Genomic DNA, 115,343 nt, shown 5'->3' with positions numbered 1-115,343 from the left:
TGCAACAATAATAACAGCAATCGGATATTTCATGGCCTTTTTAATTTTTTGTTTTAAAAGCTCACTCTTTTCCTTATAGATAGCAACCCGATCTAACATTGTTTCTAAAGCACCAGATTGTTCACCTGATTCAACCAATGAGCAAAAGAGGCGATCAAAATGCTGAGGATATTTTTTTAAAGCACCTGCAAAAGTGTTACCCCCTTCAACTTCGCCTTTAATCCCTAAAACAACTTCACGCATTGCTGGGTTGTCTAAACCTTCGGCTACAATTTCAAAGCTTTGAACGAGAGGGACACCAGCTTTCATCATGGTGGCAAGCTGACGAGTAAAAATAGTAATGTCTAGAGTTGATACTTTCTTTTTCATTAAACCTTCGAGAATATTTTTCTTCTTCTCTCGAATAGTTTTAATGTTAATGCCTTGTTTTCTTAATGTGACTTTTGCTAAAGCCATATTACGCGCAGGCAATTCCCCTTTAATTTTAACGCCTTTACGATCAACCCCATCATAAATAAATGTCGGCATCATTTGCGCTTTTTTGACTGCCATAGCTCTATTTCCTTTTTGTATTTTGTTTATTCGCTTGTGACGCGATTAATTTCTTGTAGTGATGTTAGCCCATTCATAACTTTGATGAGACCTGAACGTCGCAAATTATTAAACCCCAGTTTTTCAGATGCTGCTGCAATTTCAAGTGCATTACCATCCTCCATAATAATTTTTGAAATTTCAGGTGTTACTTTCATGACTTCATAAACCCCAACTCGACCTTTATAGCCTTCACGGCATTCTGGACATCCGACAGGTTGAAAAATTTGAAAATCTGGATGGGCAATATCTTCCTCAGTAAAACCCATTTCTAATAAGCTATTTTTAGGAATTTCAATCGGTGCTTTGCAGTGTGGACATAAGCGACGTGCCAAACGCTGAGCAATAACAAGATTGACTGAGGTTGCAATATTAAAGGAAGGAACCCCCATATTTCTTAAACGTGTCAATGTCTCTGGGGCACTATTGGTGTGTAGCGTTGACATCACCATATGTCCAGTTTGTGCTGCTTTGATGGCAATTTCTGCAGTTTCTAAGTCTCGAATCTCCCCGACCATGATAATATCAGGATCCTGACGTAAAAAAGATTTTAAAGCCACAGAGAAGGTGAGACCAACTTTAGGATTGACGTTGACTTGGTTAATCCCTTCTAAGTTGATTTCCACAGGGTCTTCGGCAGTCGAAATGTTTGAACTTTCTGTATTTAGAATATTTAAGCCTGTATATAAGGAAACGGTTTTACCTGAACCTGTAGGACCCGTAATGAGTAACATGCCTTGCGGCTTCTCTAAGGCCTCCATAAACAAAGCCTTTTGCTCTTCCTCATAACCCAATGCATCAATACCTAACATTGCACTTGATGGGTCTAAAATACGCAGTACAAGCTTTTCACCAAATAAAGTAGGAAGCGAGTTGACACGAAAGTCGATGGCTTTAGTTTTAGAGAGTTTGAGCTTAATACGACCATCTTGAGGAATACGTTTTTCAGAAATGTCCATTTGTGACATGACTTTTAAGCGTGATGCCAAGCGGGTAGCAAGTTGTAGTGGGGGATTGGTAATACTTCTGAGTACACCGTCTACACGATAACGAACTCGATAAGATTTTTCATAAGGTTCAAAATGTAAGTCAGAGGCACCCATACGAATCGCATCAACAAGTAACTTGTTGATATATTTTACAATAGGTGCTTCATCTCCAGATTTATCATCTTGATCATCTGTTGAGCTTAGTTCATCTGTTGAAATAATATCAACATCCAGATCATCATCACCAAAATCAAAGCTTGTTTCTTCTGTAAAATATTTTTCTAAACATTTAACTAACTTGTTGTGTTCAACAATAACTACTTCAATATTCAAGCGGCTATTAAAACGTGCTGCATCAAGTGCTTCGATATTGGTCGGATCACTGATCGCAATATATAAAACATTACCCTGTTGAACTAAAGGTAACATTAAGTGCTTATTTAAGAGATTGCTTTCAATGACATCTTTAGGAAATTGCGCACTATCAAAGCTATCTAAGTCAAATAATGGTTCGGCAAACTCTAAAGCAATGGTTTCAGCCAGCTGTAAAGGTTTTAAATTTGCATACTCGATCAAATAAGCCACAATATTGAGCTTATTTTTCTTGGCATTGTCTAACGCAGACTGCATTTGCTGCGCAGAAAGAACACCGTCATCGACTAAGCGACGAATAAATCCCGAAAACTTCGGAGAACCTTGTTGTAACGCCATCCCCAATACACCTTTTATTTTATAATTTAAATACTTAGACTTTACAAAAAAGATCAATATCTGAAGATTTCTTATTTATGGATCTTTTATAGATATCTCTACAAGTTTGATGTACTCACCTTAATACATTCAACCCAAAGTATCCCCATACTTTGCGTTTCATTTGTAAAATGGATTTAAAGTAGCAACTAAGTATTTTGAATAATAATTATATTAACCAAAGATTGTATCAAGCTAAAGCACTTGACATACTTTTTTGCCTTTAAAATACAAATTAAGCGCATATTTATATGGTTATCGGTCATTTTGTTACAAAATTATTTATTCGGTAGCGATCTATTCTTGAAATTTGCAACTGGCGGATAAAGAAAAAAGCATAAATAATTAAAAATCCGTGTAGAATGTGCACATTTTTCGAATAAGGGTTAAGTGTATGTCGGGTTCGACGATTATTCCTTGGGTTGTCGGCAATTGGAAAATGAACCCAATGCAAGCGAATTCGCAGCAACTCATCCAAGATTTAAAGCAACAATTACAGCAAGAACCTATTTTTGAACAACAATGTCATATTGGGGTTGCACCGATTGCAATCGCCTTACTTTCTGTTCAGCAACAATTTATAGATGCACCGAGTAAAATTGTGAGTGTTGCACAAGATCTTTCACGCATGGCAGGTACTGGCGCTTATACGGGTGAAGTGAGTGCTGAGTTATTAAAAGATAGTGGCATTGACTATGTTTTAATTGGACATTCTGAGCGCCGTGAACTTTTTGGTGACACTGCTAATGTGGTACAAGAAAAAGTTAAAAATGCGTTAAATGCAGATTTAAAAATTATCTATTGCGTTGGTGAAAGTCTAGAACAACGTGAAGCAGGTCAGGCAGAACATATCGTCTTACAACAAATTTGTGATATTGCCGCACTTGTAAAAGCTGAGCAATGGCGCAATATTATTATCGCTTATGAGCCGATTTGGGCGATTGGTACAGGTAAAACAGCTTCACCTGAAGATGCTCAAGCAATGCATGCCAAAATTCGTGAGGGTTTATCACAAATTACGCCATTGGGTGCGAACATTGCAATTTTATATGGTGGTAGTGTAAAACCTGAAAATGCAGCTGAGTTGGCTGCATGTGCAGATATTAACGGCGCACTTGTGGGTGGTGCCTCTTTGAATGCTGAGTCTTTTTATCAAATTGCTCAAGCTTTCGCAAAATCAAAAGAATAGGAGTTCAGCATGCATAGTTTTGTGCTGGTAGTACATATCATTTTAGCCGTATTGATGATCGTATTGATTCTTGTACAACACGGTAAAGGTGCAGATGCAGGTGCTTCTTTTGGTGGCGGTGGTGCTGCAACAGTGTTTGGTGCATCGGGTTCAGCTAACTTTTTGACACGTTTAACTGCGATTTTGACGGCGTTGTTTTTTGTGACCAGTATTAGTCTTGCGGTATTTGCAAAAAAACAAACTTCAGATGCATATGGTTTGAAAACTGTACAAACCACATCACAGCCTGCGCCAGCCACACAGCAAAATACGGGTGAAACTTCACCAACTGCACCAAAATAAATGCAAATTTTGCAATTAAACCTTTCAATTTGCGACGCAAGCTACTAGAATGCGTCACAGCTGCGGTGGTGGTGGAATTGGTAGACACGCTACCTTGAGGTGGTAGTGCTTTCGGGCGTGGGGGTTCAAGTCCCCCCTTCCGCACCAACTTATAATCCAGAAGTTTAAGTTGGTGTATGCAGCAAAATCTGTTGATGCGGGATGGAGCAGTCTGGTAGCTCGTCGGGCTCATAACCCGAAGGTCGTTGGTTCAAATCCAGCTCCCGCTACCAATCAACTCTATTTTAGATGCAAACTAAAATAGACAATTTATGTTAAATTGAGATAAATATTTGCAATATTGATGCGGGATGGAGCAGTCTGGTAGCTCGTCGGGCTCATAACCCGAAGGTCGTTGGTTCAAATCCAGCTCCCGCTACCAATCTTAATCAACATGCAATTTGGTTAAGGCAGAAAATAAATCTACGCTTGAAGTTGTTTTGTTTTTTGTATATAATTTTGCAGCATTGATGCGGGATGGAGCAGTCTGGTAGCTCGTCGGGCTCATAACCCGAAGGTCGTTGGTTCAAATCCAGCTCCCGCTACCAAGTTTCTAAAAAGGGCTCACAGATAGGTGGGTCTTTTTGCATAGTGGGCTGAGCTTTACTGTGCGATAATAGGGGCGAATTTCGCCCTTTTTTATTGGCTATCGTGTAGTGTCGATATGAGCCGTATAGGCAAAGTTAAAGTGTCATGTTTCACTACTACTATAGTGTGTATGGGTCTGTGGTGGTCATTTCGACCATAAATCGCACAAAATGACGAGAGTAAATGAAGCTATCAAATAAAACTCAAGCACTTCAAGATTTAATCGCTCCTGCGGTGCAAGCGTGTGATGTAGAGTTGTGGGGAATTGAATTTTTGCCTCAAGGTAAACGTTCATTACTACGTATCTATATTGACAAAGAAATTGATAAAAATGCTGAACCTGTCATCAATGAAGATGGTGAGGTTGAGTTGGGTCAAGGTATTGGCGTACAAGACTGTGTGCGTGTGACTCAGCAGGTAGGTGCGATTCTTGATGTACATGATCCAATTTCGGGTGAGTATGCATTAGAAGTATCATCTCCAGGTTGGGATCGTCCTTTTTTTGAATTGAAACAAATGTCTCAATATGTCGGTCAGCAAGTTGCATTACGTTTAATTGCAGCTGTAGAAAACCGTCGTAAATTCCAAGCGAAGCTTGTCTCTGTTGATCTTGAAAATGAAATGATTCAAGTTGAAGTTGAAAAGCAGCAAGTTTTGGATATTGACAGTAATAACATCGACAAAGCCAATTTAATCTATCAAGACTAAATTAATTTTAACGAATAAGAATTTGAATAGTAGGTGACTTATGGGCCGTGAAATTCTTACCGTTGCAGAGACGGTTAGTAATGAAAAAGGTGTTAGTCGTGAAGCGATCTTTGAAGCACTTGAGCAAGCACTTGTAGCTGCAACAAAGAAAAAATTCTACGAAGGCACAAATTCTGAAGAAGCACGTTTGCGTGTAGAAATTGATCGTAAAACAGGTGAATACAGTACTTTCCGTCAATGGGAAGTAGTGGCTGATGAAGATCATGAAATGCCTGCATGCCAAGATGCGATTTCTGATGTGGATCCTGCAAAATGGTCAATCGGTGATATTCGTGAGCTCGAAGTACCTTCTATCGAGTTTGGTCGTATTGCTGCACAGATTGCAAAACAAGTGATTGTGCAAAAAATCCGTGAAGCAGAACGTGCATTGGTTGCAGACGCATACGAGTCTAAAGTTGGTGAATTGATCTACGGTGAAGTGAAAAAACAAACCAAAGACGGCTTTATCATTGACTTAGGTGACAATGCAGAAGCGTATTTAGCACGTGAAGAAATGATTCATAAAGAAATTCTTCGTCCTAAACAGCGTGTTAATGCGATTCTATATAGCGTCAACAAAGAAGGTCGTGGTGCACAATTGTTATTGTCACGTGCCAAACCTGAAATGTTGATCGCATTGATGAAAAAAGAAATTCCTGAAATTTCTGAAGAAATCATTGAGATTAAAGCAGCTGCACGCCAACCGGGTGTTCGTGCTAAAATTGCAGTGAAAACCAACGATCATCGTATTGATCCAGTCGGTGCGTGTATTGGGATGCGTGGTACACGTATTCAGGCAGTACAATCTGAGCTCAATGGTGAACGTATTGATGTGGTGGTTTGGTCTGACGATCCAGCACAGTATATCGCAAGCGCATTAGAGCCTGCGGATGTATCAGGCATCGTAATTGATGAAGAAGAACGCACAGCAGATATTATTTTTGCAACCAGTGATCAATTGGCGCGTGCAATTGGTTCACAAGGTCAAAATGTTCGTTTAGCTTCAGAACTTACAGGCTATAAGCTGAATATGATGCTTGAAGATGAGTATCGTGCTCGTCAACAAAATGAAGCACAACAATATTTAGATATGTTTGTAACACGTCTGGATATTGAAGAAGATCTTGCAATTGCATTGGTAGAAATGGGCTTTACTTCACTTGAAGAAATTGCTTATGTTCCAGCAGAAACATTTGATGAGATTGAGCTTGATGCTGAACTTGTGGAAATGTTGCAAGGTCGTGCAAAAGAGGCAGCTTTGGCAGATGCGCTGAAGCAGCAAGAAAACATTCAAGAGCCAAGTCAAGAACTTCTAGAAATGGAAGGTATGACTTCTGAAATTGCATATGCTTTAGCGGCTCGTGGTGTTATTACAGTCGATGATTTGGCTGATCAGGCAACTGACGATATCGCAGATATTGAAGGTTTAGATGCTGATAAAGCAGGTCAATTTATTATGAAAGCGCGTGAATCATGGTTTAACTAGGAGGTAATACATGACGGATAAGTCAATTAAAGAGTTAGCGGTCAGTGTAGGACTTCCTGTTGAAAAGCTCCTTGATCAGGTGCGTGAAGCTGGATTGCCACAAAAGAAAGCTGAAGACAAGATTACAACAGAACAGCAAGCTACCCTTGTTAACCATTTGAAAAAATCTCATGGTCAAGACGTGGGTAACGCAGGAAAAATCACGTTGAAACGTAAAACGACTAGTACTGCTAAAGTAGCCAGTACATCGGGTAAGGCTAAAACGATTAATGTAGAAGTGCGTAAAAAACACACGTTTACTAAGCCAAATCCAGAACAAATTAAGGCAGAAGCTTTAGCAAAAGCGCAAGCAGAAGCACAAGTGCAGGCTGAACAAAAAGCCAAAGCGGATGTTGCAAACAAAGAGCAAGAGAAATCTGAAAGCTCTGCAAAAGCAAATTTGGAAAAAATGCGTGCTGCTGCTAAACAGCAAACTGCTGCAAAAGAAACACCAAAAGCTGCGGTAGTGGTAAAACGTAAATCTACGAATAAACCAATTACCAAAGCAACGGTTAAAACCATTGAAACGCCTGAACAGAAAAAAGCGCGTGAAGCTGAAGCTGCAAAATTAAAAGCAGTTGAGGAAACCGCACGTCGTAAAGCTGCTGAAGAGGCGCAACAACGTACACTTGAACAAATGCGTAAAATGGCGTCTAAATATTCAAATGAAGACACCACTGCCACAATTCGTGTTGTAGACGACTCTCCACTGGCTGCAGGTTTGGTGGGTCAAGCATATGAAGACTCTTTTGCAAAAGAAGACCGTGATATTAAACGTGGTGCTAACACCAATAATCCACGTGGTCAGAAAAAAGGTGGTCGTCGTGGTCAAGAAGAGCAATCTTTTAGCCATAACCCGCATAAACGTGGTTTAAAAACCAGCCAAGCAAATAAACACGGTTTTGAAAAACCAGTTAAAAAACAAGTTTATGATGTTGAAATTGGTGCAACGATTGTTGTTGCTGACTTAGCTGCAAAAATGGCGGTTAAGGTACGTGAAGTTATCAAATCACTTATGAAAATGGGTGAATTGGTTACACAAAACCAAGCGATTGACCAAGAAATTGCTGCCCTTGTGGTAGAAGAAATGGGTCACAATCCAGTACTTGTTTCAGATACACAAGCAGAAGATAACTTGCTTGAAGCAGCTGAAGAAGCACGTGGTGTTCAAACCACTCGTCCACCAGTTGTGACGATTATGGGACACGTTGACCATGGTAAAACATCGTTGCTTGACCGCATCCGTCGTGCGAAAGTGGCGCAAGGCGAAGCAGGTGGTATTACCCAACATATCGGTGCTTACCATGTGAAAACTGAGAAAGGCATTATTACTTTCTTAGATACACCGGGACACGCCGCATTTACTGCAATGCGTTCTCGTGGTGCGAAAGCAACTGATATCGTGGTGCTTGTTGTCGCAGCAGATGATGGCGTTATGCCACAAACTGCAGAAGCAATTGACCATGCACGTGCAGCAGGTACACCAATTATTGTTGCAATCAACAAGATGGATAAAGAATCTGCTGATCCAGATCGTGTATTGAATGAATTAACCACCAAAGAAATTGTACCTGAACAATGGGGTGGTGATGTACCTGTAGCAATGGTATCAGCACACTCTGGTATGGGGATTGATGAACTTCTAGACCTGATTTCAATTCAAGCTGAATTGTTAGAATTGAAAGCATCTGAAGAAGGTGCAGCACAAGGTGTTGTTATTGAAGCACGTGTTGACAAAGGTCGTGGTGCAGTAACGTCTATTCTTGTACAAAATGGTACGTTGAATGTGGGTGATTTAGTGCTTGCTGGTTCATCTTATGGTCGTGTTCGTGCGATGACAGATGAAAATGGTCAGCGTATTAAATCAGCAGGTCCATCTATTCCAGTAGAAATTTTGGGTCTCCCTGAAGCGCCAATGGCGGGTGATGAAGTTCTTGTAGTGGATGATGAGAAAAAAGCACGTGAAGTTGCGGAAGCTCGTTTAGACCGCGAACGTCAAAAACGTCTTGAGCGTCAAAGTGCAATGCGTCTTGAAAACCTTATGGCATCAATGGGCAAAAAAGATGTGCCGATTGTCAATGTTGTATTGAAAACAGATGTACGCGGTACTTTAGAAGCCTTAATCGTTGCATTGTCTGAATTATCAACGGATGAAGTTAAAGTTCGTGTCATTAGCTCAGGTGTTGGTGCGATTACTGAATCTGACGTAATTCTTGCTGAATCTTCTGAAGCCGTACTTCTTGGCTTTAACGTTCGTGCCGACAATACAGCACGTCAAAAAGCCGATGCTGATGGTATCGATATTCGTTACTATAGCGTGATCTATCAGTTGATTGATGACGTAAAAGCGGCAATGAGTGGTAAACTTGCACCTGAGCATCGTGAAACGATTCTTGGTGTTGCACAAGTACGTGAAGTCTTCCACTCAAGTAAATTTGGTGCAGCTGCAGGTTGTATGGTACTTGAAGGTATGTTGCATCGTAACAAACCGATTCGTGTACTTCGTGATGATGTGGTGATCTTCCAAGGTGAGCTTGAGTCACTTCGTCGCTTCAAAGAAGTGGTTGAAGAAGTCCGTGCAGGCATGGAATGTGGTCTTGCAGTGAAAGGCTATAATGACATCAAACCACTCGATAAGATCGAAGTATATGATGTTCAATTGATTAAACGGAGTCTTTAATGGCGGGTAGTCAGCGTCTTAAGCGTATGGCAGATACAGTTCAGCGAGAATTGTCTGAACTGATTCGTCAAGAGCTGAAAGATCCACGCTTAGGTGGTCTAGTGACCATCTCTGCGGTGAAAGTAAGCCCAGACCTAGGATATGCTGAAGTTTATGTCACAGTAATGGGGCGTGAATTAGGCGATGAACAAAGTGAAGCGGCAAATAAAGAAACTTTGGATGTCCTAAACAAAGCATCTGGTTTTTTGCGTCATGAACTTGGTCACCGCATCAAAACACGTATAACGCCACGTTTGCGTTTCCATTATGACAAAACCAATGCATACGGAAACTATATGTTTGGTCTTATTGCAGAAGCAGTTAAGGATTTACCTCCTGCCGAAGCAAAAAAAGATGATGAATAAATCCTCTTTAAATAAGAAGCCACCTACGGGTGGCTTTTTTATGTGGATGAATATCAATTAAATACAGCTATACAGAATACAAATCAAACGTATCACATTGTGTTGATAGCATAAATTAAACAATTCTATTTCTAAAATGTGTATAGAATAAACTTATATCAACAAATACAAATAAATACTTGAGGTTTTAGATGATGAACGCAATGAAAAAAGCTGCTTTGGCGCTGACACTTGCAAGCACGTTGGCATTTTCAGGTTGTGGGTATAATACACTACAAGCCAAAGATGAATCTGTTACCGCAGCTTGGTCAGAAGTGGAAAACCAATATCAGCGCCGTGCGGATTTGGTTCCTAACCTTGTGAATGTCGTAAAAGGCTATGCTAAACACGAAGAGCAAGTGTTGACTGAGGTCACCCAAGCACGTGCCAATGTTGCAGGCTTAAAAGTAGACAAAGAAGTTTTGGAAAATCCAGAATTATTTAAGAAATATCAAGAAGCACAATCGCAAATGACCAGTGCATTATCACGCTTATTGGCAGTCACTGAAAATTATCCAGATCTTAAAGCCAATGAACAGTTCCGTGATTTACAAGTACAACTTGAAGGCACAGAAAACCGTATCAGTACTGCACGTACACGCTATGTAGAAACGGTACAAGATTACAATACTTATGTGCGTCAATTCCCACAAGCCATGACAGCTAAAGTGATTGGGATGAAAACCAAGCCAAACTTTAGTGCAGAAGCTGGTGCAGCCAAAGCTCCTACTGTAAATTTTAATTAAATAATTGAAAATACAGTGAGAAAAATATGATTGAAATGTGCAAAGTTATTCATCATAAAGTGAAAACAGGGTTGATGCTGTTGGTCAGTATTTTACTATTTGCCTTTCAATCATTGGCTTGGGCGGAAGTGGCGACTGCAACGGACAGCGTTGAAGATGCTGTGGTACTTGGAAAGGTGATCCAAAACCAAAACCCATCATCAAATAATACCGCATCAACTTCAACACAAGATACAAGACAGCGTCAAAATACTCCTACTGTTGCCAATGATATGGCCGCAGGACAAGCTGAACGGCAGCTTCCCAGTCTAAATCAGCCTATTATTGATCAAGCCAATATTTTATCTGCAACGGAAAAGCAAAATTTAGAAACCCAGATTCGCAATATCCACAATCAGGGTAAAGCGCAAATTGGGGTAATTATTGTGCCTACCACAGGCAATGAGGGTATTTTTGATTTTGCCATGCGTGTGGCAGAGCAATGGAAACTTGGTTCTGCAAAACAAGATAATGGTTTATTGATCGCCGTTGCAGTGAATGATCGAAAAATCCATATCGCCACAGGTTATGGTTTAGAAGGCGTATTGCCTGATATTATGGTCAGTCGAATTATTCGAAATCAAATCACACCTTATTTTAAACAAGGACAATATGGGCAGGGTATCCAGGCGGGTGTGACTGAAATTGAACGTGTTTTAAATTTAGACCCTGAAATAGCCAAACAAGCTGCGGATGAACTTAAAGCACGCCAAGATCAAGCCATTCAGGAACAAGAAGCAAAAGACAGAACCATGACCACGGCGATGATTATTTTGATCATTGGAATTTTTGCTTCTTTCATCATTGGAAATCGGTTGAGTGCTTCGGTTGCTGGTGTGACAGCATTTGCTGCGGGTTTAATTTACGGTTCAGGTATTTTGATGAGCCTAGTTTTGGGCTTTGGAATTTTCTTTTTACTCATTACCTCTTTAGCACAACTCATTTTCCAGATGTTCCTTTCGGGCGGTGGTGGGCGTGGTGGAAGTAGTGGCGGCGGATTCGGTGGCGGTGGTGGATATAGTGGCGGTGGTGGCGGCTTTGGCGGGGGAGGTGCATCAGGCTCATGGTAAGTAAAACAGATACAACAGAAATCGTTACGGAACCAAAATTACAACAACATGTAGCACCCAGTTTTGCACGTTGGCTCAAGCATTTTTTTTATATGCCTGCATCTAAACGTTACTTTTCAAAACAAGATCAGATGGTGATTGCAGAAGCGGTTAAGCAAGCAGAACAAGGGCATGTCGGTGAGATTCAGGTGGTCATTGAAGGGCACATTCCAAGTAATCAAGCCTATCATCAAGATACTCGGCTGCGTGCGCAGCAACTTTTTGCAGAACTTGGGGTTTGGGACACTGAAAAAAATAGTGGAATTTTGCTTTATCTCAACTTATGTGAACAAAAAGTTGAAATTGTGATAGATCGAGGCATTAGAAATGCCACTGAACAACGTATCTGGCAAAATATATGTGACCAAATGATCCTTGAATTAAAAGCCAAGCGCCATAGAAATGCAGTGTTGGAGGGTGTTATAAGTATAGGCAAGATATTGAATTTATATTATAAAAAAGTTGATTTGCAAGATCAAAATGAACTTCCTAATTCCCCTATCATTTTGAACTAGTTTAAAGAGTGACACAAAGTGTCACTTTTTTACATAAAAACTTTGAAAGAAATACAAGATAAATTAGTTGTTGTAAAAAACAGCAAATTCGATAAAAATAAAAAAGTGTTAAACGGTTCGCGTTTTATAACTTTGGGGTTAGGACGCAAACTATAATTGATTTTATAAAAAATTAAAATATTGGAGATGTGTTATGAACGCTCAAAAAGGTTTTACCCTTATCGAGTTAATGATCGTTGTTGCGATTATTGGTATTCTTGCTGCGATTGCGATTCCTGCTTATCAGGACTATACGGTTCGTGCGAAAGTTACTGAAGGTTTATCGTTGGCAGCATCTGCAAAGACGACTGTATCTGAGAATGCAGCTAACGGTACTCCATTAGCGAGTGGATTCACTGCACCAAGTTCTACATCAAATGTAACAAGTGTTGGTATTAACTCAGCCAATGGTCGTATTACTATTACATATACTGCTGCAATTGATGGTGGAAGCAAAACTTTGATTTTAAACCCATTAGATGGTACAGCTGCTTTAGTGGGAACAGCTACAGGATCTACAATTCCTTCAAATGGTTCTATTAGTTGGGTATGTCGTTCAGCTAACCCGACAACTACTATTGCAAATACAGCAAATGGTACACTAGCTGCAAAATATGCGCCTGCTGAATGTCGCCGCTAGTATTTAATTAATAATTTAAAAGTCAATCGATTAATTTGATTGACTTTTTTATTAGTTTGAGAAAATAAAAGTATGCTTAGATTATTAAAAAACTATTTGTTTTTATTCTTGTTAGGCTTATCTTATTTTTTTGGCATTATAAGTTTTCAACATTATAGTCCTAGTGTGCATGATTTTTATATCAATACAATATGCTATTCAATAGTCGCTTTAGGAATTTTTATTTTTTTATTTAAAAATAAAAGTAGTTTTAAGTTATATTCTAATAATATCTTTTGGTTAGTTGTTTTAAGTGTATTTATAATTCAATCTTTGGTAAATGATATAATTTACGTTGATGGTTTGGTTTTTCCAGTGTCTATTGTTTTTCTATTATTTATATTGTCTATTTGTATATCAAATTATAAAGATAAAAATAATATTAATTATATTATGGCTGTTTTTTTTATTTTTTCATCAGTTATGCTGCTAATTACCCAGTTTATACATGTTTTTAAAATTATGCCTTTAGTAGATTTTTTTAGGCTGCCGTTACAAACTAAAAGGTATTCTGGAAATATATTTCAACCCAATCAGGCTGCATTTATTTTTTCATTAGGTGCAGTTTCATCAATGCTGCTATTTGAAAACAATAGAAAAATTATTAATTATTTTTTGTTGTTTATCCTTGGTATAGGTGTGGCTTTTACTGCTAGTCGATCAGGACTCTTAATAATAATAAGTGCAGTATTGGTTTTTAATTTGTATAAAAACTTTAAACTAGGTAAACACTTTTTAAAACTATATGAGTTTTATGTGGTTTTATTATCTTTAATTGTTGGGATTTCTATATACAGCAATTTTGCTATAGAAAGTGTTATAGATAGAGCTGGAAAGAGTTTAAGTGATCCAAGGTGGTCATTATTAAAACAATCGTGGTTGGATTTTTCTAATCATCCTCTTACAGGTGTAGGTTGGAAGAATTTTGCAAGTAGTAATTTTGATTACTATACCAAATTAGATTGGATAAGCCTGACCGATCACTCGCACTTTATTTTCGGCCATATATTGGCTGAATTTGGTTTATTGGGTTTGATAATAATAATTTATTTTTTTTATATTTTAATTAATAATCTAAAGAATATTTCTGATGTTAAAGGATTTTATGTTTTTATAGTGTTAATGGTTTTTATTTTATATTCATGTTTTGAATATCCGTTGTGGTATTTTAGATATTTATTTGTTTTTGCGATTTTTTTATCACTATTTGATGGTAAATTATTTAGTTATCAGATTGATAAGAGTTATTTGCTATATGTTCCAGTTTTGATATTGATGGTAATTTCTATATATTACATAAATCAATATAGGAAATTAACTTATATTAATGATATTGTTTTCAATCAAGATCAAAGTTCTAAAAATAAAATGCAAGCAATGACTAGTATGGAGCCTACTTTTGGCTTTAGTTATTTTCAAGATCTTTTATTTTATGAAGCTATTGAAGATGATTCTTTTCTTTTAAAAGATAAAATCATAATTGGTGAGCGTTTGGTTAATTATGTTCCTGATTTTAGATATCTCGTAAAACAAGGAAAATATTTGGCTTTAGACAATCAGAAAGAAAAATCTTTATTATATTTTAGTTTAGCTTGTAAGTATGATTCTATGCAAAAGTGTCCATATGTGATTTCTTACTTAGTGCATCTAAATTATGAAAATCCTAGAAGTTTTGGAGAGATATTGGATAAAGTCAAATTCCAATATACTTCATATAATACTGAAAAGAATTAAATAACATTTTATAAGAAAAACTGAGTGTATAATTCACTCAGTTTTTTTTTGCGCATTTTTCAATGAAAGCAATTTTACCTATACTCTCTGCTCTATTTTTAGCATTTGCATACCTCTTGCCTTTCCATAAACTTCCATGGACGACTTTTGGTAGTGAGGTTTTAACCTTTTTATCAGGCATCACCTTGTTATGTATATTCCTGAAAAAAGACCTAAAAATTCCAAAACCCCAGCTTATTGTATTGCCGATTTTATTTATTCCTCTAGTTCAATACGGTTTTGGGCAAATTGTGTATTTTAGTAATGCCTTGTTGTGTAGCGCTTATTTATTAATGTTTTGGTTGATGGTACTGGTGGGTTATAACTTATCATTAGACAAGCTCAAACGAGAAAAAATATTCAGCAGTTTTAGCGTACTCATTTTAATCGTCGCACTGCTTTCAAGTATGATTGCTATTTTCCAGTGGTTAGGATTGAATTCATACTTTGCACCATTGATGAATTTTCTTAAAGGGAATCGTCCTTATGCTAACTTTGCGCAACCAAACAATCTTGCAACATTTTTAACGATGGGTGTTTTTGCTTGTTTATATTTTTATGAAAAGCGTTTAATTTCAAATATTGTAATCGTACCATCCACTTTGATTCTTATTTTTAGTATTGCTTTAACCCAGTCTCGTACTTCTTGGGTGGTCTGTTTATTTGTTCTTATTTATTTAGCAATTAAACGGTTTAATCAGCCGAAACGTTTCAGTTTTGCAAAATTATTGCTTTGGGTTGGTATCTTTGTTGCTGCAATTGGCTTATTGCCTTATTTCAATGCCTTGATCAGTACTGTGTCACAGCAAGAGGTTGTTGATACAGCAAGTGTGGTGCAACGAGCATCTTCAGGTTATTTAAGATTAGATATGTGGTCACAAACTTGGGTTGCGATTCAACAGCAACCTTGGTTGGGGTATGGTTGGAACCAAACGGGCATGGCGCAGATTGCTGCGTTTGACCTTTATCCATCGCACGAGTGGTATAAAACTTCACATAATGTCATTTTAGACCTGTTGATTTGGAATGGCATTCCATTGGGTGTGTTAATTATTTTATATGTGGTGGGCTGGTTGTATTGGTTAAATAAAGGCATTAAAGAGCCGATTTCATTGGTTGCCACTTTAATGGTATGTGCGATTTTGCTTCATGCCTTTTTAGAATATCCGATCCATTATGCCTATTTCTTATTGCCTATGGGCTTTTTACTTGGAATTATTCAAGCGCAATATCCTCATTTACCAAGTAAAAATTTAAAGCCTGCTGTTACATTGAGTTTGATTTTGATTGGTATCACACTGTGTGCAGTAGTGTATCGAGATTATCAGTTATATCGTCAACAAAGCGTGTATGTGAATATCAAAAAACCGTTAACAGATGCGCAGCAAGAAGTGATGAATCAACAGATTTGGTTGCTGTCACAATTCAAAGAACGTGTTTGGTGGATTGGTTTAGATCCATTTACCAAAATGTCAGATGCACAATTGCAGCATTTAGGTCGTATGGTGGCAAACTTAGCTTCAAAATATGATTTATTTAAATATGCACAGGTGCTTGCATTTAATGGTAAAAAGGCTGAAGCGGAACATCAGCTTTGGATTTTATCGGAGTTACATCGAGAAAAACATACCTATCAGGATTTATTGCCTAACACTGAAAACTAAACATAAAAAAATCCCTTTGCATAATCAAAGGGATTTTTCTTTTAAGCAAGGATTAAAGTTGGCTTTGAATGTAGTTTTCAATGCCGACACTGTCTGTCAGGTCGATTTGAGTCGTCAACCAGTCCCAATATTCTTCTTCTTTTTCTAAAATTTCTTGGACGAGATCGCGCGTTACATAATCTAAATTTTGCTCAGCAAGTACAACTGCTTTTTGTAATGCCTCAATATTTTCTTTCACTTTACGCACATCGCAGTTCAATACTTCTAAAGTATGTTGCCCGATATACAATTTACCTAAATGTTGTAAATTCGGTAAGCCTTCAAGAAATAGAATACGCTCGATAATTTTATCGGCATGTTTCATTTGGCGAATAGATTCTTTATATTCTGCTGAACCCAATTGCTCAATGCCCCAATCATTAAACATGCGTGAATGTAGGAAATATTGATTAATCGCTGTTAAATGATGATAAAGAACTTGGTTAAGTTGATTAATAACGTCACGATTGCCTTTCATGGTGAATGCTCCATCTAAAATCTGTGCCTCAAAGTCGTTTAAGGCAATCCATTGCTTCATATTAATCAAATTTTATAAGGGTTTCGAGCCTTTTATAGAACGGCAAATGAAAATCGCAATCAAAATCATAAGAAAGGTAAATTTTTGGAAAATAGATCAATCATGAAGTGAAAACAATATGAAATTAAGCAGACAGGAAAGAGTTTATCACTAAAAAGAAACCCGCTTTGAGTCGAAGCGGGGGAGGAGGATGATCATTCACGATCATAGGGTTATTATCATTATTTCAAAATATATGAAAAAATAAAAGTTTTAAGCTGCTACAGAAATTCGAGCAGCGACCAAGGCTAATTCTTCATTAATAATACTTTTTGCCTCAGGTGCGCAGCGTCCACAGCATGTACCTAAGTCCAGCAATTCACGGACTTCACGATAACTTTCAGCGCCATTTGCCATAGCGTCTTTAATATCTTGATCGGTAATACCACGACATAAACAAACGTACATGAGAATCAACCACAGGTTTAAATGCGATAATTGATATTATTGATAATTATTATCGTTTGTCAATGAAATTCATTTAAATAAGTTATATTTGTTGATTGGCTTTTTGGATAAAAAAATACCACCTGAGTGGAAATTCGAGTTATTCTCGGATTTTTATGCAAAGGTGGTATTTAAATTTGGTTTTATTATATTGATATTTATATATTTTTATTTATTAATAATCACAATACCATCCATTTCAACTAAAGCGTTTTTAGGTAAGCTTGCAACGCCTAATGCTGCACGTGCAGGATAAGGTTGTGCAAAGTACTCTCCCATAATTTGGTTAACGAGCTGAAAGTGAGATAAATCTGTTAAGAAAATATTGAGTTTTGCAATATCTGCAAGTGAACCACCTGCAGCTTCACAAACGGCTTTTAAGTTATCAAATACGCGGCGGATTTGGGCTTCAATGCCTTCAACCAATTCCATACTATATGGGTCTAAACCAATTTGACCTGAAAGATAAAGTGTATTTTCAACTAAGATGGCTTGAGAATACGTTCCAATCGCAGCAGGGGCATTTTCAGTATGAATCACTTGGCGGGACATCAATTTCTCCTATTTTTCAATTAAATCCATCATATCGGATGAATGGTATTGTTGAAAGTTATATCGATTTATCTGATTAACACGCTTTAGAAATTTGTGGGGTCGCAATTGGCATCGCTAAACGCGTTACACGAGGGAAACCAAAGAGCATTCGAATTTCACGGATAATCTGAGCAATTTGTTTACGGTCTTGTACTACAATATTCACAAAAGTTTTATCATCTCGACTTTGAACGGACTCGACCCCAGTTTTGAGTTTACGACATAAATAAATTAATTCAGAAACTTGCTCATCACTTAATATCAGATCAATACTTAAATACGCACTAAAGTTAATATCATCTTCGGTTTCCGAGTTCCAATGTAAAGGCATAATATTTTCAGGATGCAAATGTTGCTCGTGTAGCAAGTTATGGCAACGAGAACGATGCACAATTAAGCCACGACGTGAAATATGTCCTTGAATTGGGTCACCAAGCACAGGGTTACAGCAATGTGCATATTTAACATCGACACCTTCTGTACCTTGGATCAGACGTTCTGAAGCAGTATTGTCTTCTTGATCTTGTGCAAATAGATGATTGGCAACCAATTGAGGAAGTAAGTCACCCACCGCAATTTGTTCAAATAATGCTTCTTTACTGCTGACATGTCGCCATTGTAATAAATCTATCCAATCTGATTCAGATAAATCCTTTACAGCAAGATTAAATAATTTTAATGCACGACTGAGCGCTTGTTGCCCGACAAGGCGTTGCTCTTCGACATCCTGATCTTTTAGGATATGTTGAATTGCACGGCGTGCTTTTTGTGTATTAATAAAACTAAGCCAATCTGGGTTAGGTGTTGCCAACACATCAGTGATCACTTCAATGACTTGACCACTTTGTAATGGTGTTGAAAGTGGTTTGATTTCACCATTAATTTTAGCACCAACGGCATGATTACCTAAGAACAAACTGGCAGAGTAGGCAAAATCAACGGCAGTTGCGCCTTGTGGCAACTCATGTAGTTGACCATGTGGCGTATAAACCCAAATTTTTTCTTGATGTAAATAATCTAAAAGATCGCTAAAAGTGGTTTTTGCACAATCGCCATCGACTAAAATATTTAAATTTTTCATAGAGGCTTGAATCGCAGAGCGACAAGCCTGTGGTGCATTTTCACCTAAGACCACACCAAAACGCGCAGCTTTACGCATCAATTCAGTTTGGATGGTAAGTGACAAGGTTGTTCTTTCGCCTTTTAAGCGTAACATTAATGATTGGTTCCCCCCAGGCAATGGGTAACGAATATGATCTTCATAATGTAGAACCTGAAAATTTTCACGTAATGCTTCAACTAAACGGTCACAATCAGCAATGCTTTGTAAAATAATTTCAAAAGCATGACTATGTGTCAGTTCTTGTAAATCAATTTCATTTTTAACAAAGTGGCGCAGCAACTCAATATTATTATTTTTCTTTTTAATTCGACCTTGAATACTATAAGTATGTAATAAGTCAGCGAGATTCTGTTCCCAAACAGTTTGATATTTACAGCGTTCTGGCTTAGTGATCAATAAAGATGCTTGTACATCATTGTACATATCTAAATCAAGGTTTTGATAACAGAGATGTTCTAAGTTATCTGCCATTTCATTCATACCCACAAGTCGAGCCATCGGTACAAAAACGTCAAAGGTTTCTTGTGCAATTCGAGCGCGTTTATCTGGACGTAATGACTCCAATGTGGTCATATTATGATAACGATCTGCTAATTTAATAATAATGACACGTGGGTCCTGTAAGGTCGCTTGAAGGATTTTTCGAAATGATGCTGCTTTATTATACTCTTTATCACTTGAATGGCTGAGTTTGGTAACACCATCAACGAGTTCTGCCACCACTCGACCAAATTTTTCAGTAATATCATCTTTACTAAAATCGGTGTCTTCGATGACATCATGTAATAAGGCAGCCATGAGTGTTTCGGCATCCATTCGCATATGTGCCAAAATACAACTGACCGCAATTGGATGAAGAATATAGGGCTCGCCACTTTTACGGGTCACGCCATCGTGTGCGATGTCTGCATAATCACAGGCCGCAAGCACTTGCTCGACTTCGCTTGGTTTTAAGTAAGCGTCGATAATAATATTGAGCTGTTGCTTGGCTTGACTGACCTCTTGGCCTGGCATAGAACACCTATTTTCGTATTACAAAATCAAAGGATATTTCGATAATGCTTTAATGAAAAGCATATTGAATGAATTGTCAATTTTTAAAATAAAAAGACCTCTATTTTTTTTAACAAATATTTTGAATTTTGTCGATTACTTATCTAAAGAAATTGCAATAAAAAAGCCTAGTAAATACTAGGCTTTTTCAAAAAACTGAACTTATTGGAAAGAAAAGCCTTCTAAGTTCAAATTATTTACTGAAAGAGCAAGATCAAGACTTGAAGTTTGATAATCTTGATCACGTTGTTTCAAAATATCTTTGGTTACATGTCCAGCTGCAATTTCACGTAAAGCAACAACAGTCGGTTTGTCATTGTCCCATTCTAAAGTTGGTTCAATACCCTGACGTGCCAATTGACGCGCACGTTTGCTTGCCACTAGTACAAGCTCAAAGCGGTTGTCTACATGGTCTAAACAATCTTCAACGGTTACGCGTGCCATAAAAGTTCTCGTATAAATATAAATTTTTAAACAGACTGTAAAGTATAAAATGCTTTAACTTTATACTCAAGTTTAATCACACTCATTTATTTTCAGGTGTAATTAATTTTTCAATTAAAGCTTGATGGCGTGTAGCTTGTTGACTTAATTTAAGTCGATTGGCATTAATCACGGATTCTAGGTCATGCAGTGCTTTATTAAAGTCATCATTGATAATAATATAATCAAAATTAACATATTGTTGCATATCTTCGACTGCACAACTTAAGCGATGTTCAATTACTTCAACTGAATCTGTGCCACGATTTGATAAACGTTGGCGTAAATCAAACTGTGTTGGTGGTAAGATAAAAATTTGTTTTGATTCAGGAAAAAGTTTACGAACTTGTTCAGCACCTTGCCAATCAATTTCGAGTAAAACATCATGTCCTTTGGCAAGTTGTTCTCTCACAGTGGCTTGAGATGTTCCGTAGTAGTTACCAAAAACCTCAGCAAATTCAATAAAACCGCCTTGATTGACTTGCTCAAGAAAAACTTCTTTACTGGTAAAATGATAATGAACGCCTTCAAGTTCACCTACACGTTGACCACGTGTGGTATGAGAAACAGAAACGTGTAAATTGCTGACACGCTCAAGTAGGGCTTTCACGAGAGATGTTTTGCCTGTTCCTGATGCAGCAGAAACGACAAACAATAGACCCGACATGATATTTTTCCTGATATGATAAAATATCTTCTCTATTTTAGAGTAGAGTGCACACAAACAAAATAGCTTTTGCAGATTGTTTGTCATTTTCTGAATAAATTTTATTGAAACTTTAAGTGAGCCTTGAGGGTGTTATGAAAATTGTACTGGCCAATCCACGTGGTTTTTGTGCAGGTGTAGACCGAGCAATTGCGATCGTCAATCGCGCACTTGAATGTTTTAATCCACCGATTTATGTGCGACATGAAGTAGTCCACAATAAATTTGTTGTAGATGATCTTCGTCAGCGTGGTGCCATTTTTGTTGATGAATTAGATGAAGTGCCTGACGATAATATCGTGATCTTTAGTGCACATGGCGTATCTAAAGCAGTACAACAAGAAGCTGAACGCCGTGGTTTAAAGGTGTTTGATGCGACTTGCCCATTGGTGACTAAAGTACATATCGAAGTGACTAAGTATGCACGTGAAGGTGTGGAAGCGATTCTGATTGGTCATGAAGGGCATCCAGAAGTTGAAGGAACAATGGGGCAATATGACACAAAAAATGGTGGACATATTTATCTCGTTGAAGATGAAAAAGATGTTGAATCTTTGCATGTACAAAATGCTGAAAAAGTGGCTTTTGTGACTCAAACTACTTTATCGATTGATGACACAGCCAAAGTAATTGATGCATTGCGTGAAAAATTTCCTAATATCCAAGGCCCTCGCAAAGATGACATTTGCTATGCTACGCAAAATCGCCAAGATGCAGTACGGGACTTGGCTGAGCAATGTGATGTGGTGTTGGTCGTTGGCTCTCCTAATTCATCGAACTCAAACCGCTTAAGAGAGTTGGCAGAGCGCATGGGGAAACATGCTTACTTGGTCGATAATGCAGATGAATTACAAAAAGAATGGTTTAAAGATATCCAAAAAATTGGTGTCACTGCGGGCGCTTCTGCACCAGAAATTTTAATTAAGCAAGTAATACAACGTTTACAGGACTGGGGAGCTGATGCACCTGAAGAGTTGGATGGACGTGAAGAAAATATTACCTTTAGTTTACCTAAAGAATTAAGAATACACGTTACGCAAGCTTAGAATTTTATTCTACGTTTATGCCGATAACTGCGAAGCAGTTATCGGTTTTTTTATGCCTTTTATCTGCTATCTGTTGGCTTTGTGTAAATTGTTAATAAAATATTAGAATATTAGAACTTCAATTGGTGAAGTAAGAATGTATAAAAATAAGGGATTTACTTTAATAGAGTTGATTGCAACATTTACAGTCATGGCTATTATTACTGCAATGGCTGCCCCATCTATGGCAAATATTTTATCAAAACAAAAGTTAAATTCAACAACTAGAGAGTTGATTGAAACATTGAATACTGCTAAGACTCAGGCCGTTTTGTTACGTAAAGATATTACAGTGCAGTTAAATTCAACAGCTACAGATACACAATATATCTATAACTGGCAACCTAGTGCTGGAAATACCTTAACGGCACCCGTAACTATTCCCTCTATTATTTTTACAGCAGATGGAACATTAAAGAATTCTAATAGTGGTGTATTTACATCTACTAATTTTGTGATCTGCAACACGTCTACCAATAAATCAAAGACAATAACTTTAACGAGAATGGGTGGAATTACTTTGACTGTAGAGGGAATTTGCTGATGTACATATTAAAAAAAGAAAAAGGTACAGGAATGATCGAAGTATTAGTCGCTTTACTATTACTAGCAATAGGAGTACTCGGATTTACAGTATTACAGCTTAGAGCTGTTGATGCTACTAATGAGGCATTAAATAGAGTTCAGGCAATGAATATTGCCCGAGATTTTGCTGAAAGAATCCGAATAAATCCATACGCATTAACTGTATTAAAGACAGACAATACAGCTATACAAACAAATACAGATATTTCAGCCTATTTAAGTGCCATAAATAATAATAAAGACTCTGAAGATTTATACGTATGGTCATCTTGTTATCAAGACAGTAGTTGTAATAGCTCTCAACTTGCCACTCAAGATGTCCAACAAGTTGTATATAGAGCTTTTTTACAAGGTATGAAGGTAAATTTAATACCATGTAAAAGTTCTTCAACATCTACTGAAAAAGATGCCGATGGAGTTGAGCAGACAACAACGACTGAATCTAATATTGCAAATCAAAGAATGTGTATATATGTAGCGTGGGATAAAACAATACCAAATGATGGTACAGAAGAGAATAGTTGTGCGCAGTATGGAATATATAAAGATAATTCAAAATGCGTAATTTTGGAGGCCTATTAAATGCAAAAATATAAAAATAAAGGTTTTACGCTTGTTGAACTTATGGTTGCAATTGTTTTGGGATTATTAATCGTTGCAGCTGCTACACAGTTATTTATCACAGGACAAGTAAGTTTAAATTTACAAAAAGCAATGGCTGATATTCAAGATAATTCTAATTTTGGTATTACTTATATTAGTAGTGATTTACGTAAGGCAAATTATAATGCTGAAAAGCCCTTGATAACGAGTACCACAAAGTTTGGTGGCATTGTAATTGCAGATACCAATTTCCCAAGTGATTTAACATTGCGCCCTGCAGCTACATTATTAACTAGAAACGCTTCACAAAGTACTACAGGTCGATTAACTAATACTGCAAGTGATCAGTTGGTGATTCAATATTATGTTGCTGAGAGTACCATTGATTGTGAGGGAAATAATATTGAAGCAAATAGTATGATTGTACAGCGCTATTTTGTTGATGGCGGTGAATTAAAGTGTGATTCTGGATTTTATCCTTTTACAAAACCTACAACTAAAGATCAAAATGGGGTTTTATTGCCTTATGTTTTGAGTGGTTTAAATACAAATGCACAGACTATTATAAAAAATGTTGAATATATGCGTATTTTATTGGCTGTTAGTGAAGATAATGCAGCTCTAGGTACAGGAACAGGGAATCAATCAGCTTTACCTGTAGATGCAATAGCTCAGAAAAATTTAAGATACATTAGTATTAATAATTATCCAACAACAGGAACATTACCTCGTATTAGAGGCATACAGTTAGGGCTTTTGATGAAAGCAAATGACAGTGTCTCACCATCCAAAGAGCTGGAAGATAAAAATAAAGCAACATTTAGAGTATTAGATCAAGACGTAAGTTTAGTGACTAAAGACAAAAAAATTTTACATCAGGTTGTAACACAAACAATTGCGTTGAGAAATGCTTTGGGGGCGAGCTCATGAATAAGAAAATACCAAATTTTTCTCAGCAGTTGGGAAGTACATTGGTTGTGATTTTGATTTTATTAGTTGTAGTTACTATTATTGGAACAATTGCGATACGTCAAGGCTTATTAAGTTTAAAAGTGGCAACAAATAGTCAAGCTCAAGCATTATTATTGCAAAATACAGATGCCTACTTCTTTAAACTTGAAGCTGGCACAGAGAAGCAGAAAATTATTAATGCAAGTAAATTTGGTCCTATTGGTTATGCATCGCAAGTCGAAAACATAGGTCAAGAAGTTTCGTATTGTTTCACACGTAATAATGAACAGGCTTTTGATACTAATACAGTGGGTAAATTCGTGAGCGGAACTGGATTAAGCAAGGGATATTGTAATCCAGCTAGTGCTGATAATTTTACTAGTGGGCGTAAGGCAGTCATGACTCAAGTCACTATTAAGGTTGAAAATAAAGCGAGTGCTCCTTTAGAAAATTTTATTGAAGGAACAGATACTGAACTCGTAAATCCAGCTATGAGAATAAGAGTAAATGTTGTCTCTCTTATGCCTGCGATGTCAGATGCTACCAATACAACAATTATAAATTGTTTAAAGGATAATCCAGCAGAAGCTGCCAATGCCACAGGAACAACAAAAACTAGTTGTTTAAGAACAAACAATATCCCTTATAACGCACAAGTTGCTGAATATAAACAAAGCAACTCACCTCAATAGTGTGAAAGTTGGAGAATATAAATGAATAATTTTGAAAAAAAAAGCATAAACTTCAAGAAAAGAACGCTGGCGGTTGCAATTGGTTTTTTAGTTGCTGGAGGGTTGTTTTCATCAAATGTTGGTAGTGCAGTTCCGGAAGATTTGAATATATATAAACAACCAACGCTAGGTAAGACTAATTTACTTCTTATGATAGATAGTACAGCGGGTATGGATGACCAACAAAGCGGTCGTCCAACAAGATCTATTGCTAATGATTATCCACTTTGTGCAACTCGTAACTTAAGTTCTGAGTCAGTTACTTCCTTAGACTCTAAATATCAGTTCGCTCATACATTAAAAGATTCAGCTGGAAGGATTAAACCGACTTTTGTATATCCAATGCCATATTGTAATGATGGTACTACTGAATATAAATATAGTCGTATGGATCGTATGAAAGTCGCGATGACGAAACTATTAAGCAGTACAGATATTTCTGATGATGTAGTTATGGGGATGGGACAGTTTTCTACCCAAACGTCAAAAGAATATATTATTAATTCAGGGACGACAGCACAAAATAATAATACAGGATCAATTTCTGGAGTAACTCAGTATTTTTATACACAAAATGATGCATACAAAGGTTTAGGAGGCGGGGACGGAGCATCAGCTAAAATACTGTTACCAGCAGTTCCTCTAAGTTTGGATCAAAGGTGGAAAATGCGGGTAGCAGTAAATGCATTAAATAGTGGTAGTCGAACTGCTTTAGCAGCAGCTCTAGCCGAGTCTGGTGCATATATGTTAGGAACTACTACTCTAAATAGTGATGGAACTAGCCCTGGTAATTTTGTGATAACAGGGCAAGCTAGATTAAATGGCGGTTCTAACTATATTAAGCAATATATTGCGAGTGGATTTAACTCATCAGTTGATACTGCTAAAAATGGTAGTATATATAGAACACCAATTGAAACAAATACAACAACTTGTAATAGTAATGGTATTTTTTTATTAACTAATGCAGCACCATCACAAACAGAGGTTGCTGTAGCTCAAGGATTAATGAGAAATGCTTTGGGAGATAATAGTTTTACATGTCCAACAAGTAATTCTACTTCAATACTCAAAAGTGTAATATCTGAAAATAAAGACTATGCTTGGACATGTATGGGAGAATTTGCGAAACGTCTTAAAGAGAGCGATAAACAAATTAAAGTTGCTGTGGCTGGGTTTGGCAATAACTTTATGCCTTATTTAGCAGGAGCGGCTTCAGCACAATATTTAGATGCAAGTGGTAAATTGAGAAAATATTATAAATGTAATGATCTTAGAGTTGGTCAGTCATATACCGTGAATGGGGTAACAACAGTAGTAACTCAAGATACAATTAATGCATGTAATTTAGGTGAAAAGTCAAATGATAATGCAGATTTAAATTCAAATGGTAAGGTCGGTGGGTTTGGAGAGGGGGGGTTTTATCCAATTGTATCTCCTGATGAATTAGTTAATAGTATAAAAAACTTTGTAGCTGATTTACAAACAGATATTCCTTCTTTAAATAGTGGACTTCCCTCAATTCCTGTAGATACTTTGAACGCTACGCAACAATTGCCATTTGCTTACTATTCTCAATTTCAACCTGATACACGCTCAAGCCAAGCTGTTGGTACTTGGGTGGGGAATATCAAAAAATATAAGGCTGTAGATAATACATTTAAAGATAAAAACTCACGTAACATTATTAATGCTACAACAGGAAATTTAGAATCTACAACAGATTTTTGGAGTTCGAGCTTAGATAGTGGGAATGCTACTCAAGGTGGTGTATCTGCCAAACTTCCAGTGCAAACTGCAGTGGGTAGAAAGCTTTATACAGATAGAACGGTTGTAGGGAGTACAGTATCACCTATTACTGCCTCGAATACAGATTTAACTTTAATTGCTTCCAATAATACAACTGCTACTACAAATACAGCAGAAATATTAAGAGCAAGCCAAGATCCAGATAAAGCATATTTATTAAATTTATTGGGTTTCGGTATTTCAACATCAACAGTGCCAACTTCATTAGTTGGTGCAGCACCTCTGCGACAGATGGGGGCTACGATTAATTCAACACCTTTAGCATTTACAACTCAAAGTAAGATTGCAACAAAAGCCTCTGGTTCTGGCGCTACAGCTGTTAATGTGGGTGATTATATTAATCGTAAGGATTATATATTATTTGGTACGAGCCAAGGATTATTGCAAGTTGTAGATGCAAGTTCTGGTGAGGAAAAGTTCTCATTTTTACCTAAAGAAATGATAGATCGTCAAAAACAAGGTTTTGTTGCTAAAACTCTTCAAAGTACAATTGCTGACTTTTACTCAGGTATTGATGGTACATGGTCAGTTTATGCAAATTATATAGCTAATAATGAAAGTAATTCTCTAAAAGCGGAGAAGCTCAATGTTTATGGTGGATTGAGACGTGGTGGAGCAAATTATTATGGACTTGACTTAAAAAATATAGAAGCAGGTGCTCCGAAATTTTTATTTAAGACACTAGGAGATACAGCTGTTGGAACAAATGGTCTTCCTACTGGGAGTTGTAGTAATTCTGCACCTTTAAATTGTATGGGGCAAAGTTGGTCAAAACCAGCAGTGGGTTGGATAAAGTGGAAAGGTAAGCCTCAATTAGTCATGATTGTGGGTGGAGGGTATGATCCAGTTTATGATTCGCCAACTTATAAATCGAATACCACTGCGACCAAAGGTAATGGAGTTTATATATTTGCGGCTGAATCAAATACAACAGAAAATGTAACTGCTGGAGATCTGTTGTGGTGGGGCAGCAGTACGGCAAATTCAACTTCTGCTACAGCAGATAATACGACTCAAAAAACTGCTAATAGCGATCTGAAATATAGTGTAGTCAGTGAAATTAAAACAGTAGATCGAGATAGTGATGGTTTTATTGATAACTTATATTTTGGGGATTTGGGTGGACAAGTCTTTCGCGTTGATATTGATAATATAGCTTCAATCAGTTCTACAGATGCAACAACAGCAACTCCAGCTAGAAATTTTAGTGTTAAACGAATTGTGCGAATTGCTAATTTCATAGATGATACTGAGAGGGCAAGTAAGGCAGCCCCACGTTTTTATAATATGCCAACCTTTACAGTACATTTGATTGGTGATTTGGCTGGTATAAATAATGCTACGCGTTATGCTGTAATTAGTATTGGTTCAGGAGATCAAAGTTCACCAGTATTGAATGACTTGACAGCTACTACAGGAGTTCCTGATCGAATTTATGGTATCTTTGATCGCGATGTGGGGCGTACCGATTTATATTCAATTACAGATGATAATAATAAAGTTACAGGGTTATTTACTGGAACTGCAACAACTGCAAATATGCAAGATATTGCGGCGACTACAGCAACAGTATTGAATATGCGTCTAGCTGCAACTAAAGGGTGGTTTAATACTTTATCAGGCAATACTTTTGGTCGAAGTGGGGCTAATAATATTGATGCTTCGTTAGCAACTGGTGTTGCACGTTACAAAGTTTTAAGTAAGTTTTCTGCAATTAAAGGAACCTTATTTACAAGCTATTTTGATGCCGCTGATAATGGGACTTCTTCAAGCTGTAGTGCCGGTATTAAAGGTCGATCATATATAAAAAATTATTGTTTGCCTTTTGGTAGCATGAACGCGGAAGGTGTTAACTGTGGTACAGCTACAGATGGTCGAGCTTTTTCTACAGCAACAGGTATTGGAAGTGATGTTGGTGCCGGTGTAATCCCTGTTATTGTGGGAGGAATGAGTACAAGTGAAGGTTCGAAAATAGGACCTTTAAGTGGTAAAGATGGAGCTGTAACTGCACAGTATAAAACCCCTTTAAAACTTGAGCCAATAAAATGGTCTGAAAGAAATATGTAAGGTGAATAATAATGATAAAAAGAATGGTAAATAAAAATGGATTTACACTTATAGAGTTGATGTTTGTGATTGTGATTGTGACAATTATTGCTGCAGTAGCAATCCCAACTTATCAACAATATATAAGGAGAGCTGAAGCAGCAAAAGTGAATCAAGAAATGCTCAGAATTGCACAAGAGCTGGAGAAACATAAAACGAGAAACTTTAGTTATGTTGGCTTTGCTCTTGGGTCTACAACATATAATATCCCTAATACAAGTTATACGCTTCTTATTGTGGATGGAATGACAGCAAATCCTGCTTTAAATAATAGCTCTGCTACAGGACAAAGTTGGGTAATGAAAGCGAATGCAAATGATTCCTATGGTAAAAAATTTAGTTTTTTATTAGACAATAAAGGCACTAAATGTAAAAATACAGCTTTCGCCAATATTACCTATAGTGATTGTGGTATTGGAGGAATAAATGGATGGTGAGTAATAAAAATAATATAGGATTTACATTAATTGAATTAATGATAGTAGTTGCAATTATTGGCATATTGGCTGCTATTGCTTACCCATCCTATATTCAATATAAAGTAAGGACAAACAGGGCTGAAGTACAAACTAAAATGATAGAAATAGCACATAGGTTTCAAGCATATTATGTGACTAATCAGAGCTATAAAAATTTAGATTTTACAGCTGTTGGTGGTGCAGGAAACTCAATGAATTTTCCACAGGCGAGCACAGCTTATTATGTGATTACGTTAACAGATGGTACAGGAAAGCCACCAACAACAAATGGAGCTAATACTGTTGGCTTTAGCAATCGTTCTTGGCGTTTAACAGCAACACCTATATCTACAACTATTCAAAAAAATAATGGTGTTGTTTGTTTGAATGATGATGGGCAAAAGTACTGGGAAAAAGCTGCCACAGCATGCGTACTCTCAGCAAACTCAACATGGGATAGTCGTTGAATAGTTTTATAAAACATAGACTTAATTTTTTAAAGCCTTCTATAAGAAGGTTTTTTTATCTCTAAAAATAATATAAGTAATCAAATGTTTAATGTTTTATTCATGTGATAAGTATTTAATTTTTTAACTTTATCTTAATTCTTATACCGCTCATCCTTTGTTAATTAACATTTAATATTAATTTAATTAACATAATTTTAATAATGTTGAATTTACATACTTAATGAAATGAAAGGTCAGCTAGGTTTTACATTAATTGAACTATTAGTCGTAATTGCTTTGATTGGGATAATTTCAGCATTTGCTGCGCCCAATATGACGCAATTAGTCTATAAAAAGCAGTTGGATACATCAGCAAGAGAGTTGGCATCAACCCTCTCCAATGTTCGAGGTACGGCCGTTTCACTTAGAAAAGATGTTTCTCTTGAATTTAAAAATCAGCCCCATACAGGTGATCATTTTTATTGGAATAGTCAAAATAAGTTTATTCATTTGTTATCTAAAAATGATACTGCAGAAGGGATTTTTTTTACGCCAACAGGTTTGGCCAAGGCACGTACCACAGCAGTACGTAAAGAGATCGTTAATCCTGACTATAATGAAAATTTACCTGAAGATCCTCTCACCAATCCAAAAAAAATAATTCAATGGGAAAATACTGAAGATTTAATTTTTGAAGTATGTCATGAAAAATTGAATGAAATCAGATCTATTCGTATTTTTAAAAGCGGCACCATAGACAAAATTAAGACAAAACCACTTTTGGGAGGATGCACAGCATGATGTTATCTCAACGCGGTATAGGTCTAATTGAGGTCTTGGTTTCTTTAGTCATTTTGACGATTGCGATTTTAGGTTTTGCTGCCTTACAAATACGTGCCTTGAATGCTATACAAGAAGCGAATGATCGTACAGCGGCTATGATCTTAGCGCGTAATTTGGCAGAACAAATTCGTGTCAATCGAACGCAATTAAATGAATATAAAAAACAATTAAATGCCAATAACACATCAGCAAAAAATTGTATGAAAGCGGATACAGCAAGTGAAACAGCACCTGCAATAACTGCCATGTGTAGTCGCACTGAGATGGCAGCATTTGATGTGGCGCAAGTTTTAAAAACAGCCAAGAAACAAGATATGAAAATGCTGATGCAAAATTGTCAAGGTGGTGATCGACAATGTTTGTACATCACTTGGGGAGATACAACGATTACCTCCACAGATTTATCTAAATGTATGGAGGATGGTGTTTATGTTGCAGGGGCAAAATGTCTTGTAATGGAGGCATATGGCTTATGAAAGTACAACACGGTTTTACACTGATAGAGCTGATGATTGCATTGACCTTAGGGCTTCTCGTGATTGCAGCATCTATTCAAGTTTTTATTACGGCAAATCAAAGTTTAGCTTTTCAGCAAAGTAGTTCAAATATTCAAAATAGTGGTTTGTTTGGTATGGATTATATTGTCCGTGATTTAAGACGTGCCAATATCGACTCAAATAGTGCAGCAATGACAGTTGATACTTTACATGGTGGGATCGTTTTTAATACGGGCAATTTATCCAATGCTGCAATGACCAATGCAACAACAATTAGCCCTTTATTGTCTAAAGCAAATGTGGGTCCCAGTAATTTATCAGAAATGAAAAGCGATCAAATTGTTATCCAATATAAAAACACGATTGGGAGTCAATTTAATTGTGAAGGGAAACAAATTGCGCCTAATCAGTTTGTTGTACAGCGTTATTTTCTCAAAGAACAACAAGCTGTCACCAATGATGGTTATCGCCCTCTTTCTTTACACTGCAAAGCTGCAAATTATACAGGAGATTCAATTTCATCTTTAGATTTATCTGGTGATGGTGAAATGTTGGTTTCCCATGTAGATCACTTCCGCGTGTTGTTTGGTATTGCAAGAGATAATGAAGTGAAAAATAAATCAGGGGTGATTACTCAAGCGAAAGACGGAGTGATGGATGAGTTTTTATATGTTTCTGCTTCTGAGTATGCAAAGTTGCCTGACAAACCACAAATTGTTTCGATCCAATTGGGTTTATTGATTCGTTCACCTGAGACTGTTGTACAAGGAACTGAAGCAACTAAATTTACGATTTTAGATTTGACCGACAAAGTTTTACGCCCTGATGCCGATGGCAAAAACTATCTACGCCAAGTAATTACTCAAACAATAGCTTTGCGTAATGGTTTTGGTGTGAAGAATAAGGTGGAGTAAGTCATATGCAAAATAAACAATCAGGGAACACATTAGTTATTGTTTTAATGATGCTTTTATTGATCACCATCATGGGCACATGGGCGATTCGTGGTGCAATAACTTCGCTCAATATTACCACCAATGCTCAAGCGCAAGCGTTGTTGGTACAAAACTCTGATGCTGTATTTTTTCAATTAGAGTCTTATACAGATGATGCAGTACAAATTGCAAAACTACAGTTGGATAACGGCATGATTGGATTTGCAAATAAACCTGAAAATAAAGGCAAAGAGTTAGTTTATTGTCTGAGAAAAAATGAAAAAGAAAATAAATATAACTTAGGTAAAGCCAGCTTGGTGTATTGGCAAGGTGCAACGCTACGTAAAAATGATTTGGGGCAAGATGGTTATTGTAAGGTAAATAAAGCAACAGATTTTACTTCTGATCGTGCTGCTGTAGTAACACGTATATCTGCACGCTCAATTTCAGAAGGGCGTAAAGATTGGGGGCATATGTATGAAGGTGGTGATGCAGAAACTTATGGGGGTAAAGAGATTGGTACGATCATTATTAATGCAACGTCTTTGATTCCTAACTTATCTTCGGCTTCGGCTGATGAAATCAATAAATGCATTATGAATTATCCAAGTGTGAATATTGTTGTAAATGGTGTAACTAAAAAAAGTGTAGCTGATTGTTTATCTGAGTTGAATGTTCCTTTTAGTAGTCAAGAAATGGAATATCAATTGCGTCAAGTCAGTTAAGGTGGGGAAAATAAAATGAAATTTAAATATATTTTAAATCGAACAGCGTTGAATAAGGCGAAGTTATCTGTTTTATCTGCATCGGTTACCGCCTTAATTTGTAGTAGTACGTATTCTAGTGATATTGATATTTATAAAGCTCCTGCAGCTTCATCTGGTTCAACTACAGTGATGATGATGTTGGATGTGTCAGGAAGTATGCGGGTTACTCATCCAACAGCAGATGTGGCGTGGAAAGCTTGTGATGTGGGATATGTTAGGTGGCAATCACCTAGATATACCACACAGACAAGAAGAGTTAATGTAGATGGGAAAAGTGTTTCTTATACACGTTATATTTGTAATGAGGGAAATAAAGCAGATCGAATCACACGTTTAAAAGATGCTATTGTCACTTTAATGCTTGGAGATGCTGATAATAATATTGATGCTTTAGATGACAAGGTGGTTTTGGGGATTTCTACATTAGGTGCAGTAAGAGAGGGTGGGACTACAACTAAAAATGGTGGAAGCATTCTTGTTGCCGCACGTAAGTTAAATGAAAGTGTGAATGATGGTGGAGTTGTAAAGACGCAACGCCGTTTGATTCTAGAAAAAGTTTTAGGCATTAATCCTATTGCAGGTACACCAACAGCAAACTCTTATGCTGAAACTATTGCTTATTTAATGGGGAAAAGTACCTCAAACCATACTAACTCTGGATGGAGTTTTTCGACGGGTACAGGTATTAAGGAACGAAACTCTTATAAGCAACCTGAATCGATCAGTAGTCAGGTGAATGAATCAGATGAAACAAAACAGTGTAATGCGCAGGGAATTTATGTATTAACTGATGGTGATCCTAACAATGGGGTTACTGGTGCGCAAAAACTTGCCAAAGATGCTTTTTCTCCTAATACCTTTTCATGTTCTGAATCTGGTGCGGCATGGGATTGTATTTATAAAATGAATAATAGTTTATTAGATGCAACTAAGAACCCTGCAAAAATGAAGTTTATTACAGCAATTGTAGGTTTTGGTTCAGACTTTAATACGATTCCTAGTAGTGTTCAAACTGAAGAAGGTGTATCTGAATATTCTGGTGAAGTAAGTACTAATGTAAAGAATGCTGCGATTTGGGGGATTCGAGGAGAAGGTGGGTGGTATTCTGGAGACAGTACTGAGGATGTTGTAAATAGTTTTACGCAATTCTTGAAAAAAGTTAAAACAGATATTCCTGGTGTGAGTACTGGTAATGCTACTTTACCAATCGATGCCTTAAACAGTAGTGCAATACAGCCTTATGGATATTTTCCTCAGTTTGTTCCTAAAGTTGCAACAGACCAAACTCAACAAACATGGTATGGCAACCTAAAAAAATATTATGCAGTCAAGGGTTCTTTATATGGCAATAAGAATGGCACTAACCCTGTTATGCAAAAAGATGAAATTAAAAATATCGTTGATTTGTGGAGTAACTCTGCATATGTGACAAGTTCAAATGAAGTTGCATTTAAAGATGGTGTGTTGAGCAACTTGTTACAAGGTTATGTCGAAAGCCGTTCACCAAAAGAAAGACTTTTACTCACCGACTTTAGCTATAAAAATAAAGAAATTAAGCAAAATTTAAATTTGAGTTGGTTTGATGATGCTGATCAAAAAGTAAAATTCAACGCTATTTCAAGTGAATATAATCTAGATGAAGAAGCGCCTTATCGCCAAGCACTGATGAATCTTTTAGGTTTTGAAAATGCAGTAGCTGGGCAAAACTTGACTAAAGCCACTGTATCAGGAAAAGTTCCACAAATTGGAGCAATTTTACATTCAAAACCTATTCTTTTAACGCAGTCTGGATTACCTGAAGTAACTGGTACCGCAACATCGGCTGTAATTGATACTAAAAATAGAGATGACTATATTTTATTTGGTAGTACGCAAGGCGTGCTACATGTAGTAGATGCAGATGGTAAAGAAGTTTTTGCATTTGTACCGAAAGAAATGATTGAGAATCAAAATCAAGCATTTGCATTTGATGGTGGTGCAGATACTGGTGGTAAAAATAAATTATATTATGGTATTGATGGGGAATGGACAGCGCATACAGTTTATGTGTCTGATTTAACAGGAAGACTGACAGTAAATGGTGGCTCAAGAACCATTCAAAATGATGATGGAAAAGAGCAAACCATTAATTTGCAAGGAAAACAGTGGATATATGGCGGTTTACGTATGGGAGGAAGAAGTTATTACTCTCTTGATTTAACAAACATTCGTTCACCAAAAGTAAAATTCCAAATTGATCCAAATAATAAACAAGTACATTATTTGGATGGTTCAACCACTAAATCAAAAGCTATTGAAGAGTTAAAATTTATGGGACAAAGTTGGTCCAAGCCAACTTTAGCTTATGTCAATTGGTTTGGTACCCGAAAATTGGTCATGATCGTAGGAGGAGGATATGATGCTGGTAGTACGGATGGTCTAACAGCTGATGGTGATGGCATATATACCACTAAAACTGTGAATGGTCGCTTAATTAAGGATAAGCGTAATGGCTATGCAGGTTATGAAAATGCAGATTATGTACAAAAAAATAAAATAGGTGCTGGCGTCTACATGTTTGATGCAGACAATGGGGATCTATTATGGTCTGTAAGTGGTAATAATAGCACGACCACAACCCAGCAAAAAACCAATTTAAAATTGAGTGGTGTAAGTGCCAATATGAATTACAGTGTGGTCAGCAATATCAAAACGGTTGATCGCAATAATGATGGTTTAGTAGACCATTTATATTTTGGGGATTTAAATGGGCAGGCTTTCCGTGTTGACTTTGCTCCAACCGATACTGCTTTTAATTCACAAGTGAATAAAATTTTAGACCTAAGTGCAACCCATAAAAGATTTTATTCTGCTCCAACATTTACTATTCATTCTCAAGGTACAGCGGTAGTTAGTTTCGCATCAGGCAATAAAAGCCAGCCACTACACGGTCATACGACAAATGCTTTAGCAACAGAGGATTATGATGGTGTTTTTGCTGTATATGATTATGATGCGTATGCAAATCTTTTCCCGATAAGTGCTTTTCAAACACGTAGTTTGGGAAACAGTACCACAACTGCAATTAGCCAACTTAAACAAATAGAAAACCGTGTTGATTCTAGCGATTCAGTCAGTAATGCTAAGCGTCCTAAAATTAATTCAACCACGGGAAATGGTGGTTGGTACTATCTTTACAGTAAAGAAGAAGCTTTAAATGCAACAAATGGTGCTGCCGTCACGACCAATAAAGGTAAACAAATTTTAAAAACTTTAGGTTCATTGGTTGCTATAGAGGGGGATCTATATGTGCCTGTGTTTGATTCGTCTAAAGCGGGAACAACAGGAAGTTGTAGTGCTGGAGTAGCAGGAGAAACAGCTTTACAACGCTTTTGTCTACCTTATGGGATCTGTAAAGAAAATATTTATCTTCAATTGGGTGCAGGGATTGGTGAACCAATCATCGGTGGAGGGCGAGATGGTGATCCAAATAAACGCTCGATTTTTATATTAAATGAAGATAAGAAAGATGGTCCACCAAATATTGGAGGCGATAATACGCAAATCATCAACTATGGTGGAGCTTTGAAATTTATTCCAAACCGTTGGTATGAGCAATATGCATTAGGAGGTGGCTAATGCATTATTCCAAAGGGTTTACTTTAATTGAATTGATGATAGTGGTGGTAATGATTGCAATATTTGCTGCCATCGCTATTCCAAGCTACCAAAGCTATTTACGTAAAAATCTGACAGCTCAAGTACAACAGGAAATGTTAAAACTTGCCGATCAATTAGAGCGCCATAAAGCAAAAAACTTTTCTTATCGGAAGTTTGATCCCCAATATTTGTATACTGGTGCTACCTCTGCTATGTCTGAAGTTTATGTTCCAGATGGTGTCAACTCAGCAAAATCAAAATATAAGATTGAATTAAGAGATATAAGTACATCAAATGTAGTCAAGCTAACAACATCTGAAATGGGTTCTAGTTGGGCAATGAAGGCTACCCCCATAGATAGCAAAGATAGTCAATTATATACTTTGCTGCTTACCAGCAAAGGCGTACATTGCAAAACCTTGACCGCAGCAAATGTATCTTATGAAAATTGTATAGGCGCAGGAGTTGAGTCATGGTAATTCATAAAGGTTTTACATTATTAGAACTCATGATTGTCATTGCTGTGCTGGGTATATTGGCTGCTCTGGCTTATCCCTCTTACCAAAACTATGTAAAGCGTACTAAACGTGTTGATGCCCAAGCTCAATTGGTTGGCATTGCACAAAAAATGACAAGTTATAAGCTTGCGAATGGTTCATTTTATGGTGCTGATCTTGTAAAAATTTACGGTCAAAATCAAATAAAAAACTCAAGCCAAGTGACCTATAACCTTCATTTATCTGATACAAGTAGCGATCCTACACACAGTTGGATGCTGACCGCAACGCCAGTGGGGATGCAGGTCAAAACAGGTGCCTTAAGCATTGATCATCAAGGACAGCAGTGTTGGTATAAAGAAACTGATGATGCAAGTGGTGTGTGCAGTGCTTGGTCAGACAAATAAATTCAAAACTGTGGATAAATATTTTTTTAAATCTTTCATTCGTTGCAAAGATAACGTAAAATACTGCCCTCTATGAAAGGGGTTTGAAATGTTTCGATGGTCGAAGCACAGATAATCCGTAAAAACTATAAGGTTCTATCATGGTTGTTATTCGTCTTACTCGCGGTGGTGCAAAAAAACGTCCGTTCTATCAAATCGTTGTAACTGATAGCCGTAATGCACGTGACGGTCGTTTCATCGAACGTATCGGTTTCTTTAACCCTACAGCACAAGGTAAAGCAGAAAAACTTCGTTTAGATGCTGATCGTTTTGCTCACTGGGTTGCACAAGGTGCTCAACCTTCTGAACGTGTTGCTTCTTTAGCTGCTCAAGCGAAGAAAGCTGCAGCTGCTGCATAATTTTAAAAATTAAGTAGTAGATTGCCCATGACACCAACACAGAATGTACCCGAAGATCGTATTCAGATTGGACAGTTACGTTCAGCATATGGATTAAATGGGTGGCTCTGGGTCTATTCCAATACAGAACCTATGAGCAATATATTTGACTACCTGCCTTGGTACATTGAAACCAAAGCAGGTTGGCAAGTAGCTGATGTAAAACGTTGGAAACCACATGGCAAAGGCTTGGTTGTTGCGCTAAAAGGTGTGATTGATCGCACTGCAGCAGACAATTTAGTTGGTGCTAATATTTGGATTTCAAAATCGCAACTCCCTCAACCAGGTGTGGACGAGTATTACTGGTCGGATTTGAAAGGCTTAACGGTGTTAGGTCTGGATGATAACGAACAAGAAGTCAATCTCGGTAAAATCCATGAACTGTTTGAAACAGGGGCTAACGATGTGATGGTTGTTCGTGCGACAACTGAAAGCATCGATGGCGAAGAGCGAATGATTCCATGGCATAAAGATGTGGTACAACGCGTTGATCTCGATGCTGGTCGTATTTACGTGAATTGGGGCGTAGATTATTAATTCTTAAATCAATTTTAAAGAATTAACGCAGCAGGAAAATAGAGGAGTCTGCGATGTTTTTTGCAGTCATTACGCTTTTTCCTGAAATGTTCGAAGCGATTACAGCCTACGGTATTAGCGGACGTGCAGCAAAGCGTGACATTATACAAGTCCATTGTATCAATCCACGAGAATTTGCTGAGGGCAACTACAAGCGAGTGGATGAACGTCCATTTGGTGGTGGTCCAGGTATGGTGATGATGGCTGAGCCGTTGGCAAAAGCCATTCAACGTGCCAAAGCGCTTGCAACGCAAGCAGGAGCAGTTCGTGTTCCTGTGGTGTATATGTCACCACAAGGTAAGACTTTAAATGAAAATGCAGTACAGCAATTTGTTGATTATGATGGATTGATTGTGTTGTGTGGTCGTTATGAAGGGGTTGATGAGCGTTTGATCCAGAAATATGTTGATCAGGAATGGTCAATAGGAGATTACGTCTTGTCAGGTGGTGAACTGCCTGCGATGGTTTTATTAGACAGTATTATTCGACGTTTGCCGAATACCATGTCTGATGAACAGTCTGCGATACAAGATTCTTTTGTAGATGGTCTTTTAGATTGTCCACAATATACCAAGCCAGATCATTTTGAAGGTTTGGATGTTCCTGAAGTATTAAAGTCAGGGCATCATGCAAATATAGACAAATGGCGGTTTTTGCAGCGTTATCAACGCACTTTAGAGCGTCGACCAGAATTGGTTGAAAAAGTTGAGTTGACGAAGCAGCAAAAAAAATGGTTGGTCAGCAAGGATAAGTAAATTTAAAACCTTGTTTTAAGTTTTGATCCAAGCACAAAGTTAGCAACTTCGGTTCTAGCAAGTACTTAAATTTTTTAAGTATTCTTTAAATAGGCTCTTTATGCATTGAAGTGGTCAAGCATAAAGGGAAAGATAATCGGGTGTATGCGCTTTAGCCTCTATACCCAGCGGAACTCAGACCTCTTCTGACCCGCACATATTGGAGATACCCCATGAGCGGTAAGCATCCTTTAGTTCAAGCTGTTGAAAATGCACAATTAAAAACTGATATCCCTGCTTTTGCACCAGGTGATACAGTTGTTGTTCAAGTAAAAGTAAAAGAAGGTGAGCGTGAGCGTCTTCAGGCTTTTGAAGGTGTGGTCATTGCGATTAAAAACCGTGGCTTGAACTCTGCATTCACAGTACGTAAAATTTCTAGTGGCGTTGGTGTTGAACGTGTTTTCCAAACACATTCACCAGTTGTAGCTGGTATCGAAGTGAAACGCCGTGGTGCGGTTCGTCGTGCTAAACTTTACTATCTTCGTGAATTGTCTGGTAAAGCTGCACGTATTCGTGAAAAATTACCAGCACGTAAAGCGAAATAATTCGTTTTATCGCTGTGAAAAATGCGCCTTTTGGCGCATTTTTTTATGGATCTAAAATAGGGCTAAGGACTGATTTTCATTTCTTAACTGAAAAAACTCTCTTTTCTTTTTGTATGGTGGAATACAAATAATCTTGAAGAATGTTGTCAATTTTTGTCTGAGATTGTTACCATGACAGCCTAGAAAATTGCCAAGTTTTGTTATGAAATCATCTGCACCTAAAATCAAGCGTCGCCCAATTAGTGGCGTTTTTTTATTGAATAAACCACTCGGTATTAGCTCAAATGCAGCTTTACAAAAAGTACGTTGGTTATTTCGTGCAGAGAAAGGTGGACATACAGGTGCTTTAGATCCACTTGCTTCGGGCTTACTGCCGATTTGTTTGGGGGAAGCGACCAAGTTTTCGCATTTTTTATTGGATTCAACCAAGCGTTATCAAACCACGATCCAGTTAGGAAATAGCACCACCACAGGTGATGTGGAAGGTGAAGTACTACTTGAGCAAGCTGTACCTGAGTTGACTGAAGACAAAATACAAGCTGTTTTGAAGCAGTTTTTAGGTGAGATTCAGCAAGTACCCCCGATGTATTCCGCATTGAAAAAAGAAGGTCGTCCTTTATATGAATTGGCGCGTAAGGGAATCGAGATTGAACGTGAAGCTCGTCCTATTTGTATTGAAAATATTCAACTTTTAGCTTTTACAGCAGATTCAATTACCTTAGATGTCACATGCTCAAAAGGGACTTATATTCGTGTTTTAGGTGAAGATATTGCCAAAGCATTGGGTACTTTCGGACATTTAACTTATTTACATCGTATTCAAACTGGACAATTTACCTTAAATCCAGAATTCACCATTGAATATCTCGAAAGCTTAACCGAACAACAGCGTGAAGCATTGTTGCTACCTGTTTATGCACCTATTGCGCATTTTCCAAAAGTCCAAGTGCCTGAAGGACGAGCAGAATATTTTAGTCGAGGGATGGAAAGTAATATTGAGCATGTTGCCGCAGCGCAAGTGGTCGTTTTTGATGGTGAAAAATGTCTAGGTTTGGCTGAAATTACTGAAAAGAAACGTCTAGTACCCAAACGAGTTTTAAATTTGTAACGCACAACATGTAAAGGAAAGTTCATGGAACTTGATCTCATACTCAGTTTGGTATTTTTTGCATTTTGTGCAGGTGCAATTGATGCGGCTGTGGGCGGTGGTGGTTTAATTCAGATTCCTGCGTTGATGGGGGCTTTACCGCATTCAGCAACGGCAACAATCTTTGGTACAAATAAACTGGCTTCCATTTGTGGCACAGCTTCTGCTGCATTTTCTTATTTGCGTCAAGTGAAAATCCAATGGAAGCTTTTGGCGGTGATTGCGATCACGGCATTTATCAGTTCTTTTGCTGGAGCCGCATGTGTATCTTTGATTCCACAAGCAATTTTACGCCCTTTTGTGCTGTTTATGCTGATCGTGATTGCGATCTATACTTTTGTGAAAAAGCAATTTGGACAGCATCATCGTCATCAAGAAATTACGCGAAACGTCTTAATCTTGGCAGGTGTTGGTGGCTTGCTGATCGGCTTTTATGATGGAATTTTTGGTCCAGGTACGGGTAGTTTTTTTATTTTTTATTTTATTCGTTATTTAAAAGTTGATTTTTTACATGCTTCAGCTTTATCGAAAATTGGAAATTTTATGACCAATTTTGCGGCACTGAGTTTTTTTATTCCAACAGGACATGTGTTGTTTCAGTTGGGTTTGATGATGGCAGCAGCCAATGTCGCAGGTTCAGTGGTGGGCGTAAAAATGGCATTGAAATATGGCAGTGGTTTTATCCGTATTTTATTTTTAATTTTGGTGAGTATTTTGATTTGTCGTTTGGCTTATCAAACTTTCTGGATGTAAGTCATTCTCAATACCAAAGCTTTTTATACAAATGATTGCAAGCGCTGACAATATCAGCGCTTTTTATTTCCTATGATGAATAACATTCGATCTGAAACTGATCAAGAAAATTATTGGGAACTTCATAAAAAGTAGAGGTCACACATGCAAAATATATTTGAAGCCTTAAGGGAAAGTCATGACATTCAACGCGAGTTATCTGAAAAATTATTGCAAACCTCAGGGGATACGCCTGAACGTCGAGAGTTATTTGAATTATTAAAAAATGAGTTATTCGCTCATGCAGTAGGTGAGGATCGTTATTTTTATATTCCTTTAATGATGACCGATTCAGGCTTAAATATTACCCGTCATGCTTTGTCTGAGCATCATGAGATGGATGAGCTTTTGGAACAACTTACTGAAACCGAGTTTAGTAATCCAGGTTGGCTAGCAATTGCGAAAAAATTGTCTGAAACGGTGCATCATCATTTACAAGAAGAAGAACATGGGTTTTTTCAGCAAGCAGGAAAGATTTTAGATGAAAAACAAAAACAAAGTTTAGCTAAACAATATCTTGCTGAATATGAAAAATATAAAGCCAAAGAAAAAGACAGTTTGACTTAAAAGATCAATTGGGCTGAGGATTTCAGCCCAATTTTAATTTTGTCAGGTCAATGTTTAAGCGTTTGCGTTTTAGGTCTAAATGTCACACCAATTGAAGCCACCATGATGCACACTAAAGCGATAGTTTGCCAAATCGTAATATGTTCTTTCAGCAAAACCATGCCTGCAATCGCAGCTAAGGCAGGAGAAAGGCTGGACAGTGTACCGTAGCTGAGTTTGCTTAATGTTTTAAGTGCCATCAAGTCCAAAGCATAAGGAATAACGGTCGCTAAAAGTGCAATGATTAATGCTTGTCCCCAATATTGGGTTTGCATTAAAGCACTAGGATTATGTACTGCGCTGATCGGTAACATCACCAAGGCAGACAAGGCAATCGCAATGGTGAGTGCATGCATGCCAATATTTTGCCGTACAACTTTTTGTCCAAAATAAATATAAAAAGCCCAAAACACACCAGCACTCAATGCAAATGCAGCACCGAGATAAGAAAAGTTGTGTTGATGAGCATCTTGCCACGGTACCATTAACGCAATGCCAATAATCGCAAGACAAACCCAAATGTAATCTATCTTACGTTGAATCGAGAGTAAGGCTAAGGTGAGTGGGCCTAAAAACTCTAAACCGACCGCAATACCTTGCGGGAGTTTGCCGAGTGAGGCATAAAATAACACATTCATTAAACAGACTGAGGCGCTATAAAACAGCAAGTCTTTCCATTTTAAATGCGGTAAACGTTTGATGATTTTCCAAGAACGGAACATCACGAAAACTAAAATCGCAGCGAAACATAAACGCAGGGTAACAACGGTTAAAGGATCTAAAACTTGAAATAATTGTTTCGCAAAAGATGCACTAATCTGATATGCCACCATCGACATAATCATGTAAAAAACAGCGAGCAGTTGAGAGTTTTGCATAGCTCTGAAAAAATTAAATATCGCAGCATTCTAGCATTTTATTATTTCAAAAAGGTGAGATTGTCATTAAGATATATCTGATCTAGGGTTGAGTGATTATTTAAAATATTCAACCAATTAGAGTTCTTTTGTTCATGCTCATATTTTTTATTTTAAATTTTTAAATTAAAAAGAGTGAAATAGCGAAAAGAATAGAACAATGAAATCGTTAAAATTGTGATGCGATACAATGGGTAATCAAATGTCAGACACTAAAATAGACAACAAATCATCTTCACAATCGGAAAATACAGTCGTTTATGGGGACGATCATGCTGCAAATTATCAGCATGTTTTAGAATTAGAAAAAATCGGTTTTGCACAAAGCAACCAAGATGCACAGCAACGTGTTGACCTTTTGGTCAATGCATCAAATGACAACTTTGCAGCAGCCAGTACACGATTGGGACAATGGCATTTAATTGGGCATTATTTACCACAAGATATTGAATCCTCGATTTTATTTTTTCAGCATGCGGCAAAACTAGGCGATGCGTTGGCGATGGTGGAATTGGCACATATTGGGCTGCAATCTTTAAGTCCGAATGTCAGTGCTGAGCAAGGTTTAGAATATTTAAAACACGCAGTGGATTTAAACCATCCTGAAGCAATTTATGCCTCTGCTTTACATATTTTAGAAAATAATGCTGACGCTGCTTTAAATCTCTTGATTCATAATTATCAACAAAACCAACATGAGCCAAGTTTAAAAGCTTGTATTGAAAATAGTGGCTTTGATCAAGACAAAGTTAATCAAAAGTTAGAACTCATGGCGAATGCTGATAGTTATGCCAGTGCTTTATTAGCCTTTCAATATTTTAAACAAGGCAATGATAAAAAAGCCTTTCAATATGCTCAACAAGCACAGGAACAAAATGATCCTTATGGTTGTTATGTTCGTGCTTTGATGGAAGAACAAAACCCGAAAGGTGACCCAAAAGTTGTGCATGAGTTTTTAATGAAAGCGGCACAACTTGGACATGTTGAAGCATCTTATTGGGCGGGCGTGGAAAAACTACGTTATGCAGACTTATCGCAAGACAGTGCAGAACAAATACAGCTTAATCAGCAAGCTTTTAAGTTAATCGAGTTTGCTGCCCTACAAGGTTATGTCGCTGCGCAATATTCTTATGGGCAATGTTTGCGTATGGGGATTGGCACAGAAAAAAATCCTGAATATGGCATGCAATGGCTAAATAAAGCAGCACAACAGGGCAATGCAGATGCACAATTTGATTTAGCAATGGCGCTAAATCTGGAGCATCCTCAACATCTGCCTTTACTTACTGCTGCTGCAAAAAATGCACATGTACAGGCAATGTTATGTATGGCAATTCATGAGCAGCGTCAGCAACAATTTGTTCAAGCGATTCAATGGCTAGATCTTGCACAGCAAGCAAACTCAGCACGTGCTTCTTATTTGTTGGCGCAAATGTATCGTGCAGGGCAAGGGGTAGAGCCTGACCTTAAATATGCCGTAGAATTATTAGTTAAAGCTGCGGATGGTGGTGATGTAGATGCTTATTTTGAGCTTTATCAAGCATATTCACAAGGTTTAGGTGTGCGTAAAAACAAGAAAAATGCCAACAAATACTTGAACTTAGCCAAACAAAATCAGCATATCGAGGCATGTGCAATAGCGTTATAACCGAGGACATATATGCAGTTTAACAACCCCATTGAATATTATCATCACACGCAAGGTCGCTTGTTTGTGGTGGGGGATATTCATGGCTGTTATGATGAGTTAATGCGAGCTTTACAAAAAACTCAGTTTGATTTCCAGCAGGATTTATTGGTTTCTGTGGGTGATTTAGTTGATCGAGGTGCAGACAGTTTTAAGTGCCTGAATTTGATTCATGAACCTTGGTTTAAAAGCATTTTGGGCAATCATGAGGAAATGTGTTTGTATGCTGCGATTGATCCGATCATGGCAAAACTGCATGCACAACATGGTGGCGAGTGGTTTTATGCCTTATCGGAAGCAGATCAGCAATATGTAGTTGAAGTCTGCCAAGCTCTACCGATTGTGTTAGAAATAGAATATCTAGGGCGAAAGTATGGCTTTGTGCATGGTGACATTGAACAAAATGATTGGGATGTTTTAAAAGCCAATATTCATCAGGAAAACTATCGTGAAATAGCACTTTGGGGGCGTTCTCGTGTGCGTAACTCTGCGAAGAAAAACTTTCAGACTATTCAAGGTATAGATACAGTTTTTCTTGGACATACGGTGGTTGATTTGGTGACTAAACGACACAATTGTTATTTTATCGACACAGGTGCAGTGTTTGATATGCGTTTAACGCTACTGCAAATACATCCAGATCTACCGATCGAACAACAAGTAATTTTGGTTTAGGTCGTTATTTTCACAACATTTAAAAAACTACTTTTGCAATTTTTCTTCAACTGCTTTTTTCGCTTGCTGTGTGGTATAGGTACAGCCGATAGATGCTGCAATAATCACAATTAAAGCCAACCATTGTGTCCATAACAATTGTTCATGTAAAAATACAAAGCCTGACAGTGCTGCAATGGCAGGTTCTAAACTGGTCAGTGTACCAAATGCAAAGGGCGATAAGCTTCGCAGCGCCACCATTTCTAAACTAAAAGGCAAAGCACTTGCCAAAATGGCTAAGGCAGTAAACAACATTAAATTGTCAGGGTGAAAGGTGGTCAGTGGCATGCCTGCAAAAATGGCAATCGGCATAAGACAACACATGCCGATGAACATTCCCAAACATACGGTGTGATTGCCTGAAATACCTGAAGGTTTTTGTCCAAAAATAATATACATTGCCCAACATGCACCTGCGCCTAAAGCAAAAGCGATACCGATGGGGTCGAGTTGTTGATGACTTTGATCAAAAGGAAAGAGGAGCACTAAACCTAGAATTGCCAAGCCGATCCAAATAAAATCAAACTTTTGTCGTGCATAAAATAACGCAACACTGAGTGGGCCTATAAACTCAAAAGAAACGGCGATGCCTAAAGGCAAACGCTCAATCGACAAATAAAACAGAGCATTCATACCCGCCAAAGCAATACCGTAGCGAATGACTGCCGACCAATTGATCTGTTTAAAATTAATCTGCCAAATTTTAAAAATCACTGCCAAAATCAAAGACCCCAATAACAGACGCATAGCGGAAACTGTCAGAATTGGAAACTGATTAAACATAAGTTTGGCAAGTGAACCACTACTTTGCATACTGATCATGGCGATGAACAGTAAAATGAGCGCTTGTAGATGTGGTGTGGCTTTTAAATTTGGCATGGGTCTAAGATAAACTAAATTGGGTTTGAGCACTTGAACAATAAGAAAAATATTAGCGTTCTTGCATCAGCTATTTTGAATCTGCATAGATTCACAACGAAAGTTCCCTCTTCTAAGCTAAATTTAAAAGTAGTGCTTTAAATTTAATGCAAGTGAGGGCTGGGGAAGAGGTTTTATATGAAGAACGCCTTCATCCTAACCTTCTTCAAAGGAGAAGCGACTTTCAATGTTAATTTTATACTGATGGGTGATGACTTTATGACTTAAGCAATAGGTCTATTTCAGTGAATCATGATTTAATAAAGAAAAAACCACAGGCATTTACCTGTGGTTTTTTGATGAAATGTATTAGAACAATACGCGTACGCGGATTGTACCTTCAACTTCATGTAATGTATCAAGTGCTTCTTGCGATGCAGTTGCATCCACATCCATAACCAAATAACCGACATCACCTTTGGTCATTAATGATTGACCAGAGATATTGATACCATGTTCTGCAAACAAGTTATTGATTTTAGAAAGAACGCCTGGCACGTTTTTATGAATATGCAGTAAACGATGCTTACCTTCAGTCAATGGCAATGCAATTTCAGGGAAGTTGACTGCAGATAACGTCATACCTTTATCAGAGTATGCAATAAATTTATCAGCCACTTCTAAACCAATATTTGCTTGCGCTTCCATGGTTGAACCCCCTACGTGCGGTGTTAAAATCACGTTCGGTAAGTTACGTAATGGAGAAACAAACTCTTCACCATTGGCTTTAGGCTCTTTCGGGAATACGTCAACCGCAGCACCTGCAATGTGACCTGATTTCAACGCATCTGCAAGGTCTTCAATAATCACACATGTACCACGTGCAGCATTAATGAAGATTGAACCTTCTTTCATTTGTGCAAATTGTTCTTTACCCATGAAATTACGTGTAGAAGGTACATCTGGAACATGGATGGATACTACGTCTGCATTTGCAAGAAGTTCACCCATTGTGCCGACTTGACGTGCATTACCTAATGGTAATTTCGTCACAGCATCATAATAAATTACGTGCATTCCCATGCTTTCTGCAAGTACAGAAAGTTGAGAACCAATTGAGCCGTAACCCACGATACCTAAAGTTTTACCACGTGTTTCAAATGAACCTACCGCTGATTTATTCCAGCCGCCTGCGTGTGTATCTGTAGATTTTTCAGGTACACGACGCAAAAGAAGAATAGCTTCAGCAAGTACAAGTTCAGCCACTGAACGTGTATTTGAATACGGTGCATTAAATACTGGAATACCACGAACCATCGCAGCATTTAAGTTCACTTGGTTTGTACCAATACAGAAACAACCGACAGCAATCAGTTTATTCGCCGCTTCAAAAACTTCTTCAGTCAGTTGAGTACGCGAACGAATCCCAATAAAGTGTGCATCTTTAATCGCTTCTTTCAACGCTTCACCCTCAAGCGCAGTTTTACGATAGTCGATGTTGGTGTATCCGGCAGCATTTAGTGTGTCGATTGCGTTTTGATGAACGCCTTCTAACAACAAGAAACGAATTTTATCTTTAGGCAGTGAAAGATGTTGGCTCATTACGGCTCCGCTACAAAGGCCAAATTTAGTGGCGATATAATAACATAGGACGAGGGGCGATATACATTTCCTTTATGACGATGATCACAGGTATTTTGGTGAAATATGAGTCATAACTTGTCGTTAGTGGTCTATTTAACTGTGTAATTTGCAAAGAAAGCTGATCAAAACGCTATTTTCTACAGGTTTTTAGAAAAAATGGCTTATAATAATGACGCGTGAAAATAGCCTGTATCTACGGTGCTGCTTTTATATTCACACTTGTCTAAGATTTATTCTATTTATTTTCTATAGATAGAATCATTTCTAAGCACTTTCTACTTGTTTACTTCTGCTAGGTCTGCAAACGATGAACGCTCCAGTCGCTTTAACACCTGAGTTATTGACCCAATTAACTGCAATTGTTGGTGAAAACCGCATTAAAACAGATGCGGATAGCCTCGAAAATTGGGGACGTGATCACACTAAACATTTTGATCCAAATCCATCAGTCATCGTCTTTCCTGCAAGTACAGAGCAAGTGCAAGCCATTGTAAAACTTGCCAACCAATTTAATGTTGCAATTACACCATCGGGCGGTCGTACGGGTTTATCTGCGGGTGCAGTTGCAGCCAATGGTGAAATCGTGATCAGCATGGACAAAATGAACCAAATTCTTGAGTTCTTTCCTGCTGACCGTATGGTACGTGTACAAGCAGGCGTAGTGACTGAACAATTGCAAAATTATGCTGAAGAACAAGGCATGTATTATCCAGTAGATTTTGCATCTTCTGGTTCATCGCAAATCGGTGGGAATATTGGTACTAACGCAGGCGGTATCAAAGTCATCAAATACGGCATGACACGTAACTGGGTGTTAGGCTTGACGGTGGTAACTGGTAAAGGTGACATCATTCGCTTAAACAAAGGCATGATTAAAAATGCGACTGGTTATGCGATGCAGCATTTATTTATCGGTGCAGAAGGGACTTTAGGCTTAGTCACTGAAGCAGAAATCAAACTAGAACGTCAACCACATGACTTGCAAGTTTTGGTACTGGGTGTACCTGACTTTGATGCAATCATGCCTGTACTCCATGCTTTCCAAAAGAAAATCGACCTCACTGCATTTGAGTTCTTTGGTGAATTGGCGATGCAAAAAGTATTGGATCGTGGTCATGTACAACGTCCATTTGAAACAGAGTGTCCATTCTATGTGTTGCTTGAATTTGAAGCACCGTATGAACCGATTATGGACGCAGCAATGGAAATCTTTGAACATTGCATGGAGCAAGGCTGGGTGCTTGATGGGGTAATGAGCCAAAGTCTTGAACAAGTTCAAAGTTTATGGCGTTTACGTGAAGACATTTCAGAAACGATCGCACCATTTACACCGTATAAAAATGACATTTCTGTGTTGATTACGCATGTTCCTGCATTTATTAAAGAAATTGATGCAATTGTAGCGTCAAATTATCCAGATTTTGAAATTTGCTGGTTCGGTCATATTGGTGATGGTAATTTGCATTTAAATATTTTAAAACCTGCTGATTTATCGAAAGATGAATTCTTTGCTAAATGTCAGGTCGTAAATAAATATGTGTTTGAAACTGTGAAAAAATATGAGGGTTCGATCTCTGCGGAGCATGGCGTGGGTATGACCAAAAAACCATATTTGGACTACACACGTACTGCTGAAGAAATCGAATACATGAAAGCCCTGAAAAAAGTGTTTGATCCAAATGGCATCATGAATCCAGGTAAATTATTTGATCTTTAATATTTTGAAGTAAAATTTAAACGCTCTTTCGGGAGCGTTTTTTTATGTTTTGTAGGCTTTGTTGCATAAAGCTGTTAGAAATTTAAAATACCAGCTCAAGTCACAGTTTTAAAACAGTGTTAATGTGCCGAACATAGCATCATAAACACATGTTTGTTTTTTGGGGTCATTATAATGATTCGTTTATTGTCTATTTCTGCGTTGTGTTTGGCAGCATTTACGGGTTGTGCAACTACTGAAAAATTGGCCAGTAAAGTGAGTTTTGGTGGTTCAGATACACCGATGCAACAGGTGATTAAAGCACAACCATCTATTCTTAAAAATCAAAATAGTCTGTCAGTACGTCAGGTTTTTAACCGTGTTGAAAATCCAACCGCTGCACAAATTGCGGTAATTGATTCAAATTTACTGGATGATTCGGTCAGTGCAATTCGTACGGATTATATTTTTAAACGTGTAGATAATGCTTGGAAATTACAAGAGACCAAAAAGAGCTATCAGTGCCAACGTGGAAATAATAAAAATTTCCAAACGCAACGATGTTCTTAATTGAATCGGCATTTGGTGTACCTACGAGATCGTATTTCTCGTAGGTTTTTGATAAATTAAAAGTTAATACATGCGATGGAACAAACGTATTTCATCTGCTTTCGGTAAAACATCACCATAACCGAGTTCTTGATACAGTTTTGTGGTTTTTTTACGCCAGAACTCAGCTTGTTTGGCATCTGCTTTAAATCCTTTTGTACCATTTTCATATAAATTCACCAGTAAAATGCCCGCAGTGGGATTGCCTTGTTCAAGTGATTTTTTATAAAGCTCTGTGGCTTTCTTAGGGTCAGCTTGGACTAAATGTCCATGTTCATAATAACGTGCCAAATCTAACAATGCCCGATCATGCCCCAGTGCAATCGCTTGGTTCAAGTATTCAATCGACTTTTTCGGATTATAAATATCCCACTCTTTTTGTGCATACAGCTCGGATAGGGTGTAAAAGGCGTCTTTTTCTTTTTTGGCTGCTTTGTGTTCTGCAATGAATAGCTCAGGTTCGTAGGTCAGTTCATCAAACTTTTTCTTTGAGTTGAGTAGTCTTAAAATAGTGTGTTGTGCGGCAAGATTATTTTCATGATTAGACATTTTATAATAATCCATTGCATCCTCAATGGGTTGATGATTTATTTTTTTATTTTCAATCATCTGTCCCATCATGTAAGCAATAAAACCTGTGGGATCAATTTGTATAGAATATAAATGATTGGCTTTTTCCCAGTATTTGAGCGCTTTTTCTTGATCTTCAGGTCGCCCATCACCATAAGCATAGCTATATGCAAGGTATGCCCAAAATGCAGCAGGATAATCGGCATTGCTAGGCTCGTCTGCAAAAAAACTAAAATAATCAATGGCATTTTTTTGTAGTCCAACATGCCCGATTTGATGGATGAATCGAATACCAAGTAATTCGAGTGCTTGTGAACTACCAAGCTCTGCTGCTTCATAGATTAAATCATTGGCTTTGCTTTGGTCTTTTTTTACCCCATCACCCAAATCGTACTTTTTGGCTTCGAGAAGTTTTTTATAGATTTTCAGATCATTTTCATCGACTTCGGGCATATTTGTAGCAGTTGCATGCTCAGTTTGATTTGATGTTCCGATATTGATTTCAGAAGGATCCATGCCAAGTGCTTTTGCTAGCATTTGTTGTATTTTTTGCTGTGGGCGTGTTGGGTCTATGAGATATTCATTCCAAAGAGCAAGGTTGAATTTTTCCATATCATTGCGTTGATGAAATTCAGCAAAGATCGGTGTGTGTTGCACAGAGGAGAGAGAATTATGTTTTGTGCTGTTTTGTAGGTTTGGTGTTGTGCTTGCTAATCCATTTTGGAATGGTATAAAAGGCATTAAAATCGCAGAGCAAAGGCTTAGTGTGAGAAGTGGTTTTTTCATTTGTAGTTAAAATATATGATTGAATTTCGTTAAGTATTTATAGCAAAAATAACTTTTAAGCTGTGTTAAGTTGAGTAAATTTTAAATGTTTGGAAAATTTAACTTTTCTTTTGAAATTTGGAAATACATCCTCATTAACTTGTATCTGACTTAATAATTTTTTGGGAAATAACAATAAATGAATATTTTGATTGTAGGCAATGGTTTTGATCTTTCGCACTATTTGCCGACAAAGTATGACCATTTTATGGATGTGATGAAAGCGATTGAAGAAAAGGATTTAGGTCAACCTGTAGCCAATGTTTTTAAAAATTCTGTTGAAGATTTTCCTACACTTTTAATGAAGTTTTTTGAAATAAAAAATGCTTTAAATGAAAAAAGTTATGAAATGAGTTTTGACGAATTATTTAGTAAAAGTCGTGAAAAATGGTTTATTGATAAAACAAAATCAATGTATAGCACAAATGAAATCAAACTGTCATTTCAGCAAATTTTTGAACTGCAATATAAACTTAAAAATAATGGTTGGTATCAATATTTTAAGAATTATGTCGAAGAAATAAAAACATGGATTGATTTTGAACAAAAAATTGAAGAAGTATTGACTGTATTGGCTAATTGTATTTTAGAGATAGAACAAGTAAAAAGGCCTAGTAAATTATTTGAATATTTTAGATATGAATTAGAAGATGGGCATCGGATTAGTGAACGAAACTTTAAAGTTTTAAGCATTTTTAATTTTATTACGTTAGAGCTTTTTAACCTAAACCTACCATTAGCAGGGGCAATAAGTGAGAGAAGTAATTTAAATCCTAAATTTTGTCATGGTGAAGATTTACAGAATGGTCTAAATCCATCTAGTTTATTGGATTATTTGCAGAAGCAACTAGAGGAATTCATTGAAATATTTAACTTATATCTTGAGTTAGTAGTTTGTCAGTTATTGCCAATAGAAACTTTTTCTATAGATAGTAAAGATTGGGTCTATCCAGATAAAATTTATTCTTTTAATTATACAAATACCTATCAACGACTTTATGATTCTGTGGAAATTGACTACTTACATGGAAGTCATGGTGAAGAACAAAATATAGTCCTTGGCGTATCTGATCTAGAGGATGAATCTTTAAAGAAAATTAAAGCTTATGGTTTTACCAAATATCATCAGAAACTTTTTAAAGATACGGATTATTTATTTTTAGATGGATTTAAGGAAAAAGTTAAAAATCATGAAAAAAGGTTAGAAGAATTTGAAAGAGATTATCAATTGGCAGATAAATCTGATCATAGAAAGCTTTTTGGAATTGGTGAAAAATTAAACTTAAAAATTTTTATTTGGGGACATTCATTAGATATTTCAGACAAAGATTATATTTTAGATTTATTTAGTTTAAATGATGATGTAGATCGAAATGTAAGAGTGACAGTTTACTATTTTAATAAGACAGCCAAATTTGATTTGTTGAACAATTTATTAGCAATTTTAGGCAAAGACAAAGTTGAGCATTGGATGAAAAATAAGTGGCTTCAATTTAAAGAAAATCCAAAAATTGTCCCAGAAAGTGCTATAACTTTAGAAGATTTACCTAAAACGTGAAAACAATGAACATCCAACAAGAAATCCAAAACTTATTCCAAAACCGAGATGAACATCCACTGTTTTATATCGAAAGTGGCAGCCGTTTATGGGGCATGGCAAGCCCAGATAGCGACTACGATGTGCGAGGTTTTCACCTACCATCCAAAGCACAATATTACGACTATCGTAAACACCGTGATTTGATCGAAATTATGGATGGCGATTTCGACTTTGTTTCTTTCGATCTCAATAAAATGTTTGGTTTACTTGCTAAAAGCAATCCAACTGTCTTGGAATGGGCTCGTGCGCATATCGTTTACTTTAATGAATTTCCTGAATGGGAAAAATTTAGAGATGAACTGCTTGAACGTATAGATTATAAGGCTTTGTATTATCATTATTTATCACTTGCTAAAGGAGGGATGAATGTGATGCAAACTGCGGATAATTTTACTTATAAAAAAGTGTTTTATTCGATTCGTGGTTTGATGTCAGCCGAACTGGCAACCCAAAAAATCATGCCTGAATTACGCATTACCAATTTATTTGAACAGATTGACGCAGATGATCGACTGCGCCATTGGGCAGAAGATTATTTAGAAATCAAAAAACAGCAAAAAGAAAAGGCACAAGTCCCTGAAATAGAACAAAGGCAAATTTTAAACTTATTGAATGATAAAATCGAAGCACTACATTTACGTTCGATTGAACCGACCAATGATTTGGAAAAATTGCAGCAATATTTAACCGAATATAGCTTTCATTTAAAACAACATTTTTATGGTTAACTTTATATTGAGGAGTATAACAAGATGAAAACACTTGCTTTTATCCATCGCAACGACACGATATTTTCAGTGGGCGATTTTCATCCTGTTAAAACTATTTTTTCTCATCATGAGTTAGGGACTACCGTTTCACCATTTCTTTTGCTTGATCATTTAGGTCCTGGATTTTTAAAACCTAGCCATTTGCGTAAAGGAGTCGATGAACATCCGCATCGTGGCTTTGAAACCGTGACGATCATGTTTCAGGGCGAGCTTGAGCATCGAGATTCATCGGGTGGTGGCGGTATCATTGCCGAAGGGGATGTACAATGGATGACTGCAGCATCAGGTGTGATTCATAAAGAAGTATTTAGTGAAACATTTTCCAAACAAGGCGGTGCGTTTGAAATCGTACAACTTTGGATCAATTTACCCGCCAAAGATAAGCTGAATCCTGCACGTTATCAAAGTCTTAAAAAAGCTGATATTCCTGTACTGCAACTTAATGATAATGCAGGAACTGTTCGAGTGATCGCAGGGCAGTATGCTGAAAAAGAAGGAATAGCCAAAACGCATACGCCAATGACAGTTTTAGATATAGATTTAAAAGCAGGTCGAACTGCGATTTTTCCTGCCAAAGAAGGCGATAGTACCTTGATCTATCTGCGCACAGGGAGATTACAGTTTGATGCTAAGGATGAAAACTTAGATGACCAAGCACTTGCGGTCATGTCGAGTCATGGTGAACAGGTGCAAGTCACTGCATTAAAAGACAGCAAATTTTTATTGCTGTCTGCTGCACCTTTGAATGAGCCTATGAATGCCAAAGGTTTTTTTGTGATGAATACTTACACAGAAATTTTACAAGCTTATGACGACCTAAAAGCAGGAAAATTTATTCAGGAGGTAGAAACGGAATGATCTGTTTCAAAGTCTAAATGAGAAAATGCAAATTTTTACTCGTCACAAAAATGAAATTTTGTTAAGCTATATTGACTTGATAAAGTAAAACACTTTATTAAGTTATGCATTTTATATTAAAAATTCTTTTAGACACCTTGTGAATACGGTGTTTCTCATTGTGATTTCTCACGAAATTTTCAAAATAAATTTATTCTTCTCTTGATACTTGCTATTGGGCTTGAGGCATGTGTTTGTCTAGCTTTAGCAAGTATGTATTTTTAACGATGTAAAATGATTTACAGGCGCAATCATGCAAAATACTCAAACAACATTGAGCCGTGCCACTCTGATGTTTCCTTTGGCATTGGTTCTGTTTGAATTTTCGGTGTATATCGGAAATGATTTAGTACAACCTGCGATGCTTGCGATTACCAAAGAATTTGGTGTGAGTAGTGCGTGGGCACCTTCATCTATGTCCTTTTATTTATTGGGTGGGGCGTGTGTTGCGTGGTTATTGGGTCCTTTATCAGACCGTTTAGGACGTAAAAAAGTACTGTTAGCAGGCGTGGCATTTTTTGTGATCACCTGTCTTTTGATTTTATTCACGCAGCATATTGAAAGTTTTTTAGCATTACGTTTTTTACAGGGCTTTGGGCTTTCAGTGATTGCAGCAGTAGGTTATGCCGCGATTCAGGAAAGCTTTGCAGAGCGAGATGCAATTAAAGTTATGGCGCTCATGGCGAATATTTCTTTACTTGCTCCATTGATCGGCCCTGTCATTGGTGCATTTTTGATTGACCATGTGTCTTGGCATTGGGGATTTATTGGGATTGCATTTTTGGCATTTCTGAGTTGGTTTGGCTTAAAAGCTAAAATGCCAGAGCCGAAAGGCAGCATCCCCAAACAACCTCTAAGCTATATGTGGGATGACTATAAGCAGGTTTTTAAAAATAAAAGCTTTATGATCATGACGCTTGGCTTACCTATGGTGGCAATGCCTTTAATGCTATGGATCGCACTTTCTCCTGTGATGTTGGTAGAGGAATTAGGTTTAAGCAGCTTGCAATACGGCTTGGCGCAATTTCCTGTTTTAGGCGGATTAATTGTCGGTAACATTGTTCTGATCAAACTTGTAGACCGTTTGGCATTGGGAAAAACTGTATTGATTGGTTTACCCTTGATGTTACTGGGTACAGCCATTGTTGTTGCTGGGGTGATTTGGCGAGAGTATTTTCTCTATGCTGTCATTCTCGGCATGACGTTGGTGAGCTTTGGTGAAGGTATTAGCTTCTCGGTATTATACCGTTTTGCATTGATGTCATCGGATGTATCCAAAGGTACAGTTGCAGCTGCAGTTTCGGTATTGATGATGTTTATCTTTTTCTTTGTTATTGAATTTGTTCGGATAATGTACGAATATTTTCATCTATGGGCGTATGCATTGTCCTGTTTTATCTTAATTTTTTTATGGTTTAGTTTGCCACGAACAATTTTGAAAAAAATTATGCAACAACGTCAAGTGCAGGGTGATTTTTAAATTATTTCCTCTAACCCCTCCTGATAAGGAGGGGGAACTTTGATGCTGTTTTTGTTAATTGCTTCTGCAAGGAGAGGGATTTTTTAAGCGCGTAGTTACTGCGCTATTTTCTTGAGTTTATGATCAAAAACGAAAGGTCCAAAAGGTAAAATAGAAGCAATCAGTCCTAAAATAAACATTTTAATAGACCATTTTTGTTTTTCGCAGACTACAAATAAAACCACTAAAAACAAAATGAAAAGTACACCATGACCCATGCCGACATATTTAACTAAAATAGGATTATCAAACATATATTTCATTGGCATCGCAATGAATAATAACAATAAAAATGAAATACCTTCTAAGAAACCGATTATGCGCAAAGTTTTGATGTTCATGGTCACTGGATCAAATGAGAATGAATATTGAGTGTAACTGAATCAAAATAGAAAGCAAATGGAAAAAATCAAATATTAAAGATTTAACTATTTGAAAATATTTAAAAATAATAAATTATTGTGGCTTGAAAATTTATAAAAATATGATTTTTTGATAGAGTAAATTAACTTGTATCGCTGTAAAAATGGATTAAAAAACTAAAGGATTTTAAGCATTCATTATATTTTGGGGATAACTTTTTGAGAACTGTGAATAAATACAGATTTATCCACAGCTTGAGTATTTTTTCGTATTTTAAAATATTAGATCACGCCACAAGCAATTCGGTCACCGCCACCGCCTAAAGGTTTTGGATGATCAGAATAGTTATCACCACCTGCATGTACCATAATTGCTAAGCCTTGAATATCATTGAGTTTTAAACGTGGAGCATAGACCGTAGTTTTAGCATTGCCTTCAGTATCCACATTTAACACAGGCAAATCACCTAAATGACCATCATTGGGTGTACCATGACCTTTGGCTTGATTTGGATTGAAGTGTCCACCAGCAGCCAGTGCAGCTCCCATTTTTCCATCTTTTTCAGCAGGTTCACATGAGCCTTTTTCATGAATATGAAAGCCATGAAAGCCAGAAGGCAACTGATTTAAATTGGTGGTAATTTTTAAACCCTGAGCACTGTCTTGTAAATTAATTGTACCAATTTTTTCACCGATACCAGAGGCGCTCACCGCATGTACATCCACAGTTTTATGTGTAGAAGTTTGAGTGGTTTCGGTGGTCGTACAAGCAACAGTGGTAAAACCCAATAAAGCCGTCAAAGCAGTAATTTTAAAAATAGTCAGAGCGGACATATCCATAAGTATCCTATATTTTGTTGTATATTTGGCTATTCAAACATTCAAAAACGTCTGGCGCAGTTGCGAATAAGTGTTTGAATGTAAAAATTTATTAACAAAATAGTTTACTTTGGTGCAGTAAAATCATTGTCCTCAATATCATAAGCCATCGTAGTTTTCGGCATTTGTTCAGCAGTTACAGTTTCATGTAACCATTCACGCCAGATTGCTAAAAGAATCGCTAAAATCACAGGGCCAATAAATAAACCAACTAAACCAAAGCTGGCTAAACCACCCAAAACACCAAACATGATCAGTAAAAATGGAATCTGGGTTGCACCTGAAATGACCAATGGACGAATCACATTATCTGCTGTACTGACGATACAAACACCCCAAGCCATCACCCCAATCGCTTCTATGGTCATGCCTTTAGAGAATAACCACAGCGATACCGCGCCATAGGCAAGTGGTGGGCCAAATGGAATGAGTGCCATTAAAAAAGTCACAATGGTGAGTACCATTGGATTAGGCGCACCTGCAACAAAATAACTCACACCTGCTAGCAAAGATTGTGCAACAGCCGTTAAGCCCACGCCATAGACTACAGCTCGTGTGGTTTCTGAAATCGTATCCAGATAATGATGCACACGAGGACCGATCACCATTTCTAAAGCTTTGCTGACTTGATGTAAAATGGTTTGTCCATCACGATAAAAGAAAAACAAAGACATAATCGCAAAACACAGTTTGACAAGGTTCTTGGAAATTTCACTCAGAACAAATTTACCGTAATTTAAATGTCCCTGAATCCATATGCCGATATTTTGAGAAATACTGCTCGGATTTTGATTGATCTCATGTACGATACGCGAAATTTCTTTGCCAATGATCGGCAGTTGACGCAAAAAATCAGGAACATTGAGATGTCCTGAAGCCAATTGGCGTTGTAAATCAAAATATAAATTGCGACCTTCATGTTGCAGCATGAAAATACCAAAAATCAAAGGAATACCAATGATTAGGACTACCATGGTGATCATGATAGATGAACTTAATGTCGGACGATGCTCACCACACATTATTAAAATGCGTTTATACAATGGCCATGTCATATAGGCGATAATACACGCCCAAAGTACAGGGACAATGAAGTATTTGATAATATCAAATCCCAAAAAAATCAGGATAAATAATAAGCCAAATAATAAAACACGCTGTAATGTAGAAGTGAAGTCAGACACTAATTTCTCAAATTAAATTAATTATCGAGGCATTCATATTAACTGAAAAATAGCGGCAGGCAATGTAAAAGCATGCGCTATTTATCATTTTTTAACAGTGTGCTTAAAACCAATCACTCGGGTCATCAATCAAAGCATCTAGCAACGGTTGCCACTGCATTTGGATTTGGACAAAGTTTTTTTGATGCTTATCAAAGATAGATAAACCTTGCATCGCCAGTTGCCCATAAGCACTGCGTTCTGAAATCCATGCAATAGGTTGTTGTTCTATTTTTTCAAAAAATTGTTGAATGTCTTTAGAGCTTGAACTATTGGCTTTCACTCGATTTGCCAATAATAAGATTTCAACTTTACCTTTACGGATACGTTTAATTTCTTGAATATGTTTTAAAAAACGTTTGGTGCTGTCGATATCGAAAAAAGAGGGCTGTAAAGGTGTGACGATCGCATGACATTCACTGATCAATTGCTCTGCATGTGCACCAGTCAGTGCGCCAGGTGCATCAATAATTAAATATTCTAAATTTTTAGGTGCATCACCGATCGATTTTTCATGTCGCCAATCTAAACTTTGAATATCATTGGCATCACTTGGTCGTTGTTTTAACCACTGCAAAGCGGATTTTTGATTGTCGGCATCGGCAAGTGCCACACTATATCCTTTTTGCGCCAATGCCGCAGCAAGTGTAATTGCGGTAATGGTTTTTCCACAGCCACCTTTTTGATTTGCAATGAGAATTGTTTTCATCGTTGTTCATTGATTGTTCCAGCCCGTCCTTTTTCTAGCTTAGCATTATTTTTTAAGTCATAGGTTACAGATGACAAAAGTCTTAGAGTTGTTTACATTGAAAACAGTGTAAAAACGGATTGAATTTAGGAAAAATTTATGTCGCTGTGGATGGCAATGCTGATTGGGGCATGTATAGGCATTGTTTTAACGACATTGGTGTTATCAAGCACGCGCAATGGCAAAATCAAAGCAGAATATGAACGTTATATTGCTGAATTAGAGTTAGAACATCAACAAGCCTTGGTTGCTGCAAAAAAACGCAGTGTAAATACCAGTCGTGCAGTGTTAAAAGGCAAAATGGCAGAGCAACTTGCACCGATTATGCCGCAGTTTCAATACTTACCCAATGATGCCAAATTTTTAGGTGATCCCATTGATTATATCGTTTTTGATGGTTATACCGAGTTCCGTGATGATGGCGGTGCTGCTGAAGGTATTGAAATTGTTTTAATTGATATTAAGAGTGGGGGCGCACGCTTGAGCAAAGGACAACAAGCGATTGCCCAAGCGATTCGTGAGGGGCGAGTGCGTTTTGAAACGATTCGGATTGATTTTGATGAGTAGAGGTATGCAAATCGATCTAGACTTTTTGGACACGTGCCATAAACATACGTCGTCCCACCTTCGGTAAATCATCTGCATCAAAATAATATTTTTCTAAAAACTTAAAATTGGCATTCGACAAATATAGCTCAATATTGCGATTTAAATGACAGCCATCTGCAATGACTTTTTGCACAGGGGTTAAAATATTTTGCAGTTTTTTGAGCTTTTCATTGTCATGATATTGCACATGTTCTACCAAATGTAGCGTGCCCTCAGGTTTTAAAACCCGATGAATTTCAGCTAAAGCTTGTTCTAAATTGGCAATGCTACACATCGTCCATGTACTCACGATATTGTCCAAAGAATTGTCTGCAAAAGGTAGCTTTTCTGCACTGGCTTGAATATGCTGCACTCGAAAAGGTGCATGAAAAACATTTTTTTGTGCCAGTTGATAAATATCGGCGTTTGGTTCTAAAGCAATCAGTTCTTCAACCTGATAAAAAGGTAAATTTAATCCTGTACCAAAACCAATTTCTAGTGCACTTCCATGTACTTTCCTTAATAGTTCTGCCCGCGCTTGCATCATGCTTGGTGTTTTCATGACTTGATTAAGTAAATGCGGAAATATCCGTTGTTGATAAAATTTATAAATCATCATTTTGTCGCAGTTTTATTTATTCAAAAATATTCTAACGAAAATATTAGAATAATGAGAAGACAAAAAAGCCACGAAATTTCTATATTTTGTTACCCAAAATCGATTTTATTTTAATTTTCATCGGAGATACTGCTTTATAGTTGAAGTCAATCGTGACGTAGGAGGCATAGATGACACGAAATTTATTATGTGCTGTGGCATTGGCATTTTGTGCATTTCAAGTCAATGCGTCGCAATCTGCGGAATATAATATTGCCAATGGTTTAGCTCCGATTATTAAAGATCAAAAAATTTCAGTACTTGAGCCATTTCATGGGGAGTTTCGAATTTTAGGCTCGAAAGAGTATCGTGATGATGAACAAGCGAAATTTTCCCCAATCGACTATGCAGTGACACGCGGTATTTTTACTGAACCTGAAATTGCACGCCAAATCTCGATTAATCAATATGATCGATTTTTGAACTGGAAAATGGCACGTCCGCCTGTACCGCCAAAATTGGCAACACAAATGGTGAGCAATATGCACATCATTCCTGCCAATCCGAAAATTGCGCAACAAATCAAAAAGGTCAAACGAGGGGATTTGGTACGTTTAACTGGTGATTTGGTGCAAATCAATGATAAAGATTTGGTGTGGAAGTCTGCACTAGATTGGAATGGGGTTGGCGATGGAGCTTGTAAATTGATTCGTGTCGATTCGATCCAATGGGTTGAGAAACAAAACATTTAAAATCGATTGCTTATTTCGCTTATTTATTACGTATTTATCATGTAGTGAAATAAGCAATATTGAAATGAAAAAAGTATGTTGTTGAAAGTTTAAGCTATTCTTTAAAAATGCTATGGTATTAAGCTGAAAATAATAGCGGTTGTATAAGAAAGAGTTAAGTTCATGAAAGGTTTTTTTTCGGTGGCAGCTTTGCTGATGGGGATGATTTTAACTGGATGTCAAAGCAGTAGCCCCACAATTGATGGTAAAACACATCAATATTCAGTGAAGCAACATTGTCCTGCATTGATGGAAATGAAAGTGGGGGAAATTGTTGAATTTTCTGCACCTGAAAATCCAAGTACAGGCTATCAATGGCAATTGTTACAACCTTTAAAGAATTTTGAGCTCGAAGAAACTTATTTACAAAATGAAGCCGAAGAAGGGGCTGTTGGGGTGGGTGGTACCAAAGTTTTCCGTTTTACCGCATTAAAAGCAGGACATGATTATATTGAGTTGGTACATATACGTCCGTGGGAATCCAGCAAGCAACCTGATCAGCAATGGCAATGTCGTATTCGGATTTCTTAATATTAAGCTGGCGATATGTAATGTTTAAAATGAGCAAAGATTGGATGAATAAATTGCAATCTTTGCTTAAAACTTTCAAACTTATTTTGTAGTCTTGGTTTTCCAATTATCCAATTGCGCTTCCGCAGTGAGTAAGTCACTCATTCCACGTACAGATTCAGTAGGATTATTATCCTGAGCATCTGTTGCAGTTTTGCTGTCAAAAGCTTTGGCTTGGTTTTCCCAGTATTGATAAAGTAAACCTTGGATATAACGTCCTTGTTCAGTCTTTAAATCTAATTCTTTCAACATATTTAAAGCAGATTGGATGCTGTCACGTTTACGTTGTTGGTCGATTTCGGCTGTTAAGGTTCCTTCTTTATCCATTTTTTCTAGATCAGCTTCAAGTGCTTCATTCATAGCATCAAATTTTTCTTGATACTCGTCCAGTAAAGTAATATCGGCTGCATCTTGTGGTGTGCTTGGAAAATTTTGAATCGGCTTGGTTTTCAGCTCTTTCATCACCGCCTCAGAACTTTTTTCGGTCTTTTCCTCAGGCTTACTGTCATTTTGGGAAGAACATGCACTGAACAAAGCAACACTGGTCAATACAGTAATATATGTCAAAGGACGAAATAATAGACGCATAAAGATGAAGCTCCTTCACATTTTATGGTTTTAATTTTTGGAAGTGGTAAGCATAAGTGATGTAAGGAAAATCAATCACATCATGCGCACGCTTACCTGTATGTTCAAAAACGATTTGCTCAAATTGCTGTTTTAAGTGTTGCTGCTGTGTGGGAGGCATTGCAGCAATAAAGCTTGTAGACAATAACCGTTTACTTACTACATTTTCAACCGTTCCTGTTTGTATTTGTGAAAATAATTGTAGACTGACAAACTCAAACAAAAACTGATGTTCAAATACCTGTTTCCATTGTCCATTATGAAAACGTGGTGTATCACCCTCAAAAGGTGTGATTAAATCTGCTAAGGCTTTGACCCACGGCACACTCTCATCACGTTGATTCCAAACTAAGCCTAAATGTCCCTCAGGTTTAAGGATTTGGTCAATCTCATTCAGGGTGTCGATATTGGCAAACCAATGAAAAGATTGAGCACATAACACCGCATCAACACTTTGTGAGGCGAGGTCGATTTGGTCGCTTTTATTTTGTAAGGTTTTGACATGAGGATATTGCATCTGCAATTGCTTGAGCATTTCTGCAACAGGTTCAACCGCAATAATATGCGGAGTGGCTTGCTGGAGATAAGGTAAAAATTTGCCTGTTCCTGCACCTAGATCGACAGCTATGGCGTTGCTTTGTAATTTCAGTTCATCTATTAGCCAATTAATGATTTCAGAGGGATAATTTGGGCGAACTTGTTGATATAGTTCAGCGGCAGAGCTAAAACCTTTTTGTGCGGCAGGATGTAAAGATTGTGTCATATTTTGCGCTTTTTTATCTGTGCAGACACGATAAAATATGACACCTGATACGATGAATAGGCAAGTTATCTATTTATTTAATTTTAACGAAAGATAAGAGAGCCGTTTTTCGGTATTGCAATGGACAAGCAAATCATTTTTGAAGACGATCATATTCGCGCAATTTATTTACAAGGCACCACTGACACTTTGGTATTGTCATTTGGTGATTTGATTACACGTGCCAAAGGTTTGTCCATTAATGCTGAAAAATCATTAATGAAATATGACTATAGCATGGTTGGTATCATGCCAAAACAAAAGTCATGGTTTCCTGCATCCAGCATGTTGGCTTTATTGGCACAGTTACAACCGATTTTAAAACAATTTCAAAAAATTGTCGGTTATGGCGGTTCGATGGGTGGCTATGCTGCAATTAAATATTCAAAACCTTTGCAGATGACCCGTGTCGTGGCAATGGTACCGCAATATTCTATTGATCCAAACGAAGTGGAAGACAAACGTTATACTGACTTCTATGATGCAACTTTAAATGCAGATATGCGTATTCAAGCACAAGATATTGTGGCAGATTGTGAATACATCGTTGTCTATGATCCGTATTTTGAAAATGACAAAGAGCATTATTTAAAAATTAAACCCCTGATTCCCCAGTTACATACCTTGCATTTGCCCTATACAGGACATGATGCGATTGCCGTGTTGGCAAACTCAGCGTTATTGCATGATTTTATTGAACATCCTTATGATCAGACATACTTTTATAAGCAAATTCGTGAAGTCAAAAAGAACAGCAAATTTTACTATCGTAGTGTGATTGCGCATTTGCTTGGCACACATAACGAAGCGTTAGGCAAAATTTTAAAAGGTATCGATTTACAACTGGATAGTACTTTTTTTGATGCCAATTTAAAGCAAACCATTACCCGTATTTTACTGACCAATAAACGTGTCGATGAACAAGACTTACAAAAATTGGGCATTCAGGTCAACTTAGCTTTTGAAGAAAAAACTCAACTGCAAGACTGCTTTGGTAATATCATTGTCTTTAATGTGATTACCCAAAAGCTGGAAAGTTATAATCAGCAAGTTATTGATGTAAATGGAAAATACATTATTCCATTGAATGTTGAAAGCAGTGGCTTGGTGGAAATCGAAGTGAAGAAACAGACCTATTTGATCTGTATGAATGACCGCCGTGTCACCAAACTGTTTAAGCGTGAAGATGCATTGTCGATGGACATGAATCCAATTGTCATTAAAAAATGTCCAGATTTTTATATATTGAGCTATAAAAATTTATATATGCGTTGTGATGCATTAGGCAATTGCTATTTTGATGCTGAAAGTGTGCAAGATACTGAAAAATTTACTGTGGTTTAATGGCATTTTTTTAATGCAGTGCGTGAAAATAAGCTGAGATATTCCTGAAAATCAGCCCGTGTTTTCGCAGCTTCTGGGTCAAGTTCAATTCGTTTTTGTTGGGTTTTGAACTTGCCTTGATTGTCAGATAAATTACTTAAGCCACCATCAGAATAGGTGTATTCATAACGTGCAACATAATTTAACTGCCGTTGTTGAAACAGATAGTTTTCTTTGATTCGACCAAGTTCGCCATAAAATTGTGCTTCGATTTTACAGCCTTGTTTTAGTTTGGCTAGTCGTAAAGAGTTGCCTTCAGTAGAAGGGTATTGTTCAATATTTTCAAATGTTTGCAATGTAGTGTCTGCATAGCACAAGTGACTAACTACAATCAGCAAACCACCAGTAAGCTGAGATTGAAGTTTTGGAAAATAATGCAAATGGAACATTTACAAATAACCTCAAAATTTAAAGTTTAAATATAGATCAAGTGCGATAAAAAACAAATTTAGAGAGGATGATCAGGAAAAATTTTTATCACTAAAATACTGTGCTATATTCAAGAATATTCATTCAAATTCTTATTTTAATTTCAATAAGTTCGCAATGAAAAAATAAATCATGGTCTGACATAGACCAACGCAGTCAGGGAAAGACTTTGTATATCAGGCATTGAGTGGTTGATATTAAAAAATGCAATATAAATAAGGGTAAAACATGATTAAGGTACAGGCGACTTCTGTTCTCAAAAAAATAAGAAAAAAAGCGGCACAGCCAAAACAAGAACGGACACAAAAGCGTATGCAGATGGTGATTCAAACCACGCAAGAGCTTTTGTTAGCAGTCGGGATTGAGCGTATTTCGATTCCTGAAATTGCCAATGCAGCAGGTATTCCACGTACCAGTATTTATCAGTTTTTTCCTACAAAATATGACTTGCTCCGTCACATCGCATTGATGCATTTAAATGTGCTTGTGACAAGAATTGGGCAAGCTGCAATCGGGGTTCTCACTGAAAATCCGAAAGCCAGCATTGATGAATATGGTAAAAAACTGTCTGCTAGTATGATCAGAACCACCGCAGATTTTTTTAATGAATCTGAAGTAGCGAGTTTGATTATTTTAAGTGGACCATTCACGCGTCAAGCCTATATGGAATACCAAGTTGAACTGAAAAAAGTCAGTGCCAGTGTGCGAAAAGCCTTAGAAATGATTCAAGTGGATAGTTATGTACCGCAGCAACCCGATGCACTGACGATTTTAATGGAGTTGGTCTTTACGTGTATGAAACATGGCTATTACACAGAGAATTATATTTCTGAAAAAATTATTCAAGAAGCTTATCGGATTGCGATTAGTTATTTATTTGCACTAAAAAACAATGCGTATGTCATGGCTGAAGATCTACCACAATAAAATCAAAATATCTTTTTGCTCAGAGAATCTTTTACTTAGAGAGTTTTTTGCGTAGAGAATTGTGCTAACGTAAATGCGTTATTCAGTTGCTTTAGCCAAGGATGCTATGAAAGGTGTATTTTTAGACTATTCATCACTCGATAAAAATGATTTGGATTTTAAAGAATTAGAGTCATATTTTGATGAGTTTCAGCGATATTCTTCAACTGCTCCTGAGCAAGTGCTTGAGCGAATTCAAGATGTAGATGTGGTGATCAGCAATAAAGTAGTATTAAATGCTGAACATATCCAACACGCTAAACATTTAAAATTAATTCTGATTTCTGCCACAGGCACTAATAATGTAGACCTTGTACAAGCCAAACAGCAGGGCATTGTGGTCTGTAATTGTCAGGGCTATGGCACTTCGGCTGTGGCGCAACATACCATTGCGTTAATGTTGGCATTGGCAACGTCTTTAATTCAATATGATCGTGCAGTAAAGCAAGGTGAATGGAACAAATCTCCGATTTTCTGTTTACTGGATTTTCCGATTATAGAGTTAGCAGGTAAAACCTTAGGGATTATTGGCTATGGGGAATTAGGCAAAGCCGTTGCAAAATTAGCCAAAGCGTTTGATATGAATGTGGTGATCGGCGCATTGCCGAATCGCCCACATGATGGTGAACGTGTGCCATTGCAAGATTTACTGCCACAAGTCGACTTTTTAACTTTGCATTGTCCATTGACCACAGAAACAGAAAACCTGATCGGTGAAGCAGAATTACGTGCCATGAAAAATTCAGCTTTTTTGATCAACTGTGCCCGAGGGGGGATTGTGAATGAATCTGCTTTGGTAAATGCACTCAGACAAGGGCAAATCGCAGGCGCAGCGACCGATGTATTGACGGTTGAACCGCCAAAACAAGGCAATGTTTTATTGGCAGATGATATTCCAAACCTAATCATTACCCCACATAGTGCATGGGGCAGTGTCGATGCTAGGCAACGGATCGTTAGTCAAATGACGGAAAATTTAAAAGCATTTATACAGGGAAATGTGATTCGACAAGTGAATTGATATCGTACTTATCAAGATAGCATATAAAAAAATCCCTCAATATATGAGGGATTTAAAAGCATTCAAAACAGATTGCTAAAAATTAAGCACCAGCTTTTGTCGCTTGTTCAGCAGGTTTTGCTGGTTCGCCACGGAAGAAATTTTTAGTTTTTTCCCATGTTCTAGAGAAGAAACCTTGTGTTTTTTCAGACTGTTCTTTTGCAAACTCTTTACCTTGTTCAGCTTTATCTACAACAAAGTCTTTTGCTTCTACAGATTTTTCAACAACGACATCTTTCGCATGTGCAGTTGAATCTACCACAGCATCTTTTGCTTCAGTCGTTTTTTCAACTGTTACATCTTTGGCATGTGTAATTTTATCTTTCGCAATGTCTTTGCTTTCTACAGTTTTATTGACCACAGCATCTTTTGCTTGAGTGGTTTTTTCAACTGTTACATCTTTGGCATGTGTAATTTTATCTTTCGCAATATCTTTGCTTTCTACGGTTTTATTGACCACAGCATCTTTTGCTTGAGTAGTTTTTTCAACTGTTACGTCTTTGGCATGTGTAATTTTATCTTTCGCAATATCTTTGCTTTCTACGGTTTTATTGACCACAGCATCTTTTGCTTGAGTAGTTTTTTCAACTGTTACGTCTTTGGCATGTGCAATTTTATCTTTTGCAATCTCTTGAGCTGTAACAGTTTTTTCAACAAGGATATCTTTCGTTTGAGCAGGTGTGTTTAGAGTGGCATCTTTCACCTCAGAAACTTCAGCTTTTACAGTGTCTGAATGTGCTTTGGCTTTAGCGGCAGCTTCTGCTTTAGCCTTTGCAGCCGCATCAGCTTTCATTTTTGGTTCCTGTGCGACTTGCTCTTTTTCAGACATTGAAACTGCAACTGTAGACTCAGCAAAAATAGGTGTAGAAGCCAAAATACTTGCAGCGATAATCGTTGTTTTTATGGTTTTCATGAAATGACATTCCTCAAAGGCGAGGAGTACCGATTGTACCCCAATAATAAGGCGGCAATATTAAAACGATGCTTTTAATAAATGTGAAAATGAGATGAAAACAATACAGCTTAGCTACAACAAAGCTACAAAGATGATTTTAAATAGAATAATATTTATTATTTATATTAATTTAATAATTTCAATATGTTAGTTTATAAGTGTATTTCTTAAAATGTGTATTTAATTTACATTAAATTACAATATGATGAGAATTTCATCAATCAAATCATTGTCCTGAGCGTTGATGTAGCTCTTGCTACGTTGGCAAGTAGCGTTTAAATGAATCATAAACCAATGGGCTTTAGTTTAAGTTTATACAAAGCCCAAAGCGTGTTTACATTATTGTGGAATATCTTCTTTAGCTGCTGTAGGCGGGTTGGTTGCATCTTTTGTTGCTTGTGGCAGTGGAAGAGATTTGAGTGAAATTTCAGGTTCTTCTGGCTCAGCAACATTTTGTTGTGTTGGATCAATCACGTTTGCTGTGGTGTTTGTGGGTGCAGGTAATGTTGTTGCTTGCACAGTTGGGTTGTTTGGCACAGGTGTTGTTGGGGTTGGCAGTACAGTTGCTACAGGCGCAGGTTGGCTTAAACTGCCACGTTCTATAGGTACACTGCCTTTATTGGTTCCAACAATCACATCTCGCGTGTTACTTGCGGTTTCTACAACTTTGTCCGCACCTTTTTGTAAACCAACTTTGGCACGTTCAGTTTGTTGTTCAGTATAGGTTTTGGCTTCTTCCCAAGTGTTGTCTACTTTGGGTTTGATTTTCTCGATGCCACGTTCAGTTGCAGCACCGACACGTTCTGCGGTATTTTGAACTTTTTCACCTGTTTTATGTGCCAGTACTTTGAAAATATTAGGATTATCACCATAAGGTGGTGGTGTTTTTGTTTCTGAGGTGGTTTGGGCATAAACGGAAGATGTTGCAAAAATGGCAACTGCAATAGGTAAAATTTTAATACTTTTCATTTTAATCATTCCCTCATAGGCGTGGGTAAATTTGGCACTTGTCAGCATGATACTGTCAAAAATCCTTATGCATGGCTTTTGTTAGCAAAGTCATACACAGGAAAAACAAAGTTGTTATATAGTCTACATCAACAAGAATAGCGTAGTCAGACGAAATTTTATAAAAATTAAATACTTAAAATTATTGGCATGCACTTTTGCTTTTATATTTCTACAACCAAGTTTTGCATGTGGGTGTGGTGAGGAATACCCTTTAAGTCTCAGCAATCAAATTTTAACTTGGATGATGAGGTTAATTATCCTGTTAATTTATCTTATTCCTACTTTTTGCTTTGTGAAGTTTTATAAATTTTTATCCCTGAAAATGATACATCTCATTGTTCCTCATATGTTTTTATTTTTAATGCTGTGGCTTTTAAATAATACTGTAGCGTTAGGTTTAATGAAAATCTATGATCAAATTCGAGGTGTTGTACCTCCAATTTTTGTGATTTTTGTGGTGGGTATTATCGGAATAGTTTTGTGGTTTTATCCCATCATTTATATTTTTATCATGAATGAAAAGAGAACTACTTCAAAGGTTTAATTTAAAAGTAGTTCAGCTTTTATTATTGGCATTTTTTTAAGTTCGTTGCTTTAAAGTTCTTTTTGAGTGAGTCAAAGTTTTTGAGCTTTTCTGCATCTTGGATATCAAAAATAGTTTGTTTTTTTTCTACTTCTGCATCGACATTTGAAAATGCGGAAATGAGTTGATCGCCTTTAAAGATCCAATGTTCTGTGGCTTTGCCTGTTTCAAAGCTGCCAGTAAATTCAATCACACAGTTGTCTGTTTGTTTGATCAAACGAGCAAGGTTGTGTTTGGTCGCTGGTTCAGCAGAGATGTTTTTGTGCTGTTCGAGGACAATAGGGGCGTTAGGGTTTGTAGGTGTAGTTGAGCAAGCGGTGATTGATGAAGCGATTAAAATAGTAGAGATGATGATTTTTACATTCATTGGCTTATGTCATGGTTTTACTGAGATGAACTGAGTATATGAGATTTGCAAAAAATATATGTACATACAAAGTAAAAGAGATGGCATATAACCATCTCTAATTAAAAGTTTTATTTGAGACGTCGATTTATTATATCTATTAATTTTTCACAATTGGTGATTTCCTCTTGAGTTAAATCTTTAGCTGAATGTTCTCTAGCCCAATTTAGGAAAGCTTTTGAAAGTTTAAACTTCGAGAATTTTGGATCTTTTTTCTTGAAAATATCAACAATAGCTTTATCAGAAACTAATTCCTCAGCAGTAATTTGAATAGTATATTCAGCAGAGAAAATTGAAGCTAAAGTTTCACGTATAATATCTTCAATTTCAGAATTCCTAATTTCACGTGATAAAAATTCTTTAGTTCTAAGAATATTTTTAGTTCCTAACGCATGTACTACTGTTTCTTGTTGCGCCGTTTTATCACCTGCTGAATCTGAATCTAAAAGTGCTACAGTTTTTAGGTCATTATTACTAAGCATGGATGCGTAGTATGAAATTTTTGCAGAAGTACCAACAGGTAAAAGGGCAATGTTTTGATCTAAATTTTTGTCAAATAAAGAGTTAATACCTTCCAAATACCATAAATCTGTTAATCCTTCCAAAAGTACATTTTTTTTAGCTGTAAACATGCTTTGAGCTAAGTTATAGCCCAGAGCTTCCTGTAAAGGGAAAAGTGCAGCAGGATCATTAGAAATAATTGTATTATTAACTTTAGTACCAATTGCTCTATCAGTTAATTCTACAATTCTGACTAAATCTAACTCATCTTGAGAAATCATAAATGGTGAATGAGTTGTATAAATAGTTTGATTCTTTTCAGCTAATTTACTAATGGTTTTAATAAATTCTTTTTGCTTCAAAGCGTGTAAGCTTGTAGCAGGTTCATCAAGTAAAAGAATGCAGTTTTTGTAGTCATTGTCAGCTTGTGATTCAAAAACAATGAAAAAAGAAATCATCCATTGGAAGCCTTCGGATCTTTGATCAAGTTCTATTTCGGCTCCTAATCGATCAGTTACTGCAACTTTTAAATATTGACCATCGGCAATCACTCGAAGTTGGGATGCTTCATCTTTTGAATTATTAGGATTCCAAATTTCTGTGATGGAGTTTGTGAGTCTTATACTTGATGCATTTAATTTATATTGGCGTTCATCTCGTTTTTTTCGGAATTCATCAGTATCAGTACTATTATTTTCCACTCCTAAGTTTGATAGCTCTCTGGGTGTGTAGCCAAGAAATTTTAGTAATGATAAATTTCCATAGTCGTAATATTTGTCATCAATAGTTTGTCGCTCTTGCCTATCCGCTAATTGCTGTAAGTGTATGAGTGGTTTAACTTTTATATAATTATTGAAGTATATGAATTTGGGAAGCTTTTTATTTAGAAATCCTAAAAGTTCACCATAAAATATATTTTTCTTAGCTAGTTGAGTTAGTTCAGCGATTCTATTAATTTCTTTATCGTTATCCTCATCTATCTTTAATTCTGATTTTTCAAGAAGTTGAATAAATTCTTTTGAATCTTGCTCAGAAATAGTGAGTACATCATATTTATTTTTTTCTAAAAAATTTTCTATAGCTGTAATTATTTCTTGAGAGGTTGCGTTTATTTTTAATGCTTCTATAAGTCGAAGTGTTGATTTTCTAATATTACCAAAAGTTATTTTGGTAAAGTTTTGAATATCGTGAGAACAATAATCATAGTTTTGATTCCTGACATATAAAAAATTATTATAATCAATCAGATTGTCTACAAAATTAGGTAATGTCTCTATTTCTGCTATATCGGATTGTTCTAATGCAAACCAACCTTTCACTAGGGGTGTTTTTTTAACTCTTCAGCAGATTTATTTTGTACATATTCAGAATATTTAGAACGTGGGAAGTCTCTTAAAATGTCAACTTTTTCAATATCACTTGCTGGATTTAAGTTGTTAATAGCTTTTAATAGTGCTGTTTTTCCAGCCTCATTGATACCAACTAATACCGTTTTGATTTTTTCAATCTCAATTTCCCACTATCTAAAATACTTCGATAATTTTGTACATGTACTTTGACTAGTTTCATTTATATCGCTCAAAAGAAAACCCCACTATTTCTAGCAGGGTTTCTATTTTATTTCAAATATTTAGCTTAGTGCTGTAACACCGAAATATCCGCCACAGCTGTAAACAAACCACGCAACTGTGCAAGGATGCGTAAACGGTTTGCTTTCAACTCTGCATCTTCCGCCATGACCATGACATTATCAAAGAACGCATCAATTGGCGCACGTAAAGCAGCCAATTTAGACAGTGCTTCTGTATAGTCTTTCGCAGCCAAAAGTGGTTGAACCACAGGAAGCAGGTTTTGAATCTCGGTATAAAGTGCTTTTTCAGCATCTTCAACCAATTTAGACTCAACGATTTCACCTGTAGGTGCAGCTTCTTTTGCCAAGATATTCGCAACACGCTTATTCGCAGCAGCAAGCGCAGCAGCTTCAGGCAAGTTACGGAAGTGATTTACCGCATTCACACGCTTATCAAAATCTAAAGGAGATTTTGGAGAAAGTGCTTGAACAGCTTGAATTACATCCACTTCTACGCCTTGATCTTCATACTTGGCACGATAGCGACCTTCAAGGAATGCAACGGCATCCGCCAAAGTCTTAGCGTGATCTTTGATCACATCGCCATATGCTGTTAAAGCAAGCTTGATCAACTCTTCAATCGAAACATCAAGATTATTTTCAGTCACTAAACGCAAGATACCAATAGCAGAACGACGTAATGCAAATGGGTCTTTTGAACCTGTAGGTGCTTGACCGATTCCAAAAATACCTGTGAGCGTGTCTAAACGATCCGCAAGAGCGATGGTTGTACCTGTTTTAGTTTTTGGTAAAACATCACCTGCGAATTTAGGTAAATATTGCTCACCTAAAGCTTCCGCAACTTCATTATTTTCGCCTTCAAGACGTGCGTAGTAAGTGCCTGCAATCCCTTGAAGTTCAGGGAATTCACCCACCAATTCAGAGGTTAAGTCACATTTAGCAAGAAGCGCAGCTTTTTCAGCATCAGCAGGTTTTGCACCAGTGATCGCAGACAAAGCCACAGCCAATTTAGCAATACGTGCCGATTTGTCCCAAAGCGTACCTAACTGTGCTTGGAAGACCATATTTGCCAATTTCTCTTTACGAGATGCAAGTGGTTGCTTTTGATCTTGTAAGAAGAAGAATTCAGCATCAGACAAACGAGGACGTACAACTTTCTCATTCCCTTCAATGATTTGAGTCGGATCTTTAGACTCAATATTTGAAACGGTAATGAAATAAGGTTGAAGTTTGTTGTCCGCGTTTATCAAACAGAAATATTTTTGGTTATCCTGCATAGTGGTGATTAACGCTTCCTGTGGCACAGCAAGGAAGCGTTCTTCAAAACTTGCACGAAGCGCAACTGGCCATTCAACCAATGCTGTCACTTCATCACGTAAATCGCTTGGTACAATCGCAATCGCATTCACTTCATCCGCAAGTGCTTTCACTTGTTGGTCGATGATTGCTTGACGTTCTTCAAAAGATGCAACCACATGCGCTGCTTTTAATTTTGCTAAATAGTCATCTGCATTTGTCAAAGTAATCGCTTCAGGTGCATGGAAACGATGACCATAAGTTACATTACCTGCTTTGTGATCTTGAATCGTTGCCTCAATCACATCGTTGTCTTTGAGCAATACCACCCATTTTACAGGACGAACGAATTCAGTACGGCTTGCAGCTGAACGCATACGTTTCGCAATTGGTAAATTATCCAATGCAGTTTGTAAAATTTGTGGCAATAAAACGTCAAGGCTTTGACCTTTGACATCTTTTAAATAACACACTTTTTCAACTTTACCTGCTTGGAAAGTTGAAACTTGATCAACCGTGATGCCTTGACCACGCATAAAGCCTTCAAGTGCTTTGGTTGGTTTGCCGTCGCTATCAAAAGCCGCTTGTTTTGCAGGACCATCAAAACGTTTTTGTGTGTCAGCTTGTGCAGCATCGACATTGACAATTTTTAAAGCCAAACGACGTGGCGCAGCATAAGCTTCGATTGAGTCAAACGCCAAGCCTGCATCATTTAAACCTTTTACAGTTTCAGCTTTTAATGCATCACGTAAAGTTTTTAAGCTTTTTGGTGGAAGTTCTTCACAGCCTAATTCGAACAATACTGTATGTTTAGACATTATTTGCTCTCCTTAGATTCAACTTGCTCAGCTTTTGCATCACTTTCAACTTGTGCCTTTAACTGTGCCAATACTTCATCACGTAAATGTGGTTCAGCCATCGGGAAACCGAGTTTCGCACGAGCCGCCACATAACTTTGCGCGATTGAACGTGCCAAAGTACGCACACGTAAGATGTAACGCTGACGTTCAGTCACTGAAATCGCACCACGTGCATCTAACAAGTTAAAGCTGTGTGATGCTTTAATCACTTGTTCATAGGCAGGAAGTGGAAGTTCAGCTTCCATTAAACGTGTTGCTTCAGCTTCATAGAAATCGAAAAGCTCAAACATTTTTTCAACGTTGGCATATTCAAAGTTATAGGTCGATTGCTCAACTTCGTTTTGATGGAATACGTCACCATAGGTCACAGTACCGAACTGCCCCTTAGTCCAAACAAGATCGTAAACAGAATCTACACCTTGTAGGTACATGGCTAAACGCTCTAAACCGTATGTGATTTCACCTGTTACAGGATAGCATTCAACACCACCGACTTGTTGGAAATAAGTGAACTGAGTCACTTCCATACCATTTAACCAAACTTCCCAACCTAAGCCCCAAGCACCGAGTGTTGGAGACTCCCAGTTGTCTTCTACAAAACGAATATCATGCACCAAAGTATCAATACCAATCGCTTTTAATGAATCTAAGTACAACTGTTGGATGTTGTCAGGGTTTGGCTTAAGTACCACTTGGAACTGGTAATAATGCTGTAAACGGTTTGGGTTTTCACCATAACGACCATCTTTGGGACGGCGTGAAGGCTGAACGTATGCTGCGTTCCATGTTTCAGGTCCAAGCGCACGAAGGAAAGTTGCTGTGTGGAATGTTCCTGCACCCATTTCCATATCGTAAGGTTGTAACACGACGCAACCTTGTTCAGCCCAGTAGTTTTGTAAGGCAAGAATTAAGCCTTGGAATGTATCAATATGCGATATGGCGCGACTCATGCAGCATCCACTATAAGTATTAGAAAAAATTGGTTCTAAGTATAAGGATTTTGGTGGGGAGTGGCAAAGGGTATAGATCAAGTTATACTGTTTTTCATAGTGATCAGAATTAAATCAAATTAGAAAATTAAGTAGGATGTAAGTAATGCAAAATTGGCATGAGGCACAGGTAGATAATTTAACAACAGGTTTGCTAAACGAGTTTGATTATTTGTTAAAGCAAGTCAGAGAAAATAATGACACTATTTATGGTGTGGTAATATGTGTAGATAGTGATATTTTGACTGGCTATTTGGCATTGGGAACAGTTCAAACCAATGCTAAAAAAGAAAAACAATATGCAGATTGGGATTGTAAATGGGTTCCGGGTGAGTGGGAAATTGCAACCGAAACTAATGAAATAGATAATGGCGTAGTTAGTCTTTTCTTGAATGAAATGAGACGACATTATGTCGAAGAAATTGAACCAAAATTTAAAGATAATTTTGATTATACAGAAGAACGTGAAAAAAATTTATGGTTGTTTATGACAGGTTTTAGAAAAGCAAAAGAGATATTACAACAAAAATATAAAGCGGAGCTAAAAGATGCTTTGTTTTATTTATCGATTCCAGGAGATGAAGTATTTGAAAAGGAAACAGCAACAAAATTGAATGAACCATCGGATCTTTTGACAGAGATGATCATGGAAAATGCTTAAAGATGAACAAGGTATTAATGATATTGAATATGCAATGGCTACGCTGGCAAAAAGGTCGGCAACAATCAGGCTATGACAAAATGCTGCTGATTTACAATAAATTAGGCATCGAATTTGACGCCTATTTCCTCCGTTTTCCAAAGAGTTCTGAAATATTACCGCATCGAGATAGCGTTCAATCAGGGCGTCATTTCCGTTTAAATATCATTCTTAAAAAGTCAAAATTTGGGGGTGAGTTTATTTGTGAAAGGCATATTTTAAATACAAACCGAATCAAATTATTCCGTTCAGACTTATATATCCACTCAGTAACAAAAGTCAGTGGTTCAGCACGTTATGTGTTGAGCATAGGATGGATTTCAAAATATTAAAAATCAAAACTTAATCTTCAATCCATAATCCTTTTTCAATGCTAATAATGCTTCTGCATTACCTTTTGCATCATCGACAGGGTGATGCGTATGCGCAGTTTTACGCAAATGTTTAAAACTTTGAAAAGTATCTTTGACTACACCTTTATATAAACTGCCTAAATTTTGCATATAAACTGCCTAAATTTTGCGAGCTAAATCCAAATGGATTGCTGCCTGTAAAATGATGAAAGTACCAACAGACAAACATCCAGTCAAAACCATTATTATCACTGATAAAAATCGGACGGTCTTTGCTGACTTTGGTGATCCATTTGGCAAAGTCTTTCATGACATGTTCGGGATTGTTAAAGCTTAAGGTTTCTTCACGGCTAAAACCTGAAACTGCCAAAGCTTGCGGTATGTAATTGTCTGAAATCGGTTTGAGTAGACCATGAAAATGTTGGTGTAAACCATCCACAACCAACACAGCTCCAAGTGCGATCATCGAGTAATCCCCAGGAATAGGTCCATCTGCTTCGATATCGACCATGATATATGCCATTTATTATTCTCCTTTTATTCTTAAAACTTATAGGCTAATGGATGATATACGATTATGTTTTTGTTTTAGATTGATTTTTGTAATTATTCCATTTGAAAAAGAGCCAAAAAGTAAAAGTTGTTGATCCTGTAAAAATGAAAATTGGATTGAAAATAAATACTGTTTTTAGTTTCAAAAGTTTATTAGGAATCCACTCTTAATATTACCATTCGGGCAATTCAGCAAGATTAAGATGCCTTTATGAACTATACCCGTGAGGATGTATTTGGTTTGGTGTTTTTATTTAACCAAAAGAAAACGGCTGAGCAAGAGCAGGACATGCAAGGATTAACCAATCAAATTTTGGATGCGGCATTGAAAAATAAAGGCAGCTATTATTTGCCTTATCGTTTACATATCAGTCGTGAAAAAATGCGTTCAGCTTATCCGCAAGCAGATGAGTTTTTTGCTTTAAAGGAAAAATATGATGCCGATGAGATATTCAGTAATCGGTTCTATATGCACTATCGTTGATAGTTTTAATTTTAAAGATATTGTTTTTTAATAAAATATTTTAAAATTAAGCAATAACAAAAACTGCGGGCATCAGTTCCAAAAATCATCTCACCATAAAAATGAAGAAAGTATGATGACTTCTTTATTGTTATGTTATAACATTTCTTAAATTTAAATAATACCAACCACTAGGATATAAAAATGTTCACTTCAAAACATTTATTGGCAATTTCATTAAGTAGTATTTTGTTGACTGCATGTGGGGGCGGGTCATCGGATTCATCTTCTAATCCTGAACCTGTAAAACCAACACCAAAACCGACAGAAGTACAGCAAGGGCGCTTGGTGATTGCAAATGCTGATCCAGTCCGACCTTTGCTGTCCGTTTATGATTTAAATGAACATAAAAATATCAATACCACCGCACTCACAGTTGTACCAACCACAATGTATAGCAGTCCAGCTTATCGCTATGCCGTTCTACTTGGACGCACAGATAATGTTGTAAATTTTGTTGATGGTGGTATTTTTAATAAAAACAATACATTGCAAAAAGATAATCCACATCTTTTAGCATATAAACTAATAGGTGCAGCACCGACGCATTATCGTTCGTTTAATGGCTTGGCTACGATTTTCTATGATGGAAATGAAACAGAAAGCTCAAAATTTGAAGCATTTACAGATCAAGATATTGAAAAGCAAAGTGTTGCTAAACAAAGCCTTACTAAAAAACATCATGGTGTTGCAGAACCTCGTGGTGGCTATGTATTGAGTACTTATTTAGCACCTGATTCAGATTTATTGAGTATCGTAAAAAGTTATGAATTACATGGAGATCATTTTCATGTTGATCAAACTTTGAAAAATCCATGTAATAAATTACATGGCGCTAACTCAAATACCGACTATGCAGCTTTTGGTTGTGAGGATGGGGTATTGGTTGTTGAGCAAAAAGGCAATCAATTTATCGACAAAAAAGTACTGATAGATCAGAGAATTAGCACCATTGCAGGACATCAAAAATTAGCTAAATTTGCAGGTTTTGCGTCAGGAACAGGTGATTTATTTATTATTGATCCTAAAAACCTGAATGCAACCAGTTTAAATTGGGCGCAAGGTGCAAAAGAAGCAGATGCTAAAACGCCAGTCAAACGCCTACAACATGTCTTCAATACATCTGGTCAATTTTTGGTTATTTTAGACAGTACAGGCACTTTGCATCTGATTGATACTGCGACATGGACAGTAAAAACAAAATTGAAAGTAATTGAAAATGTCGTACCTGAAGAACTGCTAAAAAGCCGTTTAGTGGCAAATGCCAATACAGATACGATTTTTATCAATGACACACATGCCAAGAAAATTTTAGAAATTGATTTAAAAGCGCTAAAAGTAAAACAAGCCATTCAATTAACAGATGTACCAAATACTTTTACTTGGGTGGGTGCAGTAAATAATTTGGTAAATAAATAACAGAATTAGGCGGATATAGGCAAGACTTTGAATTAAGGAGATCTTTGATCTCCTTAATTTTTTCTAAGATTTGACTTTATTTACAGCACCATCTCGTCGTTTAAGTCCAAGTAAAATTGCCCAGTAACATACCCCAACAAAGACCGTCACAAAATAAAAAATGGGATTTGAAAATAATTTCCAAAAAGGCGTAGGCAATCCGCCCATAAAAATCAAATATCCTATGACTAAGAGTAAAAAGCAGATCAAACATGCGCCCATGATAATGGTAAAGAAATTCAGGTAATTTTTTCGAGCAAGTCCAATAGAAATCGCATAAGCGAATGGCACAATAACGACACAATACATCAGATAAATAATCAGATTAATGCGAATCACCACGACAAAAGCATCTATACCATCATGATAATTTGCAGCGATAAAAGATACCGCAACCAAGACTTGTAAAATAATCGGTGCCAATAATAACGCTTGGTAAATGGTTTTATTACGATAACGAGACATCAGTAAGCTAAAAATCGAGTATATTTTAAGCATGCAAGATTATGCTGATTTAATCAATTTTTATCTGCTTAAGGAAATGAATAACTTGCTTTAAATTTATGAGAAAAACTCATAAATTTAAGATGGATAATAAATACATCTTATAAAAGCAACATCGTATAATTTAGCACTTCTTGATCAGATCACAACAAGGGAATGTCGTGTTTCATACACAACTTGAATGGTTAAATACGCTTAAACCAAATTTTAAAGTCTTGGCTTTTAAAGACCGTTTTCTATGCGGCTTCGGTGCATTGATTGGTCTATTGATTTCATCCTTGATCAGTTGGTATGTCTTGGGTGGATTTAATGCGTGGTATATCGCACCGATGGGTGCATCTTCAGTGTTACTTTTTGCGGTGCCTGCCAGTCCTTTAGCACAACCTTGGAATATGGTGGTTGGTAATACGATTGCTGCGATATTGGGAGTTACTTGTTATTTATTTATTCCAGATTTGACCATTGCCTTTAGTGTCGCAGTATCTTTGGCAATCTTTTGCATGATGAGTAGTGATTCATTGCATCCGCCCAGTGGGGCAGTGGCAATTACTGCGGTATTAGGTGGAGAGAGTCTGCATGAGTTGGGGTATCTGTTTGTATTTTATCCTGTTTTACTTAACTCGATTTTATTAATGATCGTGGCAATTATTTTTAATCGCTTAATAGGAAAACAATACCCACAACAAGCGCAAGTCAATGTACGCTCCAAAGACCCAACACCTACCCAAAAAGTTACCATTCAACCGCATGATATTCAAGAGGTTTTAGATCAGCAAACGGAGCTTTTGGATATTAGTGACTATGATTTACAAAAAATCATTTTGAAAGCACAAGAAAAGGCCAATGCACGTGCTGTAAATCTGTTTTTATGCCAAGACATTATGACCAAAGATGTTGTGAGTTTGTCTGAAAATGAAGAGATTCAAAACGCCTTAGATAAATTTAAGCAGATGAACTTGATGAGTTTACCTGTGACCAATGCAGAGCACCAATTGGTCGGTACGTTGGCATTATATGAAGTTGTGGATTGGTTTAAGCGAGCAGCAGATATGCGGACTTCGTGGGAACATCAAGTCAAACAAATTATGAATAGAAAAGTGGTGACAGTACAACCCAACCAACCGCTTCAAGACTTAATTCCTTATTTTGTAGAGCGTTCTTTTAACTATATCCCAGTGGTGGAAAAACAAAAATTGGTCGGGATTATTAGTCGGGCAGACATGATTGCTATATTACAACAACAAATAAATAGTTTAAAAACTTTAAATGGATAAGCAAATTTGAAGCATAAAAAAACGCTACGGCAGTTTAGGGGAAGTCTGTCGTAGCGGTAAAATAAACTAAAAAATCAGGTTAATTATTTCACTTGATCATCCTGAACGGTGCGAATTGATTGCTGATATGAGTTTGAGTAAGGGGCATTCAGCTGTAAATCTTGTTTAGGAATTAACAGCCATAACACCAAGTAAACGATAATCCCTGGGAACGCTGCACTCATACATGAAACAAGTACGAAAATGATGCGAAGTAATGTTACATTCCAACCAAAGCGCTCAGCAATACCGCCCATTACACCGGCGATCATATTGTGTCGGTTTGAACGATATAAACCAGATTTGGCCATGAATTGTTTCTCCTAAAAATTATTTAAAAAGGAAAATACCTTTGATTTATATATTGGGTGAGGACTTTGTTTTTAAAGTGAAGAAATCACTTAGGATTGTGTATTTTATGTAATTTTAAAAAATCATTTAGCTGATATGCATGAGAAAATCAAGCTACAAGTTATGATGTACTTTTGTAACAATCCATACTGATTAATTTATACAGCTCTTAAAAATAAATATCATAGCGATTATTAAAAAAGCTTAAATTTTGTTGAAAAAATAAGTCTTAGTCTATTGATGATGTGGTTGATGAGTGTGCAAATGCGTCTAATAAAGTATCTTGGGGTTGGGCTATGTGTCTTGCTTAGCGCATGTGACGCAAAGCAATCTGATAGACATACATCTGAAAACTCATTAGAAAACATAATTGCGTCAGATACTCAACCAAAGGCTGAAGAAGGTCGACGTTTAACAGAGGTTGCTGGTCGAACTACTTTGCCAAGTGCGATAGACAACGATAAACCTTCACAGAAAAACCCTTTGTCCAAACAAGCGCAAGCTTATATAGGGCGTTATCACGTTGTGGTTGATTGCACTGAGAAATTTGCGCTTTGTGAAAAAGGCAAAGTTGAGTTTGTGATTAGTTTACTTAAAGATGGTACGTCTCATCGTACATTGGCTTATTTGGGTAAAATGAGTTATGAGAAAAATAAAGGCATTACCAACCGAACGTATCAGCACAATACATGGACTTATAACTCTGAAACACGTCAAATTGAAGTTAAACGTGCAGAAGGGGTAAACTTTTATTATGATGTGACTGCAAATGGCGATCTCGTAATAGATTTAGATAAAATCTATGCCAATAATCAGGTTGAAAATGGGCAATTTAGAGATGGAAGTTATGTCCCTACACAAGAGTATGTATTGAAAAAATTATCTTAAAAAAATACAAAAACATTCATAATGTGGTGGGTTGTGTGGGGTTCGAACCCACGACCAATAGATTAAGAGTCTACTGCTCTACCAACTGAGCTAACAACCCTAAGCGATGTAGCGGAACAAACTTTGTTTAAACGCAAAGGCAAATCTGTGATTGTCTAAGAGTATATGCAAATATCACATTGCTGTTGAGTATAAAAAATCTATAACTTAAAAAGGCGTATTGAGAATACCTTCTTATGTAATTTAGATAAAAGTCTTCAACAGGTCTTGCAGCAAAATTTCGAGAATGGCGAATCAACCGAAAAGGTTGGTTTGTCTTGGTCGGAACTTGTAGGTTTCATTTCATTATACGCTGAAAAGCGATAGAAAGAAGCCCTAAGAAAGAATGGTGGGTCGTCCGCGATTCGAACGCGGGACCAACGGATTAAAAGTCCGCTGCTCTACCAGCTGAGCTAACGACCCTGAGTGAGGATTAACGAAACAAGGTTTCGTCCGAACGCAAGAGAAAATCTGTGATTTTCTATGGATATATGGAAATATCACATTTTGCTTTGTCGGAAATTATCCTGGCAGGTTTTGTAAAATTAGATTCTACAAGTAAATGGTGGGTCGTCCGCGATTCGAACGCGGGACCAACGGATTAAAAGTCCGCTGCTCTACCAGCTGAGCTAACGACCCTGAACGAAGCTTAGTAAATTTAAAAAATACTTTAAATTCACCCGAGTGCAAGATAAAATCTAAGATTTTTATAAGCTTATAACAACTTATATTTGCAGTATCGGATTAAGATCCTTTTCAAGTCAAAACAATAATGGTGGGTCGTCCGCGATTCGAACGCGGGACCAACGGATTAAAAGTCCGCTGCTCTACCAGCTGAGCTAACGACCCATAAGTATTTCAGTTTTCACTGTCATACATGGTGTTTTATTGGAAATAAAACACTACTTTGTTTTGATGGTGCGTATTTTAGCAAGTTATTGATAGAGCGCAAGCAAAAATTAATAAAGTTTGCAACGTTCGGTTATAAATAACACAATTTGAAGCATTATTTGCTCAAAAAATGCATTTATTCCCGAACTTCAGCATTAGAAGCGATATTTATAGGCTTCAATATTCTCGCAAATCTCGTCGTTTATTTCACAATAACGATTTTCACCAGGTAAAAGCACATATAAACGATCAGACGTTTTTTTCGGGTCGTAAGCCTGTTCTTTTAGTTTGTTTTTTTGATACTTGAACGTACCTGTGGTTTCCATTGCTTCTTGGATGCGTAAAAATACTGGAACGGCATATGAGGGTAGCCCTTTTTTAAACTCAGTGACCATGTCGATGAGGTCTTGCTCATTGAGTGCTTCACCTTCGTTTAAAGTAATCGCTGCCATGCCTGCACGACCATTGGTATTGGGAATTTCGACCCCATAGACAACTGCTTCTGTGATTTTGGCATATTCACTGACGATGTTTTCAACCTCAGTCGTGGACACATTTTCACCTTTCCAACGGAATGTATCCCCTAAGCGGTCTACAAATTGTGCATGACGGAAGCCGATATCTCGTACCAAGTCACCTGTAATAAAGTATGAATCTCCTTTAGTGAAAACATTTTTCATAATCACAGATTTATTCTTTTCTGGATCTGTATAACCATCGAAAGGTGAACGCTTGGTAATTTTACCCAGTAATAAACCAACTTCACCTTTTTTAACTTTGATACATTGACCTTTTTTATCTCGTACAGGCTCGTTTTTTTCTTTATCAAATTCAATAATTGCATAAGGAATCGGAGAGAAACCTACAGTATTGTCAAAGTTAAAGATATTGCTAAAGCCAACATTGCCTTCGCTTGATGCATAGAGTTCTAATATTTCTTGAACACCAAAACGTTGTTTAAACTTACTCCAAATATTAGGACGCATGCCATTCCCAATCATTTTGGTCACACGATGGTCACGGTCAGCTTTTGATGCAGGCGCATCCATTAAATAACGGCAAAGCTCTCCAACATAACCAATAGCAGAGGCATTAAATTTTTTAACATCTGTCCAAAAGGCTGAGGTTGAGAATTTACGACGAATTGCTAAGGTTGATGCACCTGCAAGTACGCCACACCAACATACCACCATGCCTGTTGCATGATAGAGCGGGAGGGTGCAGTACATCACATCATCTTCGTTGAGATTGAGTACGTGTCCATAAGTCCCAAAAGCCAACATCCAACGACTATTGGTGAAAATCACAGCCTTTGGTAAACCTGTCGTGCCAGAGGTATAGATATAGAACAATCCATCTTTGCCTGTGACTTTTTGAGTGGTTGGAACGTTAAATTTTGGAAAATCATTAATTACTTTTGCGAGATTGATATAGGCTTTTGGTGCTTGACCTGCATCTTTAAGGGTTTCTTGGTCTGCAAACCAGTGAAAACGATCCTCTGCAATATTGAGGTCTTGGCGGATATCGTCGACTGCGGCGCGACATTCTTCACCAACAATAATCGCGATCGGGTTCACAAGGTTAATACTATGCGCAAGAACTTTACCGACTTGTGAAGTATTGACCAATGCAGAAGTTACCCCAATTTTTGCTAAAGCAATTACGGTGGCAATCAGTTCTGAACGGTTTTCAATCATCACTGCGATAACATCGCCTTTTGATGCACCGATCGATAAATAATAGTGAGCAATTTGGTTTGCCCAATTATTTAGCTCTTTATAACTAAAACGTTGATCCTCAAAAAGTAAAGCATCTCCATAAGGATTACGTTTGACCGCACGCTCAAACGCTAAACCCAAACCAGAAGGGGTTTTAGGTGTGCGTAAATAAGCCTGTTTTAATCCAGTCAGTAAATTGGGTACTTTATTGAGAAATTGGGGTAATCGTGCTGCGACATCGGTGATCCCAATAAGATCATTTTGTGTATTTGCGCTCATAAGCATCCTATTTATTTTTCGTAATCCAATAAGGTCTATTCTATTTGCGAGTGACTTTACATAAATTTTACAGTTGTCCTTTTAATGGTATAGCGCTAGAGCAATCAACCTAATTTGACAAAACTTATAAAAATACCAGTTAAAATAGCAAAAAAACCTAGTCATCGAAATGACTAGGTTCTTTGAAATCACCCGCAATTCTGCAAGTTATTCAGTTGCAGGTGGTGGGGTTTTCTTCGGTGGACGGCCACGAGGACGGCGTGGACGTGCTGGTTTTTCACCATCGGCTTTTTCAGCCTCGACATCGCTTTCAGCTTTTTTACTGGTTTTTTCTACACGTGTAGAGTCTTCAGTTTCAAGTGCTAAGTCTTGTTGAGCTTTGGCTTTGCTTTGTGGTTTTTCAGCAACTTCTGGTGTTGCTTCAACTGCTTTTTCCTCAGCTTTTCCTTCAACTTCAGGTGTAGTTTCAACCGCAGTCGTTAGCTCAGCGACAGAAACATTTTCTGTTTGTAGGGCAATATCACTTTGCGTTGTTGCTACAGGTGTTGTTGCTTCTACAGCACTGTCAATAACAGCTGTTTCTTCAATTGCTGTAACTGTTTCAGGTGCAATCACTTCAACAGACTCAGCTACAGGTTGTGCAGTTGTTTCAGTTTCAACCGCTTGCTTTTGTTCCACATGTGCTTGTTTTGCTTGTTCAGCAGCAAGTTTCGCTAAACGACGGCGTTCACGTGGGTCATTGGCGACACGTTTGTCTGATACAGGTTTTGGCGGTGTCAAATCTAACACTGGCGCTGGTTCTGTTTCAGGTGCTGCTTTACTAATTGCAACATCACGCGTTACGGATTTTTTCTCTACAGGTGCAGCAGTTTTTTCAACCTGTAAAGTAGCTGCATACTCATCCGTGAACTTTTGGAGCGCACGATTAAATGTTGGAATTAAACCAAACTGTTCAATCAGTACAGCACAATCTTCACCATAAACATGACGGATAAGACTGATGATCGTGTATTGACCTAAAGTTGGCACTTGTGATGGTGTCAGTTTAGGTGTTTCTGATGCAGTAATAGTCACAGTTTCACGTTGTTGACGGCGACGCTGACGTGGGTCATTGCTTGCACGTCTGACAGGTTGATTTGCTTGTTCAGTTTGTTGTTCTGACACAAGTGGCATTTCAACTTTTTCTACAACAGGTGCTGCTACTTCTTGAGCCACAGCTTTTGCAACTTCAGTTTTTGCGACTGTAGTCGGTGCTGTGATTTCTTTACTAACAGTGGTTACTTGTTGTTGTGGCGCTAAAGCGATAATCTCACTTTGTGCTTGATCCACATTCACAACCAATGCAGTGGTCATGGTTTCATTGCGAGGTGCATCAACCAAGTCCACTTTAATGCTTGCTGTTTTTTCTACTGCTTTGGTTTCTTCAGCAACAGCTTGTGGGTTTTGGTTCGCTTCATCATTGAACACGCTTGCATCACGATGGCGATTTGGGCGGTTTGGTCGTTGATGATTGTTGCGATCACGACGTGGAACAGTTTGTTCCTGTGTGTCCGCAGCTTGTTCGTGTTGAGGACGCTGCTGTTTTGATTGACGGCGTTGCTCTTGACGTTGCTCACGTTGTTCTTGGCGCTGTTCATGACGTGTGCTTTGAACAACTTCTTCAATCACTTGATTTTGTTCATGTGACTGTTCACGTGCTTCTTTGTGCTTGTTGTTATTACGCTTTTTGTTGTTGCGTTGCGATTTTTCATCTTTCTCAAACGCTTTTTCAGCATAATCGCGTTGTTCATTTTTTTGAACAGGCGTATGGCTTAGATAAGCATTGGTTTCTGCAACCGCACGTTGTGGTTCAGCAGCAGTAGCGACAACTGCAGTATTGACATGACCAAATTGACCACGACTGACAGCACCACCATTCACCATTTGTTCAATCGCAGCAGCGGCGTTGTTTGCCGTACGTGATTGATCAATTGTGCTGGCTTGTTTTTGTACAAACAAGTTTTCTAACCAAGCGCATGGGCTAGATGATGGTTGTGCAACTTGGGTTTGTACAGCCTGCTGCGGTTTTTGTTGTTGAGCTTGCGCTACGTTTGGCTTTCTATTGCCATTGCCTTGCTTATGATTTTGCTGTTGTGTTGGCACAGCTTGATTTTGTTGAGCAGCTTGTTGCTGTTCTTCTTCTAAGTGCCATTCAGAAGACTCATAACCTAACTCTTTTTCGCTCGAACGTGTTGCTTCTGTACGTTCATAGCTTGTCGGTGCAAAGCCTTCAGGATTATACGAAATTTCGTAATGTGGGGTTTCTAAATGTGGATGTGGCAATACTGTCACACGGACATTTGAAGTTTGCTCTAAATAAACAAGGCTATGGCGTTTTTCATTCAATAAGAATGCTGCGATTTCAACAGGTACTTCAACTTGAACTTCACCATGACGCTCACGAAGTGCAATTTCTTCCACTTTACGCATGATAGAAAGAGAAAGTGAGCGTAAGTCACGTACCATACCTGTGCCATGACAGCGTGGGCAGACATAACCTGTTGCTTCTTCAAGCGATGGGCGTAAGCGTTGACGGCTCATTTCCATTAAACCAAAACGTGACAATTGACCGAATTGGATACGGGCACGGTCACTTTGAGTCGCTTCACGAAGTTTTGCTTCAACCATACGTTGGTTGCGTTCTTTGGTCATGTCGATAAAATCGATCACCACTAAACCACCAATATCACGTAAACGCAGTTGGCGAGCAATTTCTTCAGCAGCTTCTAAATTGGTGCTGAGCGCTGTTTCTTCCACATCATGACCACGAGTTGATTTCGCAGAGTTAATATCGATTGAAACCAATGCTTCAGTTTGGTCGATGACAATAGAACCACCAGAAGGAAGTTTAACTTCACGCTCATAAGCGGTTTGGATTTGACTTTCGATTCCAAAATGGGCAAATAAAGGCTCATTAATAGTATAGGTTTTTAATTTGTCTAATTGATTTGGCATCACTGCTTTTACGAAGTTATATGCTTCGTTATAAGCTTGCTCAGAATCAATTAAAATTTCTGCAACATCATCACGTAAATAGTCACGAATCGCACGTGTTACGACACCTGCTTCTTGGTGTACCAACATTGGAGATGGACCAGAGTTTGCTGTACTTTGGATTTGCGCCCAAAGATCAAGCAAATGTTGTAAATCAAGTTGTAATTCTTCTTGAGTACGACCAATACCTGCAGTACGGACGATTACACTCATACCACGAGGAGTATTGAGCGACGCTAACATTTCTTTGAGTTCTTCACGAACTGAACCAGAAATTTGACGGCTGATACCACCACCTTTCGGGTTGTTTGGCATGAGAACTAAATAGCGACCTGCAAGCGAGATATAAGTAGAAAGCGCAGCACCTTTATTGCCACGTTCTTCTTTTTCTACTTGTACTAATAGCTCAGTGCCTTCAGTAATCAGTTCACGAATATTTGAAGTTTGGCGAGGGTCTGCTTTGTAGTAAGAGTTGGCAATTTCACGCATCGACAAGAAACCTTGACGACCTGCACCATATTCTACAAATACAGCTTCTAATGAAGGCTCTACACGCGTCACGTGACCTTTGTAGATGTTGGCTTTCTTTTGTTCACGCGTGCGATTTTCTAAGTCAAAATCGTAAAGGCGATGACCAGTGATAAGTGCAACGCGAATTTCTTCGGCATGTGTTGCATTAATCAACATACGTTTCATGGGGGTAACACCTAATAGTGATCCACACCAACAACTCGCTGTTTTCGTCTAACAAACACCATAGCTTAGAAATACATTATTGATTTTGAATAAATCTTAATGTGTCTAAAGATGATTTGCCTGCCTGTGAATAGGCGGGGAATTACACCTGTTTTGTGATGTTGCAGTACTACTTTAACCTTTGCACGATTAAAGCTTTTGAGCCTTTCACTGGCACTGAAAAAGTGGTGCATTGGATGACATTTATCTTGTCTTTCACTGTCACATTGCTCGAAGATCAACTCGTCTTATTTGAGATAGAGTATGTCTTGATACGGAATTATCATCGTATCTTTACAAATTGTGCAGTTCCAATACCTCAAACACTTATGTCCTGAAATTACTCGAGCGACTTGTCTGATGTGTATCAGTTTATGTTTAAAAGCCAACATAGGCGTTGGCATCATATTTTTTTAAACAAACTGATTTATGTACTTTAAGTACAATTAAACGCAACAGTCTGTCATTTTGCCGATATAATAAGCCTTCGGCGTCGGCATATTCTTTTGGGACCATTCCGAGCTTTGGGTGAGTCGTCATTTCATTTGTATTTTCAAAAACTTTTGAAACAATAAAATGAGTATTTCACTTACGGTGGTATCCGTGCGCTGACTATAGCAAACCTTACATCATCTGCCTATGGGCTATACTGCTATTTTGTATGAAAAGTATAGTCTAAATGATCAGTTTTTAATCAAATTTTCGTTTTTATTGGGTCTTTTAACTGTATGAATTCTACGCAACAATGGCAAAGTGTAACTTGGTTTGAAGTGGATGAACACCAAGCTGAGCAACGTATTGATAATTTCTTATTTAGTCGTTTAAAAGGCGTTCCGAAAAGTCGTATTTATCGTCTAATTCGTGAAGGTCAGGTTCGTATCAATAAAAAGCGTGTCAAAGCTGAAACCAAGCTTGCCATCGGGGATCAAATCCGTGTTGCACCGATTCGTTTTGAACAAAAAGATGAGTCTGCTGCGCCAGTGTCGGATAAAGTTGCACAAAGTCTACTGAGCCGTGTGGTTTATGAAGATGAAGGTTTAATGGTGGTAAATAAACCTTCAGGTATCGCAGTACATGGTGGTAGTGGTGTGGCTTATGGTTTGATCGAAGCTTTACGTGCCGCAACAGGTAAAAAGTATCTGGAACTGATTCATCGTATTGACCGTGATACATCGGGCTTGGTGATGATCAGTAAAAAGCGCAGTACTTTGAAAAATCTACAAGATTTATTGCGTGAACATAAGATTCAAAAAACCTATGCAGCAATTGTTAAAGGTCAGGTGAGTTTGGATAACCAATTGATTGATCAGCCTTTATTGCGTTATGAGCTTGCCAATGGTGAACGGAGGGTACGTGTGTCAAAAGATGGTAAAGAATCTAAGACACAATGGAAAGTTGCAGAACGATTTATGCATGCAACCTTGGTTTATGCGTCACCGCTTTCAGGGCGTACCCATCAGATTCGTGTGCATGGTTTAAGTATTGGTCATCCACTTGTAGGTGATGATAAGTATGGTCATGAAACTGAATATCGTGGACCAAATCCACGTCGTTTATGTTTGCATGCGATGCGTTTGGAAATTCCAGGTTATGAGATTATTGAAGCGCCTTTACCTGAGGATATGCAGAGTTTGGTGGCACAGTTAAGAGCGCAAAAAGCGGATAAACCTGTTGCTTAATCAATAGTTTTTTGAAAATTTTTTAACTCTCCCTCTTGCACAACTTCGTTGCTCATCTCCTGAAAGGAGAGGGGGAGTAATTTTAAAATTGATCATTTGGTTGAACAATGAAAGCTTCCCTCTCCTTTTTTAAAGGGAACTTGCGCAGTATTTCTGCTCAGGGTGAGGATTTATAACAAAGTAAAATATGGGAATTTATTATGCAAAAACCTATAGAACTGATTGTTTTTGATTGGGATGGAACGTTATTCGATTCTGTTGGGCGAATTGTGGCGAGTTTACAGTTTGCTGCGCAACAATTTGAACAACCGTTAACAGACGATGCTGCCAAAAGTATTATCGGTTTAGGTCTGCCTGAAGTTGCTCAGATTTTATTTCCCAAAGTGCCTGAATTACATGATGATATTTTAAAATGCTATAGCGATCATTATATAGAACATTCAAAGGATGATCAGTGGTTCACAGGTGTGGCGGAAATGCTGCAAGACTTAAATGAGCAAAATATTAAATTAGCAGTCGCAACAGGCAAAAGTCGTAAAGGATTAGACCGCGTTTTAGGGCAAACCAAGAGCCGTGATTTGTTTGCAGTGACACGAGCAGCCAGTGAAACCAAATCAAAACCAGATCCTTTAATGTTGTCTGAAATTTTACAATACACGGGTGTACAGGCTGAACGTGCCATTATGGTGGGTGATACCTCTTATGATCTGGAAATGGCAAAAAATATTGCTATGCCAAGTATCGGTGTAAGTTATGGTGTCCACAGCATTGAGGTTTTGCAAAGCTTTCATCCGTTGAATATTGCGCATGATGTGGGTGCATTGCATCAATTTTTAAATCATCATGTGAATGCCTCTGAGGTTGCTTAATTTTTTATTTTGAATCAAGCATGCGTATAAGGATGTATGCAATTCCCATACTGAATAACAAGAATTTTTTATGAGCCGTTCCATTCGATTACTCAATTTATTACAGATATTACGTGAACAGCGTTATCCAATTACGGCGCAACAACTTTCTGAACAATTGGAAATTAGTGTGCGTAGTGTTTATCGAGATATTGAAAGTTTACGTGAACAAGGTGTCAATATTGAAGGCAGTACAGGTTTAGGTTTTCAGCTCAAAGAAAACTTTTTATTACCTCCGATGAGCTTGAATGAAACCGAAGTAGAAGCCGTGTATTTGGCATTGCAATGGGTAAAGTCGATTCCAGACCAAGCATTAAAACAGGCATCACATGCTGTATTAAGCAAATTAAAAGCCGTGTTACCTGCACAAAAACAAGAATTTTTAAATGATACTTATTTGAAGTCTATTCATTATTGGCTGGAGGTTGATCAAAATATTGTGGAGCAAGTACGCCTTGCGATTCGTCTACAAGTAAAGATTCAAATCCATTATATAGATGAACAGCAACACGTGTCACAGCGACAATTGTGGCCATTTGCTTTGGGATATTTTAATGACAAAATGCTGCTCGCAGCATGGTGTGAGTTACGTGAAGATTTTCGTAATTTTCGCTTGGATCGTATTCAAAAACTACAACTGACAGAGCAACATTATCCTCAATTTAAGCGACATTTATTTCAACAATGGTGTCAGCAAGAAGTTTTCAATTCAAAATAAATTAAGTCATAGATTCCTGACAAAAACTGACACAGCCACATTTTATTCTCAAAACACAATAAACAGAGGGTAGAACAATGGCTTTAACCTTATATACAAATACACAGTCTCGTGGTGTAGTGGTGGATTGGCTCATTCTTGATCTAGGCATAGCGGTTGAACGTAAGGAAATCGCTTATGGTACAGAAATGAAATCGCCTGAATTTCTTAATATTAATCCCTTTGGCAAAGTACCAGTATTGGTGGATGGCGATGTAGTGGTGTATGAGTTGGATGCAATTTGTGCCTATTTAGCGGATAAGTTTTTTGATAAAGGATTAGCACCTGCGCTCGATGATCCTAAACGCGGTTTGTACTATCGTTGGTTGTTTTTTGCTGCAGGACCTTTTGCAGCAGCATCGGATAATCAGCATTTACAGGTAAATGTCACAGCCGAACAAAAAATGTTTATGGGGTATGGTGATTATGCGGATACCTATCAAGCACTTGTGAAAGGTCTGTCGCAGGCAAGCCCATATTTGTGTGGTGAACAATTTACGGCTGCTGATATTAGTTTAGGTGCAATGCTCATGTGGCAATTGAAGATGGGATATCTCAAATCTCATCCTGCGATTGAGCGTTATGTGGAAGCCATCCAGCAACGTGAAAGTTTTCAGAAAAATTCTACGTTATTTGGTTAATCATTGATTAAAAATAGAAAAACTGTGTTATTAAAAAATAGCACAGCTTTAAATTTATCGAATTTTAGAGATTTGGATATTAGATTTGAATGATTAAAAAATGAAATGTAGTCGCTATTTTTTTGAAATTAAAGAGCATTTTGTGTACTCAATGCGCTGATTCTATTATTGCTGAAATGTCTATATCCAGTATTTTAAGTAAACGGTTTTGTGATTAATTTTGATACCCTCCATTAGCTTTTAGTCGTAGATTGAAAATAGGTAATATTCTTGATAAAAAGCAATTCTGACTAAAAAGGTTGCTTTTGTTGTTGATTTTTAAGGCATGTTTTGCTCGCTTAAATATATAACGAAGATTTATAGGTTATAGCTATAGTTATAAATAAAATAAGTATTGGCATCATTACGCCATTTTCCCTGATTCTTAGACTGTTAATTTGTAGGTCTATAAAAGTACACGTTTTAAATAGATGGTAGAGCAAATTTCAACACTGTTCAGGTCAAGATGAATCCAAGCACTACGAGATGAATCTTACTCAAAACAATACACCATCTAAAACGCTATACGTCTATTTTTGCAGTTTAAGGAAATATTGATGTCGAATTCTGCTGTTGTTGAGTCAGTTGCGCAAGCATTACGTGATGCTGAATTATCAAAAACTGCGATCGCACCGATTCGCCCACAACTTGGTGGTGAGAGTGCCGATGTAGATATCGCTTATGCAGTACAGGAAGTCAATACTGAACGTGCATTGACTGAAGGTCGTCGTTTGGTTGGTCGTAAAATCGGTTTAACTTCTAAAGTTGTACAGGCTCAGTTAGGCGTGGATCAACCCGATTTTGGCATGTTGTTTGCGGATATGGCATTTGGTGATGGTGAGGCGATTCCTGCGGGTTTACTGATTCAACCCAAAGTAGAAGCTGAAATTGCGTTAATTATCAATAAAGATTTAACTCAAAAAAAACATACCTATGCAGACATTATCAGTGCAACTGAATATGCTTTGCCTGCGGTTGAGGTTGTAGATAGCCGTATTGAAAACTGGAAAATCTCACTGATTGATACGGTGGCAGATAATGCTTCTTCTGCTGCCTATGTGTTGGGTTCTAAGCCTGTGAAACTTGAAAACCTTGACCTCGTGAATTGCAAAATGACTATGACCCGTGCAGGTGAAGTAGTTTCTCAAGGTGTGGGTAAAGCCTGTCTTGCAAATCCACTCAATGCAGCAGTGTGGCTTGCCGATGAAATGGTACGTCGTGGTCGTCCACTTTTGGCAGGCGACATCATTTTAACAGGTGCGCTTGGTCCAATGGTTGTGGCACATGCAGGCGATGAATTTGTTGTAGAAATCGAAGGTTTTGGTTCAGTGACTGCAGCTTTTGCAGCGGAATAAACTTGAATTTTACAACGTATAGTGAAGAGATATTGTTCATGAAAAAGATTAAATGTGCATTGATTGGTCCGGGAAATATTGGTACGGATTTACTTTATAAATTACAACGTAGCGAATTTTTAGAACCTGTGTGGATGGTGGGAATCGACCCGACATCTGAAGGTTTGGCACGTGCGGCAAAAATGGGCTTAAAAATCACAAGCGATGGCGTTGATGGTTTATTGCCACACGTTTTAGAAGATGACATCAAAATTGCTTTCGATGCAACGTCGGCTTACGTACATGCTGAAAATAGCCGTAAACTGAATGAGCTTGGCGTACAAATGATTGATTTAACGCCTGCGGCAATCGGTCCTTTCTGTGTACCCCCTGTGAATCTTGCAGCATTGCTGGAAGCAGGTGATTTGCCAAACGTGAACATGGTGACTTGTGGTGGTCAAGCGACCATTCCGATGGTGGCTGCGATTTCACGTGTTCAAGCTGTTGAATATGGCGAGATCATTGCCACTGTATCGACTAAGTCTGTGGGGCCAGGAACACGTAAAAATATTGATGAATTTACACGTACTACTGCGGGCGCAATTGAAAAAGTTGGCGGTGCAAAAGCGGGTAAAGCGATTATCATCATTAACCCTGCTGAACCACCACTGATGATGCGTGATACGGTACATTGCTTAGTGGAAGGTGAGCCTGATCAAGCAGCGATCACTGAATCTGTCTATGCCATGATCAAAGAGGTACAAAAATATGTACCGGGTTATAAACTAGTGAATGGCCCTGTCTTTGATGGTAATCGTGTTTCAATGTTCTTAGAAGTTGAAGGCTTGGGTGATTATTTACCAAAATATGCAGGCAACCTTGACATCATGACCGCAGCCGCAGCACGTACTGCTGAGATGTTTGCAGAACGTTTGATCGCTAACCAAGTAGACGCATAAGGAGCATTTTCATGTCTAAGATTATTATTAATGATATGACTTTACGTGATGGTATGCACCCAATGCGCCATCAAACCACACCTGACCAAATGGTTACGATTGCAACTGCGTTGGATGATGCAGGTGTGCCTTTAATCGAAGTGACACATGGTGATGGCTTAGGCGGTAACTCAGTTAACTACGGTTTTGCTGCTGCAACGGATGAAGAATATTTAAAAGCCGTTATTCCAAACTTAAAACAAGCCAAAGTTTCAGCTTTACTTTTACCGGGTATCGGTACAGTTGATCATTTGAAAATGGCCCATGATGTGGGTGTGGCAACCATTCGTGTAGCAACGCACTCAACAGAAGCAGATGTGTCTGAACAGCACATTACTGCTGCACGTAAACTCGGTATGGACACTGTGGGCTTCTTGATGATGGCACATATGGCTTCTCCTGAAAAATTACTCGAGGAAGCACAAAAAATGGTGTCGTATGGTGCAAACTGTATTTATGTCACCGATTCAGCAGGTTATATGCTTCCACAAGATGTGACTGATCGTGTAGGAATTTTACATGCTAACTTAGGCGCAGAGATCGAAATCGGTTTTCATGGTCACCATAACTTAGCTATGGGCGTGGCAAACTCTGTGGCTGCAGTTGATGCAGGTGCAAAACGAGTTGACTTGGCTTCGGCTGGGTTAGGTGCAGGGGCAGGCAATACGCCACTTGAATTGTTTGTTGCGGTGGCAAATCGTATGCAAATCGAAACAGGTGTGGATTTATTCAAAGTACAAGATATTGCTGAAGAACTCATCGTACCCATGATGCAACAACCGATCCGTGCAGATCGTGATGCAGCGACTTTGGGTTATGCAGGCGTTTATTCATCATTCTTGTTATTCGCTAAACGTGCGGAAGCAAAATATGGTGTATCTGCTCGTGAAATTCTACTTGAGCTAGGTCGTCGTGGTACGGTGGGCGGTCAGGAAGATATGATCGAAGATTTGGCATTGACCATGTCGAAAGCCAAAGAAGCGAATGCTTAATTTGAAAGCATCGTATTTAAAATTGAAGTAAATGAAAGCGTCCAAGAGGGCGCTTTTTATTTGGTTCTATTTTTTATGTAGTAAATGGTACAAATAGATTTAGCAATTGATGAATCCTTATTTAAAATTAGATGGATAATGAATTGAATGAGATATAGTTAATTTCTTTTACGTCAAAGCTTTTTCTTATAAATCTGAGATTTAAACTTTATTAATGTAAGAATAACTTAAATAAAAAAACACTAACAGATTTCATAATATAAGAATATTGAATATAATTTAAAGTTAATAAATACATTTAAATAAACTTAAAATCACAAATTGAAATAATGGTGTTAAAAGTCTTATTGTTAAAAGATATTAAAAAAATAATAGAACATTCACGACGTTCAACAAGCTCAAAAAATAGTAGAAATTCTCAGACTCTGGTCTGATATTAAATTTTTATATCGTTCAGCATGATGGCGGTATTGCTCAATTTGATCATTAGGAAATTTAGCCATGCGTCGTCACAACTTATGGATAGCAATGTGCGCTGCAACAGCGATATTAGGGACAACTGCAACCAAAGCAGATTTTATCGACGATCGTCAAGTACAACTCAAACTGAGAAATTTTTATTTAGATCGACAAATTGACCAACCTGATCCAAGCAAAACACAAGACTTTGGCAGTTGGTCACAAGGGATAACCTTAGATGCAAAATCAGGTTATGCACAGATTGGTCCTGTGCAACTGGGTGTCGATGTCTTGGCTCAATATGCGCTACGTTTAAGCGGAGATCGTGGTGATAATGACTACATCATGCCGTATGATTATGTAAATAAAGAACAAGCCCGCGATAATGCAAAAATCGGCGCAACGTTAAAAGCCAAAATCAGCCAAACAGAATTGCGTGTTGGTGAAATTTTACCTGCAACCCCTGTGGTGCATTTTGACCCATCTCGTCAATTGTTGACGACATTTCAAGGGGTATGGTTAGAGTCTAAAGACCTTAAAAATGCCAAAATTAGCTTGGGTTATTTAGATGGAATCAATGCCCGTTATGAAAATCAAGTGCAAGATTTTAAACTCTGGCCAAATGAGTTAAATACAGAAAAAAATCAAGTGAAATCGGGTGATAGCGATGGCATGTATGTGGCAGGGATTGATTATCAAATCACACCTGCACTACAGGCAAGTTATTACTATGGAGATGTCACCAATATTTATCGTCAAAACTATGTCGGTTTTGCCTATAACAAAAAACTGGATGCCCACAATAAAATAGCGACACATGCACGTTATTTTGATAATACTGAATCTGGCGATGCTTTATATGGTGAGATTGACAGCCAAGCCTTGTCTTTAAAGGCAGCTTGGACACATGGTAATCATACCTTTGATGCTGGTTGGCAGCAAATGTTTGGTGAACATGGTAGCCATACACCATTTATGCCGACGTTATCGGGTTGGGTACCACAACCGTATTTAGTGAATTGGTCAGTAGCAAGCTTTATTCGTAAAGATGAAAAATCATGGAGCTTGGGTTATAGCTATGATTTTAAAGATGTGGGTATCAATGGCTTGACTGCAACCCTGCGTCATTATGATGGTCATAATATTGATAATAAAAACGGTACACGCGGTAAGGAAGATGAAAATAACTTTATTTTGAATTATGTCGTGCCTGAAGGTAAGTTGAAAGGCTTAGGTTTTCAATGGATGTATATTGATGTGAACTACGACAATGTACCTGGTTTTGTTGATTTAGAAGAACATCGTGTCGCAACCACATATACGTTTAAATTTTAATTTGAGTCACAGACAAAAGTGATGAATTAGCATCGCTTTTTTTAGTGTTACGCATTTAGTTTTATTTAAAAATTTTGTTAAAAATCATGATCTTAAATTATAGTTTTTTTGTTTCTTATCATCGTAAATAAGTATCAGTAAGTGCTTGATGAACAGGTAATATGGTTGCACTAAACAAGCAAATTTAAATGCAGATATGTGTTGCGAAAGTGATTTAAAACACATATCACGCTGATCTAAGGAGTCATTATGAGCACTGTGCAAATTCCTGATTATACAACGGATTCTTTCTTTGGTCTGGAAGATAAATGGATTGAAACTGCTGAAGGTGAATTAACACATTATCATGAAGTGGGTGAAGGAACACCAGTACTCTTCTTGCATGGTTCAGGTACAGGTGTATCTGCGGCTGCAAACTGGTGGTTAAACTTACCACAAATTGGAGAGCAAGCACGTTGCATCGCCATCGATACGATTGGTTATGGTCAAACGGTGGTTGCACCGAATACTGCTTATGGTATTCGTGCTTGGGTGGATCATGCGATTCGTACTTTGGATGCGTTGGGCATTGAAAAAACTTGGTTAGTGGGTAACTCTTTGGGTGGTTGGTTATCTTTCCAATTGGCACTGGATTATCCTGAACGTGTTTTGGGCATTGTGTCGATGGGAACAGGTGGTGCAAAGCAAACGGCTGCATTGAAAGCGCATGCTAATCCTGTTTTAACCGAAGAAGGCATCAAGAAAACATTATCTATGTTTGTGGTTAACAAAGATTTAATCACAGATGAATTGGTAAAAGTACGTTATGAAGCTGCGAAAAATGACTATGCTTCTGACCGTTTAATGGATGTGGTTGGCGCACGTGACCGTGATCGTTTTGAATTCCCACTTGATTTTGAAAAAATGCAAGACATTACTGTGCCAGTTTTGTTGATTCATGGCGTACAAGATGTAGTGATTCCTGTATCTCGTACTTGGGATATTTTAAATACAGTTCCAAATGCAGACGCACACATTTTTAGTCAATGTGGTCACTGGTCACAAGTTGAAAAAGCTGAAGAATTTAATACGGTCATTAAAAATTATTTGGCTGCACGTGGTGTGAAATAATTTTGAGTTTGTTGTAAAAGGAGGATAGCGAAAGCTGTCCTTTTTTATATTGTTTTTAGCTGCTGTGATGTCTTGAACGTATTTAACTCATAATAATACTTGCAGCGACATTGATACAAATCGCTAAAATTGAAGTATTAAATGCATACGCTAAAATCAAATGTAAAGTATTTAAAATCCGCATTGAACGTGAGGTAATCGAAACATCTGCTGTCTGCGCTGAAGTCCCAATGATATAACTAAAGTATAAGAAATCAGGATAAGTCGGTTCAGGTGTTTTGGGAAATTCTAAACCACCATCTAAATTTTTTTGTTTTGCCAAATAAAAGTCATGCGCATAATGAATGGTAAAAACGGTATGTAAAAATAGCCAAGCACATGCAATGGTTGAAATAGCTAGCACAAGATGACCAGTTTTAAATGCTTGAATATCTTGTAAATGTGTTAATTCAACAAAAATCGCAATAAAACACATGATTAAACAGCTTATAACCAGCAGTAAAATAATCCATTTACTGGCATCTTGTTGTTGTGCCCGTTTTAAAATATGTTTGGGGCTTGCTGTCCATAGCATTTTCATGGTCAATACCAAATAAATAAAAATAGAAATATCCCAACTCAATAAAAGTCGGGTAGACCATTGCCAATCCGTACTAAAACCCATTACACCATATAAAACTGCAGTACATAAAAACATGATAAAGAAATAAGGGCGTGACAAAATTCCAGATCGGATATGCTGAAACGGATGGGGTGTCATAAATTATGTCGCCTTTTATGTAATTGCTTATGATTATTTACAAATATTTTAGTGTAAATTGATGCGGATGATTAGACTTAAGTTGTAGTAAATCATGTTTTTATTGAGAATGGTTCACAATCAGCGTGGTGTTTAAAAATAAAACAATTTGTTTTGATCATGCTTTAAATGCGTGCGAAATTATTGAATTGTAGTTATTGCTGAAAAGTGTGATTTATTTGGCGCTTATAAGGACACCATTATTTTTCAACGAAATAATGGTGGCAGATATTTATACGTGCAACTGTTTAATATTTAACTCTCCGCACGATTAATATCGAGATAAAACACTTTGGTTAACAGTTCGATAAACTTTTGCACAGCCGTAGAGTTACTATTTTTACGGTAGCTGACATAAAGGTCTAGATAAGGTAGCTCCACATCTAAGGGGCGAATCACTGAGTTGTTTATGGTTAATGGTGCGATATAACCTGGCAAAATCGTACAGCCTAAACCCATGCCGATGGAGTTGATATTAAATAAAATATTATCAGCAGATTGGACAATATTCAGTTCGATGCCTTGTGTTTTTGCAAAGTCTAAAATCGCATTATGTAAAGTCCCCGACTGCTCAAGCGCAGGAATAATAAAGTCTATTCCATTCAATGCCTTAACGGGGATGCGTTCATACTTTGCCAAAGGATGATCAGCAGGCAAGATAAATATTAAAGGCTCACGCAGTACAAACTTACTTTCAATTTCTTCATTATGAAAGTTATGTCGTGTGAAAGTGATATCGAGCTCGCCTTTTTTGATGGCACGCATTTGTTCAAGGTTGTTTAAACTCAATAGCTCAATCTTTAGATCAGGATTTTGCACACGTAAGTTTGGTAGCACATAAGGAAATACTTTCATCTCCGCAACAGGAACGAAGCCAATCCGTAGCTGCTGTTGTTTGGCTTGAGCGACTTGGCGGGCCATTGCCACCGCTTTATCTGCTTGAGCGAGTGTTAAACGGGCTTGTTCAAGGAATACCGCACCTTCTTCAGTCAGTTCAACTTTACGTTTGGTACGGTTTAAAAGTTTTACCCCTACATCTTCTTCTAAGTCCTTAATTTGTTGACTTAGTGAGGGCTGGGCGGTGTATAGCTTCAAGGCTGCTTTACTGAAGTTTAATTCTTCAGCCACAGTGATGAAATATCTAAGGTGTCGTAATTCCATATAACTCTTCCAAAGAGTAATCCAAAAAAAGTCTTAGTGTGCCACTGCCCGAGTATAATCTATAAACTCCTATTACGTGAAGATGATTATGCCATTTAGAAAATAAATGATTTATTCGGGAGCATCAAAATTTTAGATAAAAAATAAACGAATTATTAATTCATAAAATATCTTAATTAAAACAAAATAAATATTTCCATAAAGTACCTCTCAAAAGCGATGATCATTGCCAACTTGAGTCATTTGTTTGTGACCCCACGTTTGTCGCAGGAGAGCTTTCATGAGTGGAAAAATTGATGTGCGTGAAATCGACGCTTTAGTCGATGCACAAAATGGACGAATCTCACCATCGATCTATACTGATCCAGATTTGTACGAACTTGAGCTTGAACGTGTGTTCGGTCGTACTTGGTTATTTCTTTGCCATGAAAGCCAAATTCCTAAAGCTGGCGATTTCTTCAATACCTATATGGGTGAAGATCCAATTATCGTGGTTCGTCAAAAAGATGGCTCGATCAAAGCATTACTCAACCAATGCCGTCACCGTTCTATGCGTGTGAGTTTCGCAGACTGTGGTAATACCCGTGCATTTACTTGCCCATATCACGGTTGGTCATATGGCGTAGATGGTTCTTTAAAAGATATTCCACTCGAAGAACGTGCATTCCCACAAGGCGCATGTAAAGAAGAATGGGGGCTAATCGAAGTTAACCGTGTTAAATCCTATAAAGGTTTAGTGTTCGGTTGTTGGGATGAAACCACACCTGATCTTGAAGAATATATGGGCGATATCGCTTGGTATTTAGATGGTGTTTTAGACCGTCGTCCAGGTGGCACAGAAATCATCGGTGGTGTGCATAAATGGGAAATCGAATGTAACTGGAAATTTGCAGCAGAACAGTTTGCATCTGACCAATACCATGCCTTGTTCTCACATGCTTCTGCAATCCAAGTTTTAGGTGCAAAACCAGATGATGATGCCTCGAAGCAATTGGGTGCAGCACAAACCGCACGTCCTGTTTGGGAAACTGCCAAAGATGCGATCCAATACGGTTCACGTGGTCACGGTTCAGGCTTCTTCTTTACTGAAAAACCAGATGCAAACGTATGGGTAGATGGTGAAGTTGCAAACTATTTCCGTGAAACTTATGAAGAAGTGAAAGAGCGTTTAGGTGAAGTTCGTGCTTTACGTCTTGCAGGTCACAATACCATGTTCCCAACCTTGTCTTGGTTGAACGGTACTGCAACGCTTCGTGTATGGCATCCACGTGGTCCAAACAAAACTGAAGTATGGGCATTTTGTATTGCTGATGCTGAAGCGTCACAAGAAGTGAAAGAAGCATTTGAACGCTCTGCAACACGTGCCTTTGGTCCAGCAGGTTTCTTAGAGCAAGATGACTCTGAAAACTGGATTGAAATCCAAAAAGTTTTACGTGGTTATAAAGCGCGCCAAAACCGCTTGATCATGGAAATGGGTAAAGGCAACGAAAAAGTTCGTGAAGATGGTATTCCTGGGATCACCAACTACATTTTCTCTGAAACTGCAGCACGTGGTATGTACCGCCGTTGGGCAGACTTATTGATCCATGAGAAATGGGAAGATGTAGAAGCTGCTGCGGAAGCATATGAGAAGGAGCTTGTAAAATGAGTTTAGTCAGTCTAGAACTTCAACACCAAATCAGCCAATTTTTATATCGCGAAGCAAAATTGCTCGATGATTGGAAATTCCGTGATTGGCTAGAACTTTTTGCAGAAGACATTTCTTATACTTTGCGTACGACACCAAATGCGCAAACCCGTGACCGTCGTCGTTCAGTTGAACCACCCACAACTTGGGTATTTAACGACAATAAACATTTATTGGAACGTCGTGTTGCACGTCTAGAAACAGGGATGGCATGGGCAGAAGAGCCACCGTCACGTACTACGCACATGGTTTCCAATGTCATCGTAGAGCCGACAGAAGTGGCTGATGAATACGATGTGTATGTGACGTATTTACTCTACCGTACGCAAAAAGAAAAAGATGTGACGATTTACTGTGGTAAACGTCGTGACAAACTTCGTCAAGTGGAAGGTGGTCTAGGATTCCAAATTTTTGATCGTAAGATCACATTGGATCAAGTGACTTACAACTCACATAACCTGAGCGTGTTCTTCTAATGAATAAAATTTTTGTTTGCCAAGTTGATGAATTGGATGAAGGCGAAGCCCTTAAAGTTGATTGTGGCGTAAATGGTATCGAAGCGCTTGCTGTATTTAACAATAACGGTGAGTTCTTTGCGATGAATGACCGTTGTTCACATGGTAATGCGTCAATGTCTGAAGGTTATCTTGAGGATGACGGTACGGTGGAATGCCCACTGCATTCTGCACGTTTCTGTTTAAAAACAGGGCAAGCACTGTGCTTGCCTGCAACTGATCCAATCAAAACATTCCCAGTGATTGTGGAAGATGGTCAGTTATTTGTTGAAATGGCAGGAGAGTAATCATGGGTTGGCTACAAGGTGAGGTTGCATTAATCACAGGTGGTGGTTCAGGTTTAGGCTGGGCTTTGGTCGAGCGTTTTTTAGAAGAAGGTGCACAAGTTGCGGTTCTTCAACGTTCACAAGACAAAGTTGATGCGCTAAAAGAACACTTCGGTGAGCAAATTGTTGCGATCACTGGTGATGTTGCCAACTATGAAGACAATGTCCGTGCAGTAAATGCAACTGTAGAACGCTTTGGAAAACTTGACTGTTTTGTTGGTAATGCAGGCATCTGGGATCATTATGCCGACCTCGTCAATACGTCGGGTGAGCAGCTTGAAAAAGCCTTTGATGAAATCATGGGCATCAATACCAAATCACTCATTTTGGGTGCAAAAGCAGCTTTAGATGAGTTGGTTAAATCGGAAGGCTCAATCATTTTCACACTGTCTAACTCCGCGCTGTATTCGGCAGGCGGAGGTCCTGTATATACCGCGTCTAAGCATGCAGGTGTAGGGATTATGAAAGAGTTGGCTTATGAGCTTGCCCCTAAAGTACGTGTGAATGCCGTTGCGCCATCAGGCATGAATGTCAATATCAAAGGTGCTGCATCATTAGGTCAAGACAAACTTGGTCTGCTTGATGCACGTGATCCAGAGAAAATTGCACGTGGTATGCCACTGAACTTTTTACCAGAACCTGAAGATATGACAGGGTCATATGTGCTGTTGGCTTCTCGCCAAAATAATCGCCCGCTCACAGGTGTATTGATTAATGCAGAATGTGGTTTGGGCATTCGTGGTTTACGCCAACCACGTGCAGGTTTCTTTGATGAGTAATTGATTTACTTAACTATTCATAGATCAAATCCTCCCCTTGTGGAACATGCTCCTCACCTTTTCCAAAGGAGGGAGTATTTCGAATTTAGATGGGTCTTTTATATTCGACAGTTCGCCTCTTTTTAAAGAGAGGTTAGGGGAGATTAAGAAGTAGCGTCATTACTTCTATTCTGGAGTCCAACATGCCTGTTAAGCTCATTTGTGCATCGCACAGTCCTTTAATGGAATTTGCTTCCCCACAAGAACACAATAAAGAGCAAAAAGTTCGTGAAACTTTTGCTCAACTTGCCAAAGAAATCGAAGCGTATGATCCAACCTTGATCATTACTTTTGGGCCAGACCATTTTAATGGTTTCTTCTATGACCTTATGCCAAGTTTCTGCGTGGGGATTCGTGCCAAAGCTGCAGGTGACTGGGATTATGGCAAAGACAATGATCAGATCAATGTGCCTGAAGATACAGCACTTCAACTGGTTCGTTGTGTATTGGACGAAGGTGTGGATGTTGCGTACTCATATCGTATGCAAGCTGATCATGGAGTAACCCAACCTTTACATTTCTTGTGTCATGGACAATTAGACCGTTATCCAACCATTCCTATTTTCATTAATGGTGCTGCAGCACCTATGCCAACCACCAAGCGTACAGTAGCACTTGGTCGTGCTGTGGGTCAGTTCATTAAGTCATTAAATCTTGAAAATGAGCGTGTGTTGGTATTAGGAACAGGTGGTCTTTCTCATGATCCACCCACACCGCAAATGGGTGCTGTATCTCCTGAAGTTGAAGAGTTTTTGATTTGTGGACGCAATCCTACTGAGGAAGCACGTAACACCCGTCAAGGCAAAATCATCGCAGTGGGACAAAAACTTGCTGCGGGGGATAAATCAGTTGCTGTACCACTCAATCCTGAATGGGATCGTGCATTGCTTAAAACATTTGCCAAAGCTGACTTCGCTACGCTTGAAGCTATGACAGAAGCTGAGATTCGTGCGGAAGGTGGACGTGGTGGTCAAGAAGTTCGCTCGTGGATGGCAGCATTTGCAGCATTGCATGAAGTCGGTGAATACCACATGACTACACGTTGCTATGAAGATATTAGTGAGTGGATTGCGGGCTTCGGCATCGTATCTGCTGAGTTGAAATAAATTAAGGATACAATCCCATGAACCAAAATGATATTCAAACCATCGTGATTGTTGGTGCTGGTCAAGCTGGTGCAAGCGCCATTTTAGAACTTCGTGCCAACAAATATGAAGGCAAAATCATTTTGGTGGGTGATGAAACCCATCTACCGTATGAACGTCCACCATTGTCCAAAGATGTGATCTTAAAACCTGAAGATACCAAGATTGAGATTCTTTCGGAACAAAAATTAGTAGATTTAGGCGTTGAGCATATTCGTGGCAATGCTGTGGTGAAAATCAATAGCGATGTGAAAACCATTGAACTGAAAAATGGTGAAACTGTTGCATTTGATAAATTGTTACTTGCAACAGGTGGTGCAGCACGTCGTTTGCCAAACTTTGATGCATTAGGAAAACACGTTTATACGCTTCGTAATCTTGAAGATTCACAAGCACTCGTGCCTGTATTGCAAGCAGGACGTCGTATAGTCCTAATCGGTGGTGGCGTGATTGGTCTTGAACTTGCATCTTCTGCACGTGCAAAAGAGTGTCAAGTGACTGTGGTCGAAATGGGTGCAATGGTAATGGGGCGTTCATCGCCACGTATCTTAAGTGAATTTTTATTGGCGCAGCAACGTCTTGCAGGCGTTGATGTCCGTCTAGAAACCAAGATTGCCGATTGCCATCTTGAGCAAAATCAGCAGGGTGAAGAAGTCGTGATCACCTTAGAAGGGGGTGAAGAACTGCGTGCCGATGCCGTGATTTATGGGATTGGGATTATTCCAAATGCCCAATTAGCTGTAGATGCAGGCTTAGAGGTCGATTTCGCGATTAAAGTGAATAATAACTGCCAAAGCTCACATCCTGACATTTATGCAGCAGGGGATGTTGCAACACAACTGCGTGATTGTGGTAATCACCGCCGTGTAGAAACTTGGGAAAATGCAAACTTACAAGCGGGTATTTTCGCTCGTCATGTGATGGGGGTAGAACATCCTCCGCTTAATCCTGCATGGTTCTGGACAGATCAGCTAAATATTAACTACCAATTTGTTGGTGATATGGCAGCGGCTGAATGGATCGTGCGTGGTGAAATGAATCCAGAACAAGGTGATGCATCATCGTTTGTACTTTTTGGTGTGACAGATGGCGTGATTGTGGGTGGGATTACGGTCAATGCAGCCAAAGAAATGCGTCATTTGAAAAAATTGATTAGCAAACAAACGCCATTTGAAGCAGATAAATATTTAGATTTAAGCCAAGATTTACGTAAATTAGTTAAATAAATTTAAGTTTATGCAAAAAAGCCTGAGTAGATTTACTCAGGCTTTTTTATGTGTTTGGTCATGTGAAAATAATACCATTTTTGGAAAATAACATAATATAAGTAATTTGTTTTCGACGGAGTCTTGCATCTAAAATTTATCTTTAGGGACTAGCCTTCGGCTCGACCTACTTTTGTTTCGGCAAAAGTAGGCAAAACCATTGTCATCCACAGAACTCGACAAATACCATAAATTGATTGATGTATTGCGAAAACATTATCAATCATTAATAATTCTGCCTCAAACAACTGTGGATGACGTTTCCGCGTCTCAATTTATGATTGGGAGCGAAAAATCATTTCAAAAATATATTATAAAACTTTTATTTTAAGAGTGTGCATGAAAACGTAAATGTAAAGTCGAACATGGATAACCTTGCGCATCCCATTTGGAACGAGCGCTCAGCTGAAAACCATGCTTTTGATAAAATTTAAATTCCTTTTGATTGCTTTCAAAAACATCCACTTCTTGAACACCCAACTTTAAAGCATATTTTAACAGCATTGAACCAAAGCCGAGTCCTGCATATTGAGGATGTACATAGAGCATTTCTATCTTACGATAAGCAATCCCAATAAAGCCGATAATTTGTTGATTTAGTTCGATATGAAACAACTGCATATGTTCAAAATAATGATGTACGGTTAAAAGCTCTCGTATTTTTAAAATATGCTGTTGTTGAAAAGAATGTTGTTTGGCATCCACACAGCGTTGCCAAACAGAAAATAGTGCAGGATGTTGATCAGGTTGAGATGAACGAATTTCGGTTTGCATAAAAAGATCGCTCAATCGTGAACAGCAACAAAAATTAAAGGAAATATACATGCGGTTTAACTAATATGGCTTAAAATGCAGAGAAAAATCAAATCACTGTATTTGATGACAATAAACAGGACAATAAATGTCAGATTCCAACAAAATTGTGGTATATGCAGCACTTTTCGGTAATCTTGCGATTGCATTTGTAAAGTTTGTGGCTGCTTATATCACAAACAGTTCTGCAATGCTCAGTGAAGCGATTCATTCAGTTGTAGATACACTCAATGAAGTACTACTGCTGCATGGTATGAAGAAATCACAACAACCCGCAAATGCCAAACATCCGTTTGGCTATGGGCGAGAGTTGTATTTTTGGGCATTTATTGTTTCATTATTGGTTTTTGCTTTGGGCGCAATTGTATCGATTTATCAAGGTGTGCAGCATGTCTTACATCCCGAAGAAATCACATCACCTTATGTCAATTATATTGTGTTAGTGATTGCGATTCTGTGTGAAGGGACTTCTTGGTTTGTTGCTTTAAAGTCTTTTAAAAAATTAAAAGGTAGAATGAGCTACTTCGAAGCATTTAAACGCAGTAAAGATCCGACAACCTTTACTGTATTGTTTGAAGATTCGGCAGCACTGATAGGTTTGTTTATTGCATTGATCGGGATTTTTCTGGCACATCAGTTGAACATGCCAGTGATAGATGGTATTTCTTCCATTTTGATTGGTATCGTTTTGGCGATATCCGCTTTACTTTTAGCAAGAGAAACGAAAGGATTGCTGTTGGGTGAAATTGCTCATCCACAATTACGTGAAAATGTGTTAAAAGTGGCGAGGGAAGATTTTGCTGTGCAGTATGCCAATGGTGTTCTAACTGAACAAATGGGTGCTCATCAAGTACTTGCCTCATTGAGTTTAGAATTTAAAGATAATTTAACTTCAGATGATATCGAAGCTTGTGTCAATCGTATTGAAACCAAGATCAGAGAGATTCATCCTGAAATTATTGCGTTGTTTATTAAACCGCAAACCCAACAAATGTGGTTAGAAAGAATGAAAGGGCGTTTAGAGTCGTAATGTCAAAAGAGATTGAACAGAATTCGGTTGAAGATCGTACTTTAAATACCGAAGAAGTTGTAGCGACCGTTCCTACACAACAGATCCATTATCGTTTAGAAACTGAAAGCTGCCTATCACATACGTGGTATCGACCTGTATTTAAAGTATTGGCATCAGATCATCATAATGGTGAAAACTTTTTTAATCCTGTGCGTCGCCCTGAAGGCAATCGCCGTTGGGACTTAGTGAAATGGCTCAGTACACGCAAGTCTTCAACTTGGGGTGTCGACTCAAGCAAAGAAGCTGCTGAGTTTTATGCAACACCACGCGCTTTGCCCCAAAACCGCCCAAATGCCTCAGAAAATGATTGGCAAATTTGGTTTATTGGACATGCAACCGTATTGTTGCAAATCGGACCTTATAATTTTTTAACAGACCCAGTCTGGGCAGATCATGTCAGCCCAAAACAAGGGCGTGGTCCTAAACGTGTGATTCCAGCAGGGATTGCATTGGAGCATCTACCGACGATTCATGCAGTGTTACTCAGTCATAATCATTATGATCATATGGATATCGCCAGTTTGCGTTGGTTACATCGTAAATTTGCAATGCCGATTTATACAGGTTTAGGCAATAGCCATTATTTACCAAATGATTGGCATGTCATTGAAATGGATTGGTGGCAATCTGCATTATTTAAAAATTTAAAAATCGTCTATACCCCTGCACAACATGGCTCAGGGCGTGGTTTCCGTGACCAAAATGCAGCACTGTGGGGTGGTTTTTCTATTATTTCACAGCATGGGCATTTTTTCTTTGCAGGAGATACGGGCTACTCAGGGCATTTCAAAGAGATTCAAAAGCGTTTAGGTTCACCACGTATTGCGCTGATTCCTATTGGGGCGTATGAGCCACGTAATTTAATGAAGTATATGCATATGAATCCACAAGATGCCTTTCAAGCGCATATTGATTTGCAAGCAAAACGTTCATTGGCAATTCACTATCGGACTTTCCAGTTGACCGATGAAAGCCGAGAACAGCCTGAACTTGATTTACATCATGCAATGAAAAATACATCTAAGTTGATGAATCCGTTCTATTGTATAAAAGAAGGGCGTAAGTTAATCGTTTAGCTAAGTACAAAGCAGTTGAAGGATGGCATGGATAATTTAAGGTTACAGAGAATAGACTGAATTACAAGCCTTACTTCCACTGCTTTTCCCTATGATGGCGTGTGAGTAGCCTGCTTAGAATTATCTGATCTACTACAAAGTTGGCATAAAGATCAGCAATAACTTTTTATTTCATGCATAAAAAGAGAAAAATAATGAAAATAGTCAAGCCAATGATGTTGATTTTATTGATGTTTGGCAATGTTACTGTACAAGCAAAGACTTTTACGATTAATCGACATCATTTTGAGATTAAAACTACGCAAAGCGAAAATGAAGAAGGTTTTGAACAAGACAATATTGAGTTGTATCGTGGTGCTAAAAAACTTTTAACGCATACCCAACGTTTAAGTACAGGCGATTGCAGTATTCTCACCATTGAATTGGGCGATTTTGAAGTTAAAAATGATCAACTCATTTTTTATACATATTGGGCAGCAGGAGATCGACAGGGGCTGTGGACTTTTCCATATGGTGTGCGTAAGCAAGTTTATTCAGTTGACTCAAAAGGTATGGTTAAATTAATCAGTGCCGAGATTTATGTAGAAGATGTCATGGGTGATCCATTCACAAACCATCCGCAAGAGGATTATTTGCAATTTTTAAATACTCCACCTAAAAATAACCAGCAGAAAAAAGCGCTGAATGGTTATATTCAAAGTATGCAGAGCCGTTATAAGGCACGTTTTGTTCATGGTCAGGCGCGTGCGTTATTGATCAAAGAAGTGAAAGCAAAATTGGCTAAACAAATTGCCAATGAAACCAAAGGTTGGAAAGAAGATTTTGGTCAAAATGTTAGGATGTGATGTTTTGGTTGTGCTGAATATTCATGAGTTGAATCGCGACAACTGACAATGTTGCTATGGCAAGATTCATTACAAAAGGGTTAAAAGCTTGTTGGAAATAGGTCACATCAGTTAATAAAATAAATATACTGAGCCCAAGCATGGCTGCCATATTGAAATAGTGTAAGATCTTGCGCTGCTTCAAGAGCAGAAATAACACACCAAAAATAATTTCCATCAAACCCGCAACATCAACCAGCATCAACATGGTCAGCTCATCTAAACCGTGTAATTCCCACAAGCGTTGTTCATCGAGTGCATGAAACATTAATTTGGGAACGCTGCCTTGATAAATCCATATCATTGCCAAAGTAAAATGTAATATAAATAAAACCTTATCAATAGCTTTAGACTGTTGCATAAACGACATTTTCCAAAAAATGCTGTTTATTTTCAGCAGAAGCGAATAAACAATAATCTGTCGTACCAAACAAACCATAACGATTCTGTGCTACACGTCGATATAAAAAATCACGCATACGTTTTGGAAATAGATAGCCAATTTTTAGACTAGAAAATGGTCGACCTAAACTGTCCATCACTTTTAAAAATGCTGTAGATTCGGTATAGGCTTGCCCATTTTGAATGACCAACATGGTGTCAAACTGATCTAAAGGCATATGATAATGTTTTAAAATTGCTTGCCCAAGCGCAGACTGTACCGAAGCAAGTTTAAATTGCGCTGTGTGATCATATTTGATTAAAAATTTTGCCCAAGCATTACACAGCACACATATTTCATCAAATAATACAATGTCATGCATTGCAATAATGTTCTCGATATTTTTATTCATTTTTTATTTTTCAACACTGTAAAGTTAGACTATAGCAACTTTATAAATGAAGAAAAACCACCCGAAGGTGGTTTTCAATTTTACTTGTAACTTAGAGCAAACCAGGATTACCTTGTGCTGGATCAGTTGCTCGAGCAGCTTGAGCATCAGCAACAGTCATCCCCAACGCCTTCGCTACACCTTCACCATATGCTGGGTCACACGCATAGCAGTTACGAATATGACGATATTTGATGAAATCTAAGGCATCACCCATCGCAGCCGCAGTATTGTTAAATAAAGCCTGTTGTTGCTCAGGTTTCATTAAATTAAATAATGCACGTGGTTGACTGAAATAGTCTGCATCATCTTGGCGATAATCCCAAAAATCTGCATCACCTGTAATTTTTAAAGGTGGCTCTTTGTATTGTGGTTGTTCTTGCCATTGGTGAAAGCTGTTTGGCTCATAGTGTGGCAAGCTGCCATAGTTCCCATCCATACGACCTTGACCATCACGGCGGTTAGAGTGGACTGGACAACGTGCTGCATTGACAGGGATTTGAGTATGGTTAACACCTACACGATAACGAGCAGCATCAGCATAGTTGACTAAACGAGCTTGTAGCATACGGTCTGGAGAATAACTAATGCCAGGAACAAGGTTGCTCGGTGCAAAGGTTGCTTGTTCGACATCTTGGAAATAATTTTCAGGATTACGATTTAATTCAAACTCACCCACATCGATCAGAGGATAGTCACCATGTGGCCAAACTTTGGTTAAGTCAAATGGATGATAAGGTACTTTTTCTGCATCAGTTTCAGGCATGATTTGAACTTGCAGTTTCCATTTTGGGAAATCGCCACGTTCAATTGCATTAAATAAATCAGTTTGTGAGCTTTCACGATCTTTGGCAATGATTGCTTCTGCTTCGGCATCCGTTAAGTTTTTAATGCCTTGTTGGGTACGGAAATGGAATTTTACCCAAAAACGTTCATTTTGATCATTGATAAAACTATAGGTATGACTACCAAAACCATGCATATGACGATAACCATCAGGAATACCACGATCCGACATGACGATGGTCACTTGGTGGAATGCTTCTGGCAATAATGTCCAATAATCCCAGTTATTGGTTGCACTACGTTTGTTGGTTTTTGGGTCACGTTTAACAGCTTTGTTTAAATCTGGAAATTTACGTGGATCACGCATAAAGAATACAGGGGTGTTGTTACCCACGAGATCCCAGTTCCCTTCTTCAGTATAAAATTTTAGTGCAAAACCACGAATATCACGTTCTGCATCTGCAGCACCACGTTCACCTGCAACGGTAGAGAAGCGAGCGAACATTTCAGTTTTTTTGCCGACTTCAGAGAAAATTTTAGCACGTGTATATTTGCTAATGTCATGTGTTACTGTAAATGTACCAAATGCACCAGAACCTTTGGCATGCATACGGCGCTCAGGAATCACCTCACGAACAAAGTTGGCTAACTTTTCATTGAGCCATAAATCTTGTGCAAGTAATGGACCACGAGCACCTGCCGTCATACTGTTTTGGTTGTCCACTACAGGAGCACCAACATCAGTGGTTAGGTGGGTGACTGGGCACTTTTTAATATCGTCTTGGCTCATCTTATTTCTCCATTATTCTCATCATGCATTTTGAGGAATGTTCCCATCGTAAATATGGATAACATGCTTCAGCAGATATGACATTAACCGTTTTGTTAATTCATTCTAAAATTACAATATGACAAAGCGATGTTGTTTAAAGTCATTTTGAGCGTGTTGAAACTGAAAATAACTAGTTTAAAAATATATACCTGCATACTGAATGTAATATTTTCAATGTTATTTGACAAATGGAATATAAAGGTCTAAATAAGTGGAAAAAGCGATTGATTAGTGTTTTAAATTGACATGAATACTCGGAAATCAAGTGCTTTCTATTTTTGAAAGCCTGAGATGCTGCTCAGTGTTTTATGATTGCTAGCGTGCTAAATGGTACGCTGAGCTCAATATTTTTCGAACATTGGGTTGGTTAATATTCAATATGAAATCAATATGCTGGATCAAGTTAGATGAATAAGACATTGAAATTACTATTTTGCTTAAATCAAATTTTTTAGCATTTGGACAATATCTTTCTCTAAATGTCCCCATTCTTTAAACGTCGGTTCAATCAACAATGTTTGTGATACAAAACCATAGCAAATTCTTTGTACATTTAGACTGACATGGTTGAGCTGTGTTGTATCTGTTATGAATGAAGCAAGTACATGCTGCCACATTTGAACCATCATGGCATAACTTTTCTGATAAATTTCAATACTGGAAATCTGGCGTTCCAATAAAAAAGTTTGCGCCCATAAAAACTGCTCAGCCTGAATTTGTTGTAACTGAAACTGAATGATCTGCTGTAAATAACTCTCCAAAGTCAGATTTGTGGATAACTCATATCGACTTTGTGCATAACTTTTTAAAGCTTCGGCATTATTTTTCACATGCTGATGAATGGTCAGAGCAATCAAATCTTCTTTCTTAGAAAAATACTCATAAAAAGTCCCTAATCCTACACCTGCAAGCTCAGTGATTTCCCGAATCGTGATCTTATGGGCAGGGCGTTCATGTAAAAGCCGAACAAAACTTTCTATCAAAGCTTCTTGTGTGATGCGCGCCCTTGATTGACGTGGTTTACGTCGTACATTAATCGCAGCTAAAGCCATAAAACTAATCCGAACACCAATGAATGCATTTTCTTCTATACTGAATGCAATTAGGCAAAACAACAAGATGAGCATTTAGGATGGATACAGTACAAGATTGGCAAACCCATCAGATCAGTAATCAGTTCGATGAGCTACAAAACTACAATCTGTTCAGCACAGATCAAGTATTACAGGAAATCTTGCAACGTTATGGCAGCCAAGATCATCATACTTTAACTGAGTTTGCGCAGATCATCGGTTCAACTGAATATTATCAATACGCAGACTTAGCCAACCGACATACACCAGAGTTACAAAGTTTTGATGCACGTGGTCGCCGTAAAGACCTTGTAGAGTTTCACCCTGCATGGCATAAATGGATGGCAATCAACCGCCAATATTCCAGTCATGCTTATCCCTTTAGTCATTCACACTCTACTTCAAAATGGGTCGATT

At 37.8% G+C, this 115,343-nt stretch carries 112 protein-coding genes and 8 tRNA genes (2 of these 120 only partly in view); 77 read left to right on the top strand and 43 right to left on the bottom strand.

Annotated elements, in window-relative coordinates:
• Nucleotides 1-552 carry the beginning of a type II secretion system F family protein gene (locus HUS24_RS09135; protein WP_173911750.1) on the bottom strand. It extends 675 nt beyond the left edge of the window, so 552 of the gene's 1,227 nt are visible here — the first part of the coding sequence; its start codon is at nt 550-552; the stop codon falls past the left edge of the window.
• Between the two features lie 26 nt (nt 553-578).
• Nucleotides 579-2,291 carry a type IV-A pilus assembly ATPase PilB gene (gene pilB / locus HUS24_RS09130; protein WP_173911749.1) on the bottom strand — a complete coding sequence of 571 codons (1,713 nt, stop codon included), beginning with the start codon at nt 2,289-2,291 and terminating at the stop codon, nt 579-581.
• A gap of 433 nt (nt 2,292-2,724) precedes the next feature.
• On the opposite strand from pilB, the gene tpiA reads away from it, so the two are divergent.
• The 16 genes from tpiA to HUS24_RS09050 all read left to right on the top strand — a co-directional run bounded on the left by tpiA (nt 2,725) and on the right by HUS24_RS09050 (nt 16,447).
• Nucleotides 2,725-3,519, top strand: a complete 795-nt coding sequence (gene tpiA / locus HUS24_RS09125; protein ID WP_173911748.1) for a triose-phosphate isomerase — start codon at nt 2,725-2,727, stop codon at nt 3,517-3,519.
• Between the two features lie 9 nt (nt 3,520-3,528).
• Entirely contained in the window at nt 3,529-3,861 is a 333-nt protein-coding gene (gene secG, locus HUS24_RS09120; RefSeq protein ID WP_173911747.1) for a preprotein translocase subunit SecG, read from the top strand.
• Between the two features lie 62 nt (nt 3,862-3,923).
• Nucleotides 3,924-4,008 (top strand) — tRNA-Leu (locus HUS24_RS09115).
• Between the two features lie 48 nt (nt 4,009-4,056).
• A tRNA-Met gene (locus HUS24_RS09110) sits at nt 4,057-4,133 on the top strand.
• A 72-nt stretch (nt 4,134-4,205) separates the two neighbouring features.
• Nucleotides 4,206-4,282, top strand: a tRNA-Met gene (locus HUS24_RS09105).
• 89 nt (nt 4,283-4,371) lie between these two features.
• Nucleotides 4,372-4,448: transfer RNA gene (locus tag HUS24_RS09100), tRNA-Met, on the top strand.
• Nucleotides 4,449-4,671: 223 nt separating this feature from the next.
• The gene (gene rimP / locus HUS24_RS09095; RefSeq protein ID WP_173911746.1) at nt 4,672-5,196 is read left to right on the top strand and encodes a ribosome maturation factor RimP; all 525 of its coding nucleotides are present in this window, start codon (nt 4,672-4,674) and stop codon (nt 5,194-5,196) included.
• A gap of 40 nt (nt 5,197-5,236) precedes the next feature.
• Nucleotides 5,237-6,721 carry a transcription termination factor NusA gene (gene nusA / locus HUS24_RS09090; protein ID WP_173911745.1) on the top strand — a complete coding sequence of 495 codons (1,485 nt, stop codon included), beginning with the start codon at nt 5,237-5,239 and terminating at the stop codon, nt 6,719-6,721.
• Between the two features lie 10 nt (nt 6,722-6,731).
• Nucleotides 6,732-9,440 (top strand): translation initiation factor IF-2, encoded by a 2,709-nt coding sequence (gene infB / locus HUS24_RS09085; protein ID WP_173911744.1) that lies wholly within the window; start codon nt 6,732-6,734, stop codon nt 9,438-9,440.
• Entirely contained in the window at nt 9,440-9,844 is a 405-nt protein-coding gene (locus HUS24_RS09080; RefSeq protein ID WP_173911743.1) for a ribosome-binding factor A, read from the top strand. The genes infB and HUS24_RS09080 overlap by 1 nt, the downstream gene beginning before the upstream one ends.
• Nucleotides 9,845-10,038: 194 nt before the next feature.
• Nucleotides 10,039-10,629 carry a LemA family protein gene (locus tag HUS24_RS09075; protein ID WP_173912528.1) on the top strand — a complete coding sequence of 197 codons (591 nt, stop codon included), beginning with the start codon at nt 10,039-10,041 and terminating at the stop codon, nt 10,627-10,629.
• Between the two features lie 35 nt (nt 10,630-10,664).
• Nucleotides 10,665-11,738: a YgcG family protein gene (locus tag HUS24_RS09070; protein WP_173912527.1), complete on the top strand. Its 1,074-nt coding sequence runs from the start codon at nt 10,665-10,667 to the stop codon at nt 11,736-11,738.
• Complete coding sequence (locus HUS24_RS09065) at nt 11,732-12,292, top strand: TPM domain-containing protein (RefSeq protein ID WP_173911742.1); 561 nt, start codon at nt 11,732-11,734, stop codon at nt 12,290-12,292. Before HUS24_RS09070 ends, HUS24_RS09065 begins: the two co-directional genes overlap by 7 nt.
• 193 nt (nt 12,293-12,485) lie before the next feature.
• On the top strand, nt 12,486-12,971 hold the full coding sequence (locus tag HUS24_RS09060) for a pilin (RefSeq protein ID WP_173911741.1): 486 nt from the start codon (nt 12,486-12,488) through the stop codon (nt 12,969-12,971).
• A 72-nt stretch (nt 12,972-13,043) separates the two neighbouring features.
• Complete coding sequence (locus HUS24_RS09055; RefSeq protein WP_173911740.1) at nt 13,044-14,744, top strand: O-antigen ligase; 1,701 nt, start codon at nt 13,044-13,046, stop codon at nt 14,742-14,744.
• 62 nt (nt 14,745-14,806) lie between these two features.
• Complete coding sequence (locus tag HUS24_RS09050) at nt 14,807-16,447, top strand: PglL family O-oligosaccharyltransferase (RefSeq protein WP_173911739.1); 1,641 nt, start codon at nt 14,807-14,809, stop codon at nt 16,445-16,447.
• A 52-nt stretch (nt 16,448-16,499) separates the two neighbouring features.
• On the opposite strand, the gene bfr is transcribed toward HUS24_RS09050, so the two are convergent.
• The 6 genes from bfr to gmk all read right to left on the bottom strand — a co-directional run bounded on the left by bfr (nt 16,500) and on the right by gmk (nt 21,430).
• Nucleotides 16,500-16,964: a bacterioferritin gene (gene bfr, locus HUS24_RS09045; RefSeq protein WP_173912526.1), complete on the bottom strand. Its 465-nt coding sequence runs from the start codon at nt 16,962-16,964 to the stop codon at nt 16,500-16,502.
• A gap of 312 nt (nt 16,965-17,276) precedes the next feature.
• Nucleotides 17,277-17,471 carry a bacterioferritin-associated ferredoxin gene (locus tag HUS24_RS09040; RefSeq protein ID WP_065993770.1) on the bottom strand — a complete coding sequence of 65 codons (195 nt, stop codon included), beginning with the start codon at nt 17,469-17,471 and terminating at the stop codon, nt 17,277-17,279.
• 207 nt (nt 17,472-17,678) lie between these two features.
• The gene (locus HUS24_RS09035) at nt 17,679-18,062 is read right to left on the bottom strand and encodes a RidA family protein (RefSeq protein WP_065993769.1); all 384 of its coding nucleotides are present in this window, start codon (nt 18,060-18,062) and stop codon (nt 17,679-17,681) included.
• A 76-nt stretch (nt 18,063-18,138) separates the two neighbouring features.
• A complete protein-coding gene (locus HUS24_RS09030; RefSeq protein WP_173911738.1) occupies nt 18,139-20,241 on the bottom strand; it encodes a bifunctional (p)ppGpp synthetase/guanosine-3',5'-bis(diphosphate) 3'-pyrophosphohydrolase in 2,103 nt (700 codons plus the stop codon).
• Between the two features lie 201 nt (nt 20,242-20,442).
• Entirely contained in the window at nt 20,443-20,724 is a 282-nt protein-coding gene (rpoZ, locus tag HUS24_RS09025) for a DNA-directed RNA polymerase subunit omega (RefSeq protein ID WP_065993767.1), read from the bottom strand.
• Nucleotides 20,725-20,806: 82 nt separating this feature from the next.
• Nucleotides 20,807-21,430, bottom strand: a complete 624-nt coding sequence (gmk, locus tag HUS24_RS09020; protein WP_173911737.1) for a guanylate kinase — start codon at nt 21,428-21,430, stop codon at nt 20,807-20,809.
• A 134-nt stretch (nt 21,431-21,564) separates the two neighbouring features.
• Here gmk and ispH point away from each other — a divergent pair, with 134 nt between their 5' ends.
• From ispH to HUS24_RS08910, 22 genes are all read left to right on the top strand, one after another.
• Nucleotides 21,565-22,515 carry a 4-hydroxy-3-methylbut-2-enyl diphosphate reductase gene (gene ispH / locus HUS24_RS09015; protein WP_173911736.1) on the top strand — a complete coding sequence of 317 codons (951 nt, stop codon included), beginning with the start codon at nt 21,565-21,567 and terminating at the stop codon, nt 22,513-22,515.
• Between the two features lie 136 nt (nt 22,516-22,651).
• Nucleotides 22,652-23,098 carry a GspH/FimT family pseudopilin gene (locus HUS24_RS09010; RefSeq protein WP_173911735.1) on the top strand — a complete coding sequence of 149 codons (447 nt, stop codon included), beginning with the start codon at nt 22,652-22,654 and terminating at the stop codon, nt 23,096-23,098.
• The gene (gene pilV / locus HUS24_RS09005; RefSeq protein WP_173911734.1) at nt 23,098-23,721 is read left to right on the top strand and encodes a type IV pilus modification protein PilV; all 624 of its coding nucleotides are present in this window, start codon (nt 23,098-23,100) and stop codon (nt 23,719-23,721) included. Before HUS24_RS09010 ends, pilV (HUS24_RS09005) begins: the two co-directional genes overlap by 1 nt.
• On the top strand, nt 23,722-24,672 hold the full coding sequence (locus HUS24_RS09000; protein WP_173911733.1) for a PilW family protein: 951 nt from the start codon (nt 23,722-23,724) through the stop codon (nt 24,670-24,672).
• Nucleotides 24,669-25,385 (top strand): PilX N-terminal domain-containing pilus assembly protein, encoded by a 717-nt coding sequence (locus HUS24_RS08995; RefSeq protein ID WP_173911732.1) that lies wholly within the window; start codon nt 24,669-24,671, stop codon nt 25,383-25,385. Before HUS24_RS09000 ends, HUS24_RS08995 begins: the two co-directional genes overlap by 4 nt.
• A gap of 21 nt (nt 25,386-25,406) precedes the next feature.
• The gene (locus HUS24_RS08990; RefSeq protein ID WP_173911731.1) at nt 25,407-29,300 is read left to right on the top strand and encodes a hypothetical protein; all 3,894 of its coding nucleotides are present in this window, start codon (nt 25,407-25,409) and stop codon (nt 29,298-29,300) included.
• Between the two features lie 11 nt (nt 29,301-29,311).
• On the top strand, nt 29,312-29,776 hold the full coding sequence (locus HUS24_RS08985) for a type IV pilin protein (RefSeq protein WP_173911730.1): 465 nt from the start codon (nt 29,312-29,314) through the stop codon (nt 29,774-29,776).
• Entirely contained in the window at nt 29,770-30,264 is a 495-nt protein-coding gene (locus tag HUS24_RS08980; RefSeq protein WP_173911729.1) for a type IV pilin protein, read from the top strand. Before HUS24_RS08985 ends, HUS24_RS08980 begins: the two co-directional genes overlap by 7 nt.
• Before the next feature lie 228 nt (nt 30,265-30,492).
• The gene (locus HUS24_RS08975) at nt 30,493-31,047 is read left to right on the top strand and encodes a prepilin-type N-terminal cleavage/methylation domain-containing protein (RefSeq protein ID WP_173911728.1); all 555 of its coding nucleotides are present in this window, start codon (nt 30,493-30,495) and stop codon (nt 31,045-31,047) included.
• On the top strand, nt 31,044-31,565 hold the full coding sequence (pilV, locus tag HUS24_RS08970) for a type IV pilus modification protein PilV (protein ID WP_254433838.1): 522 nt from the start codon (nt 31,044-31,046) through the stop codon (nt 31,563-31,565). The genes HUS24_RS08975 and pilV (HUS24_RS08970) overlap by 4 nt, the downstream gene beginning before the upstream one ends.
• Nucleotides 31,562-32,500: a PilW family protein gene (locus HUS24_RS08965; RefSeq protein ID WP_173911727.1), complete on the top strand. Its 939-nt coding sequence runs from the start codon at nt 31,562-31,564 to the stop codon at nt 32,498-32,500. The genes pilV (HUS24_RS08970) and HUS24_RS08965 overlap by 4 nt, the downstream gene beginning before the upstream one ends.
• A 5-nt stretch (nt 32,501-32,505) precedes the next feature.
• On the top strand, nt 32,506-33,246 hold the full coding sequence (locus HUS24_RS08960) for a hypothetical protein (protein WP_173911726.1): 741 nt from the start codon (nt 32,506-32,508) through the stop codon (nt 33,244-33,246).
• Between the two features lie 15 nt (nt 33,247-33,261).
• Nucleotides 33,262-36,906, top strand: a complete 3,645-nt coding sequence (locus HUS24_RS08955; protein WP_173911725.1) for a hypothetical protein — start codon at nt 33,262-33,264, stop codon at nt 36,904-36,906.
• The gene (locus HUS24_RS08950) at nt 36,906-37,406 is read left to right on the top strand and encodes a type IV pilin protein (protein WP_173911724.1); all 501 of its coding nucleotides are present in this window, start codon (nt 36,906-36,908) and stop codon (nt 37,404-37,406) included. Before HUS24_RS08955 ends, HUS24_RS08950 begins: the two co-directional genes overlap by 1 nt.
• Nucleotides 37,400-37,831: a type IV pilin protein gene (locus tag HUS24_RS08945; RefSeq protein ID WP_173911723.1), complete on the top strand. Its 432-nt coding sequence runs from the start codon at nt 37,400-37,402 to the stop codon at nt 37,829-37,831. The genes HUS24_RS08950 and HUS24_RS08945 overlap by 7 nt, the downstream gene beginning before the upstream one ends.
• A 140-nt stretch (nt 37,832-37,971) precedes the next feature.
• A complete protein-coding gene (rpsP, locus tag HUS24_RS08940; RefSeq protein WP_004974526.1) occupies nt 37,972-38,229 on the top strand; it encodes a 30S ribosomal protein S16 in 258 nt (85 codons plus the stop codon).
• A 27-nt stretch (nt 38,230-38,256) separates the two neighbouring features.
• On the top strand, nt 38,257-38,805 hold the full coding sequence (rimM, locus tag HUS24_RS08935) for a ribosome maturation factor RimM (protein ID WP_173911722.1): 549 nt from the start codon (nt 38,257-38,259) through the stop codon (nt 38,803-38,805).
• Nucleotides 38,806-38,858: 53 nt separating this feature from the next.
• Nucleotides 38,859-39,599, top strand: coding sequence for a tRNA (guanosine(37)-N1)-methyltransferase TrmD (trmD, locus tag HUS24_RS08930; RefSeq protein ID WP_173911721.1), 741 nt, complete (start codon nt 38,859-38,861; stop codon nt 39,597-39,599).
• 212 nt (nt 39,600-39,811) lie between these two features.
• The gene (gene rplS / locus HUS24_RS08925; protein ID WP_065993753.1) at nt 39,812-40,183 is read left to right on the top strand and encodes a 50S ribosomal protein L19; all 372 of its coding nucleotides are present in this window, start codon (nt 39,812-39,814) and stop codon (nt 40,181-40,183) included.
• Nucleotides 40,184-40,385: 202 nt separating this feature from the next.
• Entirely contained in the window at nt 40,386-41,291 is a 906-nt protein-coding gene (gene truB, locus HUS24_RS08920) for a tRNA pseudouridine(55) synthase TruB (protein ID WP_173911720.1), read from the top strand.
• Between the two features lie 24 nt (nt 41,292-41,315).
• On the top strand, nt 41,316-42,083 hold the full coding sequence (locus HUS24_RS08915; protein ID WP_173911719.1) for a TSUP family transporter: 768 nt from the start codon (nt 41,316-41,318) through the stop codon (nt 42,081-42,083).
• Between the two features lie 144 nt (nt 42,084-42,227).
• Nucleotides 42,228-42,689: a hemerythrin domain-containing protein gene (locus HUS24_RS08910; protein ID WP_173911718.1), complete on the top strand. Its 462-nt coding sequence runs from the start codon at nt 42,228-42,230 to the stop codon at nt 42,687-42,689.
• A gap of 47 nt (nt 42,690-42,736) precedes the next feature.
• On the opposite strand, the gene HUS24_RS08905 is transcribed toward HUS24_RS08910, so the two are convergent.
• A complete protein-coding gene (locus HUS24_RS08905) occupies nt 42,737-43,606 on the bottom strand; it encodes a DMT family transporter (protein ID WP_173911717.1) in 870 nt (289 codons plus the stop codon).
• Between the two features lie 241 nt (nt 43,607-43,847).
• Between HUS24_RS08905 and HUS24_RS08900 the strand changes: the two genes are divergently transcribed.
• A complete protein-coding gene (locus HUS24_RS08900; protein WP_173911716.1) occupies nt 43,848-45,293 on the top strand; it encodes an SEL1-like repeat protein in 1,446 nt (481 codons plus the stop codon).
• Nucleotides 45,294-45,305: 12 nt separating this feature from the next.
• A complete protein-coding gene (locus HUS24_RS08895; RefSeq protein WP_173911715.1) occupies nt 45,306-46,007 on the top strand; it encodes a metallophosphoesterase in 702 nt (233 codons plus the stop codon).
• A 27-nt stretch (nt 46,008-46,034) separates the two neighbouring features.
• On the opposite strand, the gene HUS24_RS08890 is transcribed toward HUS24_RS08895, so the two are convergent.
• Nucleotides 46,035-46,925, bottom strand: coding sequence for an EamA family transporter (locus HUS24_RS08890; RefSeq protein ID WP_173911714.1), 891 nt, complete (start codon nt 46,923-46,925; stop codon nt 46,035-46,037).
• Between the two features lie 348 nt (nt 46,926-47,273).
• Entirely contained in the window at nt 47,274-48,506 is a 1,233-nt protein-coding gene (serA, locus tag HUS24_RS08885; protein WP_173911713.1) for a phosphoglycerate dehydrogenase, read from the bottom strand.
• 349 nt (nt 48,507-48,855) lie between these two features.
• Between serA and HUS24_RS08880 the strand changes: the two genes are divergently transcribed.
• Nucleotides 48,856-50,265: an FAD-binding oxidoreductase gene (locus HUS24_RS08880; protein ID WP_173911712.1), complete on the top strand. Its 1,410-nt coding sequence runs from the start codon at nt 48,856-48,858 to the stop codon at nt 50,263-50,265.
• Between the two features lie 174 nt (nt 50,266-50,439).
• Nucleotides 50,440-50,814: a hypothetical protein gene (locus HUS24_RS08875; RefSeq protein ID WP_173911711.1), complete on the top strand. Its 375-nt coding sequence runs from the start codon at nt 50,440-50,442 to the stop codon at nt 50,812-50,814.
• 63 nt (nt 50,815-50,877) lie between these two features.
• On the opposite strand, the gene HUS24_RS08870 is transcribed toward HUS24_RS08875, so the two are convergent.
• A complete protein-coding gene (locus tag HUS24_RS08870; protein ID WP_173911710.1) occupies nt 50,878-52,164 on the bottom strand; it encodes a tetratricopeptide repeat protein in 1,287 nt (428 codons plus the stop codon).
• A gap of 223 nt (nt 52,165-52,387) precedes the next feature.
• Between HUS24_RS08870 and HUS24_RS08865 the strand changes: the two genes are divergently transcribed.
• The 4 genes from HUS24_RS08865 (at nt 52,388) to HUS24_RS08850 (ending at nt 56,995) form a co-directional block, all read left to right on the top strand.
• Nucleotides 52,388-53,806 carry an AbiH family protein gene (locus HUS24_RS08865; protein ID WP_173911709.1) on the top strand — a complete coding sequence of 473 codons (1,419 nt, stop codon included), beginning with the start codon at nt 52,388-52,390 and terminating at the stop codon, nt 53,804-53,806.
• A 5-nt stretch (nt 53,807-53,811) separates the two neighbouring features.
• Nucleotides 53,812-54,576: a nucleotidyltransferase domain-containing protein gene (locus tag HUS24_RS08860; protein WP_173911708.1), complete on the top strand. Its 765-nt coding sequence runs from the start codon at nt 53,812-53,814 to the stop codon at nt 54,574-54,576.
• 24 nt (nt 54,577-54,600) lie between these two features.
• Nucleotides 54,601-55,476: a pirin family protein gene (locus HUS24_RS08855; RefSeq protein ID WP_173911707.1), complete on the top strand. Its 876-nt coding sequence runs from the start codon at nt 54,601-54,603 to the stop codon at nt 55,474-55,476.
• 292 nt (nt 55,477-55,768) lie between these two features.
• Nucleotides 55,769-56,995 carry an MFS transporter gene (locus tag HUS24_RS08850; RefSeq protein WP_173911706.1) on the top strand — a complete coding sequence of 409 codons (1,227 nt, stop codon included), beginning with the start codon at nt 55,769-55,771 and terminating at the stop codon, nt 56,993-56,995.
• Nucleotides 56,996-57,090: 95 nt separating this feature from the next.
• Here HUS24_RS08850 and HUS24_RS08845 read toward each other — a convergent pair whose 3' ends face one another.
• From HUS24_RS08845 to HUS24_RS08830, 4 genes are all read right to left on the bottom strand, one after another.
• On the bottom strand, nt 57,091-57,375 hold the full coding sequence (locus tag HUS24_RS08845) for a DUF3817 domain-containing protein (RefSeq protein ID WP_173911705.1): 285 nt from the start codon (nt 57,373-57,375) through the stop codon (nt 57,091-57,093).
• 303 nt (nt 57,376-57,678) lie between these two features.
• Nucleotides 57,679-58,230 (bottom strand): superoxide dismutase family protein, encoded by a 552-nt coding sequence (gene sodC / locus HUS24_RS08840; RefSeq protein ID WP_173911704.1) that lies wholly within the window; start codon nt 58,228-58,230, stop codon nt 57,679-57,681.
• 110 nt (nt 58,231-58,340) lie between these two features.
• Nucleotides 58,341-59,459, bottom strand: a complete 1,119-nt coding sequence (locus HUS24_RS08835; protein WP_173911703.1) for an AI-2E family transporter — start codon at nt 59,457-59,459, stop codon at nt 58,341-58,343.
• Nucleotides 59,460-59,562: 103 nt separating this feature from the next.
• Nucleotides 59,563-60,207, bottom strand: coding sequence for a ParA family protein (locus HUS24_RS08830; protein WP_173911702.1), 645 nt, complete (start codon nt 60,205-60,207; stop codon nt 59,563-59,565).
• Between the two features lie 138 nt (nt 60,208-60,345).
• Here HUS24_RS08830 and HUS24_RS08825 point away from each other — a divergent pair, with 138 nt between their 5' ends.
• Entirely contained in the window at nt 60,346-60,813 is a 468-nt protein-coding gene (locus HUS24_RS08825) for a Holliday junction resolvase-like protein (protein ID WP_173911701.1), read from the top strand.
• A gap of 16 nt (nt 60,814-60,829) precedes the next feature.
• Here HUS24_RS08825 and HUS24_RS08820 read toward each other — a convergent pair whose 3' ends face one another.
• A complete protein-coding gene (locus HUS24_RS08820) occupies nt 60,830-61,450 on the bottom strand; it encodes a class I SAM-dependent methyltransferase (protein WP_173912524.1) in 621 nt (206 codons plus the stop codon).
• Between the two features lie 173 nt (nt 61,451-61,623).
• On the opposite strand from HUS24_RS08820, the gene HUS24_RS08815 reads away from it, so the two are divergent.
• Together HUS24_RS08815 and HUS24_RS08810 are read left to right on the top strand one after the other, a co-directional pair.
• Nucleotides 61,624-62,184, top strand: coding sequence for a hypothetical protein (locus HUS24_RS08815; RefSeq protein WP_173911700.1), 561 nt, complete (start codon nt 61,624-61,626; stop codon nt 62,182-62,184).
• Between the two features lie 162 nt (nt 62,185-62,346).
• Nucleotides 62,347-62,754, top strand: a complete 408-nt coding sequence (locus tag HUS24_RS08810; protein WP_173911699.1) for a protease inhibitor I42 family protein — start codon at nt 62,347-62,349, stop codon at nt 62,752-62,754.
• An 81-nt stretch (nt 62,755-62,835) separates the two neighbouring features.
• Here the strand turns inward: HUS24_RS08810 and HUS24_RS08805 are convergent, their stop codons facing one another.
• A complete protein-coding gene (locus HUS24_RS08805; protein WP_173911698.1) occupies nt 62,836-63,381 on the bottom strand; it encodes a hypothetical protein in 546 nt (181 codons plus the stop codon).
• A 22-nt stretch (nt 63,382-63,403) separates the two neighbouring features.
• Entirely contained in the window at nt 63,404-64,183 is a 780-nt protein-coding gene (locus HUS24_RS08800) for a class I SAM-dependent methyltransferase (RefSeq protein ID WP_173911697.1), read from the bottom strand.
• Nucleotides 64,184-64,303: 120 nt separating this feature from the next.
• On the opposite strand from HUS24_RS08800, the gene HUS24_RS08795 reads away from it, so the two are divergent.
• Nucleotides 64,304-65,566 (top strand): hypothetical protein, encoded by a 1,263-nt coding sequence (locus HUS24_RS08795; RefSeq protein WP_173911696.1) that lies wholly within the window; start codon nt 64,304-64,306, stop codon nt 65,564-65,566.
• Here the strand turns inward: HUS24_RS08795 and HUS24_RS08790 are convergent.
• A complete protein-coding gene (locus HUS24_RS08790; protein ID WP_173911695.1) occupies nt 65,563-65,994 on the bottom strand; it encodes a hypothetical protein in 432 nt (143 codons plus the stop codon). The two genes, HUS24_RS08795 and HUS24_RS08790, sit on opposite strands and share 4 nt — an antisense overlap.
• 268 nt (nt 65,995-66,262) lie before the next feature.
• On the opposite strand from HUS24_RS08790, the gene HUS24_RS08785 reads away from it, so the two are divergent.
• Both HUS24_RS08785 and HUS24_RS08780 read left to right on the top strand, forming a co-directional pair.
• Nucleotides 66,263-66,961 carry a TetR/AcrR family transcriptional regulator gene (locus tag HUS24_RS08785; protein ID WP_173911694.1) on the top strand — a complete coding sequence of 233 codons (699 nt, stop codon included), beginning with the start codon at nt 66,263-66,265 and terminating at the stop codon, nt 66,959-66,961.
• Nucleotides 66,962-67,067: 106 nt separating this feature from the next.
• Nucleotides 67,068-68,021 (top strand): 2-hydroxyacid dehydrogenase, encoded by a 954-nt coding sequence (locus HUS24_RS08780; protein ID WP_173912523.1) that lies wholly within the window; start codon nt 67,068-67,070, stop codon nt 68,019-68,021.
• An 82-nt stretch (nt 68,022-68,103) separates the two neighbouring features.
• On the opposite strand, the gene HUS24_RS08775 is transcribed toward HUS24_RS08780, so the two are convergent.
• The 6 genes from HUS24_RS08775 to glyQ form a co-directional block, all read right to left on the bottom strand.
• Nucleotides 68,104-68,973 carry a hypothetical protein gene (locus tag HUS24_RS08775; RefSeq protein WP_173911693.1) on the bottom strand — a complete coding sequence of 290 codons (870 nt, stop codon included), beginning with the start codon at nt 68,971-68,973 and terminating at the stop codon, nt 68,104-68,106.
• A 381-nt stretch (nt 68,974-69,354) separates the two neighbouring features.
• Complete coding sequence (locus HUS24_RS08770) at nt 69,355-69,984, bottom strand: hypothetical protein (RefSeq protein ID WP_173911692.1); 630 nt, start codon at nt 69,982-69,984, stop codon at nt 69,355-69,357.
• 608 nt (nt 69,985-70,592) lie between these two features.
• Nucleotides 70,593-70,976 carry a hypothetical protein gene (locus HUS24_RS08765; protein WP_173911691.1) on the bottom strand — a complete coding sequence of 128 codons (384 nt, stop codon included), beginning with the start codon at nt 70,974-70,976 and terminating at the stop codon, nt 70,593-70,595.
• A 110-nt stretch (nt 70,977-71,086) separates the two neighbouring features.
• Nucleotides 71,087-72,835, bottom strand: a complete 1,749-nt coding sequence (locus tag HUS24_RS08760; protein ID WP_254433837.1) for an AAA family ATPase — start codon at nt 72,833-72,835, stop codon at nt 71,087-71,089.
• 316 nt (nt 72,836-73,151) lie between these two features.
• Entirely contained in the window at nt 73,152-75,221 is a 2,070-nt protein-coding gene (glyS, locus tag HUS24_RS08755) for a glycine--tRNA ligase subunit beta (protein ID WP_173911690.1), read from the bottom strand.
• Nucleotides 75,221-76,213: a glycine--tRNA ligase subunit alpha gene (glyQ, locus tag HUS24_RS08750; protein ID WP_173911689.1), complete on the bottom strand. Its 993-nt coding sequence runs from the start codon at nt 76,211-76,213 to the stop codon at nt 75,221-75,223. The genes glyS and glyQ overlap by 1 nt, the downstream gene beginning before the upstream one ends.
• Before the next feature lie 145 nt (nt 76,214-76,358).
• On the opposite strand from glyQ, the gene HUS24_RS08745 reads away from it, so the two are divergent.
• Complete coding sequence (locus HUS24_RS08745) at nt 76,359-76,913, top strand: DUF4303 domain-containing protein (RefSeq protein ID WP_173911688.1); 555 nt, start codon at nt 76,359-76,361, stop codon at nt 76,911-76,913.
• A 29-nt stretch (nt 76,914-76,942) separates the two neighbouring features.
• Nucleotides 76,943-77,284, top strand: a complete 342-nt coding sequence (locus HUS24_RS08740; protein ID WP_254433836.1) for a 2OG-Fe(II) oxygenase — start codon at nt 76,943-76,945, stop codon at nt 77,282-77,284.
• A 3-nt stretch (nt 77,285-77,287) separates the two neighbouring features.
• Here HUS24_RS08740 and HUS24_RS17035 read toward each other — a convergent pair whose 3' ends face one another.
• Complete coding sequence (locus HUS24_RS17035) at nt 77,288-77,455, bottom strand: hypothetical protein (protein ID WP_254433835.1); 168 nt, start codon at nt 77,453-77,455, stop codon at nt 77,288-77,290.
• Nucleotides 77,430-77,828 carry an exonuclease gene (locus HUS24_RS08735; protein WP_254433834.1) on the bottom strand — a complete coding sequence of 133 codons (399 nt, stop codon included), beginning with the start codon at nt 77,826-77,828 and terminating at the stop codon, nt 77,430-77,432. The genes HUS24_RS17035 and HUS24_RS08735 overlap by 26 nt, the downstream gene beginning before the upstream one ends.
• A gap of 240 nt (nt 77,829-78,068) precedes the next feature.
• Here HUS24_RS08735 and HUS24_RS08730 point away from each other — a divergent pair, with 240 nt between their 5' ends.
• Together HUS24_RS08730 and HUS24_RS08725 are read left to right on the top strand one after the other, a co-directional pair.
• Nucleotides 78,069-78,341: a hypothetical protein gene (locus HUS24_RS08730; protein ID WP_254433833.1), complete on the top strand. Its 273-nt coding sequence runs from the start codon at nt 78,069-78,071 to the stop codon at nt 78,339-78,341.
• A gap of 183 nt (nt 78,342-78,524) precedes the next feature.
• Nucleotides 78,525-79,799 carry a hypothetical protein gene (locus HUS24_RS08725; protein WP_173911686.1) on the top strand — a complete coding sequence of 425 codons (1,275 nt, stop codon included), beginning with the start codon at nt 78,525-78,527 and terminating at the stop codon, nt 79,797-79,799.
• A 63-nt stretch (nt 79,800-79,862) separates the two neighbouring features.
• On the opposite strand, the gene HUS24_RS08720 is transcribed toward HUS24_RS08725, so the two are convergent.
• The gene (locus HUS24_RS08720) at nt 79,863-80,336 is read right to left on the bottom strand and encodes a hypothetical protein (RefSeq protein WP_173911685.1); all 474 of its coding nucleotides are present in this window, start codon (nt 80,334-80,336) and stop codon (nt 79,863-79,865) included.
• Nucleotides 80,337-80,503: 167 nt separating this feature from the next.
• Between HUS24_RS08720 and HUS24_RS08715 the strand changes: the two genes are divergently transcribed.
• Nucleotides 80,504-81,616, top strand: coding sequence for an HPP family protein (locus HUS24_RS08715; RefSeq protein ID WP_173911684.1), 1,113 nt, complete (start codon nt 80,504-80,506; stop codon nt 81,614-81,616).
• Nucleotides 81,617-81,699: 83 nt separating this feature from the next.
• Here the strand turns inward: HUS24_RS08715 and HUS24_RS08710 are convergent, their stop codons facing one another.
• Nucleotides 81,700-81,966, bottom strand: coding sequence for a PspC domain-containing protein (locus HUS24_RS08710; RefSeq protein WP_173911683.1), 267 nt, complete (start codon nt 81,964-81,966; stop codon nt 81,700-81,702).
• A gap of 304 nt (nt 81,967-82,270) precedes the next feature.
• Between HUS24_RS08710 and HUS24_RS08705 the strand changes: the two genes are divergently transcribed.
• On the top strand, nt 82,271-82,894 hold the full coding sequence (locus tag HUS24_RS08705; protein WP_173911682.1) for a hypothetical protein: 624 nt from the start codon (nt 82,271-82,273) through the stop codon (nt 82,892-82,894).
• 24 nt (nt 82,895-82,918) lie between these two features.
• On the opposite strand, the gene HUS24_RS08700 is transcribed toward HUS24_RS08705, so the two are convergent.
• The 6 genes from HUS24_RS08700 to HUS24_RS08675 form a co-directional block, all read right to left on the bottom strand.
• A tRNA-Lys gene (locus HUS24_RS08700) sits at nt 82,919-82,994 on the bottom strand.
• 286 nt (nt 82,995-83,280) lie between these two features.
• A tRNA-Lys gene (locus HUS24_RS08695) sits at nt 83,281-83,356 on the bottom strand.
• A gap of 140 nt (nt 83,357-83,496) precedes the next feature.
• Nucleotides 83,497-83,572: transfer RNA gene (locus HUS24_RS08690), tRNA-Lys, on the bottom strand.
• Nucleotides 83,573-83,706: 134 nt separating this feature from the next.
• Nucleotides 83,707-83,782, bottom strand: a tRNA-Lys gene (locus tag HUS24_RS08685).
• 197 nt (nt 83,783-83,979) lie between these two features.
• Complete coding sequence (locus tag HUS24_RS08680) at nt 83,980-85,821, bottom strand: long-chain-acyl-CoA synthetase (RefSeq protein WP_173911681.1); 1,842 nt, start codon at nt 85,819-85,821, stop codon at nt 83,980-83,982.
• A 207-nt stretch (nt 85,822-86,028) separates the two neighbouring features.
• The gene (locus HUS24_RS08675; RefSeq protein ID WP_173911680.1) at nt 86,029-89,550 is read right to left on the bottom strand and encodes an Rne/Rng family ribonuclease; all 3,522 of its coding nucleotides are present in this window, start codon (nt 89,548-89,550) and stop codon (nt 86,029-86,031) included.
• A gap of 767 nt (nt 89,551-90,317) precedes the next feature.
• Here HUS24_RS08675 and HUS24_RS08670 point away from each other — a divergent pair.
• The 9 genes from HUS24_RS08670 (at nt 90,318) to HUS24_RS08630 (ending at nt 99,841) form a co-directional block, all read left to right on the top strand.
• Nucleotides 90,318-91,268 carry an RluA family pseudouridine synthase gene (locus HUS24_RS08670; RefSeq protein WP_173911679.1) on the top strand — a complete coding sequence of 317 codons (951 nt, stop codon included), beginning with the start codon at nt 90,318-90,320 and terminating at the stop codon, nt 91,266-91,268.
• A 200-nt stretch (nt 91,269-91,468) separates the two neighbouring features.
• Complete coding sequence (locus HUS24_RS08665) at nt 91,469-92,137, top strand: HAD-IA family hydrolase (protein WP_173911678.1); 669 nt, start codon at nt 91,469-91,471, stop codon at nt 92,135-92,137.
• Nucleotides 92,138-92,207: 70 nt separating this feature from the next.
• Nucleotides 92,208-92,894, top strand: a complete 687-nt coding sequence (locus HUS24_RS08660; RefSeq protein ID WP_173911677.1) for a YafY family protein — start codon at nt 92,208-92,210, stop codon at nt 92,892-92,894.
• A gap of 77 nt (nt 92,895-92,971) precedes the next feature.
• Nucleotides 92,972-93,574, top strand: coding sequence for a glutathione S-transferase family protein (locus HUS24_RS08655; RefSeq protein ID WP_173911676.1), 603 nt, complete (start codon nt 92,972-92,974; stop codon nt 93,572-93,574).
• A gap of 596 nt (nt 93,575-94,170) precedes the next feature.
• Nucleotides 94,171-94,968, top strand: coding sequence for a 2-keto-4-pentenoate hydratase (mhpD, locus tag HUS24_RS08650; protein WP_173911675.1), 798 nt, complete (start codon nt 94,171-94,173; stop codon nt 94,966-94,968).
• 38 nt (nt 94,969-95,006) lie between these two features.
• A complete protein-coding gene (locus HUS24_RS08645) occupies nt 95,007-95,906 on the top strand; it encodes an acetaldehyde dehydrogenase (acetylating) (RefSeq protein ID WP_173911674.1) in 900 nt (299 codons plus the stop codon).
• Nucleotides 95,907-95,917: 11 nt separating this feature from the next.
• Nucleotides 95,918-96,937, top strand: coding sequence for a 4-hydroxy-2-oxovalerate aldolase (gene dmpG / locus HUS24_RS08640; RefSeq protein ID WP_173911673.1), 1,020 nt, complete (start codon nt 95,918-95,920; stop codon nt 96,935-96,937).
• 501 nt (nt 96,938-97,438) lie between these two features.
• Nucleotides 97,439-98,731: an OprD family outer membrane porin gene (locus tag HUS24_RS08635; protein ID WP_173911672.1), complete on the top strand. Its 1,293-nt coding sequence runs from the start codon at nt 97,439-97,441 to the stop codon at nt 98,729-98,731.
• Between the two features lie 249 nt (nt 98,732-98,980).
• Nucleotides 98,981-99,841 carry an alpha/beta fold hydrolase gene (locus HUS24_RS08630; RefSeq protein ID WP_173911671.1) on the top strand — a complete coding sequence of 287 codons (861 nt, stop codon included), beginning with the start codon at nt 98,981-98,983 and terminating at the stop codon, nt 99,839-99,841.
• A gap of 82 nt (nt 99,842-99,923) precedes the next feature.
• On the opposite strand, the gene HUS24_RS08625 is transcribed toward HUS24_RS08630, so the two are convergent.
• Nucleotides 99,924-100,601, bottom strand: a complete 678-nt coding sequence (locus HUS24_RS08625) for a DUF1345 domain-containing protein (RefSeq protein ID WP_173911670.1) — start codon at nt 100,599-100,601, stop codon at nt 99,924-99,926.
• Between the two features lie 294 nt (nt 100,602-100,895).
• Entirely contained in the window at nt 100,896-101,801 is a 906-nt protein-coding gene (hcaR, locus tag HUS24_RS08620) for a DNA-binding transcriptional regulator HcaR (protein ID WP_173911669.1), read from the bottom strand.
• Between the two features lie 280 nt (nt 101,802-102,081).
• Here hcaR and hcaE point away from each other — a divergent pair, with 280 nt between their 5' ends.
• From hcaE to hcaD, 6 genes are all read left to right on the top strand, one after another.
• The gene (gene hcaE / locus HUS24_RS08615; protein ID WP_173911668.1) at nt 102,082-103,449 is read left to right on the top strand and encodes a 3-phenylpropionate/cinnamic acid dioxygenase subunit alpha; all 1,368 of its coding nucleotides are present in this window, start codon (nt 102,082-102,084) and stop codon (nt 103,447-103,449) included.
• Nucleotides 103,446-103,964, top strand: a complete 519-nt coding sequence (hcaF, locus tag HUS24_RS08610; RefSeq protein WP_173911667.1) for a 3-phenylpropionate/cinnamic acid dioxygenase subunit beta — start codon at nt 103,446-103,448, stop codon at nt 103,962-103,964. Before hcaE ends, hcaF begins: the two co-directional genes overlap by 4 nt.
• Nucleotides 103,964-104,290, top strand: coding sequence for a 3-phenylpropionate/cinnamic acid dioxygenase ferredoxin subunit (hcaC, locus tag HUS24_RS08605; RefSeq protein WP_173911666.1), 327 nt, complete (start codon nt 103,964-103,966; stop codon nt 104,288-104,290). The genes hcaF and hcaC overlap by 1 nt, the downstream gene beginning before the upstream one ends.
• Before the next feature lie 2 nt (nt 104,291-104,292).
• Nucleotides 104,293-105,108, top strand: a complete 816-nt coding sequence (hcaB, locus tag HUS24_RS08600) for a 3-phenylpropionate-dihydrodiol/cinnamic acid-dihydrodiol dehydrogenase (RefSeq protein ID WP_173911665.1) — start codon at nt 104,293-104,295, stop codon at nt 105,106-105,108.
• A gap of 182 nt (nt 105,109-105,290) precedes the next feature.
• Nucleotides 105,291-106,253, top strand: a complete 963-nt coding sequence (locus HUS24_RS08595; RefSeq protein ID WP_173911664.1) for a 3-carboxyethylcatechol 2,3-dioxygenase — start codon at nt 105,291-105,293, stop codon at nt 106,251-106,253.
• Between the two features lie 17 nt (nt 106,254-106,270).
• Nucleotides 106,271-107,518, top strand: coding sequence for a 3-phenylpropionate/cinnamic acid dioxygenase ferredoxin--NAD(+) reductase subunit (gene hcaD / locus HUS24_RS08590; RefSeq protein WP_173911663.1), 1,248 nt, complete (start codon nt 106,271-106,273; stop codon nt 107,516-107,518).
• A 366-nt stretch (nt 107,519-107,884) separates the two neighbouring features.
• Here the strand turns inward: hcaD and HUS24_RS08585 are convergent, their stop codons facing one another.
• Entirely contained in the window at nt 107,885-108,331 is a 447-nt protein-coding gene (locus HUS24_RS08585; RefSeq protein WP_173911662.1) for a GNAT family N-acetyltransferase, read from the bottom strand.
• A 127-nt stretch (nt 108,332-108,458) separates the two neighbouring features.
• Here HUS24_RS08585 and HUS24_RS08580 point away from each other — a divergent pair, with 127 nt between their 5' ends.
• From HUS24_RS08580 to HUS24_RS08570, 3 genes are all read left to right on the top strand, one after another.
• A complete protein-coding gene (locus tag HUS24_RS08580; RefSeq protein ID WP_173911661.1) occupies nt 108,459-109,400 on the top strand; it encodes a cation diffusion facilitator family transporter in 942 nt (313 codons plus the stop codon).
• Nucleotides 109,400-110,518, top strand: coding sequence for an MBL fold metallo-hydrolase (locus tag HUS24_RS08575; protein ID WP_173911660.1), 1,119 nt, complete (start codon nt 109,400-109,402; stop codon nt 110,516-110,518). Before HUS24_RS08580 ends, HUS24_RS08575 begins: the two co-directional genes overlap by 1 nt.
• A gap of 194 nt (nt 110,519-110,712) precedes the next feature.
• Complete coding sequence (locus tag HUS24_RS08570; RefSeq protein WP_173911659.1) at nt 110,713-111,363, top strand: hypothetical protein; 651 nt, start codon at nt 110,713-110,715, stop codon at nt 111,361-111,363.
• On the opposite strand, the gene HUS24_RS08565 is transcribed toward HUS24_RS08570, so the two are convergent.
• From HUS24_RS08565 to HUS24_RS08550, 4 genes are all read right to left on the bottom strand, one after another.
• Nucleotides 111,353-111,763 (bottom strand): DoxX-like family protein, encoded by a 411-nt coding sequence (locus HUS24_RS08565; protein WP_173911658.1) that lies wholly within the window; start codon nt 111,761-111,763, stop codon nt 111,353-111,355. The genes HUS24_RS08570 and HUS24_RS08565 overlap by 11 nt on opposite strands.
• Complete coding sequence (locus HUS24_RS08560; protein ID WP_173911657.1) at nt 111,750-112,196, bottom strand: thiol-disulfide oxidoreductase DCC family protein; 447 nt, start codon at nt 112,194-112,196, stop codon at nt 111,750-111,752. Before HUS24_RS08560 ends, HUS24_RS08565 begins: the two co-directional genes overlap by 14 nt.
• 91 nt (nt 112,197-112,287) lie before the next feature.
• Complete coding sequence (locus HUS24_RS08555; protein WP_065993387.1) at nt 112,288-113,811, bottom strand: catalase; 1,524 nt, start codon at nt 113,809-113,811, stop codon at nt 112,288-112,290.
• Nucleotides 113,812-114,290: 479 nt separating this feature from the next.
• Nucleotides 114,291-114,905: a TetR/AcrR family transcriptional regulator gene (locus tag HUS24_RS08550; protein ID WP_173911656.1), complete on the bottom strand. Its 615-nt coding sequence runs from the start codon at nt 114,903-114,905 to the stop codon at nt 114,291-114,293.
• A gap of 80 nt (nt 114,906-114,985) precedes the next feature.
• Here HUS24_RS08550 and HUS24_RS08545 point away from each other — a divergent pair, with 80 nt between their 5' ends.
• Nucleotides 114,986-115,343, top strand: the 5' end (the start) of a protein-coding gene (locus HUS24_RS08545; RefSeq protein WP_173911655.1) for an acyl-CoA dehydrogenase family protein. It continues 1,304 nt past the right edge of the window; only the first 358 of its 1,662 coding nucleotides appear in the window; the start codon lies at nt 114,986-114,988; its stop codon lies off the right edge, out of view.

The sequence above is a fragment of the Acinetobacter sp. Marseille-Q1618 genome (genome assembly GCF_902809855.1).
Lineage (GTDB): Bacteria > Pseudomonadota > Gammaproteobacteria > Pseudomonadales > Moraxellaceae > Acinetobacter.
The sequence above is the reverse complement of the archived record's forward strand: the minus strand, read 5'-3'. Positions and strand labels throughout refer to the sequence as shown.

What these genes read in the sequence shown, in the direction of transcription:
- pilB (WP_173911749.1), bottom strand. Translation starts at nt 2,291, where the DNA reads ATGGCGTTACAACAAGGTTCTCCGAAGTTTTCGGGATTTATTCGTCGC.
- tpiA (WP_173911748.1), top strand. Translation starts at nt 2,725, where the DNA reads ATGTCGGGTTCGACGATTATTCCTTGGGTTGTCGGCAATTGGAAAATG.
- secG (WP_173911747.1), top strand. Translation starts at nt 3,529, where the DNA reads ATGCATAGTTTTGTGCTGGTAGTACATATCATTTTAGCCGTATTGATG.
- rimP (WP_173911746.1), top strand. Translation starts at nt 4,672, where the DNA reads ATGAAGCTATCAAATAAAACTCAAGCACTTCAAGATTTAATCGCTCCT.
- nusA (WP_173911745.1), top strand. Translation starts at nt 5,237, where the DNA reads ATGGGCCGTGAAATTCTTACCGTTGCAGAGACGGTTAGTAATGAAAAA.
- infB (WP_173911744.1), top strand. Translation starts at nt 6,732, where the DNA reads ATGACGGATAAGTCAATTAAAGAGTTAGCGGTCAGTGTAGGACTTCCT.
- HUS24_RS09080 (WP_173911743.1), top strand. Translation starts at nt 9,440, where the DNA reads ATGGCGGGTAGTCAGCGTCTTAAGCGTATGGCAGATACAGTTCAGCGA.
- HUS24_RS09075 (WP_173912528.1), top strand. Translation starts at nt 10,039, where the DNA reads ATGAACGCAATGAAAAAAGCTGCTTTGGCGCTGACACTTGCAAGCACG.
- HUS24_RS09070 (WP_173912527.1), top strand. Translation starts at nt 10,665, where the DNA reads ATGTGCAAAGTTATTCATCATAAAGTGAAAACAGGGTTGATGCTGTTG.
- HUS24_RS09065 (WP_173911742.1), top strand. Translation starts at nt 11,732, where the DNA reads ATGGTAAGTAAAACAGATACAACAGAAATCGTTACGGAACCAAAATTA.
- HUS24_RS09060 (WP_173911741.1), top strand. Translation starts at nt 12,486, where the DNA reads ATGAACGCTCAAAAAGGTTTTACCCTTATCGAGTTAATGATCGTTGTT.
- HUS24_RS09055 (WP_173911740.1), top strand. Translation starts at nt 13,044, where the DNA reads ATGCTTAGATTATTAAAAAACTATTTGTTTTTATTCTTGTTAGGCTTA.
- HUS24_RS09050 (WP_173911739.1), top strand. Translation starts at nt 14,807, where the DNA reads ATGAAAGCAATTTTACCTATACTCTCTGCTCTATTTTTAGCATTTGCA.
- bfr (WP_173912526.1), bottom strand. Translation starts at nt 16,964, where the DNA reads ATGAAAGGCAATCGTGACGTTATTAATCAACTTAACCAAGTTCTTTAT.
- HUS24_RS09040 (WP_065993770.1), bottom strand. Translation starts at nt 17,471, where the DNA reads ATGTACGTTTGTTTATGTCGTGGTATTACCGATCAAGATATTAAAGAC.
- HUS24_RS09035 (WP_065993769.1), bottom strand. Translation starts at nt 18,062, where the DNA reads ATGTCCCGCCAAGTGATTCATACTGAAAATGCCCCTGCTGCGATTGGA.
- HUS24_RS09030 (WP_173911738.1), bottom strand. Translation starts at nt 20,241, where the DNA reads ATGCCAGGCCAAGAGGTCAGTCAAGCCAAGCAACAGCTCAATATTATT.
- rpoZ (WP_065993767.1), bottom strand. Translation starts at nt 20,724, where the DNA reads ATGGCACGCGTAACCGTTGAAGATTGTTTAGACCATGTAGACAACCGC.
- gmk (WP_173911737.1), bottom strand. Translation starts at nt 21,430, where the DNA reads ATGTCGGGTCTATTGTTTGTCGTTTCTGCTGCATCAGGAACAGGCAAA.
- ispH (WP_173911736.1), top strand. Translation starts at nt 21,565, where the DNA reads ATGAAAATTGTACTGGCCAATCCACGTGGTTTTTGTGCAGGTGTAGAC.
- HUS24_RS09010 (WP_173911735.1), top strand. Translation starts at nt 22,652, where the DNA reads ATGTATAAAAATAAGGGATTTACTTTAATAGAGTTGATTGCAACATTT.
- pilV (WP_173911734.1), top strand. Translation starts at nt 23,098, where the DNA reads ATGTACATATTAAAAAAAGAAAAAGGTACAGGAATGATCGAAGTATTA.
- HUS24_RS09000 (WP_173911733.1), top strand. Translation starts at nt 23,722, where the DNA reads ATGCAAAAATATAAAAATAAAGGTTTTACGCTTGTTGAACTTATGGTT.
- HUS24_RS08995 (WP_173911732.1), top strand. Translation starts at nt 24,669, where the DNA reads ATGAATAAGAAAATACCAAATTTTTCTCAGCAGTTGGGAAGTACATTG.
- HUS24_RS08990 (WP_173911731.1), top strand. Translation starts at nt 25,407, where the DNA reads ATGAATAATTTTGAAAAAAAAAGCATAAACTTCAAGAAAAGAACGCTG.
- HUS24_RS08985 (WP_173911730.1), top strand. Translation starts at nt 29,312, where the DNA reads ATGATAAAAAGAATGGTAAATAAAAATGGATTTACACTTATAGAGTTG.
- HUS24_RS08980 (WP_173911729.1), top strand. Translation starts at nt 29,770, where the DNA reads ATGGTGAGTAATAAAAATAATATAGGATTTACATTAATTGAATTAATG.
- HUS24_RS08975 (WP_173911728.1), top strand. Translation starts at nt 30,493, where the DNA reads ATGAAAGGTCAGCTAGGTTTTACATTAATTGAACTATTAGTCGTAATT.
- pilV (WP_254433838.1), top strand. Translation starts at nt 31,044, where the DNA reads ATGATGTTATCTCAACGCGGTATAGGTCTAATTGAGGTCTTGGTTTCT.
- HUS24_RS08965 (WP_173911727.1), top strand. Translation starts at nt 31,562, where the DNA reads ATGAAAGTACAACACGGTTTTACACTGATAGAGCTGATGATTGCATTG.
- HUS24_RS08960 (WP_173911726.1), top strand. Translation starts at nt 32,506, where the DNA reads ATGCAAAATAAACAATCAGGGAACACATTAGTTATTGTTTTAATGATG.
- HUS24_RS08955 (WP_173911725.1), top strand. Translation starts at nt 33,262, where the DNA reads ATGAAATTTAAATATATTTTAAATCGAACAGCGTTGAATAAGGCGAAG.
- HUS24_RS08950 (WP_173911724.1), top strand. Translation starts at nt 36,906, where the DNA reads ATGCATTATTCCAAAGGGTTTACTTTAATTGAATTGATGATAGTGGTG.
- HUS24_RS08945 (WP_173911723.1), top strand. Translation starts at nt 37,400, where the DNA reads ATGGTAATTCATAAAGGTTTTACATTATTAGAACTCATGATTGTCATT.
- rpsP (WP_004974526.1), top strand. Translation starts at nt 37,972, where the DNA reads ATGGTTGTTATTCGTCTTACTCGCGGTGGTGCAAAAAAACGTCCGTTC.
- rimM (WP_173911722.1), top strand. Translation starts at nt 38,257, where the DNA reads ATGACACCAACACAGAATGTACCCGAAGATCGTATTCAGATTGGACAG.
- trmD (WP_173911721.1), top strand. Translation starts at nt 38,859, where the DNA reads ATGTTTTTTGCAGTCATTACGCTTTTTCCTGAAATGTTCGAAGCGATT.
- rplS (WP_065993753.1), top strand. Translation starts at nt 39,812, where the DNA reads ATGAGCGGTAAGCATCCTTTAGTTCAAGCTGTTGAAAATGCACAATTA.
- truB (WP_173911720.1), top strand. Translation starts at nt 40,386, where the DNA reads ATGAAATCATCTGCACCTAAAATCAAGCGTCGCCCAATTAGTGGCGTT.
- HUS24_RS08915 (WP_173911719.1), top strand. Translation starts at nt 41,316, where the DNA reads ATGGAACTTGATCTCATACTCAGTTTGGTATTTTTTGCATTTTGTGCA.
- HUS24_RS08910 (WP_173911718.1), top strand. Translation starts at nt 42,228, where the DNA reads ATGCAAAATATATTTGAAGCCTTAAGGGAAAGTCATGACATTCAACGC.
- HUS24_RS08905 (WP_173911717.1), bottom strand. Translation starts at nt 43,606, where the DNA reads ATGCAAAACTCTCAACTGCTCGCTGTTTTTTACATGATTATGTCGATG.
- HUS24_RS08900 (WP_173911716.1), top strand. Translation starts at nt 43,848, where the DNA reads ATGTCAGACACTAAAATAGACAACAAATCATCTTCACAATCGGAAAAT.
- HUS24_RS08895 (WP_173911715.1), top strand. Translation starts at nt 45,306, where the DNA reads ATGCAGTTTAACAACCCCATTGAATATTATCATCACACGCAAGGTCGC.
- HUS24_RS08890 (WP_173911714.1), bottom strand. Translation starts at nt 46,925, where the DNA reads ATGCCAAATTTAAAAGCCACACCACATCTACAAGCGCTCATTTTACTG.
- serA (WP_173911713.1), bottom strand. Translation starts at nt 48,506, where the DNA reads ATGAGCCAACATCTTTCACTGCCTAAAGATAAAATTCGTTTCTTGTTG.
- HUS24_RS08880 (WP_173911712.1), top strand. Translation starts at nt 48,856, where the DNA reads ATGAACGCTCCAGTCGCTTTAACACCTGAGTTATTGACCCAATTAACT.
- HUS24_RS08875 (WP_173911711.1), top strand. Translation starts at nt 50,440, where the DNA reads ATGATTCGTTTATTGTCTATTTCTGCGTTGTGTTTGGCAGCATTTACG.
- HUS24_RS08870 (WP_173911710.1), bottom strand. Translation starts at nt 52,164, where the DNA reads ATGCCTTTTATACCATTCCAAAATGGATTAGCAAGCACAACACCAAAC.
- HUS24_RS08865 (WP_173911709.1), top strand. Translation starts at nt 52,388, where the DNA reads ATGAATATTTTGATTGTAGGCAATGGTTTTGATCTTTCGCACTATTTG.
- HUS24_RS08860 (WP_173911708.1), top strand. Translation starts at nt 53,812, where the DNA reads ATGAACATCCAACAAGAAATCCAAAACTTATTCCAAAACCGAGATGAA.
- HUS24_RS08855 (WP_173911707.1), top strand. Translation starts at nt 54,601, where the DNA reads ATGAAAACACTTGCTTTTATCCATCGCAACGACACGATATTTTCAGTG.
- HUS24_RS08850 (WP_173911706.1), top strand. Translation starts at nt 55,769, where the DNA reads ATGCAAAATACTCAAACAACATTGAGCCGTGCCACTCTGATGTTTCCT.
- HUS24_RS08845 (WP_173911705.1), bottom strand. Translation starts at nt 57,375, where the DNA reads ATGAACATCAAAACTTTGCGCATAATCGGTTTCTTAGAAGGTATTTCA.
- sodC (WP_173911704.1), bottom strand. Translation starts at nt 58,230, where the DNA reads ATGTCCGCTCTGACTATTTTTAAAATTACTGCTTTGACGGCTTTATTG.
- HUS24_RS08830 (WP_173911702.1), bottom strand. Translation starts at nt 60,207, where the DNA reads ATGAAAACAATTCTCATTGCAAATCAAAAAGGTGGCTGTGGAAAAACC.
- HUS24_RS08825 (WP_173911701.1), top strand. Translation starts at nt 60,346, where the DNA reads ATGTCGCTGTGGATGGCAATGCTGATTGGGGCATGTATAGGCATTGTT.
- HUS24_RS08820 (WP_173912524.1), bottom strand. Translation starts at nt 61,450, where the DNA reads ATGATTTATAAATTTTATCAACAACGGATATTTCCGCATTTACTTAAT.
- HUS24_RS08815 (WP_173911700.1), top strand. Translation starts at nt 61,624, where the DNA reads ATGACACGAAATTTATTATGTGCTGTGGCATTGGCATTTTGTGCATTT.
- HUS24_RS08810 (WP_173911699.1), top strand. Translation starts at nt 62,347, where the DNA reads ATGAAAGGTTTTTTTTCGGTGGCAGCTTTGCTGATGGGGATGATTTTA.
- HUS24_RS08805 (WP_173911698.1), bottom strand. Translation starts at nt 63,381, where the DNA reads ATGCGTCTATTATTTCGTCCTTTGACATATATTACTGTATTGACCAGT.
- HUS24_RS08800 (WP_173911697.1), bottom strand. Translation starts at nt 64,183, where the DNA reads ATGACACAATCTTTACATCCTGCCGCACAAAAAGGTTTTAGCTCTGCC.
- HUS24_RS08795 (WP_173911696.1), top strand. Translation starts at nt 64,304, where the DNA reads ATGGACAAGCAAATCATTTTTGAAGACGATCATATTCGCGCAATTTAT.
- HUS24_RS08790 (WP_173911695.1), bottom strand. Translation starts at nt 65,994, where the DNA reads ATGTTCCATTTGCATTATTTTCCAAAACTTCAATCTCAGCTTACTGGT.
- HUS24_RS08785 (WP_173911694.1), top strand. Translation starts at nt 66,263, where the DNA reads ATGATTAAGGTACAGGCGACTTCTGTTCTCAAAAAAATAAGAAAAAAA.
- HUS24_RS08780 (WP_173912523.1), top strand. Translation starts at nt 67,068, where the DNA reads ATGAAAGGTGTATTTTTAGACTATTCATCACTCGATAAAAATGATTTG.
- HUS24_RS08775 (WP_173911693.1), bottom strand. Translation starts at nt 68,973, where the DNA reads ATGAAAACCATAAAAACAACGATTATCGCTGCAAGTATTTTGGCTTCT.
- HUS24_RS08770 (WP_173911692.1), bottom strand. Translation starts at nt 69,984, where the DNA reads ATGAAAAGTATTAAAATTTTACCTATTGCAGTTGCCATTTTTGCAACA.
- HUS24_RS08765 (WP_173911691.1), bottom strand. Translation starts at nt 70,976, where the DNA reads ATGAATGTAAAAATCATCATCTCTACTATTTTAATCGCTTCATCAATC.
- glyS (WP_173911690.1), bottom strand. Translation starts at nt 75,221, where the DNA reads ATGTCTAAACATACAGTATTGTTCGAATTAGGCTGTGAAGAACTTCCA.
- glyQ (WP_173911689.1), bottom strand. Translation starts at nt 76,213, where the DNA reads ATGAGTCGCGCCATATCGCATATTGATACATTCCAAGGCTTAATTCTT.
- HUS24_RS08745 (WP_173911688.1), top strand. Translation starts at nt 76,359, where the DNA reads ATGCAAAATTGGCATGAGGCACAGGTAGATAATTTAACAACAGGTTTG.
- HUS24_RS08740 (WP_254433836.1), top strand. Translation starts at nt 76,943, where the DNA reads ATGCAATGGCTACGCTGGCAAAAAGGTCGGCAACAATCAGGCTATGAC.
- HUS24_RS17035 (WP_254433835.1), bottom strand. Translation starts at nt 77,455, where the DNA reads ATGCAAAATTTAGGCAGTTTATATAAAGGTGTAGTCAAAGATACTTTT.
- HUS24_RS08735 (WP_254433834.1), bottom strand. Translation starts at nt 77,828, where the DNA reads ATGGCATATATCATGGTCGATATCGAAGCAGATGGACCTATTCCTGGG.
- HUS24_RS08730 (WP_254433833.1), top strand. Translation starts at nt 78,069, where the DNA reads ATGAACTATACCCGTGAGGATGTATTTGGTTTGGTGTTTTTATTTAAC.
- HUS24_RS08725 (WP_173911686.1), top strand. Translation starts at nt 78,525, where the DNA reads ATGTTCACTTCAAAACATTTATTGGCAATTTCATTAAGTAGTATTTTG.
- HUS24_RS08720 (WP_173911685.1), bottom strand. Translation starts at nt 80,336, where the DNA reads ATGCTTAAAATATACTCGATTTTTAGCTTACTGATGTCTCGTTATCGT.
- HUS24_RS08710 (WP_173911683.1), bottom strand. Translation starts at nt 81,966, where the DNA reads ATGGCCAAATCTGGTTTATATCGTTCAAACCGACACAATATGATCGCC.
- HUS24_RS08705 (WP_173911682.1), top strand. Translation starts at nt 82,271, where the DNA reads ATGCGTCTAATAAAGTATCTTGGGGTTGGGCTATGTGTCTTGCTTAGC.
- HUS24_RS08680 (WP_173911681.1), bottom strand. Translation starts at nt 85,821, where the DNA reads ATGAGCGCAAATACACAAAATGATCTTATTGGGATCACCGATGTCGCA.
- HUS24_RS08675 (WP_173911680.1), bottom strand. Translation starts at nt 89,550, where the DNA reads ATGAAACGTATGTTGATTAATGCAACACATGCCGAAGAAATTCGCGTT.
- HUS24_RS08670 (WP_173911679.1), top strand. Translation starts at nt 90,318, where the DNA reads ATGAATTCTACGCAACAATGGCAAAGTGTAACTTGGTTTGAAGTGGAT.
- HUS24_RS08665 (WP_173911678.1), top strand. Translation starts at nt 91,469, where the DNA reads ATGCAAAAACCTATAGAACTGATTGTTTTTGATTGGGATGGAACGTTA.
- HUS24_RS08660 (WP_173911677.1), top strand. Translation starts at nt 92,208, where the DNA reads ATGAGCCGTTCCATTCGATTACTCAATTTATTACAGATATTACGTGAA.
- HUS24_RS08655 (WP_173911676.1), top strand. Translation starts at nt 92,972, where the DNA reads ATGGCTTTAACCTTATATACAAATACACAGTCTCGTGGTGTAGTGGTG.
- mhpD (WP_173911675.1), top strand. Translation starts at nt 94,171, where the DNA reads ATGTCGAATTCTGCTGTTGTTGAGTCAGTTGCGCAAGCATTACGTGAT.
- HUS24_RS08645 (WP_173911674.1), top strand. Translation starts at nt 95,007, where the DNA reads ATGAAAAAGATTAAATGTGCATTGATTGGTCCGGGAAATATTGGTACG.
- dmpG (WP_173911673.1), top strand. Translation starts at nt 95,918, where the DNA reads ATGTCTAAGATTATTATTAATGATATGACTTTACGTGATGGTATGCAC.
- HUS24_RS08635 (WP_173911672.1), top strand. Translation starts at nt 97,439, where the DNA reads ATGCGTCGTCACAACTTATGGATAGCAATGTGCGCTGCAACAGCGATA.
- HUS24_RS08630 (WP_173911671.1), top strand. Translation starts at nt 98,981, where the DNA reads ATGAGCACTGTGCAAATTCCTGATTATACAACGGATTCTTTCTTTGGT.
- HUS24_RS08625 (WP_173911670.1), bottom strand. Translation starts at nt 100,601, where the DNA reads ATGACACCCCATCCGTTTCAGCATATCCGATCTGGAATTTTGTCACGC.
- hcaR (WP_173911669.1), bottom strand. Translation starts at nt 101,801, where the DNA reads ATGGAATTACGACACCTTAGATATTTCATCACTGTGGCTGAAGAATTA.
- hcaE (WP_173911668.1), top strand. Translation starts at nt 102,082, where the DNA reads ATGAGTGGAAAAATTGATGTGCGTGAAATCGACGCTTTAGTCGATGCA.
- hcaF (WP_173911667.1), top strand. Translation starts at nt 103,446, where the DNA reads ATGAGTTTAGTCAGTCTAGAACTTCAACACCAAATCAGCCAATTTTTA.
- hcaC (WP_173911666.1), top strand. Translation starts at nt 103,964, where the DNA reads ATGAATAAAATTTTTGTTTGCCAAGTTGATGAATTGGATGAAGGCGAA.
- hcaB (WP_173911665.1), top strand. Translation starts at nt 104,293, where the DNA reads ATGGGTTGGCTACAAGGTGAGGTTGCATTAATCACAGGTGGTGGTTCA.
- HUS24_RS08595 (WP_173911664.1), top strand. Translation starts at nt 105,291, where the DNA reads ATGCCTGTTAAGCTCATTTGTGCATCGCACAGTCCTTTAATGGAATTT.
- hcaD (WP_173911663.1), top strand. Translation starts at nt 106,271, where the DNA reads ATGAACCAAAATGATATTCAAACCATCGTGATTGTTGGTGCTGGTCAA.
- HUS24_RS08585 (WP_173911662.1), bottom strand. Translation starts at nt 108,331, where the DNA reads ATGCAAACCGAAATTCGTTCATCTCAACCTGATCAACATCCTGCACTA.
- HUS24_RS08580 (WP_173911661.1), top strand. Translation starts at nt 108,459, where the DNA reads ATGTCAGATTCCAACAAAATTGTGGTATATGCAGCACTTTTCGGTAAT.
- HUS24_RS08575 (WP_173911660.1), top strand. Translation starts at nt 109,400, where the DNA reads ATGTCAAAAGAGATTGAACAGAATTCGGTTGAAGATCGTACTTTAAAT.
- HUS24_RS08570 (WP_173911659.1), top strand. Translation starts at nt 110,713, where the DNA reads ATGAAAATAGTCAAGCCAATGATGTTGATTTTATTGATGTTTGGCAAT.
- HUS24_RS08565 (WP_173911658.1), bottom strand. Translation starts at nt 111,763, where the DNA reads ATGCAACAGTCTAAAGCTATTGATAAGGTTTTATTTATATTACATTTT.
- HUS24_RS08560 (WP_173911657.1), bottom strand. Translation starts at nt 112,196, where the DNA reads ATGAATAAAAATATCGAGAACATTATTGCAATGCATGACATTGTATTA.
- HUS24_RS08555 (WP_065993387.1), bottom strand. Translation starts at nt 113,811, where the DNA reads ATGAGCCAAGACGATATTAAAAAGTGCCCAGTCACCCACCTAACCACT.
- HUS24_RS08550 (WP_173911656.1), bottom strand. Translation starts at nt 114,905, where the DNA reads ATGGCTTTAGCTGCGATTAATGTACGACGTAAACCACGTCAATCAAGG.